This window comes from Candidatus Poriferisocius sp. (genome assembly GCF_965204015.1).
Taxonomy (GTDB): Bacteria; Actinomycetota; Acidimicrobiia; order Acidimicrobiales; family Bin134; genus Poriferisocius.
On record NZ_OZ241965.1, the window covers coordinates 3,501,965 to 3,616,439 of the forward strand.

General features: G+C 64.4%; 103 protein-coding genes and 1 tRNA gene (2 of these 104 cut by a window edge). 44 read left to right on the forward strand and 60 right to left on the reverse strand.

The window, feature by feature from the left end; translation table 11 throughout:
* A protein-coding gene (locus tag ACOGJC_RS15830) for a FitA-like ribbon-helix-helix domain-containing protein (protein ID WP_419845960.1) crosses the window boundary here: on the reverse strand, nt 1-107 show its 5' portion. It extends 112 nt beyond the left edge of the window; 107 of the gene's 219 nt are visible here — the first part of the coding sequence; the start codon lies at nt 105-107; its stop codon lies off the left edge, out of view.
* 128 nt (nt 108-235) lie between these two features.
* Between ACOGJC_RS15830 and ACOGJC_RS15835 the strand changes: the two genes are divergently transcribed.
* Nucleotides 236-1,876, forward strand: coding sequence for an AMP-binding protein (locus ACOGJC_RS15835; RefSeq protein ID WP_419845961.1), 1,641 nt, complete (start codon nt 236-238; stop codon nt 1,874-1,876).
* Between the two features lie 297 nt (nt 1,877-2,173).
* On the opposite strand, the gene ACOGJC_RS15840 is transcribed toward ACOGJC_RS15835, so the two are convergent.
* Nucleotides 2,174-2,758 carry a VOC family protein gene (locus tag ACOGJC_RS15840; RefSeq protein ID WP_419845962.1) on the reverse strand — a complete coding sequence of 195 codons (585 nt, stop codon included), beginning with the start codon at nt 2,756-2,758 and terminating at the stop codon, nt 2,174-2,176.
* A gap of 64 nt (nt 2,759-2,822) precedes the next feature.
* Between ACOGJC_RS15840 and ACOGJC_RS15845 the strand changes: the two genes are divergently transcribed.
* Both ACOGJC_RS15845 and ACOGJC_RS15850 read left to right on the forward strand, forming a co-directional pair.
* Complete coding sequence (locus tag ACOGJC_RS15845) at nt 2,823-3,605, forward strand: class II aldolase/adducin family protein (protein ID WP_419845963.1); 783 nt, start codon at nt 2,823-2,825, stop codon at nt 3,603-3,605.
* Between the two features lie 11 nt (nt 3,606-3,616).
* Nucleotides 3,617-5,230 (forward strand): AMP-binding protein, encoded by a 1,614-nt coding sequence (locus tag ACOGJC_RS15850; protein ID WP_419845964.1) that lies wholly within the window; start codon nt 3,617-3,619, stop codon nt 5,228-5,230.
* On the opposite strand, the gene ACOGJC_RS15855 is transcribed toward ACOGJC_RS15850, so the two are convergent.
* Nucleotides 5,227-6,450: a cytochrome P450 gene (locus ACOGJC_RS15855; protein ID WP_419845965.1), complete on the reverse strand. Its 1,224-nt coding sequence runs from the start codon at nt 6,448-6,450 to the stop codon at nt 5,227-5,229. The genes ACOGJC_RS15850 and ACOGJC_RS15855 overlap by 4 nt on opposite strands.
* Nucleotides 6,451-6,517: 67 nt before the next feature.
* Here ACOGJC_RS15855 and ACOGJC_RS15860 point away from each other — a divergent pair, with 67 nt between their 5' ends.
* From ACOGJC_RS15860 to ACOGJC_RS15870, 3 genes are read left to right on the forward strand one after another with little or no spacing between them, the layout of a single operon-like run.
* Nucleotides 6,518-7,387, forward strand: coding sequence for a CoA transferase subunit A (locus tag ACOGJC_RS15860; protein WP_419845966.1), 870 nt, complete (start codon nt 6,518-6,520; stop codon nt 7,385-7,387).
* Nucleotides 7,384-8,181, forward strand: a complete 798-nt coding sequence (locus tag ACOGJC_RS15865) for a CoA-transferase subunit beta (RefSeq protein ID WP_419845967.1) — start codon at nt 7,384-7,386, stop codon at nt 8,179-8,181. The genes ACOGJC_RS15860 and ACOGJC_RS15865 overlap by 4 nt, the downstream gene beginning before the upstream one ends.
* A gap of 2 nt (nt 8,182-8,183) precedes the next feature.
* Entirely contained in the window at nt 8,184-8,954 is a 771-nt protein-coding gene (locus tag ACOGJC_RS15870; RefSeq protein ID WP_419845968.1) for an SDR family NAD(P)-dependent oxidoreductase, read from the forward strand.
* 99 nt (nt 8,955-9,053) lie between these two features.
* On the opposite strand, the gene ACOGJC_RS15875 is transcribed toward ACOGJC_RS15870, so the two are convergent.
* The 4 genes from ACOGJC_RS15875 to ACOGJC_RS15890 are packed head-to-tail and all read right to left on the reverse strand — an operon-like array spanning nt 9,054 to nt 12,421.
* Nucleotides 9,054-9,812, reverse strand: coding sequence for an SDR family NAD(P)-dependent oxidoreductase (locus tag ACOGJC_RS15875; RefSeq protein WP_419845969.1), 759 nt, complete (start codon nt 9,810-9,812; stop codon nt 9,054-9,056).
* Nucleotides 9,809-11,035, reverse strand: coding sequence for a cytochrome P450 (locus ACOGJC_RS15880; RefSeq protein WP_419845970.1), 1,227 nt, complete (start codon nt 11,033-11,035; stop codon nt 9,809-9,811). Before ACOGJC_RS15880 ends, ACOGJC_RS15875 begins: the two co-directional genes overlap by 4 nt.
* 4 nt (nt 11,036-11,039) lie before the next feature.
* Nucleotides 11,040-12,191 carry a thiolase family protein gene (locus ACOGJC_RS15885; RefSeq protein WP_419845971.1) on the reverse strand — a complete coding sequence of 384 codons (1,152 nt, stop codon included), beginning with the start codon at nt 12,189-12,191 and terminating at the stop codon, nt 11,040-11,042.
* Nucleotides 12,188-12,421, reverse strand: a complete 234-nt coding sequence (locus tag ACOGJC_RS15890; RefSeq protein ID WP_419845972.1) for a Zn-ribbon domain-containing OB-fold protein — start codon at nt 12,419-12,421, stop codon at nt 12,188-12,190. The genes ACOGJC_RS15885 and ACOGJC_RS15890 overlap by 4 nt, the downstream gene beginning before the upstream one ends.
* Before the next feature lie 286 nt (nt 12,422-12,707).
* Between ACOGJC_RS15890 and ACOGJC_RS15895 the strand changes: the two genes are divergently transcribed.
* From ACOGJC_RS15895 to ACOGJC_RS15905, 3 genes are read left to right on the forward strand one after another with little or no spacing between them, the layout of a single operon-like run.
* Complete coding sequence (locus ACOGJC_RS15895) at nt 12,708-13,520, forward strand: SDR family NAD(P)-dependent oxidoreductase (protein WP_419845973.1); 813 nt, start codon at nt 12,708-12,710, stop codon at nt 13,518-13,520.
* Between the two features lie 4 nt (nt 13,521-13,524).
* On the forward strand, nt 13,525-13,932 hold the full coding sequence (locus ACOGJC_RS15900) for a nuclear transport factor 2 family protein (protein WP_419845974.1): 408 nt from the start codon (nt 13,525-13,527) through the stop codon (nt 13,930-13,932).
* A gap of 59 nt (nt 13,933-13,991) precedes the next feature.
* Nucleotides 13,992-15,551, forward strand: coding sequence for an AMP-binding protein (locus ACOGJC_RS15905; RefSeq protein ID WP_419845975.1), 1,560 nt, complete (start codon nt 13,992-13,994; stop codon nt 15,549-15,551).
* A 43-nt stretch (nt 15,552-15,594) separates the two neighbouring features.
* Here the strand turns inward: ACOGJC_RS15905 and ACOGJC_RS15910 are convergent, their stop codons facing one another.
* The 8 genes from ACOGJC_RS15910 to ACOGJC_RS15945 form a co-directional block, all read right to left on the reverse strand.
* On the reverse strand, nt 15,595-18,609 hold the full coding sequence (locus ACOGJC_RS15910) for a M16 family metallopeptidase (RefSeq protein WP_419845976.1): 3,015 nt from the start codon (nt 18,607-18,609) through the stop codon (nt 15,595-15,597).
* A gap of 119 nt (nt 18,610-18,728) precedes the next feature.
* Nucleotides 18,729-20,273, reverse strand: a complete 1,545-nt coding sequence (locus tag ACOGJC_RS15915; protein WP_419845977.1) for a sugar ABC transporter ATP-binding protein — start codon at nt 20,271-20,273, stop codon at nt 18,729-18,731.
* Nucleotides 20,270-21,274 carry an ABC transporter permease gene (locus ACOGJC_RS15920; protein ID WP_419848254.1) on the reverse strand — a complete coding sequence of 335 codons (1,005 nt, stop codon included), beginning with the start codon at nt 21,272-21,274 and terminating at the stop codon, nt 20,270-20,272. Before ACOGJC_RS15920 ends, ACOGJC_RS15915 begins: the two co-directional genes overlap by 4 nt.
* Nucleotides 21,275-21,401: 127 nt before the next feature.
* Entirely contained in the window at nt 21,402-22,586 is a 1,185-nt protein-coding gene (locus ACOGJC_RS15925; protein WP_419845978.1) for a sugar ABC transporter substrate-binding protein, read from the reverse strand.
* A 106-nt stretch (nt 22,587-22,692) separates the two neighbouring features.
* Nucleotides 22,693-23,910, reverse strand: a complete 1,218-nt coding sequence (locus tag ACOGJC_RS15930; RefSeq protein ID WP_419845979.1) for a cytochrome P450 — start codon at nt 23,908-23,910, stop codon at nt 22,693-22,695.
* A 52-nt stretch (nt 23,911-23,962) separates the two neighbouring features.
* Nucleotides 23,963-25,150 carry a lipid-transfer protein gene (locus tag ACOGJC_RS15935; RefSeq protein ID WP_419845980.1) on the reverse strand — a complete coding sequence of 396 codons (1,188 nt, stop codon included), beginning with the start codon at nt 25,148-25,150 and terminating at the stop codon, nt 23,963-23,965.
* Complete coding sequence (locus ACOGJC_RS15940) at nt 25,150-25,464, reverse strand: Zn-ribbon domain-containing OB-fold protein (RefSeq protein WP_419845981.1); 315 nt, start codon at nt 25,462-25,464, stop codon at nt 25,150-25,152. The genes ACOGJC_RS15935 and ACOGJC_RS15940 overlap by 1 nt, the downstream gene beginning before the upstream one ends.
* A gap of 292 nt (nt 25,465-25,756) precedes the next feature.
* Entirely contained in the window at nt 25,757-26,518 is a 762-nt protein-coding gene (locus ACOGJC_RS15945) for an SDR family NAD(P)-dependent oxidoreductase (RefSeq protein WP_419845982.1), read from the reverse strand.
* 76 nt (nt 26,519-26,594) lie between these two features.
* Here ACOGJC_RS15945 and ACOGJC_RS15950 point away from each other — a divergent pair, with 76 nt between their 5' ends.
* From ACOGJC_RS15950 to ACOGJC_RS15985, 8 genes are all read left to right on the forward strand, one after another.
* Nucleotides 26,595-27,692 (forward strand): hypothetical protein, encoded by a 1,098-nt coding sequence (locus ACOGJC_RS15950; protein ID WP_419845983.1) that lies wholly within the window; start codon nt 26,595-26,597, stop codon nt 27,690-27,692.
* Nucleotides 27,693-27,722: 30 nt separating this feature from the next.
* A complete protein-coding gene (gene gcvP, locus ACOGJC_RS15955) occupies nt 27,723-30,668 on the forward strand; it encodes an aminomethyl-transferring glycine dehydrogenase (RefSeq protein WP_419845984.1) in 2,946 nt (981 codons plus the stop codon).
* A gap of 103 nt (nt 30,669-30,771) precedes the next feature.
* Nucleotides 30,772-31,572: a crotonase/enoyl-CoA hydratase family protein gene (locus ACOGJC_RS15960; protein WP_419845985.1), complete on the forward strand. Its 801-nt coding sequence runs from the start codon at nt 30,772-30,774 to the stop codon at nt 31,570-31,572.
* A gap of 2 nt (nt 31,573-31,574) precedes the next feature.
* Entirely contained in the window at nt 31,575-32,414 is an 840-nt protein-coding gene (locus ACOGJC_RS15965; RefSeq protein WP_419845986.1) for an amidohydrolase family protein, read from the forward strand.
* On the forward strand, nt 32,411-34,306 hold the full coding sequence (locus ACOGJC_RS15970; protein WP_419845987.1) for a peptidoglycan-binding protein: 1,896 nt from the start codon (nt 32,411-32,413) through the stop codon (nt 34,304-34,306). Before ACOGJC_RS15965 ends, ACOGJC_RS15970 begins: the two co-directional genes overlap by 4 nt.
* A 45-nt stretch (nt 34,307-34,351) precedes the next feature.
* Nucleotides 34,352-35,089, forward strand: a complete 738-nt coding sequence (locus ACOGJC_RS15975; protein WP_419845988.1) for an ABC transporter ATP-binding protein — start codon at nt 34,352-34,354, stop codon at nt 35,087-35,089.
* A gap of 1 nt (nt 35,090) precedes the next feature.
* Nucleotides 35,091-36,335, forward strand: a complete 1,245-nt coding sequence (locus tag ACOGJC_RS15980; protein ID WP_419845989.1) for an ABC transporter permease — start codon at nt 35,091-35,093, stop codon at nt 36,333-36,335.
* 33 nt (nt 36,336-36,368) lie between these two features.
* On the forward strand, nt 36,369-37,571 hold the full coding sequence (locus tag ACOGJC_RS15985; protein WP_419845990.1) for an acyl-CoA dehydrogenase family protein: 1,203 nt from the start codon (nt 36,369-36,371) through the stop codon (nt 37,569-37,571).
* A gap of 10 nt (nt 37,572-37,581) precedes the next feature.
* On the opposite strand, the gene coaE is transcribed toward ACOGJC_RS15985, so the two are convergent.
* Nucleotides 37,582-38,193: a dephospho-CoA kinase gene (gene coaE / locus ACOGJC_RS15990; protein ID WP_419845991.1), complete on the reverse strand. Its 612-nt coding sequence runs from the start codon at nt 38,191-38,193 to the stop codon at nt 37,582-37,584.
* A gap of 78 nt (nt 38,194-38,271) precedes the next feature.
* Here coaE and ACOGJC_RS15995 point away from each other — a divergent pair, with 78 nt between their 5' ends.
* The 3 genes from ACOGJC_RS15995 (at nt 38,272) to ACOGJC_RS16005 (ending at nt 41,212) form a co-directional block, all read left to right on the forward strand.
* Nucleotides 38,272-39,459, forward strand: a complete 1,188-nt coding sequence (locus tag ACOGJC_RS15995) for an acyl-CoA dehydrogenase family protein (RefSeq protein WP_419845992.1) — start codon at nt 38,272-38,274, stop codon at nt 39,457-39,459.
* 11 nt (nt 39,460-39,470) lie between these two features.
* On the forward strand, nt 39,471-40,580 hold the full coding sequence (locus ACOGJC_RS16000) for an acyl-CoA dehydrogenase family protein (protein WP_419845993.1): 1,110 nt from the start codon (nt 39,471-39,473) through the stop codon (nt 40,578-40,580).
* Nucleotides 40,581-40,669: 89 nt separating this feature from the next.
* Nucleotides 40,670-41,212 carry a hypothetical protein gene (locus ACOGJC_RS16005; RefSeq protein ID WP_419845994.1) on the forward strand — a complete coding sequence of 181 codons (543 nt, stop codon included), beginning with the start codon at nt 40,670-40,672 and terminating at the stop codon, nt 41,210-41,212.
* 246 nt (nt 41,213-41,458) lie between these two features.
* Here ACOGJC_RS16005 and ACOGJC_RS16010 read toward each other — a convergent pair whose 3' ends face one another.
* From ACOGJC_RS16010 to ACOGJC_RS16055, 10 genes are all read right to left on the reverse strand, one after another.
* Nucleotides 41,459-44,380, reverse strand: a complete 2,922-nt coding sequence (locus ACOGJC_RS16010) for a DUF499 domain-containing protein (protein ID WP_419845995.1) — start codon at nt 44,378-44,380, stop codon at nt 41,459-41,461.
* Nucleotides 44,377-47,163: a DUF1156 domain-containing protein gene (locus ACOGJC_RS16015; RefSeq protein WP_419845996.1), complete on the reverse strand. Its 2,787-nt coding sequence runs from the start codon at nt 47,161-47,163 to the stop codon at nt 44,377-44,379. The genes ACOGJC_RS16010 and ACOGJC_RS16015 overlap by 4 nt, the downstream gene beginning before the upstream one ends.
* Nucleotides 47,160-50,420 (reverse strand): helicase-related protein, encoded by a 3,261-nt coding sequence (locus ACOGJC_RS16020; RefSeq protein ID WP_419845997.1) that lies wholly within the window; start codon nt 50,418-50,420, stop codon nt 47,160-47,162. Before ACOGJC_RS16020 ends, ACOGJC_RS16015 begins: the two co-directional genes overlap by 4 nt.
* A gap of 378 nt (nt 50,421-50,798) precedes the next feature.
* Nucleotides 50,799-52,256: an SAVED domain-containing protein gene (locus ACOGJC_RS16025; protein WP_419845998.1), complete on the reverse strand. Its 1,458-nt coding sequence runs from the start codon at nt 52,254-52,256 to the stop codon at nt 50,799-50,801.
* Nucleotides 52,253-52,741 (reverse strand): Mov34/MPN/PAD-1 family protein, encoded by a 489-nt coding sequence (locus ACOGJC_RS16030; RefSeq protein WP_419845999.1) that lies wholly within the window; start codon nt 52,739-52,741, stop codon nt 52,253-52,255. The genes ACOGJC_RS16025 and ACOGJC_RS16030 overlap by 4 nt, the downstream gene beginning before the upstream one ends.
* 17 nt (nt 52,742-52,758) lie before the next feature.
* Nucleotides 52,759-54,225: a HesA/MoeB/ThiF family protein gene (locus tag ACOGJC_RS16035; protein ID WP_419846000.1), complete on the reverse strand. Its 1,467-nt coding sequence runs from the start codon at nt 54,223-54,225 to the stop codon at nt 52,759-52,761.
* Nucleotides 54,225-55,214 carry an SMODS domain-containing nucleotidyltransferase gene (locus ACOGJC_RS16040; protein ID WP_419846001.1) on the reverse strand — a complete coding sequence of 330 codons (990 nt, stop codon included), beginning with the start codon at nt 55,212-55,214 and terminating at the stop codon, nt 54,225-54,227. Before ACOGJC_RS16040 ends, ACOGJC_RS16035 begins: the two co-directional genes overlap by 1 nt.
* Nucleotides 55,215-55,641: 427 nt before the next feature.
* Complete coding sequence (locus ACOGJC_RS16045; RefSeq protein ID WP_419846002.1) at nt 55,642-56,931, reverse strand: ATP-binding protein; 1,290 nt, start codon at nt 56,929-56,931, stop codon at nt 55,642-55,644.
* 82 nt (nt 56,932-57,013) lie between these two features.
* The gene (locus ACOGJC_RS16050; protein WP_419846003.1) at nt 57,014-57,916 is read right to left on the reverse strand and encodes an alpha/beta hydrolase; all 903 of its coding nucleotides are present in this window, start codon (nt 57,914-57,916) and stop codon (nt 57,014-57,016) included.
* 16 nt (nt 57,917-57,932) lie between these two features.
* Nucleotides 57,933-58,973, reverse strand: coding sequence for a D-2-hydroxyacid dehydrogenase (locus ACOGJC_RS16055; protein WP_419846004.1), 1,041 nt, complete (start codon nt 58,971-58,973; stop codon nt 57,933-57,935).
* A 59-nt stretch (nt 58,974-59,032) separates the two neighbouring features.
* Here ACOGJC_RS16055 and ACOGJC_RS16060 point away from each other — a divergent pair, with 59 nt between their 5' ends.
* On the forward strand, nt 59,033-59,923 hold the full coding sequence (locus tag ACOGJC_RS16060; RefSeq protein ID WP_419846005.1) for an SDR family NAD(P)-dependent oxidoreductase: 891 nt from the start codon (nt 59,033-59,035) through the stop codon (nt 59,921-59,923).
* Between the two features lie 8 nt (nt 59,924-59,931).
* Entirely contained in the window at nt 59,932-61,290 is a 1,359-nt protein-coding gene (locus tag ACOGJC_RS16065) for a mycothione reductase (protein ID WP_419846006.1), read from the forward strand.
* Here ACOGJC_RS16065 and ACOGJC_RS16070 read toward each other — a convergent pair.
* Both ACOGJC_RS16070 and ACOGJC_RS16075 read right to left on the reverse strand, forming a co-directional pair.
* The gene (locus ACOGJC_RS16070; RefSeq protein ID WP_419846007.1) at nt 61,287-62,096 is read right to left on the reverse strand and encodes a TauD/TfdA dioxygenase family protein; all 810 of its coding nucleotides are present in this window, start codon (nt 62,094-62,096) and stop codon (nt 61,287-61,289) included. The two genes, ACOGJC_RS16065 and ACOGJC_RS16070, sit on opposite strands and share 4 nt — an antisense overlap.
* Before the next feature lie 24 nt (nt 62,097-62,120).
* Nucleotides 62,121-63,752, reverse strand: coding sequence for an AMP-binding protein (locus ACOGJC_RS16075; protein ID WP_419846008.1), 1,632 nt, complete (start codon nt 63,750-63,752; stop codon nt 62,121-62,123).
* A gap of 23 nt (nt 63,753-63,775) precedes the next feature.
* On the opposite strand from ACOGJC_RS16075, the gene ACOGJC_RS16080 reads away from it, so the two are divergent.
* Complete coding sequence (locus tag ACOGJC_RS16080; protein WP_419846009.1) at nt 63,776-65,275, forward strand: AMP-binding protein; 1,500 nt, start codon at nt 63,776-63,778, stop codon at nt 65,273-65,275.
* Nucleotides 65,276-65,397: 122 nt separating this feature from the next.
* Here the strand turns inward: ACOGJC_RS16080 and ACOGJC_RS16085 are convergent, their stop codons facing one another.
* A complete protein-coding gene (locus tag ACOGJC_RS16085) occupies nt 65,398-65,799 on the reverse strand; it encodes a hypothetical protein (protein WP_419846010.1) in 402 nt (133 codons plus the stop codon).
* Nucleotides 65,800-65,852: 53 nt separating this feature from the next.
* On the opposite strand from ACOGJC_RS16085, the gene ACOGJC_RS16090 reads away from it, so the two are divergent.
* The 3 genes from ACOGJC_RS16090 (at nt 65,853) to ACOGJC_RS16100 (ending at nt 67,703) form a co-directional block, all read left to right on the forward strand.
* Nucleotides 65,853-66,992 (forward strand): CaiB/BaiF CoA transferase family protein, encoded by a 1,140-nt coding sequence (locus tag ACOGJC_RS16090; protein ID WP_419846011.1) that lies wholly within the window; start codon nt 65,853-65,855, stop codon nt 66,990-66,992.
* 70 nt (nt 66,993-67,062) lie between these two features.
* Nucleotides 67,063-67,314, forward strand: a complete 252-nt coding sequence (locus ACOGJC_RS16095) for an AbrB/MazE/SpoVT family DNA-binding domain-containing protein (protein ID WP_419846012.1) — start codon at nt 67,063-67,065, stop codon at nt 67,312-67,314.
* Complete coding sequence (locus ACOGJC_RS16100) at nt 67,311-67,703, forward strand: PIN domain-containing protein (RefSeq protein WP_419846013.1); 393 nt, start codon at nt 67,311-67,313, stop codon at nt 67,701-67,703. Before ACOGJC_RS16095 ends, ACOGJC_RS16100 begins: the two co-directional genes overlap by 4 nt.
* A 204-nt stretch (nt 67,704-67,907) precedes the next feature.
* Here ACOGJC_RS16100 and ACOGJC_RS16105 read toward each other — a convergent pair whose 3' ends face one another.
* The 3 genes from ACOGJC_RS16105 to ACOGJC_RS16115 form a co-directional block, all read right to left on the reverse strand.
* Nucleotides 67,908-69,134, reverse strand: coding sequence for an ATP-binding protein (locus ACOGJC_RS16105; RefSeq protein ID WP_419846014.1), 1,227 nt, complete (start codon nt 69,132-69,134; stop codon nt 67,908-67,910).
* Nucleotides 69,135-69,233: 99 nt separating this feature from the next.
* The gene (locus ACOGJC_RS16110; protein WP_419846015.1) at nt 69,234-70,751 is read right to left on the reverse strand and encodes a class I adenylate-forming enzyme family protein; all 1,518 of its coding nucleotides are present in this window, start codon (nt 70,749-70,751) and stop codon (nt 69,234-69,236) included.
* Nucleotides 70,752-70,762: 11 nt separating this feature from the next.
* Nucleotides 70,763-71,545 (reverse strand): SDR family NAD(P)-dependent oxidoreductase, encoded by a 783-nt coding sequence (locus ACOGJC_RS16115; RefSeq protein WP_419846016.1) that lies wholly within the window; start codon nt 71,543-71,545, stop codon nt 70,763-70,765.
* Nucleotides 71,546-71,650: 105 nt separating this feature from the next.
* On the opposite strand from ACOGJC_RS16115, the gene aroC reads away from it, so the two are divergent.
* From aroC to ACOGJC_RS16135, 4 genes are read left to right on the forward strand one after another with little or no spacing between them, the layout of a single operon-like run.
* A complete protein-coding gene (aroC, locus tag ACOGJC_RS16120) occupies nt 71,651-72,748 on the forward strand; it encodes a chorismate synthase (RefSeq protein ID WP_419846017.1) in 1,098 nt (365 codons plus the stop codon).
* An 11-nt stretch (nt 72,749-72,759) separates the two neighbouring features.
* A complete protein-coding gene (locus ACOGJC_RS16125; RefSeq protein ID WP_419846018.1) occupies nt 72,760-73,539 on the forward strand; it encodes an enoyl-CoA hydratase in 780 nt (259 codons plus the stop codon).
* Nucleotide 73,540: 1 nt separating this feature from the next.
* Nucleotides 73,541-74,425 (forward strand): LLM class flavin-dependent oxidoreductase, encoded by an 885-nt coding sequence (locus tag ACOGJC_RS16130; RefSeq protein WP_419846019.1) that lies wholly within the window; start codon nt 73,541-73,543, stop codon nt 74,423-74,425.
* A 52-nt stretch (nt 74,426-74,477) separates the two neighbouring features.
* Nucleotides 74,478-75,188, forward strand: a complete 711-nt coding sequence (locus ACOGJC_RS16135; protein WP_419846020.1) for an indole-3-glycerol phosphate synthase TrpC — start codon at nt 74,478-74,480, stop codon at nt 75,186-75,188.
* Here the strand turns inward: ACOGJC_RS16135 and ACOGJC_RS16140 are convergent.
* From ACOGJC_RS16140 to ACOGJC_RS16155, 4 genes are read right to left on the reverse strand one after another with little or no spacing between them, the layout of a single operon-like run.
* Entirely contained in the window at nt 75,185-75,583 is a 399-nt protein-coding gene (locus ACOGJC_RS16140; RefSeq protein ID WP_419846021.1) for a MaoC family dehydratase, read from the reverse strand. The genes ACOGJC_RS16135 and ACOGJC_RS16140 overlap by 4 nt on opposite strands.
* On the reverse strand, nt 75,580-76,002 hold the full coding sequence (locus ACOGJC_RS16145) for an FAS1-like dehydratase domain-containing protein (protein ID WP_419846022.1): 423 nt from the start codon (nt 76,000-76,002) through the stop codon (nt 75,580-75,582). Before ACOGJC_RS16145 ends, ACOGJC_RS16140 begins: the two co-directional genes overlap by 4 nt.
* A 7-nt stretch (nt 76,003-76,009) precedes the next feature.
* Nucleotides 76,010-76,969 carry a quinone oxidoreductase family protein gene (locus ACOGJC_RS16150; RefSeq protein WP_419846023.1) on the reverse strand — a complete coding sequence of 320 codons (960 nt, stop codon included), beginning with the start codon at nt 76,967-76,969 and terminating at the stop codon, nt 76,010-76,012.
* Nucleotides 76,970-76,971: 2 nt separating this feature from the next.
* Nucleotides 76,972-77,601 carry a nuclear transport factor 2 family protein gene (locus ACOGJC_RS16155; RefSeq protein ID WP_419846024.1) on the reverse strand — a complete coding sequence of 210 codons (630 nt, stop codon included), beginning with the start codon at nt 77,599-77,601 and terminating at the stop codon, nt 76,972-76,974.
* Between the two features lie 34 nt (nt 77,602-77,635).
* Here ACOGJC_RS16155 and ACOGJC_RS16160 point away from each other — a divergent pair, with 34 nt between their 5' ends.
* Complete coding sequence (locus ACOGJC_RS16160; RefSeq protein WP_419846025.1) at nt 77,636-78,334, forward strand: alpha/beta fold hydrolase; 699 nt, start codon at nt 77,636-77,638, stop codon at nt 78,332-78,334.
* Nucleotides 78,335-78,368: 34 nt separating this feature from the next.
* The gene (locus tag ACOGJC_RS16165) at nt 78,369-79,400 is read left to right on the forward strand and encodes an aldo/keto reductase (RefSeq protein WP_419846026.1); all 1,032 of its coding nucleotides are present in this window, start codon (nt 78,369-78,371) and stop codon (nt 79,398-79,400) included.
* Here ACOGJC_RS16165 and ACOGJC_RS16170 read toward each other — a convergent pair.
* Together ACOGJC_RS16170 and ACOGJC_RS16175 are read right to left on the reverse strand one after the other, a co-directional pair.
* A complete protein-coding gene (locus tag ACOGJC_RS16170; protein ID WP_419846027.1) occupies nt 79,397-82,255 on the reverse strand; it encodes an ABC transporter permease subunit in 2,859 nt (952 codons plus the stop codon). The two genes, ACOGJC_RS16165 and ACOGJC_RS16170, sit on opposite strands and share 4 nt — an antisense overlap.
* A gap of 50 nt (nt 82,256-82,305) precedes the next feature.
* Nucleotides 82,306-84,579: an ATP-binding protein gene (locus tag ACOGJC_RS16175; RefSeq protein WP_419846028.1), complete on the reverse strand. Its 2,274-nt coding sequence runs from the start codon at nt 84,577-84,579 to the stop codon at nt 82,306-82,308.
* A 122-nt stretch (nt 84,580-84,701) separates the two neighbouring features.
* Between ACOGJC_RS16175 and ACOGJC_RS16180 the strand changes: the two genes are divergently transcribed.
* Complete coding sequence (locus tag ACOGJC_RS16180) at nt 84,702-86,402, forward strand: hypothetical protein (RefSeq protein WP_419846029.1); 1,701 nt, start codon at nt 84,702-84,704, stop codon at nt 86,400-86,402.
* A 59-nt stretch (nt 86,403-86,461) separates the two neighbouring features.
* Here ACOGJC_RS16180 and ACOGJC_RS16185 read toward each other — a convergent pair whose 3' ends face one another.
* Both ACOGJC_RS16185 and ACOGJC_RS16190 read right to left on the reverse strand, forming a co-directional pair.
* A complete protein-coding gene (locus ACOGJC_RS16185) occupies nt 86,462-86,629 on the reverse strand; it encodes a hypothetical protein (protein WP_419846030.1) in 168 nt (55 codons plus the stop codon).
* Between the two features lie 105 nt (nt 86,630-86,734).
* On the reverse strand, nt 86,735-86,950 hold the full coding sequence (locus ACOGJC_RS16190; RefSeq protein ID WP_419846031.1) for a hypothetical protein: 216 nt from the start codon (nt 86,948-86,950) through the stop codon (nt 86,735-86,737).
* Between the two features lie 112 nt (nt 86,951-87,062).
* Between ACOGJC_RS16190 and ACOGJC_RS16195 the strand changes: the two genes are divergently transcribed.
* The 3 genes from ACOGJC_RS16195 to ACOGJC_RS16205 are packed head-to-tail and all read left to right on the forward strand — an operon-like array spanning nt 87,063 to nt 87,945.
* Nucleotides 87,063-87,332 carry a hypothetical protein gene (locus ACOGJC_RS16195; protein ID WP_419846032.1) on the forward strand — a complete coding sequence of 90 codons (270 nt, stop codon included), beginning with the start codon at nt 87,063-87,065 and terminating at the stop codon, nt 87,330-87,332.
* Between the two features lie 13 nt (nt 87,333-87,345).
* Entirely contained in the window at nt 87,346-87,654 is a 309-nt protein-coding gene (locus tag ACOGJC_RS16200) for a hypothetical protein (protein WP_419846033.1), read from the forward strand.
* Between the two features lie 3 nt (nt 87,655-87,657).
* Nucleotides 87,658-87,945: a TlpA family protein disulfide reductase gene (locus tag ACOGJC_RS16205; protein ID WP_419848255.1), complete on the forward strand. Its 288-nt coding sequence runs from the start codon at nt 87,658-87,660 to the stop codon at nt 87,943-87,945.
* 35 nt (nt 87,946-87,980) lie between these two features.
* On the opposite strand, the gene gcvT is transcribed toward ACOGJC_RS16205, so the two are convergent.
* From gcvT to ACOGJC_RS16250, 9 genes are all read right to left on the reverse strand, one after another.
* The gene (gcvT, locus tag ACOGJC_RS16210) at nt 87,981-89,042 is read right to left on the reverse strand and encodes a glycine cleavage system aminomethyltransferase GcvT (protein ID WP_419846034.1); all 1,062 of its coding nucleotides are present in this window, start codon (nt 89,040-89,042) and stop codon (nt 87,981-87,983) included.
* Between the two features lie 20 nt (nt 89,043-89,062).
* Nucleotides 89,063-89,428 (reverse strand): hypothetical protein, encoded by a 366-nt coding sequence (locus tag ACOGJC_RS16215; RefSeq protein WP_419846035.1) that lies wholly within the window; start codon nt 89,426-89,428, stop codon nt 89,063-89,065.
* A 26-nt stretch (nt 89,429-89,454) separates the two neighbouring features.
* The gene (locus ACOGJC_RS16220) at nt 89,455-89,952 is read right to left on the reverse strand and encodes a MerR family transcriptional regulator (RefSeq protein WP_419846036.1); all 498 of its coding nucleotides are present in this window, start codon (nt 89,950-89,952) and stop codon (nt 89,455-89,457) included.
* A 119-nt stretch (nt 89,953-90,071) separates the two neighbouring features.
* On the reverse strand, nt 90,072-90,572 hold the full coding sequence (locus ACOGJC_RS16225; protein ID WP_419846037.1) for a bifunctional nuclease family protein: 501 nt from the start codon (nt 90,570-90,572) through the stop codon (nt 90,072-90,074).
* A 10-nt stretch (nt 90,573-90,582) separates the two neighbouring features.
* Nucleotides 90,583-91,140, reverse strand: coding sequence for a hypoxanthine phosphoribosyltransferase (hpt, locus tag ACOGJC_RS16230; protein ID WP_419846038.1), 558 nt, complete (start codon nt 91,138-91,140; stop codon nt 90,583-90,585).
* A 7-nt stretch (nt 91,141-91,147) separates the two neighbouring features.
* Nucleotides 91,148-91,879 carry a MerR family transcriptional regulator gene (locus tag ACOGJC_RS16235; protein WP_419846039.1) on the reverse strand — a complete coding sequence of 244 codons (732 nt, stop codon included), beginning with the start codon at nt 91,877-91,879 and terminating at the stop codon, nt 91,148-91,150.
* Nucleotides 91,876-92,316, reverse strand: a complete 441-nt coding sequence (locus ACOGJC_RS16240) for an FHA domain-containing protein (protein WP_419846040.1) — start codon at nt 92,314-92,316, stop codon at nt 91,876-91,878. Before ACOGJC_RS16240 ends, ACOGJC_RS16235 begins: the two co-directional genes overlap by 4 nt.
* Nucleotides 92,317-92,366: 50 nt before the next feature.
* Nucleotides 92,367-92,753 (reverse strand): glycine cleavage system protein GcvH, encoded by a 387-nt coding sequence (gene gcvH, locus ACOGJC_RS16245; protein WP_419846041.1) that lies wholly within the window; start codon nt 92,751-92,753, stop codon nt 92,367-92,369.
* Between the two features lie 38 nt (nt 92,754-92,791).
* Nucleotides 92,792-93,379: a CDP-alcohol phosphatidyltransferase family protein gene (locus tag ACOGJC_RS16250; protein WP_419846042.1), complete on the reverse strand. Its 588-nt coding sequence runs from the start codon at nt 93,377-93,379 to the stop codon at nt 92,792-92,794.
* A 22-nt stretch (nt 93,380-93,401) separates the two neighbouring features.
* Between ACOGJC_RS16250 and ACOGJC_RS16255 the strand changes: the two genes are divergently transcribed.
* Nucleotides 93,402-93,806, forward strand: coding sequence for an HIT family protein (locus ACOGJC_RS16255; protein WP_419846043.1), 405 nt, complete (start codon nt 93,402-93,404; stop codon nt 93,804-93,806).
* On the opposite strand, the gene ACOGJC_RS16260 is transcribed toward ACOGJC_RS16255, so the two are convergent.
* Nucleotides 93,807-95,336 carry a DUF2079 domain-containing protein gene (locus ACOGJC_RS16260; RefSeq protein ID WP_419846044.1) on the reverse strand — a complete coding sequence of 510 codons (1,530 nt, stop codon included), beginning with the start codon at nt 95,334-95,336 and terminating at the stop codon, nt 93,807-93,809.
* A complete protein-coding gene (locus ACOGJC_RS16265; RefSeq protein ID WP_419846045.1) occupies nt 95,336-97,057 on the reverse strand; it encodes an N-acyl-D-amino-acid deacylase family protein in 1,722 nt (573 codons plus the stop codon). Before ACOGJC_RS16265 ends, ACOGJC_RS16260 begins: the two co-directional genes overlap by 1 nt.
* A 63-nt stretch (nt 97,058-97,120) precedes the next feature.
* Between ACOGJC_RS16265 and ACOGJC_RS16270 the strand changes: the two genes are divergently transcribed.
* The 3 genes from ACOGJC_RS16270 (at nt 97,121) to ACOGJC_RS16280 (ending at nt 98,780) form a co-directional block, all read left to right on the forward strand.
* Nucleotides 97,121-97,198 (forward strand) — tRNA-Pro (locus tag ACOGJC_RS16270).
* A 251-nt stretch (nt 97,199-97,449) separates the two neighbouring features.
* The gene (locus ACOGJC_RS16275; protein ID WP_419846046.1) at nt 97,450-97,974 is read left to right on the forward strand and encodes a hypothetical protein; all 525 of its coding nucleotides are present in this window, start codon (nt 97,450-97,452) and stop codon (nt 97,972-97,974) included.
* 8 nt (nt 97,975-97,982) lie between these two features.
* Nucleotides 97,983-98,780: a hypothetical protein gene (locus ACOGJC_RS16280; RefSeq protein WP_419846047.1), complete on the forward strand. Its 798-nt coding sequence runs from the start codon at nt 97,983-97,985 to the stop codon at nt 98,778-98,780.
* Between the two features lie 178 nt (nt 98,781-98,958).
* Here ACOGJC_RS16280 and ACOGJC_RS16285 read toward each other — a convergent pair whose 3' ends face one another.
* The 4 genes from ACOGJC_RS16285 to ACOGJC_RS16300 form a co-directional block, all read right to left on the reverse strand.
* Nucleotides 98,959-100,713 (reverse strand): DUF262 domain-containing protein, encoded by a 1,755-nt coding sequence (locus ACOGJC_RS16285; RefSeq protein ID WP_419848256.1) that lies wholly within the window; start codon nt 100,711-100,713, stop codon nt 98,959-98,961.
* 405 nt (nt 100,714-101,118) lie between these two features.
* Entirely contained in the window at nt 101,119-101,400 is a 282-nt protein-coding gene (locus tag ACOGJC_RS16290) for a type II toxin-antitoxin system RelE family toxin (protein WP_419846048.1), read from the reverse strand.
* Nucleotides 101,397-101,666, reverse strand: coding sequence for a type II toxin-antitoxin system Phd/YefM family antitoxin (locus ACOGJC_RS16295; RefSeq protein WP_419846049.1), 270 nt, complete (start codon nt 101,664-101,666; stop codon nt 101,397-101,399). Before ACOGJC_RS16295 ends, ACOGJC_RS16290 begins: the two co-directional genes overlap by 4 nt.
* A 55-nt stretch (nt 101,667-101,721) precedes the next feature.
* Nucleotides 101,722-102,033, reverse strand: coding sequence for a hypothetical protein (locus tag ACOGJC_RS16300; RefSeq protein ID WP_419846050.1), 312 nt, complete (start codon nt 102,031-102,033; stop codon nt 101,722-101,724).
* A gap of 108 nt (nt 102,034-102,141) precedes the next feature.
* Here ACOGJC_RS16300 and ACOGJC_RS16305 point away from each other — a divergent pair, with 108 nt between their 5' ends.
* Both ACOGJC_RS16305 and ACOGJC_RS16310 read left to right on the forward strand, forming a co-directional pair.
* Complete coding sequence (locus ACOGJC_RS16305) at nt 102,142-103,452, forward strand: ATP-binding protein (protein ID WP_419848257.1); 1,311 nt, start codon at nt 102,142-102,144, stop codon at nt 103,450-103,452.
* Nucleotides 103,449-107,627, forward strand: coding sequence for an NACHT domain-containing protein (locus ACOGJC_RS16310; protein ID WP_419846051.1), 4,179 nt, complete (start codon nt 103,449-103,451; stop codon nt 107,625-107,627). The genes ACOGJC_RS16305 and ACOGJC_RS16310 overlap by 4 nt, the downstream gene beginning before the upstream one ends.
* A gap of 74 nt (nt 107,628-107,701) precedes the next feature.
* Here ACOGJC_RS16310 and ACOGJC_RS16315 read toward each other — a convergent pair whose 3' ends face one another.
* Entirely contained in the window at nt 107,702-108,445 is a 744-nt protein-coding gene (locus ACOGJC_RS16315) for a hypothetical protein (RefSeq protein WP_419846052.1), read from the reverse strand.
* A 52-nt stretch (nt 108,446-108,497) separates the two neighbouring features.
* Here ACOGJC_RS16315 and ACOGJC_RS16320 point away from each other — a divergent pair, with 52 nt between their 5' ends.
* Nucleotides 108,498-108,644 (forward strand): hypothetical protein, encoded by a 147-nt coding sequence (locus tag ACOGJC_RS16320; protein ID WP_419846053.1) that lies wholly within the window; start codon nt 108,498-108,500, stop codon nt 108,642-108,644.
* A 14-nt stretch (nt 108,645-108,658) separates the two neighbouring features.
* Here ACOGJC_RS16320 and ACOGJC_RS16325 read toward each other — a convergent pair whose 3' ends face one another.
* Entirely contained in the window at nt 108,659-108,877 is a 219-nt protein-coding gene (locus ACOGJC_RS16325; RefSeq protein WP_419846054.1) for a hypothetical protein, read from the reverse strand.
* A 274-nt stretch (nt 108,878-109,151) separates the two neighbouring features.
* On the opposite strand from ACOGJC_RS16325, the gene ACOGJC_RS16330 reads away from it, so the two are divergent.
* On the forward strand, nt 109,152-110,474 hold the full coding sequence (locus ACOGJC_RS16330; RefSeq protein WP_419846055.1) for a DEAD/DEAH box helicase: 1,323 nt from the start codon (nt 109,152-109,154) through the stop codon (nt 110,472-110,474).
* Between the two features lie 39 nt (nt 110,475-110,513).
* On the opposite strand, the gene ACOGJC_RS16335 is transcribed toward ACOGJC_RS16330, so the two are convergent.
* From ACOGJC_RS16335 to ACOGJC_RS16345, 3 genes are all read right to left on the reverse strand, one after another.
* Complete coding sequence (locus ACOGJC_RS16335; RefSeq protein ID WP_419846056.1) at nt 110,514-111,623, reverse strand: PP2C family protein-serine/threonine phosphatase; 1,110 nt, start codon at nt 111,621-111,623, stop codon at nt 110,514-110,516.
* Between the two features lie 74 nt (nt 111,624-111,697).
* Nucleotides 111,698-113,104 carry a ribosome biogenesis GTPase Der gene (gene der, locus ACOGJC_RS16340; RefSeq protein ID WP_419846057.1) on the reverse strand — a complete coding sequence of 469 codons (1,407 nt, stop codon included), beginning with the start codon at nt 113,102-113,104 and terminating at the stop codon, nt 111,698-111,700.
* Nucleotides 113,097-114,475: the 3' portion of a DUF512 domain-containing protein gene (locus ACOGJC_RS16345; protein WP_419846058.1), read on the reverse strand. 22 nt of this gene lie beyond the right edge of the window; 1,379 of the gene's 1,401 nt are visible here — the last part of the coding sequence; its start codon lies beyond the right edge, outside the window — the gene reads right to left on this strand; the stop codon is at nt 113,097-113,099. Before ACOGJC_RS16345 ends, der begins: the two co-directional genes overlap by 8 nt.

The following is a 114,475-nucleotide window of genomic DNA, read 5'->3' on the forward strand; positions in this document are numbered from 1 at the left end:
GTCAGCTCGTTTCGCAAGTACTGCTGCACTGAGAGACCAGCTGCCGCCGCCTGTTCTCTCAGACGTTGGCCCACGTCATCGTCGAGGTCTTTGATGTTCAGATCCATAGACAGATTCTACCATAATGGTAGAACTTTGGCGCGATCTGCATCGCTACTTGACACTTTTCGGCGAAAAGTGATGGGGAGGTGTGCATTTTTCGTCGGGTGGGAGAGGGGTGCGCGAAGCTACGGGGATGAGCACTTGGGTTGATGTGACCACGTATGGCGATCTGGTGGTGCGGGGGTCGGCGCTGTATGGGGACCAGGACGCGGTGGTCTTTCCCGACACGCGGCACAGCTTTACGTCATTGGAGGAGACCGCTCGGCGGTCGGCACGGTCGCTGTTGGGGCTGGGGGTTAGGCCTCATGACCGGGTGGGGATCCTCATGCCCAACTGCATGGACTTCATCGAGGTGATGTTCGGCGCTTCCCTTATCGGTGCTGTCCCGGTTCCCATCAACGCCCGCTTCAAGGGGCGGGAGCTGGCCTACGTCACCGAGAACGCCGATCTGAAGGTGCTGGTGACCAGCGACATCATCGACCAGTTCACCGACTATGTGGTGATTCTGCACGACTGCCTGCCCGGTTTGGCCGAGGCGTCCGACCCGGCCAATCTCGATCTTGACGTCGCTCCCGAACTCAAAGCAGTGGTGCTGCTGGGCAGCACCTCCCCCGCCGGGATGGTGGACCGAGGCGCATTCGAAGCACTCGCCGACGACGCCACCGACGACGAGGTGGAACTCCTCCGTAGCCAGGTGGCCATTCGGGATGAGGCCCTGATGATCTACACCTCAGGCACCACCGCCGAGCCCAAGGGCTGCCCTCTGAACCACGAATCGCTGGTGCGCACTGCGGTCACCGCCTGTCGGACCCGATTCGAGTTGACCGACACCGACGTGTTCTGGGACCCGCTCCCCCTGTTCCACATGAGCTCGATTCTTCCGCTCATTGGCTGCCTCGACGCGGGGTCGTCCTACGTCACCATCACCCACTTCGACCCGGCCCAGGCCATCGCCCAGATGCGCGACGAGAAGGCCACCGTGTGCTTTTCCACTTTCCCGCCGGTAACCCAGGCCATGATCAATCACCCCGACTGGGACTCCGACGAGTTCCAGCGCATCCGGCTGGTGAACAACGTGGCGCCTCCCGACGCGCTGCGGGCCATCCACGCCCTGCTCCCCTGGGCCCGCCACATGAACGCCTACGGTCTCACCGAGTGCGGCGGCGTGGTGGCCTTCTCCGGCCCCGAAGACCCGCCGGAGACCTGGGCGGTGTCGTCGGGCCGCCCGTTCCGGGGCATCGAGGTCAAGATCAAGGATCTCGAGACCCGAGAAACGCTCACCGAGCCCCACCAAGCAGGCGAGATCTGGGTGCGGGGCTACAACGTGTTCGAGGGGTACCACAAGGATCCAGAGAAGAACGCCGAGTGCTTCGACGACGAGGGCTGGTTCTTCACCGGCGACATCGGCTCACTCGACCCCGACGGGCGCATCAGCTATCTGGGCCGCACCAAGGACATGCTCAAGGTGGGGGGCGAAAACGTGGCCGCGGTGGAGATCGAGAGCTACCTCCAGACTCATCCGGCGGTGGCCATCGCCCAAGTGGTGCCCTTGCCCGACGAGAAGTACACCGAGATACCCGCCGCCTTCGTCGAGCTCAAGCCCGGGGCGGAGGCCAGCGAGGACGAGCTGATCGAGTTCTGCCGAGGCCAGATCGCCAGCTTCAAGATCCCCCGCCACGTCCAATTCGTAGCCCCCAACGAATGGCCCATGTCAGCCACAAAAATCCAAAAATTCCGCCTCGCCGAAAAGCTCCAAGCCGAACTAGGCCTATAACCCCCCAGCCAAAAGCCAATCGGCACCCCCCGACCATCTGCCCGACGGCGGAAAAAGCAACCAACCGAGGTGGGCGGGGCAGAAACCAAGGTGGGGCGGGCGATAACCCCGATAGGTGGGGCTGGGGGTGGCCCGGCTCAGGGCGCCCGCCGCCCGGACTCCATGGAGGACGGCGGGCTGGGCCGGGACAGGACCCGCAGCCCCACCGGACAAGCGCCAAGCGCGACCCGCCCCACCGGACAAGCGCTGAGCGCGCCGCCCACCGGACAAGCGCTGAGCGCGCCGCCCACCGGACGATCACCCCCCATAGCCGTCGGGCAGTTGGTCGACGTGCCAGATTTGGCTCCTCCACCAGCGCCACCTGCCGGCAATCACATCCTCGACTGTGCAGTGCGGGTGGGGCTCCAGCCAGTCGATGGTCGAGTCCACGATCTGGAACAGGCAGCCGTGCCCTGACCGGGGGCGCACATAGGTCTCCCGCCAGTGCGGCTCGCGCAGTTCGGTGTCCACCACCTCATAGCCGGCGGCCTCCAAGTCCACGATGGTGGCCTCCACGTCATCCACGAAGATGGTCACGTGGTGGAAACCCTCCCCGTGCTTCTCGATGAAGCGATGCAGGTAGCTCTCCTCGTTCAGGGGCTCCAGGAGCTCCACCTTCACGGTGTCGGGCAGCTTGAACATGGCGGTGCGGATGTCCAGCGGCACGTCGTCGCCCCCCATTACGAACTGCCCGCCGAACACATCGCGAAACAGCGGCACGGCGGCCTCAATAGAGCGCACCGCAATCCCGATGTGGTCCCAGCGTTGAATGCGGGGCGACACCGCCGGATTGGTGTCCAAACCAGCCGGATATCCGGCCTCGCCCATCGTTCTCCAGCCCATGGCCTGCCCCTCCCGGTGCTCTCACATTCTTTGGAGAGCTTCCAAGTGTGCTATCTAGCAGGGAATGGGCAAGCTAGACGAAGCCATCGCCGGACAAAGTGGATTTCCCCGGGTGATGCCCGGACTCGACCAGCCGCTCACTGTGCCCCAGAAGATCGCCTGCGCCGCCCGCATCCTCGACGCCGAGGGATACGCCCTAGATGTGGCCGGTCACATCACCGTGGTAAGGGACGACGCCGACGACGGCTCCATGTGGTGTACCCCCTACGGACTCTGGTGGAACGAGGTCACCGCTTCCGACATCTTGACGATCGATGCCGACGGCGAGGTATTGGAGGGCCGCTGGGACGTCACCCCGGCCGTGTTCATCCACACCGAGATGCACCGGGCTCGCCCCGATGCCCGGGTGGTGATCCACAACCACCCCTACTACGGCAGCCTGCTGTCCACCATGCACAAGCTGCCGGAGATAACCGACCAGCAGGCCTGCATGTTCGACGGCGACATCGCCCTGTTCGGCACCTACACCGGCGGAGTTGACGACGCCGCCGGGGGCCAGGAGATGGCCGACGCAGTGGGCGGCGCCACCGCGGTGATCCTGGCCAACCACGGGGTTCTCATCGCTGGCGAGACCACCGAGCAGGCCGTCTACCGAGCCTCCAACTTCGAGCGGGTGTGCCGCCTCAACTACGACGCCATGCAGGCGGGCCAAACCCCGGTACCGGTGCCCCCCGACCAGCGGCCCACCCTCAAGGCCGCGGTCAACAGCCACCACATGACGGTGAGGTACTTCTGGGAGGGGGCGGTGCGGCGGTTGCTCCGCGAGGCTCCCGAAGTGCTGAACTGACGGGACCAGCCATGAGCTCGAACCCCAGCACCGCCAACCCGCGCACCATCGGAGCGTGGATCCGCCACAAGGCCGAAGTCAACGCCGACCGACTGGCCCTCACCGTGGAGGGGCGGGACAAGACCTACGCCGGGGTCGATCTGGACTCCGACCGACTGGCCGCCGGTTTGGCCTCGCTCGGCCTGGGCCAGGGCGACCGCTCCTGTCTGATGATGCAGAACTCGCTGGAATGCATCGACGCCTGGTTCGCCATGAACAAGGCCGGCGTGGTGGAGGTGCCCATCAACCAGGCCTACCGGGGCCACCTGCTTGAGTACTTGATCAGCCAGTCGCGCTCTTCGGCGGTGGTCTGCGATGCCGACTACCTCGACCGCATCGCCGAGGCGGCCCCGAGCCTCCCGGGCCTAGAGCACGTGGTGGTAAGCCGGGCCGAGGGAACCGAAGACACCGGCACCCCTGATTTCCCCAGCCATGTCACTGTCCACGAACTGGCCGACTTGTACCTCGACTCCCCCGCTCCCGAGCCCGATGTGGACTACCGGGACACCGCGGTGATCCTCTACACCTCGGGTACCACCGGCCCGTCCAAGGGCGTGATGCTGTGCCACGAGGCCAACCTCAACCTGGCCCGCCACACTGTCGACCTGGTGGGCTACGACGCCGATGACGTGCTCTACACCGCCTTCCCGCTGTTCCACATCAACGCCAAGTACACCAGCGTGATGTGCGCCATGGAGGCTGACGCCCGGCTCATCATGGACCGGCGGTTCTCGGCCAGCCGATTCTGGGACCGCTGCCGGGCCGACGGCATCACCGCCTTCAACTACCAGGGCGGGCTGCTGATGATGCTGTGGAAGCAGCCCGAGAGGGCCGACGACGCCGACAACCCGGTGCGAAACGGCTTCGGCGCCCCCTGCCCGATCGAGATCTGGGAGCCGTTCGAGGAGCGCTTCGGGGTGCATCTCAGCGAGGTGTACGGCATGACCGAGGTGGCCATCACCACCGAGAACCGCCGGGGCATGCGCAAGATCGGCACCGCCGGCCGGGAATCGGCCCTGTACCACGTGGCGGTGGTGGATCCTGAAGACCGCCCGGTGCCCCCCAACACCGCCGGCGAGATCGTGGTGCGGCCCAAGAAGCCCCACATCATGATCGACAGCTACTTCGACATGCCCGACGTCACGGTAAAGACCTTCCGCAATCTGTGGTTCCACACCGGCGACCGGGGGCGCCTCGACGAGGACGGCTACCTCACTTTCATCGACCGCATGAAGGACTGCGTGCGCCGCCGAGGCGAAAACATCTCCTCCTATGAGGTTGAGGCGGTGATCAACACCTGCGACGCCGTGCTGGAGTCAGCGGTGATCGGCGTTCCCTCCGAACTGGGCGAAGAAGAGGTAATGGCCGTGGTGGTGCTCAAGCCCGACCACCAGCTCTCCGAGACCGAACTTCTCGACTTCTGCGTCCCCCGCATGGCCCATTTCGCCGTCCCCCGGTTCGTCCGCTGGTGTGACGACCTGCCCAAGACCCCCTCCGAGCGGGTCCAGAAGTTCAAGCTCCGCGAGGAGGGCGTCACCGCGGACACCTGGGACCGCGACGAAGCGGGCTACGTCGTCCCCCGCTAGCCAGCCACAAAATCGGGATTCGGCGTGAACGTCAGCGGCAGCGAGGTCAATCCTCGGGTATAGACCCCGGTCTCCTCCTGCTCGTAGCCGTCGGCATAGGCGATGTCGTCCATGGCGTCTAGCAGGGCGTCCATAGCCACGGTCAGCTCGGCCCGGGCCAGCATCGATCCCACGCAGAAGTGGCGGCCCAGGGCGAACGCGGTGTGGTCGGCCGCCGCGGTGAACGCCTTGTCGAACTCCATGTCGGAGCGGTGGATGTTGAACCGGTCGGGCTCGTCGAAGGCCTCCGGATCCCGGTTGGCCGCACCCAGCAGCAACTCCAGGGTGTGGCCCGCGGCCACCGTGCCTCCGGAGAACTCCACATCCTCATCGGTGTGGCGCATGATCATCTGCACCGGCCCGGTGAACCGCAGCGTCTCGGCGAAGGCCGGGCCGATGAGCTGGCGGTCGGCCCGCACCTCAGCCATCTGCTCGGGATTGTCCAGCAGATTCCGCATGGTCAAGGTGATGGCCTTCTCGGTGGTCTCCCCGCCAGCGGTCAACAGCAGGCTGCAAAAGCCCCGGATGTCGTCGTCGCTCATCTGCACGCCGTCGAACTCCTTGGTCACCATGGCGGTGAGCAGGTCGTCGCCGGGGTTGGCCCGCCGCTCGGCGATCTTGGGCATGAGGTACTCCCCCATCTCCACCCGGGCGGCCATGCCCCGCCGGTTCTTCTCCTCGTCGCCGGTGATGTTGGACACGAAGTCCATGATCATCGTGTACCACTCGTAGAACTGGGGCACGTCCTCCATGGGGAGGTCGAGGAGCTGCACGATCACGCCGATCGGGTAGTAGGTGCTGAACCGCTTGCACAGGTCCACTTCCCCGTCGGCCAAGAACTCGCCGATCTGCTGGCGGGCCGCCGTGGTGATGGCGGGCACGATGCTCTGCTCCAGGTAGCTGCCCCGAAAGATCGGGTTCACGATGCCCCGGTACGACGAGTGCTCCTTGCCCTCCATCTGCAAGATGGTGCGTCCGTGCACCGGCTCGGTCTGCCACTCGTAGTTGCGGCTGGAGATCTGGGGGTTGCGAAACGCCCCGGCCACATCCTCGTAGCGGCTGATCACGAAGGCCTGGGTGCCCTCGTGCCACATCACGGGAAACTCGTCGCGCAGCACCTTGTAGAACGGGTAGGGATCGGCGTCGTACTCGGGCGAGAGGATGTCTGGGGCGTCAGTCATGGGCCGTATAGTACGGCGGGCTGCAAGAACTTCAAGAATGGCCAGTCAGGGGGAAGCGGAAGATCTCATGAGCAAAGTCACGACACTGGAAGAGGCGGCGGCGTCGATCCCCGACGGCGCCACCGTGGCCATCGGCGGCCTGTCAATGAACAGCGCCCCCATGGCCCTGGTGCGCGAGCTGGTGCGCCAGCAGAAGAAAGACCTCGACTTGGTGGCCATCGTGTCGGGCATGGCGGTGGACTGGCTGGTGGCCGGGGGCTGCGTGCGCCGGGTGCTCGCCGGGCTGGTCAGCTTCGAGGGCCTGGGACTGGCCCCCAACTTCCGAGCGGCGGTGCAGTCGGGGCAGGTGGCCATTGAGGAGTACAGCGAGCATCTGTTGATTTGCCGACTCCAGGCCCAGAGCTACAACCTGCCGTTCATGCCCACCAAGGCCGGACTGGGCACCGACGTGCTCGGCCTGCACGCCGAAAGCGGCGCGGTGCGGGAGGAGAAAGACGGTCCCACCGGCGAGCATTACGTGGCCTGCACTCGCCTTCCGGTGGATGTGGCCCTGGTCCACGCCCACGAGGCCGACGAGCGGGGAAACACCAGGGTAAATCCCAAGTTGGTGTGGATGGACAACGAGATCGTGAACGCGGCCGCCCGCACGGTGGCCTCGGTGGAGCGAGTGGTGGACACCGCGGCCTTCACGGCCGAGCCGGAGCGCACGACGTACCCGAGGTTCATGATCGACACGGTGGCCCCGGCCCCGATGGGTGCCTACCCCTGCTCGAGCTTCCCCGACTACGGCCATGACTCCGGATTCTTCACGGAATACTCCCAGGCGGCCCGAGACCGGGAGACGTTCACCCAGTTCTTCCAGGAACGAGTGGTGGGGCCGGAGACCTGGGAAGACTTCCTGGCCGTCAACAGCGTAGCCACAGGGGCCTCGGCATGAGCGCCCCGGTCCCCGGCTACGACTGCACCATGGACGAGTTGATGGTGGTGACCTTCTCCCGGGCCATGTCCAACGACACCCGGGCATTCAACGGAGCGGTGTCGTTCATCCCCGTGTGCGGCTACCTGCTGGCCCGGCGCACCCATGCCCCCGAGTTGGTATGGGCCGCCAGTTCCATCGCCGTCGACGCCGACCCCGATGAGATCGGCGACTCCACCCTGTCGGACTCGCTGTGGGGCGGGGCCTCCATGCTGAGCAACTCCCCGTTCGACTTCTGGAGCTACGCCCAAGGGGCCCGCTACAACACCTTTGCCTTCCGGGGCGCGCAGATGGACGCCTACGGCAACGTGAACAACACGGTGATCGGCCCCTACGACGCCCCCAAGGTGCGACTGCCCGGCGGCGGCGGCATGGCCGACCTCGGGGCCATGATCCCCCGCATCTACCTGTGGTCGTCCACCCACGACCCCCGGACCTTCGTAGACCAGCTCCACTTCCGCTCCGGCATCGGCTGGGGCGACGGCGGCGACCACCGGGAGCGCATGGGCATGCCCGGCGGACCGCAGCTGTGCATCACCAACCTGTGCGTGTTCGACTTCGAACCTTCCAGCAAGCGGATGCGCCTCGCGTCGCTGCACCCCGGCGTGACCGCTGAGCAGGTGCAGGAGGCCACCGGCTTCGAGGTGCTGATGCCCGGCGGTGATATTCCCACCACGGCGGAGCCCACCGCTGAGGAGTTGCACATCCTGCGCACCGAGGTGGACCCGACCAGCGCCCGCCTCCGGGAGTTCTGAAGATGAGAGTCTCTGGTTCTGTAGCTCTAGTCACTGGCGGGGCCTCCGGTTTGGGCGCCGGGGTGGTGAACACCCTGGTCGACAAAGGCGGCCGGGCGGTGATCTTGGACCTGCCCTCCTCGGCCGGGCAGGCCATGGCCAATGACATGGGCGACGCGGTGGCCTTCGTCCCCGTCAATGTCACTGACTCTGATGACGTCGGGCAGGCCGTGGCCGCCGCGGCTGAGGCTCACGGTCGGGTCGATCTGCTGGTGAGCTGCGCGGGGATCAGCTCCGGGCAGCGGGTGGTCTCCCGCGACGGCACGCCCAACTCCTTGGACCACTTCCGCCAGCACATCGAGGTGAATCTGATCGGGCTGTTCGACGTGGCCCGCTATGCGGTTTCGGCCATGTCGGCCAACGAGCCCAACGAAGACGGTGAGCGGGGCCTCATCGTGAACATAGCCTCCATCGCGGGCTACGAGGGCCAAGTGGGCCAGTCGGCCTATGGATCGTCGAAGGCCGGAGTGATCGGCCTGACCCTGCCCATGGCCCGCGATCTGGCGGTGTGGGGCATCCGGGTGATGACCATCGCTCCCGGCACCATGGACACTCCCATGCTGGCCACCCTCAACGAGGAGTTCATCGCCAAGCTGGTGGAAGACAACGTGTTCCCCCACCGACTGGGAACTCCCGCGGATGTTGGGAACCTCGTCGTCCACTTCATGGAGAACACTTTTCTCAACGGCGAGGTTGTGCGGCTGGACGCAGGGTTGCGGCTCACCACGCGGTGATCCACCGGGCCGGCGGGTCCTGTCACCTGCGGCGGCTTGGCCGTCGGAGCGGCCAAGCCCGCCTCCGGCGCCACCCACCGGCCCTCTCGTCGATTCTTGCTAGGCCAGCATTCCGCCGTCGATTACCAGGACGGCTCCGGTGATGTAGGAGGCGGCTGGGGAGGCGAGGAACGCTACTGGCAGGGCGACTTCTTCGGCGGTGGCCCAGCGGCCGAGGGGGATGCCGATGCCGGCCTCGGCTACCACCGCGTCTTTGTCGTAGCTGTCCCACCCGCTGGTGTCGACGAAGCCAGGGGCCACTGCGTTCACCCGGACGCCGTGAGGGGCCCACTCCCGGGCCAGAGCCTTGGTCTGCTGGAACAGGCCGCCCTTGGCCGCCGAGTAGGCCGCCATACCCGGAAGATGGCGCAAGCCCGACAGCGAGCCCACGTTGACGATGCTGCCCCCGCCCCGCTCGATCATCGATCGCCCGAACGCCTGCGAAACCAAGAACGGCGCGGTCAGGTTGAGGGCCACGGTCTTCGACCAGCCCGGTTCGTTGATGTCGAGCACCGGAGCGGTGAAACGGGCCCCGCCCGCGTTGTTGATGAGGATGTCTATGGGGCCAATCCCCTCGCCAATGGCCTCGGCGGTGACTGACACCGCGTCGGGATCGGTCACATCGCAGGGGGAGACAGAAACTTCTGCGCCGCCATCTCTCAACTCGCCGGCCAACTCCTCCAACCGCTCGACCCGGCGGGCCACCAGCCCGACTCGAGCCCCTTGGTCAGCCAACACCCGGGCGATGGCCCCGCCGATGTCGCCGGTCGCTCCGGTGACCACCGCGCCCAAACCCTCCAAAGGCTGCGCCGTGCTCATGTGAGGCTCACCGGCAAGTGCTCCAGTCCCCGGCTCAACATGGTGGGCACCCACACCTCCGGCTCGGGCCCCAGCTCCAAATTGGGCAGGCGGCGGACCAGCGCCTCCAGGGCGATCGTCCCCTCGAGGCGAGCCACCGACGCGCCCAGGCAGAAGTGCAGCCCGAAGCCGAAGCCGATGTGGTTGTTGGGGTCGCGGGAGATGTCGAATCGGTCGGGCTGGTCGAAGGCCTCGGGATCCCGGTTGGCAGCGTGCTGCACCAAATACACCATGTCGCCCGCGGGGAGCGTCTTGTCGCCCATGTCCACCTCATCGGCCAGGGTGCGGACCTCCATCTTGGACGGCCCGTCGAACCGCAGGATCTCCTCCACCGCCGGCTTGATCAGCGAGAGGTCTTCCCGCAGCTTCTGGAGCTGGCCGGGATGGTTGAGCAGCACCCGGATGCCGTTGCCGATCAGGTTGGTGGTGGTCTCGTGGCCGCCGAAGAGGAACAGCACGCAGTTGGCCACGATCTCGGGGTCTTCCAGGCTGTCGTCGCCCTCTGAGGCCTCCACCAGGTTGGAGATGATGTTGTCGGCTGGATGCTGTCGGTAATGGGCCACCAGGTCGCCCAGGTAGGCGGCCAGCTCGATAAGTCCCTGCTGGGCTCGGGCCCGACGGTCCCCCACGCCGCGGGCGCCAAACACCAGGATCATCACATCGTCGGACCAGTCTTTGAACCGGTCGCGGTCTTCGGCGGGCACCCCCATCATCTCGGCGATGACCACCGCGGGGATTGGATAGGCAAAGTCCTCAATCAGGTCGAAGTGCTCCTCGTCGGACAAGCCGTCGATCAGCTCATCGACCACGCCGGTCACTCGATCCCGCCAAGCCTCCACCGCTCGGGGGGTGAAGGCCCGGCTCACCAATCGCCGCAGCCGGGTGTGGTCGGGCGGATCCCGGAACACCAGCCAGTCCATCAAGATGTCGTAGGTGGGCTGGCGCTGGGCCTTCTGCTCGTCGGTTAGACGGTCGTAGGCCGCGCCGATGCGCTCGGAAGAGAACCGGGGATCTCGCAACGCGTCGAGCACGTCGTCGTAGCGGTGGATGAACCACGCTCGGTACTTCTCATTCCAGTGAACCGGGTCGTGCTCGCGGAGCACAGAGAAATAGGAATGGGGATCGGCGATCCGCTCCGGCGACAAGACCTCATCGTCGATAGCCAAGGTTTGCCGATCGCTCACCGGGTCAGCCCACCTGCTCCAGCACGGTCACCACGCAGGCGTTGCCGTCGATCCCTGCCGTTCCGCCGCCCATGGTCTCCACCGCGCCAAGGCGGGCATCGGCCACCTGGCGGTCGGCCGCCATGCCCCGAAGCTGCCAGACGATTTCCGCGATCTGAGCCAAACCCGTGGCTCCCAGCGGGTGACCCCGCGACAAGAGCCCACCCGACGGGTTGACCGGCTGGGGGCCGCCCAACGAAGTATGGCCCGACTCCACGAGTCGCCCGCCTTCGCCCAATTCGCACAGCCCCAAGGCCTCAGTGGTGATGATCTCGCCGATGGTGAAGGCATCATGGACTTCGAACACGTCGATGTCTTCCACGCTCACCCCGGCCTCTTCATAGGCCCGGGCCGCCGTGTCGGCCACGATGTCCCAGCCCCACACCTTGTCGGTGGTGTGGTCCCACAACCGTCCTGAGCGCAGTGCGCTGGAGCGGATGGCTACCTCCTGGGAGGGCTCACCAGACCCACCCAGCGGCCCCACCACCGCAGCTGCCGCAGCATCGGCGATGGAGCAGCACTGAAAAAGGGTGATCGGATCGGCCACCATGCGGCTGCTCAGCACCTGCTTGAGGGTGACGGTCTTGCGGTGTTGGGCTCGGGGGTTGCCCACCGCGTGGCGACGGTTCTTCACCGCCACCGCAGCCATCTGCTCGCTGGTTACCCCGAATTCATATTGGTACCTGGTTGCCGACATGCCGTAGATGCTGGGCATGGCATAGCCCTGGGCCCCGTCGGGATCGGAGGCAATGGGGCTGATGGCCCCCTCGAAGTGGGATGTCATGGTCTCGATGCCGAAAGCCAATACCCGCTCGAAGCGGCCAGTGTCCACCGCCATGCGGGCTTCATGAAACGCTGAAGTCCCGCTGGCACAGGCGTTCTCGATGGTGATGACCGGAACCTCCACTATGCCGATCTGCTGGAGGCTGCGGGTAACGGTGCCAGGATCACCGAACACCGAGCCGGCGTACACCGCCTCGATGTCTGTGGCCTTCAATCCGGCGTCATCGAGCGCTTCTGTCGTCGCCTGCCACGCCAACCGGGGGCCGCCCAGAGAGGTCTGCTTGCCGAATGCCGAGGTCCCCACCCCCCAAATGGCTGCGCTCCGACCGGTCATGGCCCGCACCTCTCCACTACCGGGTCGCCGTGGCCATTCCAGCCCGACAGCACCACTCGGCTGCCGGGAACCAGGGCCTCATCGGGGCCCACCACATGGGCCAGAATGCGGGGGCCGTCATCCATGTCTACATAGGCCAACGTAAATGGCGGAGTCCGTCCCGGCACAGGAATCCTCAGCACCGTCGAGCTGAATACCGTGCCCCGTGGGCCGAAGGTGGCAGCCTCCATGGAGTCATGACCGCATACTGGGCATCGGGGCGGCGTCGTGGTCATGGGATGGCGGCAATTCGGACACCGGCTGCCAGCCAACTCGACATGGCCATTGCTGAGTACCAACTCGGGCCGAGGATCCGACCCCGCTCGCTCTGGCGGGGTTGTAGACACGGTAGGCACCGGCCAAATGTACCAACAGACATCTTCCACCCTGCATTCGCCTTCTGTGTCGGGCCATCGTTTTACAGCCACCAACCCAGCCGCCTACGCTGCGGGCCGTATCTCGCACAAGGGGGCATAAATGGGCATCGAAGGACTGCGATTCGTCATCACCGGATCGGCGACCGGAATCGGAGCGGCCACCGCCCGGGTGGCGGCCAGCAAGGGCGCCAAAGTGATGGTGTCCGACCTCAACGACGAGCAGGGTCAGGCGGTCGCCGACGAGATCAACGCATCTGGGGGCACTGCGGCCTACCAGCACTGCGATGTGACCGATACCGGCCAGGTTGAAGCGCTGATGGCGGCCGCTGCCGAGGCTCTCGGCGGCATCGACGTGCTGCACAACAACGCCGGCATCCACGAGAGCGGGTTAGCCCCCGCCGACCAGTGCAATTTGGAGCAGATGTCCCTCGATGTGTTCAGGAAGGTGGTGGAGGTCAACGCCGTCGCCCCGTGGATCTGCTCGAAGGCTGCCCTCCCCTACCTCAAAGAGAGCGACTGGCCATCGATCGTCAACGCGGCCTCCACCGGCGCCCAGTCGGCCTATCCGAACAACGCGGCCTACGGCACCTCCAAGGGCGGTATCCGGCTGCAAACCCAGAACCTGGCGGTGGATTTGGCCCCGATGGGGATCAGGGTCAATTGCTATGGCCCCACCGCCATCGCCACCGACATGGTCACCGACTTCGTGAAGCAGGCCGACGACCCGGCGGCGTTCGAGAAGGCGCTCATCAACACCTCGCTCATCCCCCGCTTGGGACTTCCCTCGGAGGTGGGCGAGCTGGTGTGCTTCTTGGCCAGCCGAGAGGCCGGCTTCATCAACGGCGCGTACATTTTGATCGACGGTGGCTCGCTTGCATGGCGAGGCACGGTAGAGCAACTGGGAATGGAGTAATCCAATGGCAGACAAGCAAGCGGTAACCGAGCTTTTGAACCACGCGGGAGTGGCCTACGACGTGGGCGACAGCGACTTCCTCATCGGGATGTTCGCCCCCGACAATCCGGTGTTCGCGATGACCATCGCCGGCGGCGACCCGATCACCTTTGAGGGGTCGGAAGCCATCGCCGGGCTGTTCAGCGGGGCGATGGAAGAGCAGACCGACCAGCGCCGCCACGTGGTGACCAACCTCTACTTCGAGAACGAGACCGAGGACTCCATCACCGCAATCAGCTATCTGGTGCTCATCACCGTGGAGAACGGCCAGCTAAGCGTCCTCTCCAGCGGCGTGTACACCGATGACTGCGTGCAGGTGGGCGACGACTGGAAGATCCAAAAGCGCTTCTTGGCTCTCGACCTGCCCTACTAGGCGGGGTCAGCCACAAGCGGCCATGAACATCGGTACCGCTCTCTAGAAAGGAGCCGAAGATGAACATCGGCCAGATTCCCGCCAAGTGGGCCCGGCAGACGCCGAACCGCGAGGCGATCATCGACTCCACCACCGGCCAGCGGGTCACGTTCGCGGCCTTCGACGAGCACGTTCGCCGGTTGGCCAACGGGCTGATTGGCCTGGGCCTGGAAAAGGGCGACCGGGTCGGCATATTGAGCCAGAACTCGGTGGAGTACGCCGCGCTGTACTTCGCGTGCGGACGCTCCGGTCTGGTGGCCCAGCCCATGAACTGGCGGCTATCGGCCCCTGAGCTGGCCAAGATCGTCAACAACGGCGAGCCCCGGGCCTACATCACTCAGGGCGCATACGCCGCCGAGTCGGCCGAGCTGGCCGGCTTGGTGAGCTCGGTGGAGCACTGGCTCCAGTACGGCGAAGGCGGCGACGGCTCCTATGAAGAGCTGGTGGCCTCATCGTCGGACGCTGAGCCCGAGGGATCGTCCGACATTGGCGACACCGACCCGCTGTTCATCCTCTACACCGGGGGCACCACCGGTGAGTCCAAGGGCGCCCTGCACTCTCACCGCAGCGTCTACTTCGGGATGCTCAACCAGACGGTGGCCGAGCGCATCGTCCCCACCGACGTGTACATGCTCACCGGGCAGATGTTCCACATTCCGGTGGTGCTGGCCATGAACTACCTGGCCCACGGCTGCCCGTTGGTGCTGATGAACTTCGACGCCAAATTGGCCCTGGAGCTGATCCAATCCGAGAAGGTCTCGGCCTTTTTGGGCGTCACCACCATGTTGAACTGGATGATGGCGGTGGAGGGGTTCGACGACTACGACATCTCCAGCCTGCGCAACATCCAGTACGGCGGCGGTCCCATGCCGTCGCGGGTCATCACCGAAGCCATGGACAAGTTCCCCTGCACCCTCATCCAGGGCTATGGCCAGACCGAGGGCACCACCATGTGCTTCTTGGCCCAGGAGGACCACATCCGGGCCATCCGCGACGACCACCGACCAGAGCGGCTGCGGTCGTGCGGCCGGGAGGGGTTCGTGACATCGGTGCGGGTGGTCGACCCCGACGGCAACGACGTGCCCTGCGACGGCAAGACGCCCGGCCAGATCATCGTGCGGTCCGAGGCCAACATGCTGGGCTACTTCCGCCGCCCCGACCTCACCGCCGACACCATCAAAGACGGCTGGATGTGGACCGGCGACATCGCCACCTGGGACGACGAGCGGTACGTGTTCATCGTCGACCGGGCCAAAGACATGATCATCTCCGGCGGCGAGAACATCTACTCGGTACAGGTCGAGGAGGCCATCGCCACCCACCAGGCGGTGCTGGAAACCGCGGTGATCGGTGTGCCCGACGACACTTGGGGCGAGTCGGTCATGGCCTACGTGGTGCTCAAGCCGGGCATGACGGCCACCGAGGACGAGATCATCGACGCCGCCCGCCGGAACCTGGCCTCCTACCAGAAGCCCCGTTCGGTGGCCTTTGTGGACGAGCTGCCTAAGGCCCCCACCGGAAAGATCCTCAAGCGGGTGCTACGCGACCCCCACTGGGCCGACGAGGAGCGCCAAGTTTGATTCCGGCGGCGGATCCCATACAGCCGCCAGCCAGAACACATCCCTACGGCAGCACCCGGACGATCTGGATGTGCCGATCAGGATCGAACAGCAGTTCAGCCAAGGCTTTCACGTCTTCGAGCCCGATGTTCTCCAGCTCCTCAATGAGCCGCCTGGGCGTGGGCAGCTCGTCATCGCTGGCGTAGACCCGGCGAAGCAGCACGTTGGTGAGGTCGCCGTTGTCAATCAGCTCATAGTCGTCGCCCACCACAGCACGAGCCTGTTCGAACTCTTCTGCATTGATCACTCCCAGTTGCATCCCGGCCAGAATTCGGGCCACCTCAGCCTCGATCCTGGGCATACGCTCAGGATCGCCCGAAGCGAAGACTTCACTGCTGATCCTGGGCTCTGGGGTAAAGCTGAGGCCCATCGACACACTCACGACGTAGGAGTCGCCCAAGTCTTCTCGGACGTCATCGACCAGACGGTCGTCCAGAATCACATCGAGCAAGTCGACGGCCACTTGCGTGGCGGGGTTCACCTCTATGGGGGCCTCGTAGTAATAGGTCGCCGAGGTGGATTGGATATCCGGGCCCAGCACGACTTCACGGCGCACGATGCCGGGAGGCTCAGGTGCTCGGCGGTTCACGTAGCTGTCGGGTTCCCCGGCGGGAAGAGTCCCCACATAGGTCCGAGCCATTTGCTCCACAACGTCGCGATCTACGTCGCCCACCACCACCACCACGAGGTCGTCCACCCCGCCGAAGCGCCGCTGGTACAGGTCGAAGAGACCTTCAGGGGTAAGCGAGTCCAACCTTTCCTGGGAGGGAACCAGGTTGAACCAACCGAATGACTCACTGTGACGGGCTTCGAGATAGGCCAACGCCTCTTGCCAATCGGGATCGGAGAGCGACAGCGAGACGATGATGTCGCCGACATTGGCCGCCTCGCCAAAGGCCTGATCATCCACCCGGGGTGCGGTCATGTACAGGTGCATGAGCTGGAACATCGTCTCCACGGCTTCGGTGTCGGATACCCCCGAAATTCCTTCTGTGGTCTCGGAGATGTAGGGCCGCACTTGGGCGTTGCGATCGTCCAGGAAGCGGGAAATCTGCGCCGGGCTCAGCTCGCCCAGCCCACTGTTGCCCACCGCCCGGGTAGCCAGGTACTGGGCAAGAGGCCGGTCGCCTTCGGAAAGGGCTGACCAACCTCCCCAGGAGATGGCGTCCAGACCGACTTCGTTCTCTGAAATATCGGAGTAGGCGTACATGACCCGGGCCCCGTTGGCGAATGTCCACTCATAGGCATCATCGAGTTCATCGACGATTGCCTCTATCGGCCCCTCGCTCACCGGATCGACCGGATCGGGCGTAGCCAACAACTCGGTCGCCTCCCCGGTCTGGGCCGGCAATTCGCCCGGCGCGGCCGCCTCCAGGGCAGCCCTCATCTCCTCGACCGAGGGAACCTGCGAAGGATCAGCGCCCACCGCGATCAGGATCAGCCCGCTTTCAGCCAAGATCTCCCGATAGCGTTCGGTGAGATCGTCGACCTGGAGTTCATTGAGCAGGGCATCGACCCTCGCCGCAGTGTCTTCCACCCTTCCGATATCGGTGCCTCCCAAGAAGTGCGCCGTATATCGATCGGCGCGTTGGCGATCCTGGAAGGTGGGTTCAGCTTCTATCGCTGATTCCAAGTCAGCCCTGATCGCTCTGGCTGCTCGTTCCAGATCGGTATCGCTGAAGCCATGCTGTTCAAGGCTCAGCAGCAAAGACCAATAGTCGGTGAGGGCGGCTGAGAAGTCGTCGGCCCGGAGGTTGGTGCCGTAGTACCGCAAACCCCGGGTATGGGCGAACGACGTCCAGTGGGTCGGGTCGATCTGCGACAAAAAGCCCTGCTCGTAGCCGTCCTGCAAGCGGTTTTCCACCATGATGCTGATGATCTGTTCGATCCACAGTTGGCGGTCGCCTTCAATGGTGTTGGGATCCCAAGACGGCAGACGGATGTCCAGGGAGAGATAGGAATAAGACTGCTCCGGAGAGGTGGCGGTATCGAAGGTCGCTTCCGGATTCAACGCCGACCAATTGTCGACCACAGGGGGATCATCCCCGGCCGGAATGTGGCAGAAGTACTCCTCCACCAAGTCTTCAAGCGTGTCTCGGGGCAGGTCGCCTACCGCCACCACCGCCATATTGGAGGGCACGTACCACGTCTCATAGAAGGCCCGTAGGTCCTCCGCGGTGGTTGCCTCGATGTTCTCCGCCGTCCCACCGGGCGAGCGTCCTTCATAAGGGGTGCCCTGGCCGTACATCCGGTCGAACACGTCGAAAATAATGCCTCGGCCGGACTCGTCCCTCAGGCGGTATTCGTCCCGGACAATCCCCCGCTCTTCCTCCACGTCATCGGGGTCGATGGTGGCGGCATGGGCCCATTGAGACAGTACGTCGAAGGCGGTCGCCACCGAGTCTTCCTCCTCGTCGATAACTAGGTCGAGCATGTAGACCGTTTCGTCGTAAGAGGTATAGGCGTTGATGTCGGGGCCGAACTCCACCCCGATGTCTTGCAGGGCATTGGTGATCTCGTTGCCCGGATACTTCTCAGTGCCGTTGAACAGCATGTGTTCGAGGAAGTGGGCGAAGTTGGCCCCCGCGAACGGCTCATTGAACGATCCGGCGTTGACCACCAGCCGCAGAGACAGGGCACCGCCCGGGCTGTCGTTGGACCGCACGTAGTAGGTGAATCCGTTGTCCAGCATGCCGATCTTCACGTCGGGATCCACCGGTAGCAATCCCTCATCGGCTGCGGGGCCGTCGTCTCCGGCTGTCTGACACCCGTCATCTGCTTGCGGGGTCTCAGGCTGAGCTACTTCTCCTGCATCTTCATCAGCCTCAGCCGTCGCAGTGGGCTCAGCAGTGGGCTCAGCGGTGGCTTCCGCGGTTGCCTCCGCAGTCGGCACCGCCTCGTCGGCGGCCGTGTCTTCGCCCGTGTCGATCTGCCCGGTTACCGGAATATGCGATTCGCTGTCCGAGCAGGCGGCCGCGATCAGGGCCGCGCTGAACAACAGGATTAGGAGCTTCTTCATGCCCGCCTCTGGTGGTCAGTCTTCATTACGGCTCAACAGAGCCCGTGGCCGAACACAGTACTGATCTCCAGTGACACAACCCACACCACACGGCGATAAGCCCCAGCGTAACAGGGCGATTAGTGCTGGCTGTAGCAGATCTCCACAATGGCCGGCTCGGAGACGGCGTCACCCTCCAGCTCACCGACGATGCGGCCTTCATGCAGCACCAGCACCCGGTGGCACACGCCGACCAACTCAGAGAATTCGGAAGAAATGAACACCACCGCCTTCCCCTCGGCGGCCAGCTCCTCCATGATGTCGTAGATCTCCTCTTTGCCGTCCACGTCTACCCCGATGGTCGGCTCGTCGAAGATCAAAACGTCGGCGCCTTGCTCCAACCACTTGGCGATCACCACCTTCTGCTGATTGCCGCCGGACAGGAGGCGCACCAGCTGGCGGTCGTGGGGAGTGGCAATGCTCAGGCGGCCGATCCGGCGGTCGGCTGCTTGCTTCTCCGACCGTCCCGACGGGGCCGGTACCCGAGGGCGAATCCGGTGGCGGTCCAGGGAGGCCAGCGTGATGTTGTTGCGCACGCTGAAGTCCATGATGTTGCCCTGGGTTTTCCGGTCTTCGGGCAAAAAGGCCAAGCCAGCCGCCATGGACTCGGACGGGTGGTTGCCGTGGATCTCGCGGCCATGAACCCGCACTGTGCCGTCTTGACGATGATCGGCACCAAAGACTGCTCGAACCAACTCTGTACGCCCACTACCCATCAACCCGCCAAGGCCCAGGATCTCGCCCTTTCGCACATCGAACGTGCAACCGTGTACGCCGGTGTCGGCGGTCACTCTTTCCGCTTCCAACACTGCCTCCGTGTCGGGGCGTCCACCTACCCCCCGGCTGGCTCTTCGCTCGGTCGCCGTTTGAGCATGCTCGTGGCCGGTGATGTGGGTGATCAGCGAGGCGCGATCCAACGACGTGGTGGGCTCGTCGGCGACCAGCTCGCCATTGCGCATCACGATCACCCGCTCGGTCAGCTCAAAGATCTCCTCCAGTCGGTGCGACACGTACACCACGGTGATTCCGTCATCTCGCAATCGCCGCACGACGGCGAACAGGTGTTCAATCTCCTCATCGGTAAGCGAAGCGCTGGGCTCGTCCAGCACCAAGAGCTGAGCCTGTTGGGCCAAACCGCGAGCAATCATCACCAGACGCTGCTTGGCCACGCTCAAATCCCCCACGGGCTCGCGGGGGTCGATGTCGGCTTCCAGCCGGGCGATCGGCTCAGCGGCCAGGCGGTACAGCTCGGCCCAGTCCACAAACAGTCCCATCTTGCGGGGATAGCCCAAGCCCATCATCACGTTCTCGGCCACCGATAGGTCGCCGACGTCCTGCAAGTCCTGGTGAACGAAGGCCAGCCCGGCGTCGGTGGCATCGTGGGGACGGTGCAACTCCAGTGGCTCGCCGTTCAGCTGCAAATGGCCCTCGTCGGCGTGTTCAGCCCCCGCGATGATCTTGATGAGCGTGCTCTTGCCCGCTCCGTTTTTGCCCACCAGTCCGACGATCTGGCCGGCCTCCAGCGATACGGTCACATCGTCGACCGCTAGCACGCCCGGGTAGCGCTTGGTGACATCAGAGACTTCGAGCAGAGGTGCCGACTCCGCCAGCGGTGTCGCGGTCATCGCCGGGAAGCGCCAATGCGTGTGAACGCCATCGCCAACAACAGGATGCAGCCCTTGGCTATATCCCGGACGCCGGTGCTGTAACCCTCCAAGATCAGCCCTCTGTCAACAGCCTGCAGAAAGATCACGCCTAGCACGGTTCCCGGCACGTTGAACAGGGTCCGCTTTGAGGCGGCCGCTCCCAAAAAGGCTGCGGCATAGGCTCCAAGGAGCGTTGAGAAACCGCTGTCTGCCACCGACGAAGCAGTTCTTGCCGTCGAAGTGACCGCAGCAAACAACGCCATAAAGCCAACGGCAGAAAACCCAAGGGCTCGTAGAGCTTTGACGTTTATACCTGATAACCGTGCTGCTTCAGGGTTCCCGCCGATTGCATACATGTAGCGCCCAGCCTCAGTCTTGGCCATGAGAAGCCACATGAGAATGGCCAGCCCTGCGGCTATCCATACCGGTGTATGCAACTCCAACCATGGATCCGGCCTGCCGACTCCGAAGTCTCGGTAGATGGCAGGCAGGTCTTTTGCGCCAGTGATGTTGCGACCATCAGCAGCCTCATATCTGGTTCCGATCAATATCAGGCCGGTGGCAAGAGTTGTGATGAATGAGGGCATCCCTGCATAAGAGACAAGGAGGCCGTTCACTGAACCTGCGATCAGGCAAAACAGCAAGCCCATCAATACGGCAAGCAACCAAGACCAGTCATGGTTGACAATGAGAATGACCACAATGGCCCCGGCCGCCGATTGGATTCCGGTTACCGACAAGTCAAAATCGCCCATGGCCAAGACGACAGTGAGGCCCAGAGCCAACATCAGCAACGGAGAGGCCAGGTTGAGACTGGTTCGGATCCCGTCGATCTCCACAAACCGGTCGTTGAGAATGGCGAAAATCAGGATGCTGGCCAGCAGCGTGATGATCACCCCAAAGCGTGAGATGACCTTCAGCAGGTCAAAATCCTGAAGCCTGCCACTTGACCCTGGTGAAGGGGCCTGGATTGAATCCATTTCAGACACGTCTAGAGCCTCCTAAGGCCAAAGTAGCAGGTAGTACGCGATGGGGCCGGTGGCAGACATAGCTGCCACCGGCCCCATCGGATGTAGTCACCTACACCAAGAGTGCAAGTTCAGACCCTCAGCCGCAGTTGGCGACTCCGCTGAATTGGCCGCACCACTTGTTGCGGAAGTACTCCTCATAGTCACCGGGGGGATCCGGTGCAGGAACCTCGGTGCTGTCGGCTGGCATGGCATTGACGGTGTCAATGGTGACCACCTGCCGTACCGAGAAGATCCGACCGTCGTAGCTCGGGGCCCGCTCCTGGCTCGGCTCTTCGCCAAAGACCAGCATCTGAGCCACGGCATCCACCTGGGCCCAACTCTGCCACTCCAGCTTCTCGTCCACCGCAGCATCTACCCGACCGTCGCGGATGTCGTTGACCGTGGTTGGATTGGCGTAGAAAGTGACCAACAGCGGTCGGTCTGGATCGTCGCCGTCGGGATACAGGGCACCAATTGCCGACGCAGCACCGATGGAGGCCACCGAGAAATTGATCCATACAGCGTCGACATCGTCATACTGCTGCAACTTGGTGGTCACATCTGCTTCGGTACCAGCAACCAGGTTGGCGAAGTCGCCTTCCCATTGGTCGACAACCGTGATTCCAGTCCCCTCGATAACCGAGTTGAGTCCGGTAATGCGCTTGTCGCTCCACGCGGTGGGCACCGTCTGCACGATGATGTTGCCCCCGTCAGGAAGCTGCTCAATCAAGTAGTTGGCGAGTTGCACGCCGAGGTCGGTGTCGTCGGAGGCATAGCTAGCGATGTAGAAATCGCGGGGATCCACCTCGCCGCCAGCTGACAGCACCGGCACGCCCTCGGCCTGGGCCCGCTCAAGCACGTCGGTAATGAACGCCTCGGGAATGCCGTCGGTGAGCATCACGTCGATGTCAGCATCGAGCAGCTGGTTGCCGCACACCGGCATCTGCGCCGGGTCACCGGCGGCATCGCAGGTCTCGTATCCCCAGCCGAGGAAGTCCACCGCTTCTTTCGCGGCATCCTCGATGCGCTTGCCGGCCTCGTCGGCGTAGATCCACTGGAGATACCCGATTGTGATGTCGGGCAGCTCGGGAGCCATCTCCTCAGTGGGCTCGGGTTCAGGAGCCGGAGCCTCAGTGGGTGCCTCAGTCGGCGCCGGGGCCGGAGCCTCCGTAGCCGGGGCAGGCGCTGGCTCTGCGGCGTCGTCGTCATCGTTGCCGCACGCGGCGGCAATCAACGTCAACGCCAGAAGTGCTGCCAGCAGCTTCCACAAAGAGCGTTTCATAGTTGTCCCCTCTCTGGACGATTCAGCATCTGTCCAATGTATGAGGCTCCAATAGTAGGAAACCCGTATAACCGCCACCAAAGTTCAACATCAATTTCCTAGATGCCTACTCGCTTTCCACCGGATCGAACTCCACATGGAGTTCCGCCGGGGCCCGAAGGAACACGCCCACCTCTTTGGCCTCGAATCCGTCGGCCAACCGGAGGTTCTCGGTGCGGTCCAGAACGATGTTGAGCGCGGCCTCGATCTCGGCCTTGGCCAGATAGGAGCCCACGCAGTGGTGCCGGCCAAAGCAGAACGTGGTGTGCTCGGCGTTGGCCGCGAAGGCGCTGGACGCCGGGAGGTCCTGGCGGTTGATGTCGAACAGCTCGGGATCGGTGTGGGTGTACTTGCGCTCGTCCCGGTTGGCCGCCCCGATGATGCCGGTCACCGTGGCTCCCGCAGGGATGGTGCCGGTGCCCGAGGGCAGCTCGGCTTCCTCGTGGGGCAGGCGCTGGATCCAGTGGGCCGGCGGGCTGTAGCGCAAGGTCTCGGCCACCGCCATGGTCACCATGGAACGGTCGTTGCGCACCTGCTCGAGCTGGTCGGGGTGCTCCAGCAGGTTCTTGAACAGGCTGGCAATGGCCTTGTCGGTGGTCTCTCCCCCCGCGGTGAGCAGCAGGCTGGTGAACGACTTGACTTCGATGTCCGACAAGCCGCTGCCGTCGATCTCGGCGGTGACCAGGTTCGACAGGAGATCGCTGCCGGGGTTGCGGCGCCGCTCGGCGATCACCGGCATCAGGTAGTCCTGAAACTCCACCCGGGTTTGCTCGCCCTCGGCAATGATGTCGGGGTCCTGGTTGATGTTCGACACGAACCGGTTGATCGACTCGTACCAGTCCTGGAATTTGGGATGGTCCTCGTCGGGCAGGCCCAGCATGGCCACGATCACCTTGATGGGCAGATACCGCGACAGCCCCTCCACCAGATCGCAGCTCCCGTCGGCGATCCACTGGTCGATCATTGAGCGAGCCTGGGCCTCGATCATGGGCATGAAGTCGGCCTCCAGCAATGCCCCCCTAAAGAAGGGGGCCACCAGGTTGCGGTAGCGGGAGTGCTCGGCCCCGTGCTTGGACAACAGCGTCGGCCCGTGAGCTGGCTCGATCATCCACTCGTACATGTCGGTGCTGAAATCCGGGTTCTTGAACACGTGCTCTACATCGGCGTAGCGGCTCACGAACCAGGTGTCGGACGCCTCATCGTGAAAGCACGGGTAATCGTCCCGGTAAACCCGGTACACCTCGTAGCGATCCTCGTCGGAGCTCAGCAGATCAGGTGGTGCCATGGCGGCACTCTAGCCAGGAGGGACCGTCCCCCACCGAGACGGGATCGGTCGACTACCGCGTGCAGATCACCGAGGAGCCGTGGCCGAACATGCCGTGGTTGATCGACAGGCCCACTCGGGCGCCCTCCACTTGGCGGTGGCCGGCCTCGCCCCGGAGCTGCCACACCATCTCGCACACCTGGGCAATGGCCTGGGCCGGAACGGCCTCGCCGAAGGCGCCCAGCCCGCCCGACGGGTTCACCGGTATGCGCCCGCCCAGGGCGGTATCGCCCGCTCGCAGCAGCTTGGCGGCCTCGCCCCGCTCGCACAGGCCGATGTGCTCGTACCAATCGAGCTCGTAGGCCGATGACAGGTCGTACACTTCGGCGAAGTCCAGGTCTTCGGGGGACACCGAGGCCTCCTCGTAGGCCCGGCCCGCAATGTTGTCCTTGAACGTCATGGTCTCGTCGCCGGCCGCGGCCCACGAGTCCGACGCCAGATAAGGCAGCTCGATCACGCTGTTGGGATAGGTGGGGCTCACCGTGGAGATGCCCGACACCCGCACCGGGTCGGTCACGCCCCGACTGGCGGCCCACTCCAGGCTCGACACCACCAGCGCGGCGCCCCCGTCGGAGGTGGCACATATCTCCAGCAGGCGCAGCGGATCGGCCACCATCGGGGAGTTGGCGATGTCGTCGACGTCGTACTCCTTGGTGTAGCGGGCGTTGGGGTTGAACACCCCGTGGCGGGAGTTCTTGACCTTCACCGCGGCGAAGTCCTCGGGCGTGTCGCCGTACAGCTCCATACGCCGCCGGGCATAGAGCGCGAAGTATGTGGGGTTGGTGGCGCCTACCAAATGGAACCGGAGCCAGTCGGGGTCTTCGTGGCGCTCCCCGGCGTTGGGGGCGAAGAACCCTTTGGGTGTCGTCTCAGCCCCTACCACCAGGGCCACGTCGCACACCCCCGACAGGATCTGGGCCCGGGCGATGCTCAGGGCCGTGGCTCCCGAGGCGCAGGCCGCATAGGAGCTGGCTAGCTGGCAGCCGGTGAATCCCAGCGCGTTGGCGAACGTGGAACCCGACACGTAGCCGGGGTAACCGCACCGCACGCTGTTGGCCCCCGACACGAACTGGATCTCCTCCCAGTCCACCTCGGCGTCGGCCAGGGCGTCGCGGGCCGCCTTCACGCCGTACTCGGTGAAGTTGCGGCCCCATTTGCCCCAGGGGTGCATGCCCACACCCAAAATGGCGATGTCATCCATCACTGTTCTCCGTTTTCACTCATACCGACCGGTGCCCACTTCCACACCAGGTAGTCGTGCTCCTCATCGGAGTAGAGCACATCGATCACCAACTCCATCTCCATACCCACCGAAAGATCCCCTGCCGAAACGCCATCCACCACCTGCCCCAGCACCACCAGACGCTCATCGGCCAACTCCACCGCCGCAATCACGTAGGGCTCAAACTCATCACCAGGAATCACATAAGGCGCCGGCGGCGCATACTCACCAGTAGTAAACGACCACAACCGCCCAGTACGACTAAGCAGCACCTCATCAATCTCCTCCCCCAAACAAGCCGGATCAGACCCAGCTAAGGCTTTAGGAAAAAAATAAGACCCCCGCCTCCGACCCCTGCCCCCAATAAGCCGAGGCTCGTCGGTATCGAGCGTAAACAGCCCTTCAACAGCAGGAACCTGCGTCCGAATACTCACACCAAAACCTTATGGCGTCCGACCGGCAGGTGGCACCCCCAAGGGCGGTGGGTGGCGCCGGTGGCGGACCTGGCCGCACCGACGGCCAGGCCGGCCTCCGGCGACAGGACCCGCCGCCCGGACGCGCGCCGCGCCCCGCCCGGACGCGCGCTTAACGGTTAAGCATCCCCCCATCCACCACCATGGTGTCGCCCGACACCCAACGGGCCTCGTCGCTACACAGCCACACCGCGGCCTCAGCCACCTCCACCGGCAGCCCCAAACGCCCGCCGGGCATCATCTGAATGACCGCCTCGGCCATCTCCGGGCTCGACTCCCGCCACGACGCCACCATCGGGGTGTCGATCATGCCCGGGCAAATGGCGTTGACCCGAATGCCCTTGTTGTTGAGCTCATCGGACGCGTAGGTGGTAAGCCCCAGCACGCCTCGCTTGGCCGCGGTGTAATGGGGCTGTCCGGGAGCGGGAATCAGCGCCGCCCCCGACGCGGTATTGACGATAGCTCCGCCGCCCTGGGCCAGCATCTGGATGATCTCGTGCTTCATGCACAGAAACACCGAGGTCAGGTTGATGGCGATCATCTCATCCCATTGCTCGAGCGTGAGCTCGTGGAACAGCCGGGAGGGATGGGTGATGCCCGCGTTGTTGAAGGCGTAGTCGAGCTGGCCGAACGCCGACACCGTGGACGCCACCAGGGCGGCCACTTGGTCTTCGTCGGTTACATCCGTGGCGAAGAACTGGGCTTGACCTCCTTCGGCCTCCACCAGTGCCACCGTCTCGGCCCCGCCCTCGGTATTGCGGTCGGCCACCGCGACGCTCGCCCCCCTGCGGGCGAACAGCACCGCGGCCGCTTGGCCGATCCCGCTGGCGCCCCCGGTCACCAAAGCCACTTTGCCTTCCATGGTGTTTTTCATGCCCATCTGCCTTCTAATGCCGTTGTTACGAGCACATAAGGTAGGCGACCGCGCAACGGAAACTGAAAGGACAGCAATGAGCATCTCATCTTGGGACGATTTCCCGGTTCACCAGTCCCCCGACTGGATCCGCCACGTGGCCACCACCGACCGCAACTTCTACGACCGTTACTACTTCAACCTGCACAGCTCCAGCGGCGAGCTCTTTGCCATCTTCGGAATGGGGCAATATCCGAACCTGGGCGTCCACGACGCTTTCTGCTGCGTCGCACGGGGTGCCAAGCAGCACGTAGTACGGGCGTCTCGGCCGCTCACCGACCGCATGGACCAGACGGTCGGCCCCATTCGCATCGAAGTGATCGAGCCGCTCAAGAAGCTACGGGTCATCGTGGAGCCCAGCGAGCACACCATTGCCATGGACGTCACCTGGCATGCGGCCATCCGGCCCATTGCCGAGCCCAACCAGCACATCCGCAATGAGGGCCGCGTGGTGTTCAACACCCAGCGCTTTGCCCAGCTCGGCCGCTGGGAGGGCACCCTGTCGGTGGGCGGCGAGGATTTCCAGGTAACCCCCGACAAGTGGGGGGGCGCCCGCGACCGCTCGTGGGGCATCCGCCCAGTGGGCGAGGCCGAGTCGGACGGCATCCGCGAGGGTTCCAATGTCATGGCTGGCATGTGGAACTACTTTCCGATGCTGTTCGACGACCACGCCGTGCTCTATTTGAACCACGAGCAGCCCGATGGAAGCCGGAAACTGGTTGAGGCCAAGCGCATTTGGGCCGACGGGCGTCCCGACGAGGAATTGGGCCGGCCCGAGCACGACCACACCTTCGAGTCCGGCACCCGGGTGTTGTCTCACTCCACCATTTCCTTCCCCGAATCGGGCCTGGAGATCGACTGCGAGCCCCTGTTGGTGAACTACGTGTCGGTGGGCACCGGCTACGGCATGGACGCCGACTGGCGCCACGGCATGTACCAGGGCCCCGAACTGGTGGTTCAGGGCAAGGTGTACGACGTTGATACTGAGGTCAAGCCCATCGGCCAATACGGAGTGGTGGACCACGTTGCCCGCTTTAGCTATGAGGGCAAGGAGGGCTTCGGCCTCTACGAGCACGGCTTCTTCGGCCCGTTCCCCGACTACGGCCTGAGCGACGGGGCTGCCGTGGCCCCGTAGATGGCGAGAGCGCCGGTAAGCTAGACCACCGTGTCAGTGCCGACCGCGCGCTCAGTAACCCCTCCCCCTAACAGCCTGGTAGCTCTAGAGAACCCCGACGAGTTCCAAGCCCGCCACATCGGCCCTGCTCCCGAAGACCAGGCCGCCATGCTGGCCGAGCTGGGTTTCGACAGCCTGGAGGGGTTGGTGGACGCCGCCGTTCCGTCCAACATCCGCTCCAACAGCCCTTTGGAGCTGCCGCCGGGGATGAGTGAGGCGGCCACCACCGAGGCGCTGCGGGCACTCGCCGACCGCAACACGGTGGCCACCTCGCTGATCGGCATGGGCTACTACGACACCATCACCCCAGCGGTGATCCGCCGCAATGTGCTGGAAAACCCGGCCTGGTACACCGCCTACACCCCCTACCAACCGGAGATCTCCCAGGGCCGTTTGGAGGCCCTGATCAACTTCCAGACCATGGTTTCGGACCTGTGTGCCATGGGCATGGCCAACGCCTCGTTGCTGGACGAGGGCACCGCGGCGGCCGAGGCCATGACGCTGTTACGGCGGCTCAACCGCAAAGCCCCCGACGACCGGTTCATCGTCGACGCCGACACCCACCCCCAGACCATCGACGTGGTAGCCACCCGGGCGGAACCGCTGGGCATTGAAGTGGTGGTGGCCGACCTTGAGCAGGCCAACATCGAGGAGCTCGCCGACGGGGCGTTCGGAATACTGGTGTCGTACCCCGGAAGCTCGGGGCGCATCGGCGACCTGAGCGGGATCATCGCCGCGGCCCACAACGTGAACGCCCTGGTAGCGGTGGCCACCGACCTGTTGGCGCTGTGCCTTTTGACCCCGCCCGGCGAGCTGGGGGCCGATGTGGTGGTGGGATCGTCGCAGCGGTTCGGGGTGCCCCTGGGCTTCGGCGGCCCCCACGCCGGGTTCATCGCGGTGCCGGAGTCGGCCATGCGGTCGCTGCCCGGCCGCCTGGCCGGCGTGTCCATCGACGATGCCGGGGCGGTGGCCTACCGGTTGACCCTCCAGACCCGAGAGCAGCACATCCGCCGGGAGCGGGCCACCAGCAATATCTGCACCGCCCAGGTGCTGCTGGCGGTGATGGCCGCCATGTACGCCGTCTACCACGGCCCCGAGGGGTTGGCCCGCATCGCCCGGCGGGTTCACCGCCTGACGGCCATCGCGGCCGCCCGCCTGGTGCAGTCCGGCTACGAACTGGCCGCTGAGCACTTCTTCGACACGGTCACCGTACGAGTGCCGGGTCGAGCCGCCGAGGTCATGGCCGCCGCTGTGGCCGAGGGGCTGAATCTGCGGCCGGTGGACGACGACACCGTGGGATTCTCGCTGGATGAGACCACCACCCGGGCCACGGTGGCCGCCCTGTGGCGGGCCTTCGGCATCGCGGCCGACATCGGAGACTTCGACGCCCTCGATGCCGAGATCCCCGATGCCCTCCCCGTCGACGCCCTTCCTCCCGACAGCATTCGGGCCAGCGACTATCTGACCCACCCGACCTTCCACCGCTACCACAGCGAAACCGAGATGCTGCGCTATCTGCGCCACTTGGCCTCCAAGGATCTGGCGTTGGACCGCACCATGATCCCGCTGGGGTCGTGCACCATGAAGCTCAATGCCACCACCCAGATGGAGCCGGTGAGCTGGCCCGAGTTCGCGGCAATTCATCCGTTCGCCCCGTCGGAGCAGACCGAGGGCTACCGGGCGATGATCGCTGAGCTAGAGGAGATGCTGGTGACCATCACCGGCTACGCCGCCGTGTCGCTCCAGCCCAATGCCGGCTCTCAGGGGGAGCTCGCCGGGCTGTTGGCTATCCGGGGCTATCACGCCGCCCGGGGCGAGACCCAGCGGAACATCTGCCTGATCCCCGCCTCGGCCCACGGAACCAACGCAGCCAGCGCGGTCATGGCCGGCATGAAGGTTGTGGTGGTCAAGTGCGACGACGACGGCAACGTGGACATGGACGACCTGAAGGCCAGAGTGGTCGAGCACGGCGACGTGCTCAGCGCCCTGATGATCACCTATCCGTCCACCCACGGCGTGTACGAGGCCACCGTGACCGAGGTGTGCGACCTGATCCACTCCTACGGAGGGCAGGTGTATCTGGACGGGGCCAACCTGAATGCCCTGGTGGGAGTGGCCCAGCCCGGCCAGTTCGGCGCCGACGTGTCCCACCTGAACCTCCACAAGACGTTCTGCATCCCCCACGGCGGCGGCGGGCCGGGGGTGGGCCCGGTGGCGGTCGGAGAGCACTTGGCCCCCTATTTGCCCAACCACCCGGTGGTGGCCGACGCCGGGCCTGCCACCGGGGTGGGCGCAGTCTCGGCCGCTCCCTGGGGATCGGCCGGAATCCTGCCCATCTCCTGGGCCTACATCGCCGCCATGGGCGCCGAGGGGCTGACCAAAGCCACCGGGGTGGCCCTGCTCAGCGCCAACTACCTGGCTGCCCGCCTCGACGGCCTGTTTCCCGTGCTCTACACCGGCGAGAACGGCTTGGTGGCCCACGAGTGCATCATCGATGTGCGCCCGCTGCACGCCCAGACCGGAGTCACCGTGGAAGACGTGGCCAAGCGGCTGATCGACTTCGGCTTCCATGCCCCCACCGTGTCGTTCCCGGTGGCCGGCACCCTGATGGTCGAGCCCACCGAGTCGGAGTCCAAGGCGGAGCTCGACCGCTTCGTGGCCGCGATGACCGCCATCAGAGCCGAAATCGACCAGGTGGCCGACGGGCTGATCGCCATGGACGACAGCCCATTGCGCCGTGCCCCCCACACCGCGGCAGCCATCGCCGACGACGGCTGGGATCGCCCCTACAGCCGGGAGCAAGCCGTTTTCGCCCTTCCCGAAGTGGTGGAACGCAAGTACTGGCCTCCGGTCGGCCGCATCGACGGCGCCCACGGCGACAAGAACGTGTTCTGCGCCTGCCCGCCAATCGAGGACCTTCAAGCCCTCGACGACTGAAGCCCGCCGAAGGCCGGTCGTTTCGCCCATTTCCCCACTGGCCCACTAGTTTGCGGGGGCTGCGCGACTTTGCAGCCCAAGATCCAGCAAAGGAGTTCGACCGGTGCCCGACGCAATCGTGGAACGCGAAGGCCAGTCCATCATCATCACCATGAACCGCCCCGAGCGGTACAACGCCCTGTCGGGGGCGATGATGGTGCGGATGTTGGACGCCTACGAGGAGGCGGACAACAACGACGACATCCGCTGCATCATCGTCACCGGCGCGGGGGGCAACTTCAGCTCGGGGGCCGATCTCAAGGCCATGAGCGGCGACGCTGGCAACGCCGACCCCGAGATTGATGTGGCCGCCCGCCAAGCCGCCGACCCCGAACTCCACTGGAAAGCGCTCTTGCGCAGTTACCGGCCCACCAAGCCGATCATCGCCGCGGTGGAGGGCGTGGCCATCGCCGGAGGCACCGAGATCCTTCAGGCCATGGACATCCGGGTGGCCGGCGAGAGCGCCCGGTTCGGGGTCTCCGAAGCCCGATGGTCGCTCTACCCGATGGGCGGATCGGCGGTGCGCCTTCGCCGCCAGATCCCCTACACCGTCGCGGCCGAGATCCTGCTGACCGGCAAGCACATCACCGCGGCCGAGGCCAAAGACATCGGGCTGGTCGGTCATGTGGTGCCCGACGGCCAAGCCCTGGCCAAGGCCAAAGAGATCGCGGCGGTCATCTGCGAGAACGGCCCGCTGGCCGTGGAGGCCATATTGCGCACCCTGCACGAGACCGACGGCATGACCGAAGAAGAGGCTCTGGCCCACGAGTTCGAGTACGGCTGGAAGGTGTTCCAGAGCGATGACGCCAAAGAGGGGCCGCTGGCCTTCAGCCAGAAGCGAAAGCCGGAGTTCAAGCGGAGGTAGCGATGAGCGCCTCGTCGGGCATATCGGTCTTCGACGTCCACCACCATGTGGGCGATGCCTCGGGGGCGCTGGGCCTGCCCCCCGAAGAAGCCCCCGATCCCGAGGCCTATGCCGCGCTGGAGCTGGCGAAGCGCCTCGAGATCATGGATTCCGGCGGCATCGACCAGGCCGCGGTCATCCCCGGCCACGGCTATCTGCGGCCCAACGGCCACGCCGACACCCAGGCGGTGAACGATCAGATTGCCGCCTATCGCGACGCCAATCCCGACCGCTTCCCGGTGGCCATCGGCATCGTGGAGCCCCGCGACGGCGACGTAAGCCTGGTCGAGTTGGAGCGGGCTGCGGGGCCCCTGGGGCTGGTGGGCATGAGCTTTCACACCCGCTTTCAGGGAGTGAGCATCGACAACCACTGGGTGAACACCTATGTGGGGGCCATGGGCGAGCTGGGCCTGTTGCCGGTGGTCCATGCGCTGGATGAGAGTGCCGAGGAATCGCTGTGGAAGGTGGGCCAGCTCGCCTCCTGGCACCCCGACCTCACCATGCTGGTGCTCGACGGCTACTCCACTCACGAGGGCACCAAACACTGCGGCCACCTGGCCGCCACCTACCCCAATCTGGTGTTTGACACCAGCCTTTCGTACAATTTCGACTTCATTGCCAATCACGTGCGCCAACACGGCCCCCACCGCTATGTCTATGGAACCGACTTGTACTCCTGGCCGCTGGGCCAGCGCATCAGCCACATCCTGGGCCAGCTCTTGGAGTCCGATCTCTCAGATGACGACAAAGCAGCAGTAGCCGGCGGTAACGCCCGCCGATTATTTGGACTGGACACACCATGAATCATCAACCACAACTCAAACGCTCGACGTGGTTCGCCGGGGCCCTTGTGGCTCTTGCCTTGACGGCCGGTGCATGCGGAACCGCGCCGGAAAGCGATTCCGCCAGCGTCGTAACCACCGATCTGAGCGAGGTAATGCCCGACGGCCTGTTCGAGGCCCTGGAGAACGTGGCCAATCCGCCCGCGGCGCCCACCCCTGCGCCAACCCCGGCTGAGACCCAGCCCGACGAACCGATGGCCGAGCTTGTTCCCGCCCAGGCCGACACCGACACCGAGCCGACTGAAGAAGAGCTGCTGAGAATGCGCGACGAGGCCTTCGTGGACTTCTCCCGCTGCATCCGCGACGAGGGATTCCCCGACTTCCCCGATATCGACAGCTCCCAGATCGTCGACCAGGCCTCGTTCATCGCCGCTTTGCAGGAGGCCGGGGTGAGCTTCACCCAGCCGGGCCTGGCTCCGGCCCTCCAGACCTGTGCCAGCGTCTTCAGCGAGCTCATCGCCTTGGCCCCCCAGCAGGACACCAACGTCCAGCAGGCGGAGCAGGAGGCGAACGCGCTGGAGTTCTCCAAGTGCATGCGCGACCGGGGCCTGGACGAATTCCCCGATCCCGACTTCGGCCAATATCCCAACACCGGTTTCCCCGGACAAGGCGAAGGCGGCGGCGACGGCTTGTCCGACGATGTCCAGGCGGCGTTGAGGGTGTGTCTGCCGGTATTTGGGGGAGCAGAGCCCAACCTGGCCGCCGCTCCGCCGACCGAAACCCCGACCCCATCGACGCCGGCAACCACAGCAGCCACCCAGAGCGCCACCAGCACCCAGAGCGCCACCAGCACCCAAAGCGCCACCAGCACCCAGATCCCCGCGCCGAGGACCGATGGCGTGACCACGCCTACGGTCTCTTCCTCGGTCGCCGACAGGATCCAGCGCGACACCGAAGAGCTGAACACCGCCGAAGTAGTACGACGCGACCTGATCGACACCGAAGAGTTCACCGGCACCCTCGGCTTCGGCGACCCTGAACCGATGTTCACCAACACCTCGGGGATCGTCACCGGTCTCCTGCCCGAAGAGGGCGAGGTTCTCGATGTGGGCGCCACCCTCTTCGAGGTGAACAGCTATCCGGTTGTCCTGCTGCGGGGAGAACGCCCCATGTACCGGCCCTTCCAGAGCCAGATGGAAGACGGACCCGACGTCCAGCAACTCGAGCAGGCGCTGGCCGACATGCAGATTCCCGGCTGGGAGGAGATGACGGTCAACGAGAACTTCACACCGGTCACCGAAGATGTGGTGCAGGAGTGGCAGAACCGCCTGGGCGTCGACGAGACCGGCATCATCGACATGGGCTTCGTGGTGTTCATCGAGGAGCCCTTCCGCATCTCGGCGGTGAATGTGTCGGAGGGCCAGCAATTGGGCCCCCAAGCCGCCGCGTTCTCCATCACCGGTCAGTACCAGGAGATCGTCAGCAACATCGATCCCGGCGACGCCGAGATCGTGAACGAGCTGGACGAGGTGGAAGTAGAGCTGCCCGACGGCCGGGTCAGCCCGGGCGTGGTGTCGGAGGTGGCCCGGGTGGCCAAGCGGCTGCCCAACGCGCAGACCGGCGGGTTGGCCGACCCCACCATCGAGGTCATCATCATCTTGTTGGACGAGGAGGCTTCGGCCCGATTCGACGCCGCTCCGGTCAACTGGACCATCACCAAACAGGTCACCCCCGACGCCCTGGTGGTGCCCGCATCGGCGCTGATCGCCACGGTGAACGGTGGTTTCGCGGTAGAGGTGGTCGAAAACGGGTCGCTAACTTTGGTGCCCGTTGAGGTGGGCACGTTCGTCGATGCCTTCGTCCAGATCACCGCCGGCGACCTCGAAGTGGGCGACTTGGTGCGCATCCCCTGACGCCGGTACGGCCCCGAGCCGTACAGCAACTAGAGGCGAGTCCTGATGAAGATTGAGCCCCGCAAGGTGCTGGAGCTGCACCAGGTGGTCAAGCACTATCCGGGCTCGCCGCCAATTAAGGCCCTAGACGGCGTCGACCTCATTATTCGGGCTGGCGAGCTGGTGGCCGTGGTCGGCCCCTCGGGCTCAGGCAAGAGCACCATGTTGAACATCATGGGGGCCTTGGACCGCCCCAGCTCCGGCGAGGTTGTCGTGGACGGCCAAAGGCTCTCCGACCTGGCCGACCGCGAGGTGGCCGGGGTGCGGGGCCACCGCATCGGCTTCGTGTTTCAGCAGTTCCACCTGCTGGAGGGGCTGTCGGCCCTCGACAACGTGGCCACCGGCAATCTCTATCAGGGCCTCAGCCTCCGGTGGAGACGCCAGATGGCCCGCGAGGTGCTGGAACGAGTCGGTCTCGGCCACCGAATGACGCAGCGGCCCGGCAAGCTCTCCGGCGGTGAGCGCCAGCGGGTGGCCATCGCCCGGGCGCTACTGGGCGACCCGGCCATCGTGCTGGCCGATGAGCCCACCGGCAACCTCGACTCGCAGAACACCGAGGAGATCGTGGAGCTGTTCTTGGAGCTGAACCGGGCCGGTTCCACCATCGTGATCATCACCCACGACCGGGAGCTGGCCGATCGCATGCCCCGGTCGGTGGCCATTCTCGACGGCCGCATCAGCCACGATTCGGGCGTGGATTCGCTCAACCCCGAAGCTGACAACGACCCCTCGGCGGAGGCCTGAGATGGCGCGCCGAAAGCGGCGAATCTCAAATGCTCCCCCGGGCCCTTCCCGCAGCAAGCTGCGAGTCCGCGACACCCTGTCGCTGGGCACGCTGGGGCTGCGGACTCGCAAGGGCCGAACCACCATGGCCGCCATCGGCATCGCCATTGGCGTGGCCTCGCTCATCGCCCTGGTGGGCATCATCAACTCTGGGGAGGCCGACGCCCAGCGCGATCTGCTGGAACAGGGCATCGACGTGTTGGAGCTGACCCCCGGCACGTCCTTCGCCGACGACCCCGAACTGCTGCCGGGCGCCGCCGCGGCCATCGACACCCACATGCGGAACCTGGTGGATACGGTGGCATCCATTCGCCGGGTTCCGGCCACCATGCGCAAGACCGACTTGATCCCCGAGGTTGAAACGGGGGGCATCCGACTGTTCGCCGTGGAGGAAGACGACTTGGACTTGCTCCCCATGCTGAGGGGCGGAGTGGCCCACGGCCGATTCCATGATGGGGTCACGGTGCAGGTCCCCACCGTGGTCCTCGGGTCCGACACCGCCGACGTCCTGGGCTTCGACCTGCTCTACGCCAATCCCACCGTCCACATCTCCGGACACGAATTCGCGGTGATCGGGGTGCTGGAACCCTTCACCATCAGCCAGGGGCTGACGTTGAACCGGGCCGCGCTCATTGGATTCTCCGTGGCCGAAGAGCTCTACGACGCCGACGAGAACCCCGAGCGCATCTGGGTGCAGGCTGATCTCGACGTGATCGAGCAGGTCCGGGGGCTCCTCCCCCGACAGGCCAACCCCGAGGCCCCCGGCGAGGTCTCGGTGTCGTCGCTTGACCTGGAGGCCCGAGAGATCATCAGCGAGAACTTCCAATCGCTGCTCAGCCTGCTGGTGGTGGTCATCATCGTGGTGGGGGCCATCGGGGTGGGCAACATCATGCTGATCTCGGTGCTGGAGCGCCGGGGCGAGATCGGGGTACGCCGAGCCTTGGGGGCCAAGAAAACCCATATCGCCGCGCAATTCCTCATCGAGTCGGTGCTGTTGACCTCGTTCGGCGGGGTAATCGGCATCGGGCTCGGGCTGGGCGTGGTCGCCGTGGTCGTCCAGGTGCTGAATTGGCCCTTCACCATCGAGGTCTCGTTCATCGCCATCGGGCTGGCGGTAACCGTCGGCGTGGGGCTGGTGGCCGGGATGTACCCCTCATGGCGGGCCTCCCGCATGGACCCCGCCGAAGCCGTCCGTCCGGCCGCCTAGGTCGGCGCGGCCGCACTTTCCTAGTCTCTGGACATGACCATCACCCACGAGGAGTTCCAAGCTCGGGCCAAAGAGTTCCTCAAGGCCAATGCCGTGCCCCACAGCCAGCCTCCGGTGGAGTGGACCGAGGAATCGCTGGTCGCCGAGTGTCGTCGATTCCACCAGGCGCTGGCCGACGCCGAGCTGGGGGGCATCACCTACCCGGTGGAATACGGCGGGCTGGGACTCGACAAGGGCTATCTCGAGGTGTTCAACCAGGAGCTGTCCCGCTACCAGGCGCCCCTGGTGCCCGCGGCCATCTCCCACGGAATGTGCCTGCCGGTGATGAACGACTTCGGCACCGATGAGCAAAAGGACCGCCACCAGGCCCGGATCATCCGGTGCGATGAGCTGTGGTGCCAGATGTTCTCCGAACCCGGCGCCGGCTCCGATGTGGCCTCACTGGCCACCCGGGCGATTCGCGACGGCGACCAGTGGGTGCTGAACGGCCAAAAGGTGTGGACATCGGGCGCCCAGTACTGCGAGTACGGCCTGTGCGTGGCCCGCACCGACCCGGCCCAGCCCAAACACCGGGGGCTCTCCATGTTCATCGTCGATCTGTCACTGCCCGGAGTGGACATTCGGCCGCTGCGCCAGATCAACGGAAGCTCCCATTTCAACGAGATCTACCTGACCGACGTCAGGGTGGGCCACGACTGTCTGGTCGGGGGCGAGGGCAACGGCTGGAACGTGGCTGTGGCCATGCTGATGTATGAGCGGGTGGCCATTGGCGCCGGGGGCAGCGGGGCCATGTCCCGGTCGATGGGCAGCGCCAAGCTCATCGAGGAGGCCCGGCAACGGGGCCGCGACGACGACCCAGTGGTGCGCGACGCCATTGCCGACCTCTACATCCGCGAGCGCATCCAAAAGTTCATCGGCATGAGGATTCGTCAAGCCGTCGAATCGGGGAAGGCCCCCGGCCCGGAGGGTTCCATCGCCAAGCTGAACGCGGCCATCTTGAGCCGCCGGGCTTCCGATGTGGCCATCGAGCTGGCCGGACCGTCGGGCCAAGCCTGGAACGCCAAAGACGAAGACGCCGACGAATGGGCCAGCGCGGTCATCAGCGCCCCGGCCATGGCCATCGCCGGGGGCACCAACGAGGTGCAGCGCAACATCATCGGCGAGCGTGTACTGGGCCTGCCCAAGGAGCCCGACCCGTTCAAGGGCCAACCCTGGGAGGAAGTCCCCCGCTCCTGACCAGCTCGGCCTAGGCCTTGGTCAGCTCAGCCCACACCTGGTCGACGGCCGAGGCCAGATCCTCGGGGCTGCCGTCGTTCACAATCACATGGTCGGCGATTGCTCGGCGCTGATCATCAGTGGCCTGGCTGGCCATGCGGGCCCGGGCCTGTTCCTCGGTGAGGCCCCGTTCGAGAAGTCGGGGCAAGCGCACCTCCTCAGGGGCCTCCACCACCACCACCTGGGTATAGCCCCGCCCCGATTCCAACTGCCCCAGTCGGCTCTCGGTCAACACCGCCATATCCAGCACCACAACATCCACCTCTCCCGCCTCGGCGAGCTCTAGGAGCCTGCTGTCCAACTCCGTATTGATGGCCGGATGGCTAACCGCCTCCAGAGCCTCCAACCGGTCAGCCCGCCCAAACACCTCAGCCGCCACCTTCCCCCGATCAATGTGGCCATCCTCCCCCAAGATGCCAGGCCCGAAAGCGTCAACGACCCCCGACTCAGCCCTACCGCCCGGAGCCAAAACCTCCCGCCCAATGGCGTCCACATCGATCACCACCGCCCCCAATTCGCCAAACCGCGCCGCCGCAGTCGACTTTCCCGCCCCAATCCCCCCAGTGAGACCCACGACCAGCACAGCGCGAATGCTACCCATAGCCCAGCAACCGAGGGCAGTGGGTGGTCCGCTGACGACGAGGGCTGGCACACTTACCCCATGCGCGTCGAACTGACCGATGATCAGCTTGAGCTCCAGCAGGAGCTGCGAACCTACTTCGCCAACCTGATGACCGATGAGGTGAGGGCCAAGATCCGCCACACCGAGACCGAGGCCAACGAGGACTACAAGGCGTTGATCCGCCAGATCGGGAGCGACGGCTGGCTGGGTGTGGGCTGGCCCGTCGAGTACGGCGGCAAGGGGTTCACCCCCATCGAGCAGTACATCTTCTTCAATGAGGCCTGGGCCGCCCAGGTGCCGGTCCCGTTCCTCACCATCAACACGGTGGGCCCAACCATCCGGGAGTACGGGACCGACCGCCAGAAGGACTTCTTCTTGAAGAAGATCCTGGCCGGCGAGATGCACTTCTCCATCGGCTACTCCGAGCCCACCGCGGGCACCGACCTGGCCGCCCTCAAGACCAAGGCGGTGCGCGACGGCGACGAGTGGATCGTCAACGGCCAAAAGCAGTTCACCAGCCTGGCTTATGACGCCGACTACGTGTGGCTGGCGGCCCGCACCGACCCCGATGCTCCCGCCCACAAGGGCATCACCATGTTCTTGGCCCCCGCCGACGACCCCGGTTTCGATATCCAGCCGTTCATCACCATGGGGGGCTCCCACACCACGTCGACGTTCTACGACAACGTGCGGGTGCCCGACTGGCTGCGGGTGGGCGAGGTGAACGGGGGCTGGGGCCTCATCACCAACCAGCTCAACCACGAGCGGGTGTCGCTGTGCGCCTCCGGGGGCATCGCCAACCTGGTCAATCAAGCAGTGGAGTGGGCCAAAGAGGCCAAGCTGCCCGACGGCCGCCGGGTGATCGACCAAGAGTGGGTGCAGGTCAAGCTGGCCGAGTGCCGGGCCCGGGTGGAGTTCCTCGATCTGTTGAACTGGAAGGTGGCCTACGAGTCCACCGTGGGCAACAACGTGAGCCCGGCGCTGGCCTCCACCATCAAGGTGTGGGGCTCGGAGTCGATGCACCTCATCTACTCCGGGCTGACCGAGGTGGTCGGGGCCACCGGCCACCTCAAGAAGGGATCCCCCCACGCTGATTTCTCCAGCCGGATGGAGGAGTCCTACCGGGGCTGCTGGATTCTGACGTTCGGCGGCGGTACCAACGAGATCCAGCGGGACATCATCGGCATGGCCGGCCTCGGCCTGCCCCGCGAGAAGCGCCGCAAGTAGGAGGTCGAGCCATGGATTTCACATTGAGCGAAGAGCAGGAAGCGGTTGCCGAGCTGGCCAACCGGATCATGGGCGACCGGCTCGACATGGAGCGGCTCATGGAGATCGAGGCCGCCGACGAGTGGTTCGATCGGGATGTCTACGCCGAGCTGGCCGCTGCCGGGCTGGTGGGCATCGGCCTGAGCGAGGACGTTGGCGGCGGAGGCCTGGATCTGATCGCCGTCGGCCAGGTGTTGGAGGCCCAAGGGCGCCATGTGGCGCCGGTGCCGCTGTGGAGCGGGATGCTGGCCGCGCTGGCGGTGGACGCCTTCGGTAGCGATGAGCAGCGCCAACGGGAACTGCCCGGCTGCGCCGATGGGTCCAACGTGTTGACCGCCGGCCTCCAGGAGTACCTGAACGACGACATCACCAGTCCGATGGCCCGGGTGGTGGACGGCAAGATGGTGGGCACCAAGGAGGTGGTGGAGTTCGCCGCCGAGTCGTCCAAGATCGTGGTGGTGGCCGGACTCGACGACGGCACCGACAACGGCATAATCAGCGGCACCGGGCTGTTCCTGGTCGACCTGTCCGATCCCGGGGTTACCACGGAGGCGGGCATGTCCACCCGGCTCCAGCCTGTACACCAGGTGAGCTTCTACGGCGTCCCGTGCGAGCCGGTGGGCGCGGCCGACGGCGCCTCAGTGCAGTGGCTAGCCGACCGGGCGGTGGCCCTGTTGTGCGCCACCCAGGTGGGCGTGGTCGACCGAGCGCTGCGCTTGGCGGCCGAGTACACCTCGGTACGAGAGCAGTTCGGCCGCCCGGTGGCCACCTTCCAGGCGGTCACCCAGCGGTTGGCCGACCAGTTCATGCACGTTGAGGCAGTGCGGCTCTGCACCTGTGCGGTGCTCTACGACCTGAGCGAGGGCAACGACGCGTCAGTGCGGTTGCCCATCGCCAAGTGGTACGCCTCGCACTGGGCCCACGACGTGGCCCACGCCACCCAGCACGTCCACGGCGGCATGGGGGTGAGCGTCGACTATCCCCTCCACCGCTACACCCTGTGGAACAAGCACATCGAGTGTTCCCTGGGCGCCGGCACCCAGCAGCTTCGTACCTTGGGAGCGCGCTTAGCAGCCAGCTAAACCTGCGGTATGGCGGTTCAATAGTAAGGGCTCATTCAATACATTTGGGTCGCTGACTCTAATCGGTCATCACCCGTAGACTGTGTTCTATGGAAACGCCGCCGCCTCAACGCTATGTTGAAACATTTGCCTCGATATCCTTCGCCACAACAATGTCCATTGTTATACATCAGATCTCACGTTACCCCAATATTTTTGGCGACCCCACATCTCCTTTTCGGATAGCTTCTATAGCAGTACTTGCTGGGGGATTCGTGCTTCTATTCTGGGCAACCATAGTGAAGTACTGCCCGCGGATTGCAAGATGTTTGAAGTTAGACCGCTTAGAGGTCTACGATTATCACGGGGACGTAAACAGAGTAATTTCGATGTTCCTTCCACTTGGTATCACGTTTATTCTGTCTAGTTGGATGACTACATCAGATTATAACTCCGCAATTGCAAATTCTGATGGTGGGATAGTCTTCAGTGACAGCTATGCCCTTGCGTTATGGATAAGTGCCGGAATAAGTGTCTTGCTGTTCATTGTCTTGCTTCGTAATGCAAGAATGCAGCGACTTGAACTCTCTCATCAACAACTTGATTCCAACTCCGCATCCCTCTCTGGGGTCCAGGAGACTGCTAAAGGCTAACCATCTTCTAGTCCAGGCAATCCTCAATAAGTCCGAGCGATACAGAAGGTCGCCCAGGCATTCAACTTCAAATCTCGACGAGGAAAACACATACGTGCCGACTCTCTTCTGACCGCGGACCATACGGGTGATTGGCGCTTCAGTTAGCGATGCTAACAAGGTATCAACTGAATCGTTGGCACCACCGCTTACTTCTTTTCGGCGGCAATAGTGATTTTTCCACTTAACCGGGACAAGGCGTGCTGGCTATTGGTCAGTGATGTTGGCGTTCATCCCCGATGCTTGGGCTTTCGCTTCGATGTCGTTTGCAGCTTCGGGTGACATGGTGGCCGACATAGATAGCTGTAGCCATGACAAATCGCCGTCTTGGATGCTGTTGCGGAGGGCGTCGAGCATCACCCTGATGGCATCCCGGTTGCCTGCGTCAACCGCGACCGTGGCGGAAATCGTTACCCTTTTCTCCCCATCGGGGCGATACTCTTCGTCGTCCTCGCTTTGCTGTCGATCGTTGTCTGCGTCGCCAGTCGGCTTGTCTTGCTGATCTTGGGTTTTGAGGCGGAGTCGCTGAATGTCGGAGGAGAGGTTGATTTCGGATGCACTGTAGGCCTCACGGGGGTTGTTTTCGTTGTCGACAATTTCAATGTCGTCTGCTCGGATGGCGTCCCAAATCGCGTTGCGGAGGTCGCTTTCGCCGTTGGGTAGCAGCGGGAGTCGGGGGACTCGCCAAAAGTCATCGCGCAGGTGGGATAGAGGTTTGCCGTAGTCGCGTTCGTCTAGGTTGTGGAGGAGCGCTTTGACGGTGAATTCGCCGATGCCAAATGCTTTGTCGGCTGCCTCCAGTACCTTCCACACGTGTGATCCGTTGAGCGCTGTTTCGAGGTCGCCCTCAAAACGGTGATCCGCCCAGGCCCGCCCGGCGTCGCCGGTTTCGGCAAGCCATACCACGTGTTGGTAGGCAGCTCGGACCTGTTTGTCTGCGGCTTTGGAGGCGCGTTCGAGTTCTTCGTCAGCCTGTGCCTTCAGATCAGGGTCTTTCTTTACTGCGTCGCGGGACGCGACACGTGCGGCCGCGAGGTATTCCCCTGCAGCGGTGAGGGCGTTACGGCGCCGATGGGTGTTGACGACGGCGAACACGGCTGAGGAGGCCCAGTTGACGGCGAGCTTGCTGTCGCCAAGGCCCATGGCGGCTTCGATTGCTTGGCGTGTGTCGCGGTCGTCGCCGTTCAGCAGTGAGAACACGCAAGGGTCGAGGATCACTAGCCGATTCTTGCGGGCTTCGTCGAATGACGCGGCGGCGATCGTTTCGAGCGGAGTTGCGTCATTGTCAGGCTGCTCAACGAAGAGCCTGATCGAGAAGGGCCCAGAGACGGCCAGTTGATCGCTGCGGCGCCGGAGCTCGTCAGCTCGCTGCGCGTCGGTAACTGCGTTCTTGGAGTCGCGCAAGAACATGCCAAAGGTCTTCTTGGTCGACATGTAGAGGCGGGGTGGCTGCCCGCCCTTCCCGGGGATCTGCTCTAGAGACCCGAGGCCGATTTGGGGGTCCTTGAGCAACTCAAGGACTATTTCGGCGTCGCCGTACCCGTAGGACAGGTCCGGAATATGGCTTGCGGCCAGCACTTCCGGAACGGAGCCGCCCTGGCCGCCCTGCGGACGGTCGCTTAGCGAGTAGAGCAGCGCTGCGGTCGCAGCCCTTTCGGCCGCCCGAGGGTTGATTGCCCGTGCGGGGTCGCTGCCAGCGTTCTCGTCGATGGCCCGGGCGTTGCCGCTGGCGTCGTCTTCGTCGACGATGTCGGTCGCGATGACCTGGCGATAGTTCTGCACTGTGGTGGTGTCGATGACGAGGCCGGAGTCGAGGAGCGCTTCGCGTACGTCGGGGTCGGAAAGCACAAGGTCGCCGGGTCCGATGAGCAGAGGGGCCCACGCCCCGTCGTTTAGGCCGCCAGAGTTCTCTTGGGCGACTTCGACGGACAGGCCTGCTGCGTCTGCGAGGCGGCGCAGGTGGGCGTACACGGTGGAGGCGAAGACGCGGATAGTCGAGCGGACGCGCTGGAAGCCGGCCACATGAGACCATTCCTGCTCGGCGAGGTGGATGAGCGCTGGGTGGAACGGGTAGCTGCGGTCCACCTGCGCGGCGTAGTCGTCGGCGAACGGCCCTCTCAGGCGGCTGAACACTTCTTTGTGCCAAACGTCGTCCTGCATCGTCTTGGTGAATGCCTCGGTCGTTGCAGCGATCGTCTCCGGTTTCGGCGCGGCCTTGAACAGGCGCCGCCTGATGATGCTGGCGAAGTCGTTGGGCGAGGTGACCGCGTCGGTGGTGACCTCTCCGCGGGCGGATTCGGCCTCCAGTTCATCTCGGCACTGTGCGCCGAACGAGGAGAGGGCTATGGGGTCTTTCGCCGAGTCGATCATCACCATCACAGCGACGCAGTGCGCCACCTCGTTGGTGTCTCGCATCATCTCCACGAGGAACGCCTGGTCTTTGACGGCCTGCTCTGTCGCCCCGGCCGACGTGGAAGCTCGGACATAGTGCATCACTTCGTCGAACAGGATCAGCACGGGCCGCCCAGCGGCGCGCAAAGCGTCCGTGTAGCTGATCGTGTCCTTATCGGCGACCCACCTGTCGTGGTCGCCCTCATAGAGGCGGAACAAGAACTTCTCCCTAAGCGTCCGGGCGCCGCCAAACATCTCTGGCTCGGGCCGGCTGGGGTCCATCCAGTCGCCGGGCAGGGCCACCACGACCGGATCGCCAAGACCGGGGTCCAATGTGCCGCTGCCGGCCAGCTTCTCGGCCTCTGTAATGATCTGCACACCGAGCTCGGTTCCGGCGAATCCAACCGGGTCGGTTCCCAGGTGCCACAGGGCGACCAAGGCGTGCGATTTTCCGCCGCCCATCCCCTGGTCGAACCGCCAAACCGGTTTCGCCGACGCGGCCTGTCCGTCGCGGCCGCCAAGGCGCAAAGCTATGTCAGCTGCGATGCGGCGCAGGCTCGGCGACGGGTGAGTGATCTCGCCGAAGTAGTCGACCGAACGGTAGACCGGATGGTCACCGGCGGAGCCGTAGGCAACTCCCCTAAGGCTCATCTGGATGTCGCCTATCGTCCCCGATGCCGCCACAAGCTCGTCTCTGAGGCGGAGCTCGTTCCACCACGGTGTCAGCTTCGTCGTCATTGGTGTGCTCCCTGCTCGAAGATCGAAGACTGATACCCCGCTGCCTTTTCTTGCCGTTCTTCTGCGGCCCTGGTCGTCGCAGCGTTTGAGGCGGCATTCGCGATCTCCCTCTTATGCCGCGTCTGCCAGGTGTAAACCTCGCCGTCGGCGTCGGCTTCGGCCAGTTGACGGGCCATCTCGCCGACTGCCGACCACAGGTACTCGTCATTGGCGCGGCCGGTCGCGTCGAGGATTTCGGCGGCTGCGGTGCTGCTCTTGCCCGCTCGGGCCAGCGCGAACACCACGTCGATGATCGAGGTGTCCCGGTTGGCGGTCGTGTCGATCTCGGAACCGTAGGCGAGCCGGACGCCGCTCTTTGCTTTGACCACGATGCCGTCCAAGTCGAGCTCGGTGCCGGCCACCGCCTGGGCGGTAAGGCGCTGCCACCGCTCTTGGGCGGCATCGGAGACTTGGCGCCGGTGCTGGCGCACCCAAGAAAGGGCGAAGCGGGTGCGGACGTCGAACGTACCGAGAGGCAACCCATCAATTCGGATGTCAGCCGCGTCCTCTACCGCTTGTCGGGCAATCAGCAGGAACTTCTCGGGCGGCTCGGCTTCGGCCTTGTTGTTGAGTATCTGGTGGTAGCGGCCGACGATCTCCATGGCTGGCCCGTAGGCAGCCATCTGCTGGTCTGGAAGAGCGAGGCCGGCCTGTTCCCACAGGGGAATGCGCTGGCCCACCTCCTCGCGGACAGCCGCGGCGACGATGCTGCTCCGCCCGTCGGGGCGATTTTCGGGCGCGGCCCGGCATGCGAGGGTCATGGTGGTGACAATGTTCGCAGAGCCGGTCCCGCCACCTTTCTCCGTGAGAGCGGGCCAAGTACCCGTAAGCACCAGCCCGGCGTCGGTGATGATCTGCAGCAGGCCGCGCCAGACGTCGGGATCGTTGTGGCCGAACACGATCGTGACGACACCACCGGGTGAAATCACGCGACGTGCTTCGGCAAAGGCAGCTGCGAGCTTTTCGTTGTAGAACTCAGGAGTGCGGTGATCGTCGGCCGCCTTGAAGGAATCCTTGATGATTATTTCTTCTGCTTTCTCCTGCACTCCGGCGGGGTGGGCGGAAATGGTGAGGGCTGGCTGAGTGGTGTGCAGCGCTCTCTTGAGCCAGACGTAGAACAGATCGGAAGCGTCGGTGTAGTCGATCATCGCGTTGTAGGGAGGATCCGTCACGACTGCGTCTAGAGAGCCGTCCTTGAGGGGCAGTGCGAGTGCAGACCCTCGCTCTATGCGGGCCGGTGTACCGCCAGCTCGCTCAAGCTGGCCTCTAAGTGTTCTCAACGAGTCCTTGGCAAGCGATCGCCAGGTACCTGGCCCTAAGCCTGGCCCCGTCTCGAAGTGGTCATAGCCAAACCCGATGCAAGATTCGTTGACAAAAAGATCTCCAGGATGGGCATTGCCCCCCCTCCTGGCTTGCAAGCGTGCTCCCCTGGTGGATTGGCGCAACCGCCGCACAATTACTGACGCCGCGTATGCGGGCAGGGCGGAGGCATATTCGTCACTTGCCTCCGCCTGTCTCATTTGTTCCCCGATGTCGGCGATAATGCGACATAGTCGGATGAACCCGAGGGTTTGGCGGCCGTTGCAGAGTTCCCCATAGGTCTTGTAGCCGTACTTCGATGGCCGCACCGTGTGGTGATTGCCGGCAGGAATCTCCTCTGATGGCACAGCTGGTAGACCGGGGGCGAACCCCTTCTCGTCGGCAAGCGCAGCGTTGGCGGCGACTGCGGCTTCGTATTCTTCAATTGTCGGAGTACGGAATACCTTGGCGAATTCATCATCGAGATCGGCAGCGATTAGGAGGCGATCTTCCGCGAGACCATCCTGCATAAGCCTGGTGTGGACGTCGATCGGATGGACATGGTGGCAGTTCGGGAACGGGCACACGGCCGACTTACCCCGGCGCCCTTGGACGGTCACCAGCGTCGGCGAGGCGTTTGGCGGTCCGTCATGGACTATGACGTCGAAGCTGCCTGTGTCGGGATCAGCAGTTATGCGGTACGACTGTCCCGGGTCATTGTTCTTGGGCAGAGGGTGGCGGAGGACCAGGGAGCCTGTGAGCGGGAATCGATTGCTGCATTCCTCGCACGGAAGGGTAACGGCCCAGAGGTACCCCCACGGTCGTTTCCCATCGACCTTCGGGTAGAACTCGTCCATTGACTCTTCATAGCGGTCGCCGACAATTCGGAGCACCGCCTCGACATCTCTTAGCAGCCGTTGCTGGCCAACTGCATCAAGATCGAGTTGGTCGCCGGGCAGGTCAGTCCCGTCAAACGTGAGAGGCGGCTCGTCGTCCCAGTTTCTGAGCGGGTAGTCAGCTAGGAGTTTGCCGGCGAGGGTCGCGACAGGCGAGTAGTCGATTCCGGTTGCCCTTACTCCGAGGCGGGCTGCTTCTAGGGGGATCATTGCCCGGCCGGAGAATGGGTCCAGCATCGTGGCCCCTTCAGGAAAGTACTTTTCTAGCTCCGCGACGAGTTCGTCGTGGGCGGCGTCCCGGCCGTCGGGGTCGTCGTGGTAGGGGAGGGCTGAGCGAACTAGGGCTTGGAGGCGTCGCTGCTCAGCAGGGTCTTCCGGCCAGGGGAGGAGACTTGTGATCACCGCTGCCTTGGCTTGCGCCAAAGGGCGTTTGGCGAACCAGGTGAACAGGTTGGCCTCGCTGTTTCCGGAGCCCCAGCCCTTCGTCGAGTTGGCGGACACCTCTTCGCAGGGGAACCAGCGCTCGATCATGCGCGGTGCGGTGGTCACCCCGAATCCTCTTTGGCCTCTGTGAGGACTGAACCGTTGATGCGCAGTTCAGCGATGTCCCGGGCGGCGTCGGCGAATTTGGCTGCGGGGTCGGGCCACGCGTGGAAGAGCTGACCGGTGCCGTCTGCGCAGTTGTCGACGACGTAGAGCCAGTAGTCCGAACCTAGTATCCCGGCTGTTGCCAGTTCCGCGCCGGTCACCTTGATCCCGGTCGTCGCTGCGGAACTCTTGATGCCTTTGACCTCGACGGCTCTGTACTTCGAGCCTCTCGTTGCCTTGAGGTCGTAGCCCAGCTTCTCGTTATGGACGTCGGCTACACGCCACCCGTCAGCATTCAGCAATGAGGTGACGTGGCGCATCGCGACGATCTCGGAGTCGGGGTCCTCGCCAGCGGCGTCTGGAGTAGCGGTCGCCGTTACATGTGCCCACCCGACCAGCTCGATTTTGCCCACTTCGAAGTCTGTTGACGCTTTGAGAGCTTCAATGCGTTCTTTGACGGCTATTTCAACGCTGCGTCGTGCGGCGGCGCTTTCTTCGGGGTCGTCCATGCCGTCCGTGACGTCGTTGGGGAGTTTCTGCAGTTGGATGCTTGCTTGGGTCAACCACGCGTCAAGCTCGGCGCGCCTCGCTTTCTCGTCCTTCTCGGCTTCATGGAGAGCTTGCGCCTCGGCATTGGTGAGGTCGCCGGGATGCTGGTTCTCCTTCGCTGCCGTCTCGCAGGCCTTAAGGTTAGCGAGGGTTTCCCAGGGGACGGTCCGGGTACCGGTGGCGTCGATCTTCACGAGGTAGGACCAGGTATTTTGGCGCCTCCAATTTAGAGGCTGCGCGGATGTCCGCCCTTGGTTGACCGTTAGTGCGAAGGAGAACAGCCGATAGTCCGTGATGGCGTGGGGGTCGTTGAGCGACCCACCTTGGTATAGCGCGGGTTGCAGTTTCTCGCTGGCTTGGGCCACGAGGTCACGGAATGCCTTGTCATTGGGTCCGAGTGTGATGGCCTGCTCGGCCGAAGTCGCTCCCTGCCGGACGGCGTCCCGTTTGGCGCCGCCGCTGGTTGCGACAAGGGCCCTCCCCGCTTTGCCGACGGGCTGGGCAAGTTCATCAGGTCCTATGTGGAACAGGCCGCGATCGGCCGCAGCAGGAAGCGTGAGGTGGATCAGCCCAGCGTCATTGAGCCGGTTCAAGTAGCGCTCCACGACATCCGGGTTGATCCCGTTGAGCCGCTGTTGGTTGGCGCTGGCAATGGCACTGCCGATGTCGACCATTGTCTCGAGAGATTGCTCCTCTTTGCGGATGGTTTCGTGTTGCTGACGGAAGCGCTCTCTGGTCATGGCCCGGATCGCAGAGTGGACCGCCTCGCTGTCAGCCCCGGGTTGGTAGAGGGATGACAGCAGCTCTTCGAGCCTGTCGACACCCGCAGAATGCGATAAGAGAAGCTCGCCCACTAGGGCAAGGCTGTCGAAGATCTTGCCGTCGAGTTCGTTGGCAGCCGCCACGAGGTTGTCGAGAAGGGTCGCATGGGCGTCACCCTCGCGGGTGTCTATGGCAATGAGGTTAAACAGGTCGACATCGTCGGTCTGCCCAACCCGATGGATGCGCCCGAGGCGCTGCTCCAAAGTCACCAGCGACCAGGGGACGTCCCAGTTGACCAGCACCCGGGCCGACTGGAGGTCGATTCCCTCGTTGCCGGCGTCGGTGGAGACGATCACTTGGAACGCGCCCGCTATGAACCGGGCGCGGATATCTTCTCGCTCGGCATGCGTCTGCCTTCCTGAGTACATCTCGGTGCTGTACCCGTATTCTCGGAATCGCTCCAACAACCACTGGGCCGTGTCGGCGTACTCCGTGAACACGACCAGCTGATTGTCGCCACCAGGGGTGACTTTGTGCGGCTCCAGGACCTCTCGCTTGAGGCGCGGCCACTTCGACACCGGGACCTCTGTCTTTGCCATCTCCCGGTCAATAAGTTCCACTAGCTCTGCGATCTCGCGGCGTTCTTGACGAGCGGAACGCGACTCGATATGTGCAATCCTGACCAGTTCACGCTCGTCTGCATCTTCCTCGCTGACCCCTTCGGTTTCGTCAGGATGTTCGGGAGTGCCCATCCTTGCGCTTCGGCGCCGCAGCGTCTCACGCAACGCGTAAAGGGACGACGCGGCACGCTTGCCGTACACCATTCGGCCCAATCCGACGGCGTTGGCGGGGAAGTAGTCGTCGACCAGGGCCTGGGCCTGGTCGTAGATGACCTTCTCCGGGAGGTTCAGCGGCACTTGGATGTTGTGCGCAGTCCTCCTTTTGAACAGAGGAGTGACGCCATCTATGTCGACGAGCCCCTCCTTCATCCTGCGCAAAAAATGCACCGATCCGGGGCGAAGCCGCTGCAGGCCTCCTCCGTCGCGAGGTTCCGAGGGCAGCGGGAATACTCTCGGGTCGGTGAGGTGCATGAGCGATCGGAAAAGCCACTCAGACCCCCGATGAGGAGTCGCGGTCATCAACAGTGCACGAGGCGCTTTGGCGACAACCGTGAGCCCCACTTGGAAATACGTGGTCGCCGTGGGGGTCAGCCTGTGGGCCTCGTCCGCGACGACGAGATCCCATCCGGCTACGTCGGGATCAACCGCTTCTCTCACCTGCGGGTTGGATGACGCGAGGTGAAGCGACACGACCCAGAACGGGTAAGGGCTGGACTCAAGGACACGTTCGCGCACCGTGTCATTGGTGATGCGCCGCAACTCAACCCCGAAGAAACGGGAGAAGTCATCCTGCCATTTACCCACAAGGTGTGCTGGACACACGACGAGCGCGCGGTTCACAATCCCGAGCCGGCTCGCCTCAGTGAGGTAGAGGCCAGCCATGATGGTCTTTCCGGTACCCGGCTCGTCGGCGAGCAAGAAGCGAAGCATCGGCTGCGGGAGCATCGCCCCATAGACCGCTTGGTGCTGGTGGAGGTACTGCATCAGCGGCGCTGATCCGAGGGCTGTCCCCAAATCGCTCTCGGCCTCCTGCATCATCCACTGGCTCCAAAGGGCGGCAAGCGTGCGCTCCGGATCCGCGCCGCCATCCGCCTTGAAAAGGACGACCTCACCCGCTTCGACCGCATTCAGCTCAACGGGGCGGTACTCGCCGCTGTCAAGCACAAAGAGGCTCACACCGCCATCTGGCCGAGACTTCGCCATTTCGACCGTGACAACCTTGTCTTCGCCCGGTAGGAACACCCGGTCGCCGTCCCCGAAGTTCACCTGCCCCTCCGCCTCATTCATCGCCCACATCAGCACGGCATCCAGACATGCCGCCGTCAACAGACTTGTCGGCTGGCCATTTGGCGGCCTCCGGCGACACTCCGACCCTGCCAATCACAGGGACTCCAAGCCGCCAATCCAGAGGCCAATTCACCCAGCACCACCATTAATCGTCATGACCACACCAACCAGATTGCCACCAGGAGAATGAAGTTCTGCCACCGAAATGGAATCATAGAAAAGACCAGGTGCCAGAGCGCGGGTTCCCGCAAACCTCAGGGGTGGGGTGACCTCGCCGTGAGTTCCCCACCGAAGGGAGCATGGACGCAAACGCCAAGTCCTCGTGCCTTCTTATAGCGCGGAACCTGCTAGCAGAACTGGATGTTTAGGCTATTTCGGCTAGCCAGCAACGCGGAAGGTCGGTGTGTATCCCCTGCCCGTTCCAAGGTGCTCGTAGATTGTGGTCGGGCGCATGGCGTTCCATCGGTGGCCGAGTAGGAGCGCCAGGGCTCCGGGCGTGGCCAAGAATAGGTGGATATTCGCTGTGGTCGGTGCGGATGCGAGCAGATCGCGGGCGGCATTGCGGGCGGCTACCGCTATTGCAGCGGCGGTTGGCCCGTCGGGGATGGCGGCGGGGTTCGGCCCGCTTACTGGGAGAATGGAGATCAGGTCACGAACCGGCAAACCGGCAGAAATTATGTGGCTACGGACTTCATCTGTCGGATCGGCGGCCACCCCAATGGCTACTGCGACGTCTGGCCCGGCATCCAATGGAATGGTCTCAGTCTGGACTGTGACGGCTGGCTCCAGTTTCTCGCTTGACCAGATGTCGCCTCTCTGTACTCCAGCGGCATCAAAGCCGCTCACTTCGCGGAATGCCGCTCCTGCGACGAACCAGGTGGGTAGCCGCATCGCGCCGCGCACCAAAACTCGCCGTATTCCTGTACCGCGAAGCCTCCCTGCCGCTTCTTCGATCTGGAACTGAATGTGTGGCCAGTGGCCTGGATCGCGCAGTTGCCGGCGGCCGAAAGGTTCGTCACCAAGGTATTGATCGACGAAACAAATGTGTTCGTCGGCGTCTTCGGGATGAGGGTCATAGTCGATGCCGTCGATGACAACCACCGCACCCTGTTCTGTCCGACGTCCCACACGTTCTTGCGCCCATTTCAATACGTAGTCGGGAGTAAGCGTACGTTCATCGCGCAGAACCCAGTCCCGTACCAAGGCAACGGCCGAGTCGAGGGCCGAGGGGGTGTCGTTTAGGCCCATGGCGTACATCAAGGTCGTGGCGCGTTCTTTTTCCAACCCAATTGATCTGCCGGTTTCGACCCGCAGGCTGCGCAGGAACTCGACGAGCTCGTCTTCAGTGACATCCAAGTGCTTAGCCCAGAGCGCTCGTTCTTGCGCTGCCGCGGTGTTGCAGATGCCGGGGACAAGTAGTCCGGTGTACCGAACAATCCGACTCGCGACAGGGTCGGCAGGGTCAATGTCCCGGTCAGTGACCAATCGGAGTTCGGGTCGTATTCCCTGTTGGGTGAGGTTGTGCCAGCTGCGGTGGAACTTCTGCAAGAGACTGAGAGAACCCGGTTTGCTTGTTCTGCTGGCCATGAACCACTTGCTACCGACAGGGGTCGTGGCGTCAACTGCGTGCTTGACCTGGATATAGCGGTGAAGGCCGGTTAGCAGGTGGATGACTATATCGTCCACATTCCCGGCGGCGGGATGCTCAACTGTGATGCCAGCGGCGTTGTTGTTTGGCCTTAGGGAGTTGAGGGCCTCTGACCAGGCAACAAGATGCTGGTAGTAGTGGCCTTCGATTTGCGATGCAGGCTGGGCGCGCTTTGCCGGGACATTCACTGCGGTCCTCCTAATTTGTCCTGCCCCGCTGAGGGATCGCCAGCGGTCTGTACTTCAATAACTGCTTGGCGGGTTCTGCCAGATTTGGCGCAGATCACTACGGGTGACCATTGGGCAGTATGGGGGTGGTGGACGATGACGACGAGGGCGATCTCACCTTCGCTGTGCTGCGAGATCTGCTTGATCTGATTGCGGTCGGTGCGGCTGGGGCCTTGGCGCTCGGGGTGTGTGTGCCATTCGCCTACGTAGCCAGGGAGTGCCTCCTCAGGCAGCTCTCTGACGCGGCTTTCCAACTCTTTGGTCGCTGCGGCGGAATTGCGCACGTAACTGGAGCGGGTTGAGGCTCGGTCGAGCACTTCGATGAACTCAGAAACGTATACGCCTGTGCTGTGGCGGCAACCCAACAGAATGCCTCCCGACTCTGTTTCCGGCTGCCGCGAGACAGCCGCCACAACGTCTCGCCAGGCCGACGATTCCACTACCACACGGCAAGGTTGACGACTCAATGTGTTGCTCCGGCAACTGATGCGCTACCAGGTTCACGGATCAGCTCATCGATCATTGTAGGGGGGCAGGTGGAGCGCCCGGAGAGCAGGTCGGCGGCCATTCCCGCTGCCCGCGCCGCAGCCGCCGCGCAAGCCCACGGCGGTGCAGGAGAAACGGGGTCTCCGCATCCCGCCTCGCGCAGCTCAACCCTGGGCCCCCCTGGCGGCAGCGGGTCGTCATGGGCCTCCCCGTCGCCTAACGGGAACCTGTCGACACGTGCGACTGTTCCATTTCGCTGCAGGCAGACCGTGATTGAGGGTTTGCCTAGGATTTTGGAGGCGGTGCAGATGAGTGCTGTGGCCGGGCCGTTGCCTGTTGCGTCGATCACGATGTCGTGATTGCCAAAGATCCACTCAGCGTTGTCGACGGACTCAAGTGACGCGTTGAGGGGCGTGATGGCCTCTTCAGTAGTGATTCCTCTCTTGACCAGGTGGTCTTTGACGGCCTCGGGCTTGGCACGCCCGACCGCCTCATGAGTGGCTACATGTCGGATGCAGTTCCCTGGCATCACCAAGTCATCGTCGACCAGAGTCAGAGCTCCGATTCCGGAGCGGGCAAGCAACTCGGCGACAATCGAGCCGATGGCTCCCATGCCAACTATTGCGGCTGACTTCGAGGCCAGCGCTTCGGCGTCCAGTCCTGCCCTCAGACGCAGGGTGGAATCGCCCATGTGCGCGGCACGGACGGCATATAACTGCTCAGGGTCGCTTTTCTCAACGACAAGGCCAACCGCTGCTTCGTGACCTCCTCGCCGATATCGGACCATAAGCGCTTTGACCCGATTCCCCTCGATTCCGGCCCGTATATTTGCTGCCTCGTCGTCGCCCAGCAGACCAGCGATCTCGTCAAAGGAACGCACAGGACGATCCAGCTCGCCTAAGTCGATGACAGCGACGCTGAAGAAGCGCTGTTTTCGCGGTGCATTACCCTCCGAGACCTCCCAGATATTGGACTGCCCCTTCAGCTTCTTCTGCGCTTTGCACGGCTTGCCCGTAAGGGGTTCGAGATCCGGGTACATGAACAGCTTGGAGCGGTCTCTTGGCCAGTATCTCTCCAAGTCGAGGTCGGGAGGTTCATCCGGCCAACCAGCGGCGCTAGCGGCATGCCACTGAGACACTCGCTCAATCACGCAATCTACGTCAGTCCAGGGTAGGTCAGATACTTCTTCATCAGACCACAGGCAGAGCCCACCATCGCGCTCCTGGTGCCACGAGGGGCCGTTTTCGCTTTCCGGGGCCAGCACACGCGGCCTTGTGATGGGGAAATTGTCAGACAGCAGGATTTGGTGCTGTACGGGAGACCCACCGACATCAATATCTCCGACCAACGTGTGGCAATCATCTCGCAGCGAGAACCCTCGGACACAGAGCTCCTCAATGAACGCCTCTCGTGCCGCGGCGATGCTCTCGGCGATGGTGCTCATCAGGCGAAACGTCGGTCGCCGCCTGCCGGGATGGTGCGGTCCCCCTTCGATAAGCCGTGTAATGACTTTGCTGTACCGTCCTCGTTGCATGTGGCTGGCATCTCCAAAACCCATTCGCTGTCGCCATTCTTTCCCAAGATTGCCCGGAAACCCCTCGCGGATTCGCAAAGCTCGGCGCCTAGGGCGGTCTCAGCTTTGGAGGCGAGGCTCGTGTAAGTCGCGGCGGCGGCCTGCAGTTGAGCGTCGGTGGCGTTTGTATGAATATAAGCTCCCGGTATGGTTGGGTCCGCCGGCGGGCTACCCGAGACAGCATCCTGCAGTTGGCCAGCGATGCTCCGCAGAGATGAGGTGAACAGCTCAGCCATACTTGATCCGGTCAGGCCTCTACCGGCGGCGTGGTAACAGAGGATCTCGAAATAGAACCCTCCCGGTCGGGCATCGCCGAGGTGGTATCGGCGGGCCTGGCGAACGAATTTGACCAGCGGCACATACTCCTCCTCGTATCGTTCATTCATAGCCGTGGTCAGCGTTGTGAGGTATTCGGGGTTGGTCAGTTCCCAGCCTCCTGATCTGTCAGGAATCTCGAGGTAGCCGATTCCCCCCGAGTGCGGGCGCGCGGGCACAGCGTCTACAGCGAGCCCATACTGTGGGAAGTCGACCTTCACCGAGCGGTCTTGGCCCTCTACAAGACTTTGGCCATATGCACCACGGAGCACGCCCTCCAAATGCTCCAACAGGTGCCTCGGGTCTACGTCAGCCGGTATCTGGGGCAGCTTTGACAGAATATCGACGTCTTTAACTCTTCGGATGGCGACATGCCGCTTGTAGCTGCCTATCAACACCGTGTCGATCCCCCAAGCCTGAAGCAACTGATCTGATTCGAGATGGGCACGAACTTCTTGGTGGGCCGACGCAGCATTAGCTTTGTCAGCTTCGGTCGCCTCCACTCGCGACTTCGCTGCTGTGAATTGTGTGATCAGGTTGGCCATCTTTTTCTTTCAGATGTGGGCCTCGAACGGGTTGTTGCTGCGCGAGGCAAGTTCCAATAATGTAACTAGGCAAGGATACCGGCGAACGGTGACAGTTCCTCCTGCAGGTGACAACACCTCTTCGGTCTGGAATGGGTGCTCCTACCGCGCTGGGTCAGACGATACGCAAGTCACGTGCTGCGGCACCCTCTCGGAGAGACCAGACAATTTCCGGTGCACTGGTCTGTAGCTCCCAGATTCCGCCGACTGCCGCTTCCTCAGCGGAACGCGGACTATTGGCCGGCCGTATTCGGCTAGGACAGGAAGCGCTGCGGCCTGTTGTGTACGGGGCGCCACTCTGCTGTCGCCTCCGGGTTTCCCTGTGTTGCTCGTGGGGTTGGCAGACACCCTAAGTCGCCATGGTCCCAGCCAAAATGAGATGAACTACTTATACGGCCAGTGCGGTAAGGGGACAGACCGACACCCCATCGGGTCGGTCATAGCTGTAGCCGCTGGCAGTGATCACCAATTTGCGAGCGGGAGGGCCGGTCAGGTCGTAGTCCACTTTTTCACACCCTCGGTTGAGGGTGTCGGCGGCTTCGTCGATGGCGTCCATTGATCCGAGTTTGACTTCCACCGCCATCCACCTGCCGTCTCCCCAGTCCACGATGGCGTCTATCTCATTGCCGTGGGAATCCCTGAAGTGCCAGACCGCCGCTTCGCTGGCCTGGGCGTAGATGCGCAGATCGCGCAATACGAGCGACTCGAACAAGAAGCCCAGCGTCTTGAGGTCTCCCAGCAGACGCTCTGGTCCGGCGCGCAGCGCCGCCGCAGCCAGCGAGGGGTCGACGAAGTGCCGCTTGGGAGCTTGTTGCAATCGAGCCCGGGATCTGAGATTGGCCGCCCAAGCGGGAACATCCTCTACCACGAACAGCGATTCGAGATCTTCCAAGGAAGCGGCGGCTGTTCGCTGGTCTTGAGCAGTGCTGTTGTCCGAGCTAACCGCGGTATCGGATGCCAATTTCGCCACTGATGCTGTTGTCGCGGTGTTCCGAGCCAGGGAAACGAGGAGTCGTCCAACCTTTTGAGCGTCTCGACGCCTTCCCTTGTAGCTGACTTGCGAGACGTCAACTTGGGCAATCTCGTTCAAATAGGAACGCAGACGACGCTGGGCCTGCACGGGTGGCAGGCCGAGATGCTCAGGCCACCCGCCTCGGCAGAGCTCCTGGACCACCTCGGGCACTCCGATCTCGGGGCGATCAGCGGAGCAGTCCTCGCCGTTCACAAGGCCTGTGAGTGAGACATCCCCGGTGGATGCCCCTGATTCGAAGAGCGACATCGGGCGCAGGCGAATGCGCATAATGCGCCCGGCCCCCGAATGGCGAATGCCGTCGTCAGTCGGTCGGGCCGTGCCGGTGAGGATGAACCTCCCGTTGCGGCGCTCCTCATCGGCCATGTGACGGATGCTGTTCCAAACCTCCGGGACGATCTGCCACTCATCGATCAGCCGTGGTTCTGGACCCTCCAAGAACTGCCGGGGCAACAACCGGGCTTGGGTCCGCGCCTGCTCATCCTGCTCAAATGAGGCCTCACTACAAGCAAGGTTTCTCCCGGACCACGTCTTGCCGCATGCCTTTGCCCCTTCGATTACCAATACCGGGGCGCTCTCCAGGGCTTCAGCAATCTCCTGGTCAGCGATCCGCTCGACATAACCCGCAGGGGTTAGCGTGGTCGGCATGACATAAATTGTAGCATTTACAGCAGAGATAATGTTATAAATCTCGCTCGTAAAATGTTACATTTGCCGCCTCATTACCGCATCAGGTGCGGGTTGAGATGTACTCCGCCATCTCGGCGATGCCTTCTTCGGCTTCGGGGGCGATGCTGGCCAAGAGGTGCCAGACATGCATCATGTCCTGCCAGGGGCGGAACTCCACGGAGCCGTTGGCGTTCTCGATGCCCTTGACCACCCGGGTGCTGTCGTCGTAGAGCACCTCCTCAGTGCCCACCTGGATCATCATGGGGGCCAAGTTGTCGAAGGTGCCGAACACCGGGGAGACGTAGGGATCGGTGGCGTCAACGCTTTGCGCGTAGGACATGACCATGCCATGCAGGGAGTCGGCCCCGGCCAGCATGGGATCGCGCTCGGCCCGCTCGGTCATGGAATCGCCCGAGAAGGTCAAGTCGGTCCACGGCGAGATGGGGGCGGCGCAGGCGGGCTGCTCCAGGCCCTCGTCCCGCAGCTTCATGCACAGCGCGATGGTCAGTCCCCCGCCGGCAGAGTCGCCGCTGATGGCGGTGTGGGCCGCCTCTCCCCCATTGGCTAGGTGCCATTGCCACGCGGCCACGGCGTCGTCCAGCGCGGCCGGGTAAGGATTCTCGGGGGCAAGGCGGTAGTCCACGTTCAACAGCCGGGCCTTGGCCTCCGCCGCCAAGCGGCTGACCACGTGGCGATGGGTGTTCAGGTTGCCCACCACATAGCCGCCGCCATGCAAGTAAATGATCGCCCGGTTGCCCTCCACCTCGGCGGGCGTCACCCACTCGGCGGGAACCCCTCCGGCATCCACCGGCGCAAAGCTCACCCCGTCGGCAACGGGCATCGAGCTGTAGGCCGTCTCAAATCCGGCCCGGGTCGTCGCCAAGTCAGGTGGTGGGGCAGCCGCAGCAGCTTGCATCTGCTGCCTGAGAGCGGCGACCGCGGCGTTGTAGGCGTCTGACGGCATGTTTTTCTCCCTGTTCTCAGTAGCCCCGGTCGGGGTCTACCACGTTGCGTAGCGGCTCGTTGGCCAGAAAGCGTTCCAGATTGTCGCAGAACAACACCATCAGAGCTTCGTTGTAGCCCTCTCGGGCCGTGGAGCAGTGGGGCGACAGATACATGTTGGGCGCATCCCACAGCGGGCTGTCGGCCGGCAGCGGCTCCTCTCGGGTCACGTCAAGCACCGCGGCCCCCACTTGGCCCGATTCCAGCGCGGCCACCAAAGCGGCCTCGTCGATGATCGACCCCCGGCCCACGTTCACCAGCACCGCTCCCGGCTTGAGCCGTGCCAAGCGCTCGGCGTCGAACAAATCGATGGTTTCGGGGGTCTGCGGAGCGGACAACACCACCGCGTCGCATCGCGCCAGCATCTCATCGAGCCCATCGAGGCTGTAAAGCTCATCGACATCGGGATCGGTGTCGCCCGGCCGGGCCGAGCGGCGGTTGCCCAGCACGGTGGTCTCAAATGCCTTGGCCCGACGGGCCACGTCCCGGCCGATGGCCCCCAAGCCCACGATGCCGATGGTCTTCCCCTTCACCAACAGCCCCTGATGCATCTGCCAGTGGTGTTCCTTCTGCTGGCGCTCCAGCACCCGAATGTCCTTCCACACCTCCAACAACCGCCCCACGGCGAACTCGGCGATCGGGGCAGAGGCCACCCCAGCGGCATTGGTCAGCACGATGCCCTTGGCCTTGAGCTCAGCCGGCTCCAGTTGCCCAATCCCCGCCCCAATGGCCTGCACCCACCGCAGCCGAGGCGCCCAGTCTCGAATCCCCGGGGGCAGGTCCAGGGCCATCAGCACTTCGGCGTCGGCGATTGTTGCCCGCTCCGCATCCGACAGCGCCGGCGCGGTGGCCAGCAACTCCTCGGTAACCCGCCCCTTGGCCTTGGCATCCCGCAACCCGTGGGGCTCGAAGTAGGGAATGTTGGCGAACTTCACACCGTGGAACCGCCGGTGCAGATCCTCAAGCTCCGCCTCATCCATCGCCAGCGGGTACATAACAACGGCGTTGACTGTGCTCACGGCGGGAACCCTAGTTTCCGACACCGCTTCCCACCGCAAGCAGGCGGTAGCGTCGGCTCATGGACACTCTTGAGGGCAAAGCAGCAGTCATAACGGGCGGGGCCAGCGGCATGGGCCGGGCCATGGCCGACCGATTCGGGGCGGCTGGGGCTCGCATCATGATCGCCGACGTGGAAGGCCCCGCCATGGACGCAGCGGTGGCCGAGATGAACGACGCCGGCGTCGACGCGGTGGGCGTGCTCACCGACGTGAGCTCGGAGCGCGACATGGACGAGCTGGCCGAGGCCGCTTTCTCCCGGTTCGGGCAGGTCAACGTGGTGTGCAATAACGCCGGGGTGGGCGCCGGCGGGTTGATGCACACCCTGACCACCGCCGACTGGCAGTGGGTGCTCGGGGTGAACCTGTGGGGCGTGATCCACGGCCTCCGGGTGTTTCTGCCCCATCTCATGGAGCACGGTGACGGCCACATCGTGAACACCGGCTCGGTCGCCGGCCACACCTCGTATCCCAACATCGGCCCCTACAACGCCACCAAGCACGCGGTGGTGACCATGTCCGAGACGCTCTACCACGAGCTTCAGGAAAGCGGCTCGACCGTCGGCGTATCAGTGCTGTGCCCCGGGCTGGTGCGCACCAACATCATCAACTCCGAGCGCAATCGCCCGGAGACGCTGCGCTCGCCGATCATCCCGCCCGACCCCACCCCTGAGGACGAGGAGCGGATGCAGATGATGATGGCCATCTATGAGGATGCGGTGCAGCCGCCCCAGGTGGCCGAGCTGGTGTACAACGCGGTGATCGACAACCAGTTCTACATCTGGACCGACTACGTGTACGCCCCCGCCATCATGCAGCGCCACGAGGACATCCAAAAGGGCCGCAACCCCAGTTTCCGGGGCCAGCTCATCGACGAAGACCAAACCGCCAAAGGGCCACCCCAGGACGGCTGATCCCGCCTATGGCTGAATCCCCTGAGCATTTCGACCTGGTGGTGGTGGGCACCGGGTCGGGCAACAGCGTCCTCACCCCAGATTTCGACGATTGGCGGGTGGCGCTGATCGAACGAGACGTATTCGGCGGCACCTGCCTCAACCGGGGCTGCATCCCCTCGAAGATGTTCGTGTACGCCGCCGACATGGCCCACCAAGCAGGCCACACGGGTCACTTGGGGGTGGACACCACGCTCGACGAGGTGCGCTGGCCCGAGATCGTGGGCCGGGTGTTCGGGCGCATTGATCCCATTGCCCAAGGCGGCGAGGACTACCGCCACAGCCTCGACAACGTGACCGTGTTCAACGGCGATGCCCGGTTTGTCGGCCACAAGACCCTTGAGGTGAATGGGCAGCAGCTCACCGGCGACCACATCGTGCTGGCCGCCGGCGCCCGTCCGTTCATCCCCCCGATCCCCGGATTGGCCGACGTGCCCTACCACACCTCCGACACTGTCATGCGCCTCGAGGTGCTGCCCGAGCGGCTGGTGATCTTGGGCGGGGGCTATATCGCCGCTGAGCTGGGCCACGTGTTCGATGCCATGGGGGTTTCGGTGACCATCGTGAACCGCTCGGAGCGACTGCTGCGGGCCGAGGACGAGGACGTGTCCGCCGCCTTCACCGACATCGTGGGCCAGCGCATGGACTGCGCGTTGGGATCCCCCATCGTCGGTGTGTCCCAGGACAATTCGCAGATCACCGTGCGCACCGAATCCCGGGATGTGACCGGCGACGTGCTGCTGGTGGCCACCGGCAGGGTGCCCAACGGCGAGCAGCTGGGCGTGACCCAGTCTGGGGTCGAACTAGACGACGCCGGCTACGTGGTGACCGACCAGTACCTGCGCACCGCAGTGGAGGGGGTATGGGCGCTGGGCGACATCTGCCACGCCGCCCAGCTCAAGCACACCGCCAATGAGGACACCCGGGCCGTGGCCCACAACATCGCCCATCCCGACGATCTGCGGGCGCCCGATCACTCCGGCATCCCCCACGCGGTGTTCGCCCATCCCCAGGTGGCTGCGGTGGGAGCCACCGAACAAGCCCTGCGGGCCGAGGGGCGGCCTTATCTGAAAGCGGTCCGCCCCTACAGCGACACCGCCTACGGCTGGGCCATGGAGGACACCACCAGCTTCGCCAAGGTGCTGGCCGATCCCGAGAGCCGCCGGTTGCTCGGCGCCCACATCATCGGCCCCCAAGCCCCCACCCTTATCCAGCAGCTCATCCTGGGAATGCAGTTCGGCCTCACCGTCGACGAGATGGCCCGGGGGCAGCTCTACATCCACCCCGCGCTGACCGAGGTGGTCGAACAGGCGCTGCTGGAGCTCTAGGCCGTCGGCGTGGCCGCCACCGGCCCGGTGCCGGTGGGGTCGTAGATGGTCACCCGATGAATGCGGCGGTGGTCGGCGCCGTAGTCGTCGATGGCGTAGTGCATGGTGCAGCGGTTGTCCCACAAGGCGGCGTCGCCGTCGCTCCACCGCCATCTCACGGTGTACTCAGGGCGCTCCATGTGGTCGCACAGCAAGGTGAGCAAGCCCCTGCTCTCCAGGTGGCTCATCCCATTGAGCGACGATGTCCATCCCCGGTTCACAAACAAGATGCGATTGCCGGTTTCGGGGTGGACGGTCACCGCCGGGTGGTCGGTGAATTCGGTCAACCCGGCCCGGCCGTGGCGGGCGGTGATCCCGTCGATGGCCGCTTTGATGGGATCGGACAGCCCCTCGTAGGCGGCCTGGGTGTTCACCCACATGGTGTCGCCGCCCGAGGGCGGGGACTCCTTCATCGACAGCAGCGACCCCAGCGGGGGCTGGCGGGCAAAGGTCACGTCGGTGTGCCAGAAATTGGCCCGCGAATATTCGTTGGAGCTGTCCAGCACCAGGATTTTGCCCTCATCGTCCACCGTGTGGTGGTAGCGATGGTCGGTGTCGTCGTTGCTCACCGCCTCTAGGTCGCCGAACAGCGAGCCCAAGGCCACATGCTGGTCGTCGGTCAGGTGAATCCGGGGGAAAAACAGCACTTTGTGGGCCCAGAACGCCTCCCGCAACTCGGCCGCCACCCCGTCGTCGAGGTGATCGGTATCGAGTCCCTCCACCGTGGCGCCCAAAGCCGCCGGAAGCGCAGTCACTTTGATGCTCATGGCCCCATGTTTTCAGATCGGGGCCTACTGCGACAGCGAGTCGAGCGCGACCTGCTTGGCCCACTGGTAGTCGGGCTTGCCGTTGGCCCCCCGCTGGACGGCATCGCTCCGGACGAGAGACTTGGGGAGCTTGTAGGCGGCCAAGCGGGTGCGGGCATCGGCAATAACTTCGTCGTCGCCCACCGCCTGAGATGCCGGATCGCCGGCCATCTGCACCACCGCGGTCACCGCCTCGCCCCATTTGGGGTCGGGCACTCCCACCACCAGGCAGTCGGCCACCGCAGGATGGGCTTTGACCGCCTCCTCGACCTCCTCGGGGTAGATCTTCTCCCCCGCGCTGTTGATGCAGGCCGAACCCCGGCCCAACAACGTGATGGTGCCGTCGGCCTCCACGGTGGCCCAATCGCCGGGTACCGACCAGCGCCTCCCGCCAATGGTGCGGAACGTGGCCGCCGTTTTCACCGGGTCTTTGTAGTAGCCGATGGGGATGGGACCGCCCACGGCCACCATGCCCTGCTGTCCTGAGCCGGGCTCCACCGGCTGGCCGTTTTCGTCGAACACCGCGGCGTTCTCCCCCAGCGTGAACCGAGCGGTGGCCGACCCGCCCTCTCGGTCGCTGATCCTCATGCCGGTGCCGGTGCCCTCGCTGGAGCCCAGAGAGTCCACCAGCTTCATGTTCTTGTGCACCAGTAAGGCCTCTTTCGCCGGCTGGCTCCAGATCACCCCCGACGACATGATCATGAACACCGACGACAGGTCGTAGGGCTCGCCTCGGTCGGCGGCTGCGTCCAACGCCTCGGCCATGGGCCGTCCGAAGGCATCGCCCACGATGGTGAGCACCGATGCCCGGTCGCGCTCCACACAGCGCCACAGCGCGTCGGCGTCGAAGCTGCGCTCGGCCATGGTGATCACCGCCCCGCCCTGGGTGAAGGTGGCCAGCGACACGATGCTGGCCGTGCCGTGCATCAGCGGAGAGGCGGCGAGCTGACGGGTCACCCGGTTGCTGTCGTAGATGGCCGCGATGTTGGATTTGACCTGCTCCAGGTTCTCCGGGACCGGCAGCCTCAGCGCCTTGAAGTTGGGGGCCATGGCGCCGATCACCGAGCTGTGGGGCCACATGACCCCTTTGGGATTGCCGGTGGTGCCGCCGGTGTAGAGGATCCACAGGTCGTCGGGGCTGCGGTCGATGGGCGGGGCCGGGTCGTGGCCGGCGATCACCTGCTCGTAGTCCAGCGCCCAGTCGGGAACCGGATCGCCTGGCTCGCCCACCTGGATGGCCGCCCGTAACAAGGGAAGGTCACCCCTGGCCTCGTCCACCCGGTCGGCTAGCTCGGGAGAGAAGAACACCGCCTTGGCGTCAGCGTCCTCCAGCAGATGGCGCAACTCCCCCGCCAGGTATCGGTAGTTCACGTTGCAGGGAGCAACCCGGGCCTTGAACGACCCGAAGGTGATCTCGGAGTAGGGATTGCCGTTGTACAGGTACAACCCCACGTTGTCGCCCGCACCGATGCCGAGTTCCTCCAGCGCCGCCGCCAGCCGAGCAGCCCGATCCTCGAACTCCCGCCACGTCCGGGTCACCGGATCGCACACCACCGCGTCAGCGTCCGGCACCACCTCCGCAGCCGCTTCCCACGCTGTGGCCAGGTTCAAGGGCACGGGGAGTGACATTATCGTGAGTCGTGAGCACCGCCCGAGCCGATGCTGTCCACTTCCCTAGGGGGGTCGACCCCGATGACGTGGACTTGCTGGACGAAGTCAGCCTGCCAGCAGCCTGGAGCAAGCGCTGGGCTACCGGCGCCTCCAAGCCGACATTGTGGGACGCGGGAACCGGATGGATTACAAGGGGCGACCTGGCCCAGCGTACGAAGGCCGCAGCCGGGCGGCTCTACGGGGCAGGCCTGCGCAAGGGCGACCGGATCATCCTCTCGGCGGCGGCGTCGGTCGATTTGGTGGTGGCCCATGTGGCTGCGTTGCGGCTGGGGCTGATCGTGGTGCCGGTAAACGGGGCCTACCAGCAGGCCGAGCTAGCCCACATCGTGGGCGACGCCGATCCTCGAGCTGCGGTGGTGGACAGGCCCGAATGGGTGCGGTGGCTGGCCGAGCTAGCCCCCGAGATGACCGTGGTCTCCCCCCGGCTGGACATCGACGAGGGAACGGCCCCCAGCCTCGACCAGCTATCCAGCGGCGATCCCGCGCTGCTGGGTTACACCTCGGGCACCACCGGGGTGCCCAAGGGGGCGGTGCTGACCCACGGAAACCTGCTGGCCGGAGCCGAGTCGGTCCGCATTGCCTGGCGGTGGACGCCCGACGATCGCCTGGTTCTGGCCCTCCCCCTGTTCCACATGCACGGTTTGGGCGTGGGGCTGCACGGCACGCTGTTGACCGGCGCCTCGGCGGTACTGCTCGACGGGTTCTCCCCCGACGCCGTGCTGGACGCCGCCCAAGCTCACGACGCCACCCTGTTCTTCGGCGTGCCCACCATGTACACCCGCCTGGCCCAGTCGCCCAGGGTGGGAGAACTCTCCCGGCTCAGGCTCTGCGTAGCCGGCTCCGCCCCCCTGTCCGCTGATCAACACCGCCGCCTCGAAGAGGCTGCTGGAGTCCGCGTGCTGGAGCGCTACGGCATGACCGAGACCATCATGCTGGTGTCCAACCCCTACGACGAGGAACGCCGAGCCGGAGCAGTGGGATTCCCCCTCCCCGGCGTAGAGCTGCGGTTAGCCCCCGACAGTGGCGAGGTATTGGTGCGGGGCCCCAACGTCTTCGCCGGCTACTGGCGCCGCCCCGACGCCACCGAAGAGGCCTTCGACGAAAATGGCTGGTTCCACACCGGCGACCTAGGCGAGTTCGACGAAGACGGCTACCTAAGACTGCAAGGCCGAGCCAAAGAACTCATCATCTCCGGAGGCCTAAACGTCTACCCCCGCGAAGTAGAAGACGCCCTACGCTCCCACCCCGAAGTAGAAGACATAGCCATCACCGGCACCCCCAACGAAGAATGGGGCGAACTAGTAACCGCCTGGCTAGTACCCACCTCCAGAAAGTCCCCAACGCTGGACGACCTGCGCAACCACCTAAACGGAGTATGCGCCGACTTCAAACACCCAAGGCTCCTCCACATAGTCAAAGAACTCCCCCGCAACGCCCTAGGCAAAGTCCAAAAGCACCTGTTGGAATAAGTCCCCCGAGGGCGGGGGGTGGCGCCGGAGGCGGACTCGGCGCCACCGCGCGCCGTGCCGCCGTAGAGCGACAGGACCCGCCGCCCGGACCCTGCCCAAGGCCTGTTGGATAGAACCAAAGCTCAGAGCGGCTTCAAGTGCACACAAAGCGGCCCCAGCAAAGCCTCCACAAACCCGTCGTCGCAGTACAGCTTCTCCCCCGCCAGAAGGTCACCTTCAGCGGGCATCATCGACATAACCATGTGGCGGGTCTCGCCATCGAGCTCGATCCAGTACTCCTGGATGGCGCACTGTTCGTTGGTCCACTCCCCCAACACCCCGAAGTTGGTAACCCGCTGGGCAAACTGCGGATACTGCTCCAGATAGAACGTCCGGGCCAGGTCACCACCAGTGAACCCCTTGCCCATCGGCCAAAACTCGTAGGTGGGCTCGTCCACCAGCGTGGCCAGCGTCCGCTCGGCGTCGTTCTCGGCCTCGGCGGCCGCATGCTCACGGGCTAAGTCCAAAATCTCTTCGGGTGTCATCGCCGGAGCCTATCTCTTGGTCGTTTCGGCCCATGCACGGGTACGTTGCTGGCGTGAGCTCGGCGAAGCCGCTCGATGGCGTGCTGGTGGTCTCTGTCGAACAAGCAGTGGCCGCGCCGCTGACATCGTGTCGACTGGCCGACGCCGGGGCCCGAGTGATCAAGGTCGAGCGGGCCGAAGGCGACTTCTCCCGAGGCTACGACGCGGCCGCCGACGGGCTGTCCAGCTACTTCGCCTGGCTCAACCGGGGCAAGGAATCAATCGTCCTCGACCTCAAAGACGATGGCGATCAAGCACTGCTAGGCCGGATGATCGAGCGGGCCGATGTCTACATCCAGAATCTGGCCGTAGGCGCCGCCCAACGGTTGGGATTCGGCTCAGAATCCCTACGCCAGCAGCATCCCCGCCTGGTCACCTGCGACATCTCCGGCTACGGACCCACCGGGCCCTATGCCCAGATGAAGGCCTACGACCTGCTGGTGCAAGCCGAGAGCGGCCTGGTGTCGGTGTCAGGGGCTCCAGGACCGCTCGGCCGCGTCGGGGTGTCGGTGGCCGACATCGCCACCGGCGAGGCCGCCGCCCGGGCCATCAGCCAAGCCCTCGTCCGCCAAGCCCGCACCGGCGAAGGCTCGCACATCGAGGTCTCGCTGTTCTCGACCATGGCCGAGTGGATGACCGTACCCCTATTGCACCACGACTACCTGGGCAAAGGCCCTGAGCGAGTGGGCCTGGCCCACCCCTCCATCGCCCCCTACGGCGCATTCACCACCGCCGACGGCACCATCCTGCTCATCGCCGTGCAGTCCGACCGGGAGTGGGTCACTCTGTGCGAAGCAGTGCTCGACCGCCCGGAGCTAGCCCACGATCCCCGCTTCGCCACCAACAAGGCCCGGGTAACCAACCGGGCCGAGACCGACGACGCGGTGGGCAAGGTTTTCGCCCGCCTAAGCACTGAAGACCTCCACGCCAAGCTCACCGACAGCCGCATGGCCTTCGGCACGGTCAACGACGTGGCCGGACTCTCAGCCCACCCCCAGCTCAACCGAATCACCGTCACCCACACCGACGGCACTGTCGATCTACCCGCCCCCGCCACCACCGCCGACTGGGACAAGACCAGCGATGATGCCGTCCACACCCTCCCCAACATCAACCAACACGGCCCCCAAATCCGAGCCGAATTTACTGATTGAAACCTAATGCTGGCCTGTTCACCCAGGTCATACTGCTATCCTTACTTCAGCATCTAAGTAAGGACTACAAATGGAAGCAATCGCCACAGTCACCACCAAGGGCCAAGTCACCATTCCCAAGGCAATCCGCGACCAATGCGGCTTTTTGGAGGGGGACCAACTCGTGTTTCGGACCACCGACTATGGGGCTGCCATTATCCGAGTGCCCGACCTCGCTGATCTTGCTGGGGTAGTAGAGGTTCCGCCCGAAAAGAGCGGAGTGCCTTGGGAGGAGATCAGAGAGCAAGTTCGTGAGGCCCGGGCCCAGAACCTGATTCAGTGACGGCACTCCTCGACACCAACGTCCTCATTCGCCACCTGACCGGTGATCCGCCGGAAATGGCAGCGCGGGCATCCGCCTACCTGCTGAGCGGCCGTGATCTTGTCCTGTCGGATCTCGTCGTGGCCGAAACCGTCTACGTCTTGGAGTCGTTCTACCAAATGCCCCGCCAACAGGTAGCCAGCCTCGTTGCCGCGTTGGTGTCCTCCTCCCGATTCCAAGTCCGAGACCGGGAAATGCTTATCCGCTCACTAGAGATCTATGCCGACCACAGGATCGACTTCACCGAGGCTTATCTGGTGGCTACCGCCGAAAAGGCTGGCATCCCCGAAATCGCCTCCTTCGACCGCGCCATAGACCGAGTCCCCACCATCACTCGCATCGAACCCTGACGCCCTAGGTCGACTCCTGGATTGCCGAGATTGTTCTCAACTCATCACAAGTAGATGGCGAGTTAGTGGACCAAATCGAGCAAGACAGCCTTCAAGTGACACGGGCCAGGGCCGCTCTTGAAGCTTCGGCGGCCACCGTGGAGACCACTGCTCTATCAGCCCTCTCCGTCTTGACCGTGGTCCGCTTGCCGAGATGATCTCCGCCTAGCTCCATAGGGCGCAGATCGGGATGGCTTGGATGTGGTCGCTGAGTTGGAAAGTTGCGGGACCGGTGTGAAGCACTACGCCTGCTTTGAAACGATCGCCTAGTTGGTCGCGCAGCCACAGCAGGTGCCGGGCATCTCGGAGAGTGGGCGCGCTGTGGGCCTTTACCTCGATGCCGACGATTCCGCGGGCCCCCATATCGGCGATCATGTCCACCTCGTGACGACCCTCGCGATCACGCAGGTGATGAAGTGCAGGGCGGAGTTGATCCACCACGGCTTCGGCTCGTAGCTGTTGGGCAACAAAGGTGTCTATGAGACGCCCCAGCAGGTCACCGTCATTCATGGCCAAGTCTGCGTCGGCACCCACGGCCGCTCCCCACAGTCCGGCATCGGTGATGTAGCGCTTCGGACCCCTTGTAAGGCGCTTTAATCGGTTGCTGCTCCATGCGGGCAACTCTGAGATTGCACCGATATCCGTCAATAGCCTCACATAAGAACGAGCGGTGTGATGACTGATGCCTGCGGCCTGAACGAGGGTGGTGTCTCGCACGACGCCCGCAGAGTTCAACGCATACGCCTGGAAGAAGGCGCGCAATCGCGCTGGGTCGGGGCCATTGGCCGTGGTCTTGCGGCCGTGGGTTAGCTGTTCGACATAGCTGGCCAGCCAACCCTCCCGGACTCGGCCCTCCAGCATCAAGGCAGGCTCAGGGAACCCACTGCGCAGGGCGATCTCCGCGTAGGCACGCAAATCCGGAGGATCCGCTGACGGTGCTGGAGATTCTTGGCCCAGCAAACGCTCGAAGAAAGGCCTGCCGAGGCGGGAAAGCTGCTCCCGCACTGTGAAGGGGTGCATCACGACCCTGATGAGCCTTCCCGTCCCCGGCCACAAAGCCGGGTCGGTATCAGAGCGCACAGAACCGGTCAGTATGAACCGGCCCGGTCGTCTCTCGCGGTCCACCGCTCGCTTGACGGCGCCGAGAACCTCCGGGCATTCCTGCCATTCATCCAGGAGGACCGGCTCCGAGCGGCCCCGCAATGCGGAATCGGGATCAGCCCGAAAGGGGATTGCCTCACGCTCGTTGTCGAATCGCACAACGCTTGCCGCGTGCTGCAAAGCGGTAGTGGTCTTGCCCGCGGCTCTCGCCCCGGTAATCATTACCGCTGGCGCTGAATCGAGTATCTCGGCAATCCAGGAGTCGACCAAGCGCGTCAGGTAGCTGTCCACCCCCTATATATTACAGTTCTGCGCATTGATCAGTGCTGGTTTTGCACATATGCAATTGCCATATTTGCCCATACTGGGCTACCAATCGTGCCCAGTGGGTTAACCGAACCGCTGGCGGAGGCGGAATTTCTCGACTTTGCCGTTGCCGGTGCGGGGGAGTTCATCGATGGGTTCGATGGTGGTGGGCACTTTGTAGGGGGCCAAGGTGCCGGTGGTGTGGGCTCGGAGGTCGTCTTCGGTGGGCAGCTCATGGCCCTCGGCTACTACCACAAAGGCGGCAACTGTCTCGCCCAGCACGGGGTCGGGGCGGGCTACCACGGCGATGTCGCCCACAGCGGGGTGGGTGCGCAGGGCGGTCTCTACCTCGATGGTGGAGAGGTTCTCGCCGCCGCGGCGGACGATGTCCTTCTGGCGGTCCACGAAGTAGAGGTAGCCGTCGTCGTCCACGTAGCCGAGGTCGCCGGTGCGGAACCAGTCCCCCGACGTGGCCGCCTCGGTGGCCTCGGCGTCTTCGATGTAGCCGTTGAAGCCGATGGTGGACCGCAGGAAACAGATCTCCCCGGTCTCACCTGTCGGGGCCTCGGAGCCGTCGGGCAGGAAGATCCGCAGTACCGATCCCTCGAACGGCTTGCCCACCGATCCGGGCCGCCGGGGTTCATCCAAGCGGGTGTAGGTGCCCGACCCGGCTTCGGTCATGCCGTACCAGTCCATGCACGGCACCCCGTAGCGCTCCTCGATTTGTTCGATGATCGGGGCGCAGCCCAGCGGGATCATCACCCGCAGCGAGTGCGATTTCTCATGGGGGCCGGGCGGCTGGGACATCAAGATGTTGATGATGGGCACCAGGGTGAGGAAATAGGTCGGCCGGTATAGGTCGACCATCGCCCAGAACCGAGACGCCGAGAACTTGCGGGGCATGATCACGCTGGCCCCCCGGCTCAGCGCCGACATGGCCCCGCCCATGGCGTTGCCGTGGAACAGCGGGGTCACCACCAGCGACCGGTCGGTGTGGCTCAGGCCGAACATCTCCTCATAGGGCACCGCCCCGCCCGCGAACAGCTCTGGGCTCATCGGCACCGCCTTGGGCCGCCCGGTGGTGGTGCCCGAGGTGTAGAGCACGTTGCCCTCCACGAATCCGTCCACCGGGGGCAGGTCCAACCCGGCGCCCTCCGGCGCCTCTCCGATGAGGTCGGCCAACAGCAATGCCCCGTCCACCGGCTCGTCCACGCTTACCACCGCCTCCACCGCGTCCATGCCCGCGGTAAGGGCCACCGCCCGCTCGGCCCGCTCGGCTTCGGCGAACACCAGGCGGCACCGCGAGTGGTTGAGCACGAACTCCAGCTCCGGATCGGTCCACTCCGGGTTGATGGGCACGCCCGCCAAGCCGATGGCCTGCATACCCAGCTGGCATTCGATGTACTCGGGGCGGTTCTGCATCCAGACGCAGGCCCGATCGCCCAGGCCCAACCCGAAGCGGGTTTGGAACTGGTGGGCTAGCGCCCCGCCGTGGGCCGCCAGCTGGCGGTAGGTGCGGTGGCCGTCCTGCTCGGTGAGCACGGCCAGCTTGTCGGGCCAAGTGTGGCTGAAGTCCCGGACGACGTCATACAGGGTCGGCATCGCCGGGCAGCCTACGTCACCACGTCGGCCGCGCCCCCGTCGATCCTCAGATGGGCGCCGTGGATCTGGCGGGCCCGGTCGCTGCACACGAAGGCCACCAACTCTCCCACGTCGGACACGGTGGCGATGCGCCCGGTCAGCGTGGGCATCTGCACGGTGGTGACGTGGCGCTCGATGTCGGCCCAGTCGGTGGAGCGGCCATCCCGCTCGGCCTGGCGGGTCCACATCTCCACCAGCTCTGGAGTGGCAATGGCCCCCGGGCTCACGCAGTTCACCGTCACCCCAGTGCCGGCCAGCTCTCGAGCCAGGCTCACCGTCATAGCCGGCAGGGCCCCCTTGGCCGCGTAGTAGCCCGGAATGCGGTCGCCGGGACGAGTCGCCCCCACAGTCGACACCAGCACGATCCGGCCCCAACCCCGCTCCATCATGGTCGGAACCATGAGCTGGGTCATCCGCACCGCGCTCAACACGTTGCGGTTGTAGGCATCCACCCACACATCCGTGCCGTCATCCCCCCAGGTGCCGCCCACCGCCACCCCGTAGTTGTTCACCAAGATGTCCACCGGGCCGCACTGGCTGGCCACTGCTTCGGCACCCTCGTCGGTGCAGATGTCCCCCCAAACCGCCCGCACCGGCGGCCCCAACTCATCAGCCAGCCAATCGGCCTGCCCCTCCTCAAATCCGTGAACCACCACCTCAGCACCCTCAGCCGCCAGCACCCGGGCAATCCCACTCCCCGTCCCCCGATAGCTCCCCGTAACCAACGCCACTCTGCCCGATAGCCCAAAATCCATGTCCCGACACTGCCACAGCCGCGCCGATCAAGGCATGACCGACACCCGGGTCGGCTGTTTATGACCCTCAGAACGACACTGCCTGGTCTGTAGTGTTGAGATCCAATGAGCAGTTCGACGGGGCGGTTGTTCCGGGTCACTACGTTTGGGGAATCCCACGGCGGCGGTATCGGCGCGGTCGTGGACGGTTGTCCGCCCCGGCTTTCGCTGGACGAGGAGATGATCCAGCACGACTTGGATCGGCGGCGGCCCGGGCAGAGCCGGCTCACCACCCTGCGGGACGAGGCCGACAAGGTACAGATCCTCTCAGGGGTGTTCGAGGGCCACACGCTGGGGTCGCCCATTGCCATGTTGGTGGGCAACACCGATGCCCGGCCCAGCGCGTACGAGGACTTCAAGAACGTCTATCGCCCCTCCCACGCCGACTACACCACCGAGGCCAAGTACGGCATACGCAACTGGCAGGGAGGGGGCCGGGCCAGCGCCCGGGAGACCATCGGCCGAGTAGCGGCCGGTGCCATTGCCCGCCATCTCTTGCGGACCGCAGCCGACATCGAGGTGCTGGCCTGGGTCCGCCAAGTGGGCACCATCACGGCCGATGTCGATCTCGCTGCGGTGACTTTGGCCGATGTGGAGGCCGACGCCACCCGGTGCCCGTCGCCCGAACACGCGGAGGCCATGGCCGAGGCCATTGAAGCGGCCCGCCGCGATGGCAACTCACTGGGCGGGATAGTCGAATGCGTGGCCCGAAGGGTGCCCCCCGGCTTGGGCGAGCCGGTGTTCGACAAGCTGGAGGCCGATTTGGCCAAGGCCGCCCTTTCGCTGCCCGCGGCCAAGGGCTTCGAGATCGGCTCGGGCTTCGCAGGGGTGACCATGACCGGTCGAGAGCACAACGACCCCTTTGCCCCCGGCCCTGACGGCCGCCCCCGCACCGCCACCAACCGCTCCGGCGGAGTGCAAGGCGGCATCAGCAACGGCGAGGACATCGTGATCCGGGTGGCGTTCAAGCCCACCGCCACTATCGCGTCGACTCAGGAGACAGTCGACCGCGACAACAACCCGGTCACCCTGGCCGCCCGCGGTCGCCACGACCCCTGCGTGCTGCCCCGAGCAGTGCCCATGGTGGAGGCCCAGGTGCTGCTGGTGCTGGCCGATCACTGGCTGCGCCAACAAGCCGTTGACGTGATCGACTGCGAAGGCTGATTGTCGAAAACATGGCCGACAAAGCCATTACCCCCGAAGACCAGCGCCTGCTCGTTGACGTTCACGACCGCATCGCCACCATCACTTTGAATCGCCCTGAAGCCCGCAACGCCATGACCAAGCGCATGCGCAACGACCTGTGCGCCGCGCTGCGAGCAGCCGATGCCGACGACGGCGTGGACACCATCATCCTCACCGGGGCCGACCCGGTGTTCACCGGCGGCGTAGACCTGCGAGAAGTAGCCGCTGACGGCGTGGCAGAGATCCCCGACGGCAACAAGCGACAAGCCGAAGACCCGGCCCAAGCCTGCCGGGACACCGCCAAGCCCCTGATCTGCGCGGTGAACGGCACCTGTGTCACCGGCGGCCTGGAGATCGCCCTGAGCTGCGACTTCATCGTGGCCTCCGATCAAGCAAGATTCGCCGACACCCACGCCAAAATCGGGGTCATCGCCGCCTGGGGTATGACCGCGCTGCTACCCCGAGCAGTCGGCAAGCGCATGGCCAAGGAGATGACCGCGTCCGCCCGCTTCGTCTACGCCGAGGAGGCCCTCCGCATCGGCCTGGTCAACCACGTGGTGCCCCACGACGACCTGCTGGCCAAAGCTCGGGATTTGGCCGCCGACATTGTGGCCGCCACCACCCCCGCCACCGCGGCCACCATGCGCATCTACGACAACACCGACGGCATGAACTTCGCCGAAGCCAAAGACATCGAAGAAGAGGCCATGCGCAACTGGACCGTCAATACCGACGACATGCAACGCCGCGGCCTGGGAAAGGGATCCTGAAATGACCAACCCCCCGCAATTCAGCGTGTTCATGCCGCAGATGCGGATGGACATGGACACCATCGAAGAGCGGGTGCGGGCCGCGGAAGCCTGCGGGTTCCACAAGATCGACCTCATGGACCACTTGAATCCGCCCCTGTTGTCGGCCGCACCCATGTACGACGCCTTTGTGACCGCGACGGCGGTGGCGGCGTGGACTGAGCGGGTGCGGATCGGCCACATGGTTCTGTGCGGGCAGTTCCGCCACCCCGCGCTGCTGGCCAAGATGGTGGTGAGCCTCGATCACTTCAGCGGGGGGCGCTTCGACTTGGGTATTGGCTGGGGCTCGGTGCCCGATGAGATGGAGCGGTTCGGTCTGGGTGACGAGCCTCCGGCGGTGCGGGCCGCCCGGCTGCGGGAGACCTTGGAGGTAGTTCAGGCCCTGCTCACTGGCGAGCCGGTCAACCACCAGGGCCGGTTCTTCCAGTTGGAGAACGCCCAGCAGCAGCCCACTCCGCTAAACGGCCACATCCCGATCGTGATCGGCGGGGCTGGGCGCAAATTGACTATGCCGCTGGTGAGGGACTTCGCCGACTGGTGGAACTGCCCGGTGTACGGGATGGCCGAGTTGGCTGAGCTGCTACCCCTCTCGGGCAACGCCCGGCTCTCGGTGCAACGAGCCATCGGCCTGGCCCCGTCTTCGGCGGCCCGAGACGAGATAGTGGCCACCGCCCAGCGCCGGTTCGGCGACTGGGCTCTCGTGGCCGGCACCCCCGACGAGGTGGCCGAGGGCCTCCAAGCCGACCGGGACATGGGTGCCGAGCAGTTCGTGCTCCAGTTCAGCGACTTCGCCACCCCCGAAACGCTCCAACTCTTCGCGGCCGAAGTCATGCCCGCAGTGGCGTAGCCGCCCGTTTCTGCTTTCTCCGGCGGCGGGACTCCCCCGTATCATCCGACCCATGGGAGCTGATGAGCGGTCCAGCCGCGCCGGGCGTTTCAAGCAGGCCCTCTTGGCCGGCGACGACGTGGCCATCATCGCCGAGATCAAGCGACGGTCGCCCTCTCGGGGCGATCTGAACGCAGGCCTCGACCCGGCCGAGCTGGCCGCGGCCTATCGCGACGGGGGGGCGTCCTGCCTGTCGGTGCTCACCAATCAGGAGATGTTCGGCGGCAGCGGCGACGATCTGGCCGCCGCAGCCCAGGCCTCTGGCTTGCCCGTCCTCCGCAAGGACTTCATCACCAGCGTCGAAGACGTCCACGAGTCCCACAGAATGGGGGCCGATGCGCTGCTGCTGATCGTGGCCGACCTCACTACCCCCCAATTGGCCGAGCTACACCAGTTGGCCTTGTCGCTGGGGATGGACGTGCTCACCGAGGTCAAGTCCGATGATGAGCTGGAAGCGGCCGTTGAGGCCGGGGCCGACATCATCGGGGTCAACCAGCGGGAGAAGCCCAAGAGCGCAGCATTCACCATGGACTACCAGCGGGCCGAACGTATGGCGCCACTGCTGCCCGAGCATGTCGTGAAGGTGGCCGAATCCGGCATTGCCGTCCCCGGCGGGACAACGATGGCCGAGGTGCGCAACGCCGGCTACGACGCCGCCCTGATTGGCGAGGCTCTGGTCACCTCCGGCGACCCCATCGAGCGGCTCCAAGAGCTGCTCTCCTAGCCTTCAGCCAGCCGTCCCGCCGCCGTGCCCCGCAGCACCTGGGTGCCGTGCTGATCGGTGGTGGAGATGTCCACTTCCACCGAGCGGTCGTCAAGGACCGCGGTCACCACCAGCTCAGCGGTCAAAGTGTCTCCCGGCCACACCGGCCTCAAGAAGTCGGCAGCGTAGCGGCTCAGCCCCTCAGGGCCGAACACCGCAACCAGAGCCTCTCCGGTAATGCCCATGGTCAGCATGCCGTGGGCGAAGAGCTGGTCGAAGCCGTGGGTGGTTGCGTAGATCTCATCGTGGTGGAACGGGTGGAAGTCCCCCGAGGCCCCGGCATAGGCCACCAGCTGCGTCCGGGTGAGACCCTCGGCCACCACCTGGCGGTGCCGAGCGCCCACCTCGGGCTTCATTCCCGCACCTCGTTGGCCGCTCGCACGTTGATCCACCGGGCGGTCACACACGGCTGACCGTCGGCATCGACGAAGGTGGTGACAATCTCCCGGAACCGCAGTTGGCCGCCTCGACGGCCTTGCTTGAGCCACTCTTCCCCGTCGGCCACCGTGGCGGTGAGCACTTCACCCGCTCGGGGATGGCGGTGGTACTCGAACACCATCCCGGCGTGGAACCCCGAGCCCGTCTCCGGCGCCACCGGCGGCCACGGCCGGTCGGACCGCAGTCGGCGGTCGTAGTCGGGGTCGTAGCGGTCGGCGGCCACCATAAACGTGGGCGGGGCTGCCGCGTCGGAGTCGAACGTCGCGTCCACATCGCCCACCGCCCGCTTGAACTCCTGGATGTGACCCGCCTCGATGGGGAATTCGAATGACCGCATATTTCTCCTAGGGAACGAGCACGATCTTGCCGAAGAAGTCGGAGCTCTCCATCAACCGATGGGCCTCCGCTATCTCGTCCAACCCGTACACCGCGGCGATCTGCGGCGTGACCTGTCCCTGAGCGATCATGGCCAGCAACCCTCGCATGGTGGCTGCGATCCGCTGGTTGTCGGGGCGGCCCACCCCCATGAGGGTGATGCCCTTCACGAATAATTGGCCCAAGTGCAGTTCTCCCATGTGACCGGCGGTGACCCCGCAGGTCACAAACCGGCCTTCGGGGGCCAGCGACCGGATCGCGGCAGCGAACACCGGGGTGCCCACATGGTCGAGCACCACGTCCACCCCCTTCTCGTCGGTGGCCTCCCGCACCGCCGCAACGATGTCGTCGTTGTAGTGGTCGATGGCCAATTCCGCGCCCAACTCCATCGCTCGAGCCCGTTTGTGGGCTGAGCCCGCGGTGGCAATCACCCGACAGCCCATGGCCCGGGCAATCTGCACCCCGAAGCTGCCGACCCCCGAACCAGCGGCCATCACCAGCACGGTCTCTCCCGACTGGATTTGAGCCTTCTCGATAAGAGCCTGATGGGCTGAGCGGCCTGCGGTAGGGGTGGCCCCACCAGCCTCGAAGCTGATGCCGTCAGGAAGGGGAAACGTCAACTCCGCGGGAGCTAGCGCCAGCGAGGCGTGGGTCCGCTCGCCCGACGCCACCACCCGGTCGCCAACAGCCACCGACTTCACTTCCGCCCCCACAGCCGCCACCAATCCGGCGATGTCGCGCCCGCCCACGTGCTGGGGCCAGCGCAGCTTCATGCCGTGCGAGCCCTCCCGCCAATACACGTCCACCCGATCCATCGACGTCGCCTTCACCTGGATCAGCACATCATGGGGACCGGGCTCGGGATCGGACAACTCCCCCACCCGCAGCACATCCAGCCCGCCCTGGGTCTCGTGGTAGGCGGCCCGCATGGTCAGCGCACTCGCACGCTGGGGAGCCCTTCGGCGTTGCCCCGCAGCCAGATCAGGAACTCTCCCACCGGCGCCGGTTCGGCCACATCGGCGGCCTCGTCCAGGCGCGATTCCCAGAACTCCCGATACGTCGGCCAGAACTCATGCCACGTCCCCTCATAGGGCTCCTCATCGGGCCAGCGCATCTTGTTGTCGCCCAGCGGCGGCGCGTTCAGATCGGTGGCGTACCAGTACAGGGGCAGGCGCCGCCGGAAGTACCACCGGCCGTCGATGCGCTCGTAGTCGTCCCAGTACATCATGGTCATGATCACCCACTCGTCGCCGGTCTCATGCTCGTTGCGGGAGTACACCACCCCCCGGGCCCGATCGGGCCCGTCGAACTCGATGATGTGGTTGCCGGTCACGTGGGCGGTGCCGGTGAACTTGCCCCCCATGGTCTCGCAGAACCACTCGGCCAGCGCCGCCCGACCAGAGCGCCCCCGCCCCACCCGCACGTCAGCGGGAAACAGGCTCACCCAGGCATCGGTCGCCCTCATGTCCAGGGCCAGGCAGTAGCGGGCGGCCAGCCCCCGGATCTCCTCAATGGACTCCAGCCGCTCCAACCGCTCTTCCAGCGATCCTGGGGACTCCATGGCGGCAACTTAGCGGGCACTAAAGTGCGACCCCATGACCGCAGGAGTTGTTTTGGCCCATGGGGCGTTTCACGGACCGTGGTGCTGGGAGCGGGTGCAGGGATGTTTGGAAGACATGGGCATTGCCGTCCACGCCTCCGATCTGTGCCGTCCGACCACCGCAGAAGACATCGCCGCCTTCCAGGCCGATGTGAACGCCATGAGAGACCAGGTGGGCGACAACGGCCCGGTGGTAGCCGTGGGCCATTCGCTAGGGGGCCTGTCCATTTCTGGGCTCGACTCCGCCACGGTGGACCACCTGGTGTACCTGGCCGCCATACTCGCCGCCGACGAGAGCGGTGAGGCGAATCCCCCCGATGTGGCCGAAGCAGTTATTGCCGAGAACTTCTTTCCCGCCCTTGAGCACGGCGAAGACGGCTACAGCTCAGTCAAACAGGGGGCCGCCGGCGACCTCTTCTACCACGACTGCTCAGCCGAAGACATCGCCTGGGCCGAGTCGCAGCTCCGCCCCCAACCGCTGGGCCAAGCCCCCTACGCCTTCGGGCGGGCGGCCTGGCGGGATGTCGAGTCCACCTACATCGTGTGCGCCGACGACCGCACCCTGACCGCCGACTTCCAGCAGACCTGCGCGGGGCTGGTCGCCCACTCCGTGGTGATGGAAGGCAGCCACTCCCCCATGCTCGCCCAGCCCGAGGCAGTGGCCGCGGTGATCGCCCGGGCCGCCGGCCAATAGGCCCACCTCGTCGAATCATCGGAAAGGAACCGCAATGGAATACCGCACCCTGGGAGGATCCGGAGTCCAGGTGAGCACCCTGTGTTTGGGTGCCATGATGTACGGGCCGGCGGGCAACAACGACGAGGCCGAGTGCGCGGCCATGACCCACAAGGCCCTCGACGCCGGGATCAACTTCATCGACACCGCCGACCGCTACAGCATGGGCATCTCCGAGGAGATCGTGGGGCGGGCCATCAAGGGCCGGCGCGACAGCGTGGTGGTGGCCACCAAGTTCTACGGACCGATGGGCGACGACATCAACATGCAGGGCGGCTCCCGCCGCTGGGTGACCCAGGCGGTGGAAGACAGCCTGCGCCGCCTCGACACCGACTACATCGACCTCTACCAGATGCACCGCCCCGACCCCCGCACCGACTTCGGCGACACTCTGGCCGCGCTCACCGATCTGGTACGAGCCGGCAAAATCCGCATGATAGGCACCTCCACCTTCCCGGCCGAGCTCATCGTGGAAGGCCAGTGGGCCACCGAGCGCCGGGGACTGGAGCGGGTCCGCTGCGAACAACCCCCCTACTCCATCTTCACCCGGGAGATAGAACGGGCGGTCTTGCCTACCTGTGAGGCCTACGACATGGGCGTGATCGTGTGGAGCCCCCTCAACGGCGGCTGGCTCACCGGCAAGTACCGCAAAGACACCGACTGGCCAGAAAACTCCAGAGCCACCCGCAACCTAGTAAGCGCCAAACGCTGGGACCGAGAAAACCCCGTAGTAGCCCACAAACTAGACCTAGTAGAAGAACTCGACGCGCTGTCCAAGGAGCTGGGCTGCTCCATGGCCTCCCTAGCCTACGCCTTCACCCTCGCCCACCCCGCGGTCACATCCACCATCATCGGCCCAAGAACCCCAGAGCAACTAAACGCCGCCCTAGAAAACCCAGACCTAAGGCTTACAAACGAAGTCCTAGACCGCATAGACCAACTAGTCCCCCCCGGAAAAGACCTAAACCCCGACGACGCCTTCTACATCCCCCCAGCAATCTCAAACCCCGCCCTAAGAAGGATCTAGGTCGTACGCTCCCCCGACCGCTCGATAGCCCGCACATCAGTCCCCAGATAAGAAGCAATCACCAAAGGATCATTCCGAACCTCCTCAGGAGACCCCTCAGAAATCACCCGCCCCGCCTCCAAGCAATAAACCCGATCACTAATGCTCATGACCAACGGCATGTCATGCTCAATCACCACCACCGCCGCCCCCAACTCAGCCTGAATCCGCCGGATCAGCGGCCCAAACGCCTCGCTCTCCCGCTGAGCCACCCCGCCAGTGGGCTCGTCCAGCAACAGCACCTTGGCATCCACCGCCAGCAGGCTGGCCAGCTCCACGATACGCCGCGTCCCGGTGGACAAATTCGATATGAAGTGATCGGCATAGCGCCCTAGACCCACAAAGTCCATAAGGCTGTCCACGTCGGCCCGCTTGCGCCGCTCCTGGCCCGGCGACGGCGGCACTCCCAGCAGCGACGGAACCAGCAAAGAGCGATCACGGGCCTCCATCGCCACCATCAACGCCTCTCTCACGGTGAGGTCGGGATAGATCTTGGCGTGCTGGAACCCCCGCCCCAGGCCGCCCCGGTGGCGTCGGTACGACGGCATTCGGGAGATATCCCGCCCCAGCACCTCAACCTGACCGTTGAACGGAACGAAGCCGCTTATAGCGTTCATCAGGGTGGACTTCCCCGCCCCATTGGAGCCGATCAGCCCGACCAACTCGCCCCGGTGAACCTCAATGGACACCTCGTCCACCGCCACCTTCCCGCCGAAGTGGACGTGAACGTCCCGAACCGCCAACCAAGGATGGCCTTCTTCGATCTCCACAATGCGCTCGCTGGTGATCGGCACCGGCTTGTCCAACGCCGGCACCGGCTCGGGGATGTCTCGGGCCGCCATGCGCTCATCGGCCATCCCCAGCAAGAAATCGCGCAGCTTGTAGAGCAGCTGCATGATCCCGCCCGGGAAGTACATCAACAGCAACAGCAGCCCCACCCCCGAGGTGAGCAGCCGCACCTCGTCGCTGGCCCCGAAGATGGCGGGAATGCCCTTGACCCACAACACGCCCAGCAGCGGTCCGGCAATCGACCCCAGCCCGCCGATGATGGCGATGGCGATCACGTTGATCGACTCGTTGGAGTTGAACAGGACTTGGGGGTTGATGGTGGGCTCGCCAGTGATGATCAGCCCGCCCCCCAGTGCGGCCAATCCCCCGGCCAGGGTGAACGAGATGAGCTTGATGCGGCTGCCCGACACGGTGGACGCCGCCGCCATGTCCTCGTTGTCGCGCACCGCGATCATCATCCGGCCGATGCCGGTCTTGCGCAGGTGGGCCACCAACCACACCGCCAGGGCCAACAGAGCCAGCACCATGAAGAAGAACGACTTGCGGGAGGCGGTGAAGTCGAACGGGCCCCACACCGGAGGGATGACTTTGGGCGTATTGGTGGCCCCCTGAGTGAACACGTTTTGGGCGAAAATCCACGACATGGCGGCGATGGCGAACGCCAGTGTGGTCACCGCCAGCATTAGCCCCTTCACCCGCAGCGCGGGCACGCCGATGATGAAGGCGGTGATCATTCCCGCGGCCACTGCGATCACCATGGCCACACCCCAGGGAAGGTCAAATGACCAATCCCACCAGTCGAAGGGAATGGGAATGTCGCCGTTCTCGGTGAGCGCCACCACGGTGAGACCGCCCACGCCAGCGAAGGCGAACTGGCCCAACGAGAGCTGGCCGGCCCAGCCGGTGAGCATTGATACCGATAGGGCGATCAGGGCGAAGCCCAGGATCCTGGTCCAGGTGTAGAGGTTGGAGTTCTTGGTGAGGAACAGCCCGAGCAGCGCAAGACCGCCAAACAGGGCCACGAACCCGAACCGCGACAGGTTGCGGATGTACCACAGGTCCCTCAGCCGCTCGGGAATGGCTTTCACCTTGGGCGACAGCGACCACTCTCCCTCGTCCTCGGTACCCCGTCGGGCGAACATCACCGTGATCACCAAGATGGCGATGAAGAAGATCACGTCCACCGCCTCGCGGATGTCGCGGTCGACATTGCCCTGGAACAGCCGCTGGAAGATGCCCAGACCGATGCCGGCGATCAGCGTGACCCATAGCGACCGCATTCGGGCAATGAGTGCCACCAACAGCACCCGAAGTAGCAGGCCAGGGCCGAGGCTGGCGGTACCGGCGTCGGCGGCGCTCACCCGGAACGGCGCCAACAAGATGAGCGTGACGCCGGCCAGCGCCCCGCCGATGGTCCACACCATGGTGGACACCCGCCGCACGCTGATTCCGAACAGCCTCCCGGTGTCAGCGTTGTCGGCCGAGGCCCGAATGGCCAGTCCGAATCGGGTTCGGCCCAAGAACAGGGCCAAGATCGTGATCACCAGCGGCACCATGATCACCACGATGAGCTCGCGCCCTCCGATGCGGAGGTGATCGGTGACCTCCCAGCGGAATTCTTGGGCAGTGAGCTTGGGGGGCAGCGGGAACGGCCCCGGCCGGGACACGTCGGGAAGCTGGATGGCGGCGAAGATGGCCAACTGGGCCACTCCCAGCGTGGCGATGAACAAAACCAGGCGGGGCGAGTTGAACAGGCGCCGCACCACCACCAACTCGGTGACCATGGCAAATCCGGCCGCCGCCCCAACCGACAAGAAGAATGCCAGCCAGTAGGGCACGTCGTAGCGGAATGTGAGCATGGCCATCAGAGCCACGCCGAAGCTGCCGATCTCGGCGTGGGCGAAGTTGAGCACCCCGGTGGACCGGTAGATGAGCACGAAGCCAGCAGCCAGTGCGGCCACGATGAGTCCCTGCACGCTGCCCGAGAACAAATCCTGCTGAGAGATCTCCCAGCCGATGTCGATCACAGCACGCCTGCCCGGTCTTCGGCTCGGCCTCGGTCAACCCTGCTCACTGGCTAGCCGCCCTCCGCGCCCAAGAACACCGCCCGGACTAGGTCATCCCGCTCGGCCAACTCCTGGGCTGGGCCCTCGAAGCGCACCCGTCCTTTCTCCATGAACACCGCCCGCTCGGCCACGCTGAGGGCCACGTTGAGCGACTGCTCGACGATGATCATGGTGAGCCCCGTCTCCTTCAGCTGCTCCACCACCTCCAGCAGCTCCTGCACCACCACCGGCGCCAGGCCCAGCGACAGCTCGTCGATGAGCAGCACCTCGGGCTCATGCATAAGGCCCATGCCGAAGGCCAGCATCTGCTGCTGGCCCCCGGAGAGGTCCCCGGCGGCCTGGTTGCGCTTCTCCCGCAGCGCGCCGAACACGTCGTACACCCGCTCGACGCGCCGGAATACCTCGTCCCGCTCCGCTTTAGTGGAAAGCATGGTGGCCAGGAGGTTCTCCTCCACCGTCAGTCCGGGGAACACCCCGGCACCGCCCCGCACCTGCACGATGCCCTGCTTGAAGCGCAGTTCGGCGTCGGCATAGGTGATGGTGCGGCCATTGAGCCGAATGGCCCCCCGGTCGGGCACGCCCAGCCCGCTGACCGCCCGCAACAAGGTGGATTTGCCCGCTCCGTTGGTGCCCAACAGGGCCAGCGTCTCACCCCGACGCACTTCCAGGCCGCAGTCGAACAGCACCTGCACCGGGCCGTAGCTGTAGTCCAGACCTCGCACCTGGAGCACCGGGATGTCGTCGGGATGCTCCGACATGCGCCGCATCTCCTGCTGCTCCTCTACGAGCTCGCTCACCGCCAACGAGATGTCTCGCTTGATGTAGCGGGACCCGTAAGCCACCAGCAGGCCGCCGATGATCGAGGCCGGCGGGGCGACGACGCTGATGGCCAGGCGCTCGCCGTGGGCGTCGCTGATCGACCCGGCGATGATGCTGCCCATGAATCCGCCCATCAAGAAGATGAACACCGGCAACAAGGCGAAGGCCTGGGCCCTCATCCGATAGGGGGCCACCGCCCCGATTGTGGGAGCAGCGGCCACAAAGGAGGCCGACGTACACGCGTTGGCCAGGCTGATGCCGAAGATCATGATTGCGGGCTGGTGGAACCGCATGGCGATGAGCACCAGCACGCCCGACATGATGATGAGCGTGCCCGCGGTCCGCACCATCTTGGCCGGGTCCTCCCGGAACAGCCCGTCGAACTTGAAGCCCGAAATCGGAATGGCGATCAGGCTGGCCAGCCACACCAGCGACGTCACCCAGCCCCGCTGGAAGGCCTCGTAGCCGTACTCGTCTTCCAGCATCAGGTTGAGCTGGCTGGGCAGCGTGACCAGCGCGAAGCCGAGGGTGCCCACCCCCACAGCCAAGAAGTAGAAGGTCTTGACTTTCTTGAGCCGGGCGAATGCGGTGGACATCGACACCGGCAGGTCCGACCCGATGGGGGGCATCTCGTACTGCTCGCCCAAGATGGCCTGCTGCTCGTTGCCCGCCCGAGGGGGCTCTTTCAAGATCAGCGACACCAGCGCCAAAACAACCGGTGGGATGGCGAAGATGTAGAACGCCCAGCGCCACCCGTCATCCCCGCCGGCGATCGAGGCGATGGCCCCGGCCAGAACCGGGCCGATGAGCAGGCCGATGGGTCGGCCCATGCCCTCGAAGGCGAAGATCCGAGCCCGAGCGGGAATGGGATAGGTGTCGGTGAGCAGCGAGGAGTGCACCGGCAACCGGTTGGCCTGGCCCGCCCCGGTGAGAACCCGGGTCCAGAAATACTGGAACGGGTTCCTCACCAATCCGGTGAGGAACACGCTCACCGCCCACCCCGCGGTGGCCACCGGCACGATAAGGGTCCGTTTGACCCGGTCGGCCAGCCAGGCCAGCGGCACCGCCCCTAGCACCAAGGCCACGCCGCCGAACGACGAGATGCCCAAGATCACCGTGTCCGACACGCCGAAGGCGTCTTGGAGGTCGGGCAACAGCACGGCGATGGCCACCCGGTCGAACTCGTCGATCACGTTGAGCAAGAAGAGCACCACCAGCATGCTCGCCCCGCCGGCCTGAATCCCCTGCTTCAGTGACATGGGCGCTTCGCCCACCCCGGGCAGCAGGTCGTCGGGCAGCACCACCACCTCGGATTTGGCCGCCTGCTCCGCTAGGCGCTTGGACTCCTCCTCGAATACCGCCGAAGCCAGGTTCGCCGGGTCGTCCAATTCGCCCGGTTGGTTCACAGCAGGACCGTCCAAGGCCGGCTCGCCTGAGGCGGACTCCCCGTCCACCGGCTCATCCATGGCTGCCCCTCATCGGGCCAAGACACTAGGCCATCGCTTCAAGGCCGCGCACAACATCTGCTGTTCACAACGGCCTCACTATTGGGCTACTGTTCGTCGCCAAGCTACGGAGAGGGGTAACCGTGTCTCGAAGGATGCTGAAGTTCTGGGGAGCGCTCCTTGTGCTCGTGCTCGTGGCCGCAGCCTGCGGAAGCGGCAACGACGATGACGACGGTGGTGCTCAGCCCGCCCCGGCGGAGCCGACCGCAGCCCCGGCCCCCGACGAGCCCGATGCCCCCGACGACTCCGGCGACGGGGCCGAGCCCGCTCCCGACGAGCCCGATGCTCCTGACGAGCCGGCCCCCGACGAGCCGTCCGATTCCGGCGACGGAGACGAGCCATCCGAGCCAGCCCCCGAAGAGCCGGTGGACATCGGCTTCGACGAGCCCCGCGGCGAGATGTTCATCGAGTTCCACCGGACCTTCGACCGCTCTCACCCATTCCAGCCCCTGGATGTGTTCTGCACGGCCACGCCCGACCCCGACTCGCCACCCCAGGCCACCGATGCGGGCATCACCGAGGACTCCATCACCATCGTCCACCTCCGCACCAAGCTGGAGGAATTGGAGGGCATCGGATTCGCCATCCCCGTCGGCGATGTCATCAACCAGTTTGAGACGTTCACCAAGGTGATCAACGAGCAGTGCAACGGCATCTGGGGCCGCAAGATCGACCTCCAACTCGTCGAGGTGTCCGCACTGGGCGGCGGCGGCGAGGACATCGACACCTTGCGCAACCAGGCCTGCATCGAGGCCACTGAGGACAAGAACGCAGTGATCGTGGTCAACACCTCTGGATTCCAGGGCACCGCCATCTTGTGCATTGCCGAACACGACACCTTGTTCCTCACCACTCAGGGCAATCCCCGCAACTTCCACGAGCAAGCCAACGGTCTGCTGTACTCGCTGAGCCCGGTGGCCGAGGATTCGGTGGTCAACATGACCAAGGCGGTCATCGCCACCGGCGCCTTGGAGGGCAAGACCATCGCCGTGGTCTGGCCCGACACCCCCGGCCAGCCCGAAACCGTTCAGGCCGGGATCATCGACGTTCTAGAAGACGCCGGCTATGAGATCGCGGTAGCCGAGCAGATCGGCTGCGGTGGGGCTACCCAATGCACTCTCGGCAACGACATCACGGTGGAGCAGATGATCGAGGAGCGGGTCGACGTGCTCTTCCCCGCCCTCAACGTGCTCAGCCTGCCCCAGTTCATCAACGAGATGGTCAGCCAGGGTTTCGCACCCGGCGACGTGCAGTTCTTCAACTCCGACTTCAACAGCCAGGCCGGCGATCTGGTGTCGGGCAAGGTGGCCCAGTTCGGTGGCGACGCCGCGGCCGACCTCTACAACGGCACCATCATCATCGACGATGCCCCCACTGGGAACTTCCGGGTTGCCGACCCGGTGCTCAGCTTCAATGCGCCGCTGAACATCATGTGCAACGAGACCTACGCCAACAACAACGACATTGGCGCCGTGAACATTCGGGAGGTCTACGGGAGCTACGACAGCGCCTACGGCATGACCAACACCGTGTGTACTGAGATGCGCATGGTGGCCCGGGCCCTCTACGACGCTGGTCCCAACCCCACGCGCCAAGACATCTACGAGGCCTTCAGGAATCTTGGCTCGGTGGACATCCAGCACCAGCTTCCCGCCACCTTCGGTCCCGACAAGTTCGGGGCTCCCGATGTGGTGACCGAGCTGGTGTTCCAGTTCCCGTGCCCCAACGATCCCGATATCCCCACCTGCATCGAGCAGACCGCCCCATACCGACGCCTCGGCTAGCCAATCTCTGATTCTCTGATTGCTATCGCTGCTGTCTTTCAAAAGGCGCAGCGATAGCATCAGGGGGTGAGCATTCGGGCACCCCGCTCCGGCAGGCAATCGAGGGTGATTGCCGCTGCGGCGATGGCCCTCGCTCTCACCCTGGTCGCCGCAGCCTGCGGCGGATCGGAGACTTCGGTTTCCCAGACCACGCCGATCGAATCCGACCCCACCGCCGCGCCCGCCATCACCTCAGCACCCCAACCCACTCAAGCGCCGACGCAAGCACCCCAAACCCCCCAACCAACCCAAGCCCCCACTCCAGCGCCAACCCCAGCCCCCACGCAGGCCCCTCAGCCCACCCAAGCACCCCAGCCCACGCAGGCGCCCCAGCCCACCCCGGTTTCGACGCCAGCACCCACTCCAGCACCCACCCCACCGCCGACGCCGGCACCCACGCCAGCCCCCACGCCGGCCCCGACGCCGGCACCCACGCCACCGCCCACCCCAGCCCCCACCCCGCTGCCCGATTCCGACCTCCCCTCGGTGGAGATGGTGAACGTGGCCACCGGCGCCACCGTGAATCTGGCCAGCTACGCCCCGTCGGATCGACCAATCGTGCTGTGGTTCTGGGCACCCCATTGACCCACCTGCCGCCGGGAAGCCCCCGGCCTCGAGCAGTTGGCTCGAGACAACACCGACAAGTTCACCATGATCGGGGTGGGCGCCCGAGACAGTCTGGGTCAAGCCGAGGACTTCGTTAGTGCCACTGGAACCGGGAATTCGCTCCTTATGCTCTGGGATTCGTCCGGTGCCTCCTGGAACGGGCTGGGAATCACCAGCCAGCACCGGATAATCGTGCTCAACCGATTCGGCCAGGAAGTCGACAAGCGGGCCAACCCATCGCACAGTTGGATCTTGGAAAAGGTGGCCGGCATTGGAACAGCCTGAGGTGGGTATATCCATGAAGTCGAAAATCAAGTTCCTCTCCGTCGCCATCTGTTTGGCCCTGATCGCAGCCGCCTGCGGAGACAGCACCGACGGTCCCGCGACGGCTCCCACCGAGGAACCGGCCCCAACGGCGGCGCCCGCAACGCAGGCACCCGCACCCGAGCCGGCCCCAGAGGCGGCCCCAGAGTCCGCCGCCCCACCCCCAGAATCTGACCTGCCCTCGGTCGATGTGGTGAACGTGGCCACCGGCGCCAGCGTGAACCTGGCCAGCTTTGCCCCGGCCGACCAGCCCCTTGTGCTGTGGTTCTGGGCGCCCCATTGAACCATCTGCCGCCGGGAAGCCCCCGGCGTCGAGCAGTTCGCTCGAAACAATGCCGACAAGGTCACCGTGATCGGCGTCGGAACCCAAGACAGTCTCGGATTGGCCGAGAGCTTCGTGGAGTCCACCGGGACCACCTTCACCATGCTCTGGGATCCGACCTTCGAGTCTTGGCGCCAGCTGGGCATCTCCGGCCAGCCTGCGGGGATGCTGCTGGACAGCAACGGTCAGATTCTCGATAGTTGGCGGGGCGCCATCCCCCAAAGCCGGGTTCTCGACGCCATCAGCGCCTAAACACAGCGCCTAAACACAGCGCCTAAACACAGCGCCTAAACGAAGGGCAGCTTGACCACCGTGGCCGGCGTGGGGGTGCCCCTCATGTCCACGGCCAGCTCGTCTCCGATATCGGCATCGGGGGGCACGAAGGCCAGGGCGATACCCGTCTCCAACATGGGCGAGAAGTTCCCCGAGGTGACCTCTCCCACTGCCTCGCCGTCCCGGAGCACCGCTTGGCCTTCTCGGGGCGGGCGGCGGCCCCCCACTCGCAGTCCCCGAAGTCGCCGGTGGATGCCCTGCTCCCGCTCGGCGGCCAGGGCCTCCTTGCCCTTGAACGAGGGCTTGTCCCACCGCACCACCCAGCCCAGCCCGGCTTGCAGCGGGGTGATCCCCGGGCCCAGTTCGTGGCCGTGCAGCGGCAGCCCCTTCTCCAGCCGCAGCGTGTCCCGGGCGCCCAGCCCGGCAGGGCCGATCCCCGCCGCGGTCACCGCATCCCAGAGCCGTTCGGCCGCCTCGGCCGGCACCGCGATCTCAACGCCGTCTTCGCCGGTGTAGCCGGTGCCGGCCACCGTCAACAAGGTCCCCTCCCACTCCACGGAGGCCACGCAGTTGCGGGCCACCTCCGACGCGCCGGGCGACACCGCGGCCAGCCGGCTTCGGGCCTCGGGACCCTGCACCGCCAGCACCGCCCGGCTGGCGGTCACATCGGTGGCCTGGAAGCCCGAGCCCGCACCAGAGCCGCCCAGGGCATCGCGCACCCGGTCGGTGTTGGAGGCGTTGGGCATCACATCAAAGCTGTCGTCGCTAGGCCACCACACGATGATGTCGTCCAGCACCGAGCCGTCGTCGTCCAGCAAGTGGGTGTACTGGGTGCGGCCCGGGCCTATTCGGCCCAGATCGTTGGTAAACGCCTGCTGAAGCCGCCCATAGGCATCGGGCCCGGCAACCCGGAGGGAACCCAGATGGCTCACGTCGAACACCACCGCGTCGGTCCGACAGGCCCGGTGTTCGGCCAGGGTCCCCGACGGGTACGACAGCGGCATCTCCCAACCGCCGAAGGGCACCATCTTGGCCCCCAGCGCCCGATGCCGGTCCTCCAGGGGAGAGGAGCGCATGTCCGCCGCCCGACCCCCGGCTAGGCGGAACCGGCCGCCGCGCCCGTGTGGGTCAGGTCGCCGTCAATCCCGGAGGCATCGTCGAAGCCGTACTTGCTCAGCAGGTTGCGATAGTCCCGCTGGCACAGCACGACCACGTCGATTTCGGGATAGAGCTCCCGCAGCCGGCGGACTTTGCCGTTCTTGCGGGAGATGTACTTCTGGCGGGCCGTGGTGACCTCGACGTAGCGGTCGAACTGGGGAAGATAGAAGTCGGGGGTGAACGCCTCGGTCACCTCGCCGTCTTCATTGTGGGAGAGCACAAAGGTGTCGGGCTCGTAGTGCCACTCGATGCCGTAGAAATCGAGCAGCTCGGCGAACTGCCGCTCCGAATCGTGGGCGAACACGCTGCCTCGGGCCCCTTCCGTCGCTCCTAAGAACCGGTCTGGGCGGTGCCGATGCCCGTTCGGGGTGGGGACGCTTCGGCGGGCGGGGCCTCTTCGATGGGCAACTCCCGCACCGCGGCGTCCACCTCTTCGACCAACCCCTCCATCCGGAGGTAGAGGGCCCCCTGGCCTTGGCGCAGCGCATCCAAAATCTGCTCGTCGGTGCGCACCAGCAGCGACTGGTTGCCGTTGATCACCAGATCGGCGCTGGCCACTTCCTCGCCCAGCTCGTCGCGCAGGTAGTCGAACACCTCGCGCACCCGCTGAAGGGCGATGCCCTCGTCCAACAGCCGCTTGATCAGCTTCAACTCCAGCAAGTCGTTGTAGGAATACCGGCGGCGGCTGCCGCTTCCGTCCGCCTCCCGAGCGGTGGAAACCACCAGACCAGTCCGAGTCCAATAGTCCAGTTGGCGGTAGGTGATGCCGATGATCTCGATGGTCTGAGGGGAACTGAAGTCGCCCGCTATCTGTGCCTGATCGTTCATCTCGCTCTCCGGTTCCGGGGCGCGCTTCCAGAGGGGCTTATTACACCGGGGAAACTACGCCAATGGATTTCCACAGGGTAAAGCTCTCCCTGTGGATTGTCAAGCACGCCGGAGGGGCGTCAGCCGTTGAAATCCTCCGGCGTCACTTGGTCGAGGAACTCCCGGAATTGGTCCAAAACCTCTTCAGCAGGAGTCTCGTCGCCTTCGCTGTCCTCGGGTTCCACCGTGTGTCCGGCGGCGTCCAGCACCGAATCGGCGGCGAAAATGGGGGCGCCGGTCCGCACGGCCAGCGCCACGGCATCGGACGGGCGGCTGGAGATGCGCCGGGCCCCGTTGCCGCCGGCCAGCTCCAGCTCGGCAAAGAAGGTCCGATCCCGCAGCTCGGTCACCACGATGCGCTCAAGGCGCACGCCCAGATGATCGAGCACGTCCTTGAACAGGTCGTGGGTCATGGGGCGGGGGGTCTCCACCTCTTCCATGGCCAAGGCGATGGCCTGGGCTTCTGCCCCTCCGATGAAGATGGGCAGCAGCCGACCCTCGCCGTCGGTCTCCCGCAGCAGCACGATCGGGGCGTTGGACGGCAGTTCGATCCGCACCCCCACCAGCTCCATCTCCTTCATCGCCCCCACGTTAGTAGAGGAATGAGACGTAGGTGTCGGGATCGTCGGCCAAAAGATCGGGGTCGCCAATCACCAGCTTGTCGAGGTTGCGGTAGCGCCCCGCCCAGTCCAATCCGTAGCCCAAGAAGAACTCATCCGGCGCCTCGAACCCCACGAAGTCGGGCTCAACCGGAAGGATGCGCCGGGCGCTGCGGTTGAGCAGTGCGGCCACCGCCACCGAGGCGGCCGATCGGCGGCCCAGCTCCCCTTTCAGGTAGCCCAGGCTGAGCCCGGTGTCCACGATGTCTTCCACCAGCACCACCTCGCGCCCGGTCACGTCGCAGTCCAGATCCTTGACCAGTCGCACCCGCCCCGAATCGGGGGCGAACCGCGACATGGCCATGAAATCCACTTCCACGTCGATGTCCACCGCCCGCACCAAGTCGGCGAGAAACGGCAGGCTCCCCTTCAATATCGACACGAGCACCACCCCATCGGAGTACTGCTCGGAGATCTCGGCCGCGACCCGCTCAACGGCCTGTTCGATGGATCCCCGGCTCGCGAACAGCTCGGGCCCGGCCTGGACCACTGCCCCGCTACCGGCTCTTCGTGTGGTTGGCCAAGGCCCCCCGAAGCAGCGACAGCCGCAGGTCCGAGCCCAAGTTGATCAATTCGGCCAGCACATCCAGCGACTGCTTGCGCGACTGCGCGGTGCGCTGCATCACCAAGGGCATGATCCGCTGCTCGAGCAGCCCGGCCTCCCGCTCGGCGGCCGACTTGTAGGCCCGCAGGTGGCGGGGCTCCAGCCCATGGGCCAAGAATCCGGCCGCCACCTTGGCCACGATCACCGCCTCGGCCCCGTAGTGGGCCAGGGCGCCGTCGTCCAGCGGCTCGATGAGGCCGAACTTCTGGAGCTCCATGATGTTGGCCTGGCTGAGCCCGCTGGCCGCGGCCAGCTCGTCCACCGTCAGCGACACCGAGACCTCTCCGGTGTCCAACGGGTTGAGCTTCTTGGTGCCTGAGGCATTGGACGCTGTTCCGTCGCCGTCCCCGTCAGGCCCCCCGCGGCCGGCGGTGCCGTCGAAGTCCTGCTGGTCGATGCGCTCTTTGATCACCTTGAGCGGCAAAAAGTGGTCCCGTTGCTGTTCCAGGATCCACCGCAGGCGGTTGACGTCGGCCTCGGTGAATTTCCGGTAGCCGGATTGGTTCCGCTCGGGATCGATCAAGCCCTGGCTCTCCAAGAAGCGGATCTTGGAGATGCTGATGTCGGCGAAGTCGCCCTTCAGCAGGTCCAAGACCTGTCCGATCGACCGGTGCTGGCCTCTCACCAACCGACCCGATCGTGGAATATCAGCTTGAAGCGCCCGATTTGGAGCTCGTCGCCGTCTTTCAGCCCGGCCTCCTCCACGCGGCGGCTGTTGAGGTAGGTGCCGTTCAAAGAGCCCATGTCCTTGACCCGGGGCACCAGGCCCTCGCGGTAGATCTCCGCGTGGTTCCGCGACACCGTGATGTCGTCGAGGAAGATGTCGGAGTCGGGGTGGCGGCCCAAGGTGACCCGGGTCTCCGACAGCTCGAAGCGGCTGCCCGCGGCTGCCCCCTGGGTCACCACCAGCACCGCCGGCTGGTGGATCAGATCGGCTTCCGGCGCCATCTCGGTAGTCGGTTCATCGGCGATGTGGACCGCATCGTCGTCAACGGGGTCGGAAAGGCGATGCCCGCACGCCGAGCAGAAGTTCGACCCCGGCCCGTTGCGGTGGCCGCACATCGGGCATACGATCTCGGAGCCGCCTCCAGAAGATGCAGAAGAGGAGGAGGTCAATTCACGCTCTCCGTCAGATCGGTGTAGGCCGCCGCGTCCAAAAGGCCGTCCATCTCCGAGAGGTCGGAGGCCTCGATCACGCAGATCCATCCCTCGCCGTAGGGATCCTCGTTCAACCGCTCGGGGTGGTCGATCAGATCGGCGTTCACCTCGACCACCGTGCCCGAAACCGGCGCATAGATCTCCGACACCGACTTGGTCGACTCGATCTCGCTGAACGGGTCGCCGGAGGTCACCTCGGTGCCCACCGGGGGCAAGTCGATGTAGACCACGTCGCCCAGAGCGTCTTGGGCGTAGTCGGTGATGCCCAGGAAGACCCGGTTGCCCTCGACTCGGGCCCATTCGTGGTCTTCGGAATAGCGCAATTCAACCGGTACATTCATTGGCGACACCGTACCGGGAATCGCGAAAACTCTCAACCTCAGCTTGAGGCTCCGGCTCGGTCGGACCGGCCGTCGGCCAGGGCCTGGCGAGCTCGGGGGACGTACTCCACCGCCGCGTAATAGCTGAGCGCCAGCGACGGGATGCCCAGCCCCCATCCCACGCCGCGCAGGGCTTCTCCCCCGCCAACGCTCGAGTCTCCCAGCAGCAGAATCGGCAGGGCGAACATGAGTCCGAAGGTGGCCGTCTTGCCGGTCCAGGTCACGTCGATTCGACGAGCCCCCATCGCCGCCAGCACCACGGTGGCCAGCGATACCACCGCCTCTCTGACCAGCATGGTCACCCCGAATGCCGCATGGAGAGAGCCGTCCACCATCATCGCCACCACTGCGGCCAGAAACATCAGCCGGTCGGCGGTGGGGTCCAGGATCTTGCCCAGCTCCGAGCCCTGGTCGAAGCGCCGGGCGATGTAGCCGTCCACCCAGTCGGTGGCCCCCAGCACGCCGAGCAGGATGGCGGCCCCCGCCCGATTGCCCATCCCCAACAGCAACACGCAGAACACCGGCACACACCCCAACCGCAACACCGAAACCAAGTTGGGAACGGTCAGTACCTGCCGCCCGGACATAGCCAGGTCATACTATGGGCAGATGGCCAGCGTCTTCACGATGATCATCAACCGCGACCTGCCGGGGCACTTTGTGTGGGAGGACGATGACTGCGTCGCCATCTTGTCCATCAACCCCATCCAAACCGGCCATGCCCTCATCGTCCCCCGGGCCGAGATCGACCACTGGCTCGACGTCCCCCCGGAGCTGGCCGCCCATCTCATGGTGGTGGCCCAAACGGTGGGCACCGCCCAGATGGCTGCTTTCGAACCGCCCCGGGTGGGGCTCATCATCGCCGGCCACGAAGTGCCCCACACCCATCTGCACGTGATCCCGATGTTCGACATCGGCGACCTGAGCTTCGCCAACGCCCGGGCCTCGGTGCCCCCCGAGGAGCTGGCCCAGGCCGCCGAGCGCCTGCGCTCCCACCTCCCCTCTGGCGGCTAGTCAGCTCTCGATCACGTTGAGGAGCCGGTAGACCCGCAGATCGCCGTCGCCCGCATCCAACTTCAGCCGCTCAAAGCCGGTTCGCCTAACGTCCAAGTCGAAGCTCAGGATGTCCAGGGGCCTCCAGTCGGGCGCCGCGGCCGGATCGAACACGATCCACTCCACCTTGGGGGTGGCCGCCACCGCCGCGCTGTCGGGATCGTCGACGGTTTCCAGCACGTACAGCCGGGTGCGGTCCGACAACAGGGGAAGGACCTGCTCGGAAGCCCGCACCGACGCATCGGCGGGAATCAAGTTGGCCGCCTCGTGTCGGGCGATGTCCATCGTGTCGCGCCGACCCCAGTCCCACGGTCGCTCGTACAGCGAGCTGGGCGCGTCGCGCAAAAAGAAGAGGCTGGCGGTGAGCACCAGGGCGGTGAGCAGGCGGCGGTCCACGTTCACCCGCTCCACCAGCACCCGGCCGGAACGGGCCAGCGCGAACACCGTGGCCGCGAACATGAAGGGGATCATCGGCACCGTCTGGGAAGCCTCCGCCAGTTGGCCGGGGGGCACGTCGGCCACCAGGTACACCGCGAACAACGGCACCACCGGCAGCAGATAGCGGGGCGCCACCAGCGGCAGCAGCATCACCGGGGCCAACAAGAACACGATCATCTGGAAGTTGGCCTGCGACACCGCGTCGGCCACCACCTGATGGGGGGCGGAGATGAAGCCCCACAGCACCGATCCCGGGTGCCCGCTGCCGAAGTCGGAGAACGCCTCGATGTGGGGGAATTTGCCGCCGTTGAACCGGGGCTGGATGGCGGTCATCGACACCAGCCCGTAGGCCAGCCCGCCCAGGGCGATGGCCGCACCGGGGCGGCGACGGCCCTCCATCAGCACCAGCAGGCCCAATCCCGAGAGCGCGAAGGCCAGATCGGCCCGGCAGAACACCGCCAGCAGGGCGAACACCGTGAACCGGTTCCACCGCCCCTCCAGGGCCGTGAGCACCGCGGCGAACAGGGCGGGCACAGCCAGAGCCTCGGGGTGGAAGTCCGACAGGTTCACCGTGTGGACGGCCGGGTAGGCGCAATAGGCGAAAACCACCGCCGACGCCGCCCCCGACTTGAGGCCGCCCACGTCGCGGGCGATCCGCCACAGCGGCACCACGGCCAAAGCCAGCACCGCGGCCTGCAAGGCCAAAAGCGTGGGCTGATCGGGGAACAGGGCGGTCAAGCCGGCCACCGGGTACAAGATGAAGGCGGCCTGCTCCCACAAGAGGTTGTGGCCCGCCACGCTGGACAGCGGCTCGTATCCCTCCCCGATCAGCCACACCCCCTGAAGATGCGACGACAGGTCGGCCCCGGCATCAAGCGAGCGGGCCCGGGCCAACGACAACCCCGACAGCAGGCCACCCAAGAACAGGGCGATAACCCAGGGGACGGCCCGGTCCACCTGCCGGGTGTCGAGGCGGGCCTGCCAGCGCAGCGAGAAGATCTCCAACCGCCGCCGGAACTGGGCCAGTGCGACCCTGCTCTGTTCGAGGTCCACTACCCCACCAGCACGGTGTCGGTGTCGCGCCCCGAGCGCAGCAGGGTGCCGGGCCGCGAGTCGGTGGCTCGGCCGCCGCTCACGATGGGCTGGCCGTTCACCAGCACGTGGTGCACTCCCACCGCGTCGGCGAACAGGCGGGCCGAACCGCCCGGCAGATCCTCCACCATGCGCATGGCGCCGGAGTCGATCGCAGCGGGGTCGAACACCACCAGATCGGCGTGCCACCCCTGCTTGATGCGGCCCCGCTCCCGCAGCCCGAACAGCCGGGCCGGCGCGTCGGTGAGCATGTGAACGGCCGCTTCCAGCGAGGCCAGCCGCCGGCCCCGCAGGCAGTCGCCCAAAAAGGCGGTGGTGTAGGGGGCGCCGCACATGCGGTCGAGGTGGGCGCCGGCATCGGAGCCGCCCAAAAGGGTGTGCTCGCTCTGCCAAGCCTCGGCCCGTAGCCGCCAGCTCTCGTCGTCGTCATCGGTGGGGGCCGGCCACAGCACCGTGCGCAGCTCGTCGGCCAGCACCACGTCCACCAAGGTGTCGAAGTGGCTGGTCCCCCGCTCGGCGGCGATGTCGGCCACGGTGCGTCCCGAGAGCCCGTCGTTGGCCGAGCTGAAGGTGTCGCCGATCCGATAGCCGCCCCAACCGGTGAGCCGGCTGAACACCCCGGCGTCGGGCGAGGCCGCCCGCTCGGCCAGGTGCGCCCGGGTCTGGGGGTCGGCCAGGCGGGCCATGCGCTCGGGAACCGGCAGGCCCAGCACCTCCCCCCAGTCGGGGAGCATGTTGAGGGCGCAGTAGTTGAGGAAGCTCATGTTCATGCCCACCAGCACCGGCATGGTCAGCGCCACCACCCGGGCGCCGTGCTCAGCCGCCCGCACCGAGGCGCCGAGCTGGGCCCGGTATCGGTCGGGATCGGCCGAGTCGATGGTCAAAACGTTCCAGTTGAGCGGGCGGCGGGCCGCCCGGCTCATGGCCACCATGAGGTCGAGCTCCTCGTCGGTGAAGCCCTGCATACACCCGTCGGTCACGTACTCCAGGGTGGTGCCCTCGTGCTCGGCCACCACCGAGCACAGTGCTACTACCTCGTCGTTGCTGGCGAAGCGGGAGGCCACTGGGGCGCCGTCGCCGTCGTTGTGGGTGTACGACAGCGACGTGGAAAAGCCCAGGCCCCCCGCCGCGATGCCCTCGGCCAACACCGCCTTCATCGCCTCGAGCTGGCCGGGGTCGGCCTCGTTGCCAGTGGCGTCGGACCCCATGACCGCCCGGCGGATGGCGCAGTGGCCCACTAAGAACCCCGCGTTCACCCCCAGGTTGCCGTCGAGGCGGGCCAGGTAGTCGGCAAAGGTGCGCCACGACCAGTCCAGGCCCGACTCCAGCGCGGAGAGCGGCATGCCCTCCACCTTGGCCATCATCCGCTGGAGATAGGGGGCGTCGCCGGGGCTGAGGGGCGCCAGGGTGAAGCCGCAGTTGCCGCCAATCACGGTGGTCACCCCGTGCAGGTTGGAGGGCGAGGCGGCCGGATCCCAAAAAAGCTGGGCGTCGTAGTGGGTGTGAGGGTCCACAAAGCCGGGACAAACCACCCGGCCAGAGGCATCGATCTCGCTGCGACTGGCGTCGGCGACATCCCCGATAGCGGCAATCCGCCCATCCTTGACCCCGACATCGCCGGAATAGCCCGGACTCCCCGAGCCGTCGACGATCGTGCCCCCACGGATCACCAGGTCCAACACGGCCCCAATCCTACTTATACGCATAGGGCGCCCCCACCCCGCGCCACTATGCTCACTGGCTTACGGGCTGTGGCGCAGCTTGGTTAGCGCGTCGGTCTGGGGGACCGAAGGTCCCGGGTTCAAATCCCGGCAGCCCGACCAGAACTGAGCTGAGGTGACGGCAGTCGCTGGCTAGGAACACTGTCTTGGTTGTTTCTGCACTTATGTCAAATCACATTTGTGTGATCTTGATCGATCCACGATAGGATGGCCATAGTTAGATCTGTCTCGGTCGCTGACGAGTTCAAAGTGCTGCGGCCGAACAGACGATTTGATGTGGGGGTTGCCTTGGGTCACTTAGTCACGGCTCCGGGCAAACCGCTCAAGGTAGGCCTGCTCTAAAGGAATGCAAGATGCGAGCAACAATCCAGGAAGGCGAACTGGAAATCGAACTCGTCGGAAGTCCGACCGAGATCGCCACAGTTCTTCGAGAAGTGCTGAATGGCGGAGGCACACGCGAACTCCCTGCATCCTCCACTGACTCAACGGATGCGAACGCAGTAGATGCCGAAGAACCCACATCCACTGGTGAGCGAGACTCCGACGGAGATTCCACCACCGACGAAGAACGTATCGGGGCCCTTAGGTTCTTTCGGGAACGGTCCCCAACAAACAACCGTGAGGCAACCGCTGTAGCCGCCTTCTACTTGGCAGAGAGAGCACCATCCAAGGACAGATCGTCGACAATCACGAAGGAACTCCTGGGAGACGTGTTCCGCCAAGCCCAGTGGAAGCTACCTAAGCGGTTGGACAATATGCTCGTCGACACTGCATCAGCTGGTTACTTGAATCGGGTCGACACTGGGGTCTATGAATTGTCAAACACGGGGCATAACCTCGTTGTGCACACCCTAGGAGCGAGCGAAAACCAGAGTTAGGCACAGTGATGCTTGACCTCGACCAGGCGCCGGAGGACTTCCTGGCGTTTGAGAAAGACCTCAAGAAGAGAGCAATCACTTGGGTTACCTCTCGTGATGACGGACAACGAATGCGAGCGCTCTCAGCCGGGTGGCTTCAAGAGTGCCGCCCGATCATTGTGGAGGCTCTTGGCGAGACCGAAGAGGTCTCTCAGGTGGATGAAGATGTGCAGTGGCTTCGGTCCCGCTGCGGCGTTCGGACCAGATCGAATGAACTCCGAGAGAAGTTGCGTGGAATTTCCCGCACCATCAGCAGACAGTTGTTGCCTGCATACGAGACAATACGTTGGTCACAGGCCTCCAGTGTTCAGATCCGCACAGATGACGGGCCAATCCAAAGGAGGCTTTCAACTCTTGATGAGGCCATTGCCAAGAGCTACGAACAGGCACTTCTCGACCTAAGCGATCCGCAACGACTCACCTACGTAGGACCAGCGACTGAGTTGCGCGAGGTCCTAAGGGCCACTCTTCATCGGCTGTCTCCCCCCGACGAAGAAATATCTGCCCAGCCCTGGTTCAAAGGACACCAGGGAAAGCCAACGCAAGCTGAGCGGGTCCGGGCAATCCTCGACAATAAGGAACGATCGGAGCAACCGACCAAGACACTGGACATCATCGATCAGAAAATTGGTTTGATCGCGCGCCTAACTTACCAACAGGCGTCAGCAGCGACGCATTTGGGCAGAGATGCGGGCCAGGACGAGGTCAACAGGTTGCGGACTTGGGTTGACGCGGTCCTTGGAGAAATCTTGCCCAACACATTGTAGTGGACTTGGTCGGCTGAAAAATTACAAGTACCGACGGGCTTCACAGGTCAAACATCAGCCATGGCTCCACGATGATAAGGCACTCCCACGGCCACCGTGGCGAGGCTCCCTCCACCGCTCACGTTCCGGTCGACAAATCTGCGGCGAAAGGAGGCATTCAATAGAGCACCAAGAATGACTAATAGGAAGACTGTCTTCCCAACAGTTCAGAGATTCTTTGTCTCAATTTCGCTCGCCGTTGTTCATAGAAATCGCCAAAATCAGTAATCGAAATGGGCACCTCTCCAAGCAGGTGGAGCTTTCGATACTCCATTTCTCTGTCACGGTCTAGTTCTGCTGACAACCACTCAGCAGGCATCTTCGTGCCTTTTTCATTGTTGATTACTCCTTGAAGCAACTGCAAATTAGCTAGTCTGTCCTTGCGGTCCCTATACGCTTCGATTTCTCCTTCAGGCACATCTGACTTACGCAGTTGACGTTCGTTGAATCGTGTTGATGGGAAAATGTGGTCCACATGAAATTGGTTGCGCAGGTCGACGAAAGGGAACAGCAAAGACAGTAACGCAAAGGTTAATCGATCGCCGTACCTCATATCCGCCAAATCTTCTATTTCCTCTTCATCAAACACCAATTGCCTTCCTTTCCGTGCCATCGCTTCTTGTATTTTGTCGACTGGAAATTCTACATTTCCATTTTCATTTATGGAGCGTCTAAGGTCTGTAAGAAGAGTGTCTAGACCACTACCCCAAACGCCTGTCTTGAGAAGACTCTTGACAAGCCAACGACGAATTGATTCGCGGTCATTTCGGAAGTGACGGCTTGTCAGATAGGTTTCTCCCAATTTTCTATAGTGCAAATAGTAGGCAATCGGCAAGATAGCGTTGTGCGCCGTTAGGTTCTGCCCACTAAAGCCATACGATGCTATGAGCTGAACTGTCAATACAAGTGCTCGCTTAATGTCTTCCCATTCTCCTTCGAATGTAGCCATATTCTCTCGACTAAAGTTGTCTACCCTAAATCCGACACTACCTATGTCACTAAGCATCAGACCTGCCTTTAATACAAGATCTTGAGAAAAGCTAAATCCTGAACCTAAGCGGTTCATTTGGTCAACCAGGTTGTGTATTTCCTCTCTGGCATCATGGTCGACCCACTGCGCTACCGCAATTGAGAGCAGCAGGTCGGAATGAGATAAGGGTGTACCGCCGTCATTCATACGAATGAAAATCTGGAGTGCCTTATCCAATTCCTGATCGTCCTCCTCATAATATGCTACTAATCTTTCTTTACGTGTGACCTCATAGAGTCTAAACAGGGGATCCATAGCGGCATCCACCATATGTTGCGGCAATCGGCGATTTAGCCAACGCACCATAGCGGGGAGTTCATCTGACATGCTAAGAATGCTCCCGATCGGAAACCAACAGACATTGTCTGGAGCACTCGTTGCCTGATTTTCAGTTATAAAGCTAAACCGATATTTGGTTCCATCTTCATTGTCATCGTCTGGCTGCCAGAGTAGATCCAGATGGAGCTTAGTTGTTGGAAATGCATCCGGATTGCTCCATCTCTTGTGCGGCAGCTTTCGAGCTATACTCCCGTTGAGGCCGATATTGAATGCTGTCAAGCGCTGTTGTCCATCTAGTACAGCAGTTAGCTCTTGATGTCGGATTGAACCCAATGGAGGGCAATGGGGATTGTCTCTTTCGTGATAATTTCGTACAAAGCCATAAAACTTGAATTTGTCGCTGTTTTCAGGTGCTACTTTCCAATAGAGAAAGGTGCCGAATGGATAGCCTTGCATGATACTGTCGAACAGGCGACAAATCTGATCAGGGTGCCATACAAACTCCCGTTGTATAGCTGGCAACACAAGCTTGTGGCGCTGAATGTCTTCTAGAGTCTTTTCAATTGTCTGCCCAGTGTGGTACATAAATTCATCCAATCTTGCAACTGTATCCGACCTACCGTCCTGCCATGGTTCAGCTACCCGTCCTTGCTTCTTGCGGCCCGATAGAGACTTGGCCTGCTTGAGAACTGGATCTTCTGTGAAGGCAACAAGAGCGTGGTAACGGTAGGCACCGCTGCAGCACCGTACTCGCCGAGTCGTGCAATATTCACAATTCAGAGCTTCCTACGACATTGCTTGTTGCAGTCCGGGCGCAACACGCCAAGACCAGTTGGCAGTGCCTACCTGAAGGGGTCTCAAAGTGCGCATGCCGTGCTAGTGCTTTCAGTGAGTAACTCACCCACAGCTCCGCAGTGAACAAGCATCGTCGGTAGGTCCCGAGTTCAGCTCCCGGCAACCTGACCACCGTATACGGCAGTAGAGACGAGATCAGTCCGGTCGGTATACGTCGCGGCGGTGGCCGACTCGGATGATCTCTATCTTTCTGTCGACATCGTCGATTCGGTAGAGGATTCGATACGTGCCTCTTCGGGCGCTCCATAGGCCTGCTAGCTCCCCGCTCCGTAACTTCACACCAATGCGCCGGGGGTTCTCAACGAGGGGGCCAGCCATAAACTCGATGACGGCTGCAGCGACCGACTCAGGGAGCGATTCGGCGATGGCTCGTGCTGCTGCCCGCGTGACGACTAGCCCGTAGGGGGCATCACTCATGAAGGGCGCAGTGCTTTGACGGCTTCGACGCCGACTACGACATCGCCGTTCATGAGATCACGTTCGCCTTCGGCGATCTCCTTCATGGCCTGGGGATCCCCAAGAATGGCCAAAGTCTCCTCAAGCGATTCGAGATCCTCTGGACTCATTAGCACCGCAGCTGGAGAGCCGTTGCAGGTGATGACCACGCGCTCGTGGTGAGTGCTCACCCGTTCGACGAACTCCGGCAACTGGCCCATGACCACCTCTAGCGACTCGCTAGCCATGACCATCATTGTGCCACGCCAGGAACCATTTGGCACCTGTCAGCGAGTGGTGGGGCTAGACGAGGGTAGTGGTGGATCCGGCGCCGATGGCGACTAGGCCAGCGCTGTTGACGCCGCCGATGGCGACTAGGCCGATGGAGTTGACGCCTCCGATGGCCACGAGGCCGACGGAGTTGACCCCGCCGATGGTGACCAGGCCCATGGAGTTCACCACCCCGAAGGTGACGATCCCCATCGCGTTGAGGAAGGCCACCGCCGCAGCCCCAATGGCGTTGATGCCCGCGACCGCCGCGATCCCGATCGAATTAAACTTCGAGATCGCCGTTATCCCAACGCTGATCCCACTTTTTCCATTGCCTTCGTTCATGGTTCCTCTCTTCTGGATGGACAATCGCCGTCCGCTATCTCGACTTCTCCGCCACCCTACAGACACACCGTTGCAAGGGTTTCCTTTGCGAGCTGTCCACGATTGATTATGCAACTGAGTAATTTAGTAGGAAAGCATCATAAAAGCAGGTACGCTGCCGTTATGGCCGAATTTCGTCGAGCGCAAGTCGACACCCTCATCCAGCGGTTATCTGAGCCGCCAGAGCGGCTGATCGCGGTCTTCGGCCCCCGTCAGTCCGGCAAAACCAGAGCAGTGCTCCAAGCGATTTCGTCCGTTCAAAGGGAGCATCGGTACGAGACATCTGATAGTTCCGAATTTCAAGGCGACCCGAGGGGGGCAACGTCTGACATGTACTACGAGAGCGCCTTGCCCAATCAGGCCAATACCCACTGGCTGGAGATGGTCTGGCGCCAGAGTCGACACCGGGCATGGAACTCCCCCCGGGGTTTCGTTCTCGTGTTAGACGAGATTCAGAAGATTGACCGCTGGTCGGAGGTGGTCAAGGGCCTTTGGGACGCCGACCGGATGAACGGTTGCCCAATGCACGTGGTGATCCTCGGGTCGGCCCCGCTGCTGATGCAGGACGGGTTGACCGAGAGCCTGGCTGGGCGCTTCGAGCTGGTCCACTTCAAGCACTGGTCGTACCGGGAAATGTCACAGGCATTCGGACTCAGCTTGGACGAGTACATCTATTTCGGCGGCTACCCCGGCGCTGCTGCCATGATCGCCGATTCAGACCGCTGGATGGATTACATGCGCGGTGGGATGATCAGCCCCAATATTGAGCGAGACGTGTTCTCGATGGTCAGAGTGGATAAGCCAGAGCTGTTCAAACGGCTTTTCGATCTCGGGGCGCGGCTATCGGGACAAGTGGTGTCATACACAAAGTTGGTTGGATATCTGCAAGATGTGGGCAACACAACCACCCTGACGAGGTACCTGGGGCTCCTCGCCCAAGTCGGCTTGCTCGCTGGACTGCCCAAACATTCCAATCGCCTGACCTCAGCGAAAGTACCGACCCCAAAGCTGAACGTGCTCAACACTGCCCTCATGTCTGCGGTCTGCGGCTTGAGTTTTGATGAAGCCCGGGGTGATCGCACCCACTGGGGGCGCCTGGTGGAGAGCAGCGTGGGAGCCCACCTCTTCAATGCCTCCTCGTCCAGGACCGAAGTCAAGTACTGGCGAGACCGGAATTTCGAGGTTGACTTCGTACTTGAGCGTGGATCGAATCTCGTGGGCATCGAAGTGAAGAGCGGCCAGGCACCCGCTGCAACCAGAGGATTATCGGAGTTCCAGCGCCGGTTCCAGCCCAAGAACACCATCGTTGTCGGAGATGCGGGCGTGCCCCTCCACGAGTTTCTGTCCGTGTCCCCTGACTACTGGTTCGACGAGACATGAGTACCTACGTGGCGCGTACTTGTACCGAAGTCGGTACCAGCGACAGATTCAGCGCTCATGCCGATGGCTCAAGACCGCTCAGCGACTTCAGACAGCACCACGCCTATGTGCTGTTGGGCAATCCTGGCTCTGGCAAGACCACCGAGTTCGACAGGGAGCGCGTGGCGCTGGGCGATGCTGCTATCCATGAGAAAGCCCGGGACTTCATCAAGCTCGACTTGGACTCTCATCCAGAGTGGCGGAACAAAACGCTCTTTATCGACGGTCTCGACGAGGTCAGGGCGGGAGCAACTGACCAGCGTGCTCCGCTAGATGAGATCCGTCTCCGCCTCGAGCAGCTTGGCGTGCCGAAATTTCGCCTGTCTTGCCGCGAGGCTGACTGGCTGGGTGCCAACGACCGGCAGAGCTTGGAACGAATCTGCCCCGATTCGAACGTGACCGTCCTGCGCCTCAACCCGCTCGATGATGAGGCCGCCGCCAAGCTGTTGAGCTCTCAGGACATGCGCCGCGATGCGCGGCAGTTCATAGACGAGGCACGAGGCCGGGGCCTGAGTGGCCTGCTCGGCAACCCCCAAACACTGTTGTTGCTAGCGGATGCCGTAGACCACGGTGAATCCTGGCCAACAAGTCGGGCGGAAACATTCGAGGCGGCCTGTCGGAAGATGGCCGCTGAGCAGAACCAAGAGCACCTTGCCGCAGCCGACGCTCTGCCACCACTTACTTCAATGGACGCGGCGGGGTACTTGTGCGCCATGCATCTGCTCGCCGATGTCGAGGGGTACTTGCCCACCAGGCGACCAGACGCTGGCGCGCTCGTCTGCATAGATGACCTTGAACAGCTACCCGGCGCCCCCAATCGCCACTGCATGAAACAAGCGCTCGCGACGAGCCTGTTCACCGGAAGCCAAGAGACTGGCTTCACCCCTGTTCACCGCCACATTGCCGAATTCTTGGGAGGCCGCTACCTAGCGAAGCTGATTGCCGACGGACTGCCGGCCAGCAGGGTGATCGCATTGATGGCTAGTCCCAGCGATGGGCGTGTCACCACTGAATTGCGGGGCCTTTCAGCTTGGCTGTCCGTCTATTCCTCCGAAGCGCGCCTACAGCTCATCGACGTCGACCCGGTAGGCGTCGGCCTATACGGCGACATTGGGGACTTCTCGCCGAGCGAGAAGGAACACCTGCTGAAGTCGCTGGCGAGATTTGCCGCACAGGGACCCTTGCTCGGGTTCCAGCAGCATGATGCCCGACAGGATGGTTTTCGCAACAGTACCGCTGAGGCCTTCCGACCTCTCGCCTCCGCTGACATGGCACTAGCAATCAAGCGACTGCTCACCGAGTTAGGCACCGAGTCTCAAGACCACCGGTTCTTGGAGTTGATCTGCGAAGTCCTCTCCGGAGCCGACCAGTCTTCCTTGGAGGCGCTCGTCTTGTTGCTGCCTGAACTAGAAGCATCGGTGCGCGACCCAGCGAGACCCCCATTTGCCAGAAGATTGGCGTTGGACGCCTACCTCCGCATCGCCCCCCTTGGTGACAGCAAGACGCACACCCTCACGCAGCTCTTGAACGAAATCCACAACCGCGACCTCCCCGACCCCGACGACGACCTCTGCGGCACTCTGCTGGAGTATCTCTATCCAATCTGGTTGTCCCCCTCGCAAGTGTGGCGGTATGTCCAACCCCGCCACCGGCACAACTACACCGGCCGCTTTGTTCTATTTTGGCGATTCGGACTCCTAGAGCAGTCATCTGATGAACACATTGCCGGATTGCTCGATTCTCTCTCCCAAAACCAATCTGCCCAGTTGGCTGCGCTGGAGCAATCCAGACTCGAGGACCTCCCCTACCCACTGTTGCACCGGGGCTTGGAGGCGTGGGGTGACACTCTCGACCACTCTCGACTGTACGACTGGCTGAACACCCCAGGACGCTCTCGCTCCTCACGGACATTTGGCCGCGAGGCAGCCCAGCGGATCAAGGAATGGCTGGAAGCTCGTCCCCATGTCCAGAAATCGGTGTTTTTGAATTGGATCAGACGATATGAGACCAGCGAAGAGCTCGAAATCTACGGGTACTGGAACTGCAATGCCCTGCATTGGAGCCAGCCTCCTGCTGACTTTGGGTTGTGGTGCTTGGACAAGGCTGTGGAAGTTGCCAACGCTGAGACGTTCGTGGCGCAAGAACTTCTGAGGCAGGCATCTCGCTCGCTGGATGAGCCTTCCATCAGCAAGGGGCTCACGCCTGAGATCATGACCAACCGGACAATTGGGCACAACGCCTTAGCTGGCCAACTTGACTTACTCCGCAATCCTCCTCCACCACCTGCAGAGGTCAGTGAGTGGGAGCGTGAGATGGCTGACCAGCTGGCTAAGTACGAACAGGAAAAGCGGCAGCGGCAAAAGAAATGGGCGGCGGCATTGCAGCCATACATAACCGAGCTGCAGGAAAATCGAGCACCTCCTCCGATTTTGGACAGCTTGGCTAAGGTCTACTTCGCTCTGTTCATAGATGTAGACGAGCAAGCTCTCCCCGAGAGTCGTATCAGCGACTTCATCGGCGGTGACACTCATCTGGTGGATGCGGCTATTTCCGCCCTGCGAAGGGCCGTCCTGCGAGATGACCTTCCCCAGCCCGAAGAAACGATCGCGCTGCAACACGAGTCTTGCCATTCCTGGCTGGCTTTCCCAGTGCTGGCCAGTCTGGAACTGCTCCACAAAGAGGAGACAGCACTTCTGGACCTCGTCGACGACAAGCAGAGGCGCAACGCTCTCGCTATCCGCTATTGCGTGGCTGACAGTGCGATGCAAAGTGCTACCTCCCCTTGCCACGACCGATGGCTAGAGGAGGATCCTGATCTGGTTCTTGAAGTGCTCTTTCAGTGCGCGGTCGCTGCCCTCAAGTCTGGTGACGACTATCCGGCGGGCCTCAGCGACCTTGACCGAATTTCTGGACTAGATGACCAGGTCCACAACATCAGAATCAGGTTGCTTAAGGCACTCCCGGTTCGTGCCCCCAGCAAGCAGTTGGCCTTGCTCGACCGACTGTTAGGCCAGACATTGCGATATCCCAACACCGCCGAGCTGTCTGCTCTTGTCGAGAAGAAGCTCAACGCCAAGAGCACCACCGACGGCCAGCGGGTCCGGTGGTTGGCGACGGGTGCTCTGCTCTCTCCTTCGCGGCACCGACAGTCGCTTCGAGATTTCATCAGCGACAATGATGAGCGCTCTAGGCACCTTGCCCAGTTCTTAAGCGGTGCCTCCGAAAACGACCGTTTTGGCCCTTCGGTGATGGGGAATTGCTCGGAACCAGCGTTTCTGAAGAACGTCATCGAAATGCTCGGCCGTCTTTATGCCCCGCTGCGGGTTAATGGCATTGTGACTCTGGAAATAGACGCATCCGACCGTATCGCCAGCCTGATTTCGCTCCTTGGTGCCATGCCTAGCAACGAAGCTCACGCGGCATTGACCGACTTGATCGAGAACCCTTCGCTCACGTCCTGGCAGGACCAGCTCACTTGGTCTCGAGATCGGCAGAGGGTCGCCCTTCGCGATGCCACCTACCACCACCCCAGCATCGAGCAAGTTCAGCGCACGCTCGACAACGGCCCGCCAGCTAACGCGGCGGACTTGGCGGCACTGGTGGAAGAGCGGCTGCGCGAGATCTGCCAGCGCCTAAGGGGCGACAGCGACAATCCATGGAGACACTTCTGGAACGAAGACTCAAGCGACGGCTCCTGGACTCCAAAGCATGAGGAGTCTTGTAGAGATGCAGTCCTCTTTCTGTTGAAAGGGACTCTTCCTCACGGTATTGACGCCGTACCGGAAGGGCACTACGCCGCCGGAACCAGGGCGGATATACGCGTGAGCTACGGCGGGCACAACATCCCCATTGAACTCAAGAAGGACGACCATCGAGACCTCTGGACCGCGCTCCGCGCCCAGCTTGTCGGCCAGTACACCACCGATAGGGCAGCGGACGAACACGGCATTTACGTCCCACTCTGGTTTGGCCTTGAAGACCGCAAACCCCCTGCCCCGCCACATGGCCACCGGCCTAAGACTGCCGCAGAGCTACAGCAGCAACTCGAACGAGATCTCACCGCCGAAGAGGCCCGCAAGGTCTCCGTGCTCGTCCTCGATGTCACCAAACCCCTCGTCGGCCGACAGGAGGCCTAAACGGTATTTTGCATTGGCATCTAGGCGCTTGTGCCTATGTGCAGCCACGGCCAGAACGAGATGTGGCTGCCGACTTAGGGACGAAGATAATACTGCAGCAACATTACGGCAGTCCCCAGAATGGTAAGCAGCACCATCGAGCCTGACAAGGCAGGGTCCGAATCGACAAAGGTACCCATATGTCTGAGGGAAGATATGAATGCCGTTAGGACAGAATGTGCAACCGCCGGTGCCTGATCTGTTTGGAGGGGCAGAGTCGAGAGAAGTAAGAGGAGCGAGATCGAAGGCGATGTAACAGCTTCTGGGCAAGGTCCACTCGGATTGGCAATCTTGGGAGGTCGCACATCGGAAAATTCGAAAGCGTTCGATACATTTTTGGTCGACGATTCGCGAGAGGCGCCCCGTAGCGAAGCCCGATTGAACTTTTGTACTGCCCGCCCTGCCGCGGCGAGTTCTGAGAGGTCGGGGAATTGCACAGCCGCGGCGAGTTCTGAGAGGTCGGGGAATTGCACAGCCGCGGCGAGTTCTGAGAGGTCGGGGAATTGCACAGCCGCGGCGAGTTCTGAGAGGTCGGGGAATTGCACAGCCGCGGCGAGTTCTGAGAGGTCGGGGAATTGCACAGCCGCGGCGAGTTCTGAGAGGTCGGGGAATTGCACAGCCGCGGCGAGTTCTGAGAGGTCGGGGAATTGCACAGCCGCGGCGAGTTCTGAGAGGTCGGGGAATTGCACAGCCGCGGCGAGTTCTGAGAGGTCGGGGAATTGCACAGCCGCGGCGAGTTCTGAGAGATCGGGAGCGAGCACTGGCTGTTCTGGGGGCATCATTCCGAAATTAGCATCAGGTTGAGGCTACTCGTGACCTATTCCGCTGCGAATGAAGAGATCGGAAGTAACTCAGGAGTGCGTCCGCTTCCGCAAGCTCGACGACCTCCCCCTAGAACTCGTCGCCGAAGTAGTCGCCCGAACCCCCATCGACGAGTTCGTCACCATCTACCAAGCCTCCCGCTCCGCCCGCCGCTAGCAGCCGCTGCCTCTTCAGAACAGCGAGGCGATGCCTTGGATGGCGCGCCAGGTTAGGTAGATTCCGGCGGCGGTTATGGCTAGCCAGAAGTGCCAGGGGACTTTTTGGCGGGGTGGGGGGGCTGTGTCGGGTGGGGTTTCTACGGGGGTGCCGCAGGTGGGGCAGTCGCCGGCTTCGGTTACTGAGGCGGGGTTCCAGAAGCGGTCGCAGGGCTCGCACCAGGGCACGGCCATAGCTTGCCACCACGAGACGCCGAGACCCCGCAGCCGGAGGCGCCGAAGTCGTCTCTGGCTGCCAGCGACTCCCCGGCGCTGGGGGAAGATGCGGGTTTGGCCGGGGGCGGTGGTAGCCTGGTCTCACTTGGCTGAAAGTCTCTGCCGAGCGGGTTGCCTCCGAGTTTCTTTCTCTGATTCCGGGCAAGCTGCCCGATGCTGAATTGCGCCACGCTGACGATTTCAGGCGCCAACCATCCCCTAGTCGCCCGCCCCACGCGGGCAAGGAGCCCCAATGCCCCCCACTTTCGCCCAGTTGGGCGTGCCCGAATCCATCTGCCGCGCGCTCGAGCGCAACGGCATCCACAAGCCGTTCGAGATCCAAGCCGCCGTCATCGCCGACGCCATGGAAGGCCGCGACATCTGCGGTCGCGCGCCCACCGGGTCGGGCAAGACGCTCGCCTTCGGCATCCCGTTGATCGCCGACGTCGGCCAAGCCCGGCCCCGGCGGCCCCGAGCGCTGATCCTGTCCCCCACCCGCGAGCTCGCCGATCAGATCGCATCGGAGCTGCGCTCGATCTCCGGTCCGATCACCGTTGCCGCCGTCTACGGGGGTGTCGGCTACACCAACCAGCGAAAGCAGTTGCAAAAGGGAGTGGACATCCTGGTGGCCTGCCCCGGTCGGCTTGAAGACTTGATCGACCAGAGAGCGGTGAGCCTTCACGAAACCGACCATGTCGTAATCGACGAGGCCGACCGCATGGCCGACATGGGCTTCTTGCCCGCCGTCAGGCGCATCCTCGACCAAACCAACTCCGAGCGCCAGACCGTCATGTTCTCGGCCACTCTTGACAACGACGTGGCCAAGCTCACCCGCGACTACCAGAACCGCCCGGTCACCCATGAGGTGGGTGACGCAACGCCCGACGTCAGGTCAGCCGATCACCGGTTCTGGACGGTGGAGAAGACCGAGCGGGTCGATGTCTGCGCCAATGTGATCTCCACGGCAGGACCGACGATCGTGTTCTGCCGGACTCGCCATGGCTCAGACCGGCTGGCCCGACAACTGTCCCAGCGGGGGGTCAACGCCGCCGCCATACACGGGGGCCATGCCCAGAACCGCCGCACCCGGACGCTCCGGGAGTTCACCGACGGCCGGGTTGAGGCCCTCGTCGCCACTGATGTCGCCGCTCGGGGGATCCACGTGGACTGCGTGGCCAGCGTCATCCACTTCGACCCGCCAGAAGACCACAAGGCGTATCTGCACCGCTCGGGGCGCACCGCCCGCGCCGGCCAGACCGGCCTGGTGGTGTCGCTGGTTCAAAACGGCCAACACGCCGATGCCAAGAAGGTCCAACAACGGCTCGGCCTCCATCAGCCCATCACCAGTCCCGACTCCATCGATGGGCACACCGCGCCGTCCCGCCCCCGCAGGCCGCTTCATCCCCGCCCAGAGGGCCGCGACAAGCAGAAGCCAAACAGCAAACCCCAAGGCCGCGGCAACCAAACCGGACGGCAGGGCAAGAACCGCAACGGGCAACGGTCAAACCGCAGGCCGCAGGGTCGCCCGCAACACCAGAAGGGGCGGAAGCCCCGAAGCCGCGCCTCCTCCCGGTAGCGATCCGCCTGCCCGCTGGTCCGGGCGGCCGGAAACAGATCAGGCCCGGCGGACGGCGAGGATGGCCACGTCGTCGCTGATGGTGCCGTCGGCGAAGTCCCGGGCGGCCTCCAGCAGCGACTTGCACAGCACGTCGGGCGACACGGTGGGATCGCGCCGCAGGTGCATGGCGATGCGGTCCTCGCCGAACTGGGCGTCGCCGTAGCGCACCTCGGCCAGGCCGTCGGTGTACATGAGCACCATGTCGCCGGTGTCGAGGGGGATCTCCCGGCTGAAGAACGAGCTGTCGGGATCCAGCATCAACAATGCGCCGGTGGCCCGCAGCGGCTGCACCTCCCGCTCGTGCCACAGCCAGGCCGCCGGGTGGCCCGCCGATGCGTAGCGCATGGTCTGGGCCTCGGTGTCGAACACCACGATCACCACCGAGATGAACTCCTCGGCCCGCTCGATCGACGACATCTGGGCGTTCAGCTCCTCTAAGGCCTGGGCCGGGTCGCGGAACTGGCGCAGGAACACCCGAAGCAGGTACTTGGCCTGAAAGGCGGTGATCGACGACTCGATGCCCCGGCCGGCCACATCGCCGATCACCGCGGCCACCCGGGTCGGGCCCACCCGGAACACGTCGAAGAAGTCGCCGGCCATCACTCCCTCGCCCGCCTGGTACACCCGGCCCATCTCGTAGCCGGCGAAGTCGGGCAGATCGTCGGGGGCCAGCCGGTCGGCCCAGGCCAGCGGGGCCAAGTCGCCCTGGCTCAGCGTCTCCTCGGCCCGGCGCTCCATCTCGAATCGCTCCTGGGTGAGCCGGGCCTCGGCCACCGAGCGGCGCCCCCACCACAGCGGGAACAGGGCTGGCACCACCACCAGCACCAAGATGGCGGTCGCCGCCCGAGACTCCACCGCCGCCATCAACGCGGCCACCACAGTCAGCGCGGCGTACAGAAGGGCGGCGTGGGCGTCGCGGCGAAAGCTCGACTGGGCCAGCGTGTAGGCCGCCTCGTAGGCGTCCTGGCCCTCCTCGTCGTACCCCACGCCGGCATGGGTGTGCTCCACGCGGCGCAAAAACCGCAAGCGGTGCCGGGCCGACCGGGCGAACACGCCCGCGGCCACCAAGCACACCCCCGCGACGATCACGAGGAGGAGGTTCTCCATTGCCGAAGGCTACCCCGCCTTCTCGGGCAGTTCTTGCCGCATTTGTGCCATTTACTCCCCCACTAGTCCCCGGCCTAGTCCCCCGACCGGCGCCGAACCCGCAGCTTGATGGGAACCGAGCCCAAGTCGAAGGACTCCCGGAGGCGGCGCTCCAGATAGCGCAGATAGGTGCGGGGCAGCGTCCGATTGGCAAACAGGGTGAACGTAGGCGGATCGGTCGCCCCCTGGGTGGCGTACAGCACCCGCACGCCGTCGGGGGCGGGATGGGCCGCCTGGGCGTCGCGCAAAACCCGGTTCACCGCCTGGGTGGGGATGCGCCGCCGGTACTCGGCGATCACCCCCCGCAGCTCGGGCAGCAGCCGGTTCACCCCCTTGCCCGACAGCGCGCTCACCCGCAGCACCGCGGCCTCGCCCAAAAAGTGCAGCCGCCGGTCGATGTCGAGGGCGATGGCCTCCCGGGCCTGGGTGTCGAGCAGGTCCCACTTGTTCAACAGCACCACGATCGGGCAGCCGGCGGCGTCCACCCGCTCGGCCAGGCGCTGGTCTTGATGGGTCACCCCCACCGTGGCGTCCACCACCAACAAGGCGATGTCGGAGCGGTCGACCGCGGCCAGCGCCCGCAGCAGCGAGTAGTACTCCGCGGCCTGGTCGATGCGGGCCCGGCGGCGCATGCCCGCGGTGTCCACGAACCGGATCGGCCCCAGCTCGGTCTCCACCACGGTGTCGATGGCGTCGCGGGTGGTGCCCGGCTGGTCGTGGACCACCGACCGGTCGTCGCCGATGAGGCGGTTGAACAGGGTGGACTTGCCGGCGTTGGGCCGCCCCACGATGGCCACCGACACCATGGGCGACCCCGGGTCAGCCCCCGCCCCCGACACCATGGCCCCATCAGCCCCGAGCCCAGCGTCAGCCCGAGGCTCTTCGGCCAACTCCTCGGGGAACGAAGCGGTCACCGCGTCGAGCAGATCCCCCACGCCCCGGCCGTGGAGCGCGCTCACCGGGAACGGGTCGCCCAGCCCCAGCTTCACGAACTCCCAGATGAGGCTCTCGTGTGCCTCGTCGTCCACCTTGTTGACCGCCACCAGCACCGGCCCCTCCCGGCCCCGCAGACGCCCCGCCACCCCCTCGTCATCGCCGGTGACCCCGGCTTGGGAGTCCACCACCATCACCACCACATCGGCTCGGGCCATCGACTTCTCGCTCTGGGCCGACACCTTGGCGTCCATCGAGGCGTTGTCGCCCGCCCCCGGGGGCAGCCAGCCGCCGGTGTCCACCACGGTGAACTCCCGCCCCTGCCAGTGGGCGGGCATCTCCTTGCGGTCGCGGGTGATGCCGGGCTGCTCGGCCACGATGGCCTCCCGGCGGCCCAAGATGCGGTTCATCAGCGTGGACTTGCCCACGTTGGGCCGCCCCACGATGGCCACCGTGGGCAACGCGCCAGCCGCCGCGCTAGCCGCGGAGCCAACCACTGGGCTACCCACCGAGCGCCCTTCTGAGCGCGGCCCCGTCGGTGGCCACCACCTCGACGGGGCGGGGTAAGTCGCCCGGGCGGGTGCCGTCCAAGAACATCCCCTGCGACAGGCACACGTCGGGCAGCAGATAGCGGTCGCCCTCGGGCTCGGCGGCCAGCGTGCGGGCGATGTCGTCGCCCACCAAAAGCCCGGCCACCGCGGTGGTCCCGCCGAAGAACCGGTTCTCCACCGGCACCACCCGCACGTCGTCGCGGCCCAGCGATGCCACCAGCGGGGCCAACACCTCAGCCCCGTACTCCCCCGTCACCACCCCCACCGGCGCGCCCTTGCGAGCCCGCAGCCCAACCGGCGTCGACCCGTCGGCCCGCGGGGCCGCAGCTCCTTTGCCGCCACCCTTGTCGGCCCGCGGGGCCCGGTAGCCGGCCGCCGGCGCCCCCTCGACCCAGGCGAAGAAGCCGGGCTGGGTCCCGGTCACCTCGGCGGCCTGGCCCATGAACTCCATCTGAAGGGTGGCCGCCATGCCCACCCCGTCCTCGTGCATGCCGAACCCCTCGTAGGCCTCGGGGCCGGGGAACTCGACCCCAGCAAGCAGGTAGTACTCGTCGGCCGCGAACACCAACCGGCGCCCCAGCACACGCTGGTTGATCGCCTGCCACTCGTGTACCGCGTCCACCACCGCGCCCGCCTCGGCGGCGGTGTGGGGCCGAAGCCGGGGCTCGGAGGTGTGGCGCGACACCCCGAGGGGCACCACGCACAGGCTGGCCAGCTCGGGGTACTCGTCGGCCACCCCGCACAGGGTGTCCTCCAGCACGTCGCCGTCGTTCACCCCGGGGCACACCACCACCTGCCCGTTCACCTCGATGCCGTGGTCCAACAGCGCCCGCAGCCAGCGCAGGCTGGTGGCCCCCCGGCGATTGCGCAACATGTCGGCCCGCACGTCGGGGTCGGTGGCGTGGATGCTCACGTTCAGCGGCGACAGCCGCTCGGTCACCACCCGCTCCAGGTCGGCCTCGGTGAAGCGGGTCAGGGTGGTGAAGTTCCCGTACAGAAACGAGAGCCGGTAGTCGTCGTCTTTCATGTACAGGCTGGGCCGCAGCCCGGGCGGAAGCTGGTAGATGAAGCAGAACTCGCAGTGGTTGTCGCACGTCCGAACCCGGTCGAACAGCGCCGAGTCCACCTGTGCGCCCAGCGGCGCCCCGGCCATCTTCTGCACGTCCAGCTCCAGCACCACCCCGTCGCGCCGCACGTCCAGGCTCAGCTCCGGCTCGTCCACCAGCATCTGGTACTCGATCACGTCTTTGGGCACGCTGCCGTTGATGGCCAACAGCTCGTCGCCGGCCCGCAGGCCGAACCGCTCGGCCGCCGAGCCATCGGCGACAG

Excerpts from the sequence above, each read along its gene's own strand:
- ACOGJC_RS16115 (WP_419846016.1), bottom strand. The coding sequence starts at position 71,545 with ATGGATTTTGGGCTATCGGGCAGAGTGGCGTTGGTTACGGGGAGCTAT.
- ACOGJC_RS15980 (WP_419845989.1), top strand. The coding sequence starts at position 35,091 with ATGGCGCGCCGAAAGCGGCGAATCTCAAATGCTCCCCCGGGCCCTTCC.
- ACOGJC_RS15925 (WP_419845978.1), bottom strand. The coding sequence starts at position 22,586 with ATGAAACGCTCTTTGTGGAAGCTGCTGGCAGCACTTCTGGCGTTGACG.
- ACOGJC_RS15875 (WP_419845969.1), bottom strand. The coding sequence starts at position 9,812 with ATGAGCACGGCGCAGCCTTTGGAGGGTTTGGGCGCGGTGGTCACCGGA.
- ACOGJC_RS15995 (WP_419845992.1), top strand. The coding sequence starts at position 38,272 with ATGCGCGTCGAACTGACCGATGATCAGCTTGAGCTCCAGCAGGAGCTG.
- ACOGJC_RS15835 (WP_419845961.1), top strand. The coding sequence starts at position 236 with ATGAGCACTTGGGTTGATGTGACCACGTATGGCGATCTGGTGGTGCGG.
- ACOGJC_RS16070 (WP_419846007.1), bottom strand. The coding sequence starts at position 62,096 with ATGAGCATCAAAGTGACTGCGCTTCCGGCGGCTTTGGGCGCCACGGTG.
- ACOGJC_RS16335 (WP_419846056.1), bottom strand. The coding sequence starts at position 111,623 with ATGGAGAACCTCCTCCTCGTGATCGTCGCGGGGGTGTGCTTGGTGGCC.
- ACOGJC_RS16135 (WP_419846020.1), top strand. The coding sequence starts at position 74,478 with ATGGGAGCTGATGAGCGGTCCAGCCGCGCCGGGCGTTTCAAGCAGGCC.
- ACOGJC_RS16185 (WP_419846030.1), bottom strand. The coding sequence starts at position 86,629 with ATGGCGGGCGCGGCGGTGGGGTCGGATTCGATCGGCGTGGTCTGGGAA.
- ACOGJC_RS15935 (WP_419845980.1), bottom strand. The coding sequence starts at position 25,150 with ATGGATGACATCGCCATTTTGGGTGTGGGCATGCACCCCTGGGGCAAA.
- ACOGJC_RS16130 (WP_419846019.1), top strand. The coding sequence starts at position 73,541 with ATGACCAACCCCCCGCAATTCAGCGTGTTCATGCCGCAGATGCGGATG.
- ACOGJC_RS16060 (WP_419846005.1), top strand. The coding sequence starts at position 59,033 with ATGGACACTCTTGAGGGCAAAGCAGCAGTCATAACGGGCGGGGCCAGC.
- ACOGJC_RS16150 (WP_419846023.1), bottom strand. The coding sequence starts at position 76,969 with ATGCGGGCCGCCTACCACGAGACCCAGGGCGGGCTGGATGTGCTGCGG.
- ACOGJC_RS15950 (WP_419845983.1), top strand. The coding sequence starts at position 26,595 with ATGAGCATCTCATCTTGGGACGATTTCCCGGTTCACCAGTCCCCCGAC.
- ACOGJC_RS15905 (WP_419845975.1), top strand. The coding sequence starts at position 13,992 with ATGAACATCGGCCAGATTCCCGCCAAGTGGGCCCGGCAGACGCCGAAC.
- ACOGJC_RS15910 (WP_419845976.1), bottom strand. The coding sequence starts at position 18,609 with ATGAAGAAGCTCCTAATCCTGTTGTTCAGCGCGGCCCTGATCGCGGCC.
- ACOGJC_RS16155 (WP_419846024.1), bottom strand. The coding sequence starts at position 77,601 with ATGGAGTCCCCAGGATCGCTGGAAGAGCGGTTGGAGCGGCTGGAGTCC.
- ACOGJC_RS16295 (WP_419846049.1), bottom strand. The coding sequence starts at position 101,666 with ATGGCTAGCGAGTCGCTAGAGGTGGTCATGGGCCAGTTGCCGGAGTTC.
- ACOGJC_RS16250 (WP_419846042.1), bottom strand. The coding sequence starts at position 93,379 with ATGTCCGGGCGGCAGGTACTGACCGTTCCCAACTTGGTTTCGGTGTTG.
- ACOGJC_RS16300 (WP_419846050.1), bottom strand. The coding sequence starts at position 102,033 with ATGAACGAAGGCAATGGAAAAAGTGGGATCAGCGTTGGGATAACGGCG.
- ACOGJC_RS15890 (WP_419845972.1), bottom strand. The coding sequence starts at position 12,421 with ATGGAGGCTGCCACCTTCGGCCCACGGGGCACGGTATTCAGCTCGACG.
- ACOGJC_RS16005 (WP_419845994.1), top strand. The coding sequence starts at position 40,670 with ATGGAAACGCCGCCGCCTCAACGCTATGTTGAAACATTTGCCTCGATA.
- ACOGJC_RS16035 (WP_419846000.1), bottom strand. The coding sequence starts at position 54,225 with ATGAGCACCATCGCCGAGAGCATCGCCGCGGCACGAGAGGCGTTCATT.
- ACOGJC_RS15945 (WP_419845982.1), bottom strand. The coding sequence starts at position 26,518 with ATGAAAAACACCATGGAAGGCAAAGTGGCTTTGGTGACCGGGGGCGCC.
- ACOGJC_RS15915 (WP_419845977.1), bottom strand. The coding sequence starts at position 20,273 with ATGACCGCGACACCGCTGGCGGAGTCGGCACCTCTGCTCGAAGTCTCT.
- ACOGJC_RS16095 (WP_419846012.1), top strand. The coding sequence starts at position 67,063 with ATGGAAGCAATCGCCACAGTCACCACCAAGGGCCAAGTCACCATTCCC.
- ACOGJC_RS16125 (WP_419846018.1), top strand. The coding sequence starts at position 72,760 with ATGGCCGACAAAGCCATTACCCCCGAAGACCAGCGCCTGCTCGTTGAC.
- ACOGJC_RS16280 (WP_419846047.1), top strand. The coding sequence starts at position 97,983 with ATGCTTGACCTCGACCAGGCGCCGGAGGACTTCCTGGCGTTTGAGAAA.
- ACOGJC_RS15870 (WP_419845968.1), top strand. The coding sequence starts at position 8,184 with ATGAGAGTCTCTGGTTCTGTAGCTCTAGTCACTGGCGGGGCCTCCGGT.
- ACOGJC_RS15845 (WP_419845963.1), top strand. The coding sequence starts at position 2,823 with ATGGGCAAGCTAGACGAAGCCATCGCCGGACAAAGTGGATTTCCCCGG.
- ACOGJC_RS15860 (WP_419845966.1), top strand. The coding sequence starts at position 6,518 with ATGAGCAAAGTCACGACACTGGAAGAGGCGGCGGCGTCGATCCCCGAC.
- ACOGJC_RS16330 (WP_419846055.1), top strand. The coding sequence starts at position 109,152 with ATGCCCCCCACTTTCGCCCAGTTGGGCGTGCCCGAATCCATCTGCCGC.
- ACOGJC_RS16310 (WP_419846051.1), top strand. The coding sequence starts at position 103,449 with ATGAGTACCTACGTGGCGCGTACTTGTACCGAAGTCGGTACCAGCGAC.
- ACOGJC_RS15840 (WP_419845962.1), bottom strand. The coding sequence starts at position 2,758 with ATGGGCTGGAGAACGATGGGCGAGGCCGGATATCCGGCTGGTTTGGAC.
- ACOGJC_RS16240 (WP_419846040.1), bottom strand. The coding sequence starts at position 92,316 with ATGTGCGGCCACCGCAACGGGCCGGGGTCGAACTTCTGCTCGGCGTGC.
- ACOGJC_RS16000 (WP_419845993.1), top strand. The coding sequence starts at position 39,471 with ATGGATTTCACATTGAGCGAAGAGCAGGAAGCGGTTGCCGAGCTGGCC.
- ACOGJC_RS16040 (WP_419846001.1), bottom strand. The coding sequence starts at position 55,214 with ATGGCCAACCTGATCACACAATTCACAGCAGCGAAGTCGCGAGTGGAG.
- ACOGJC_RS15865 (WP_419845967.1), top strand. The coding sequence starts at position 7,384 with ATGAGCGCCCCGGTCCCCGGCTACGACTGCACCATGGACGAGTTGATG.
- ACOGJC_RS15855 (WP_419845965.1), bottom strand. The coding sequence starts at position 6,450 with ATGACTGACGCCCCAGACATCCTCTCGCCCGAGTACGACGCCGATCCC.
- ACOGJC_RS15850 (WP_419845964.1), top strand. The coding sequence starts at position 3,617 with ATGAGCTCGAACCCCAGCACCGCCAACCCGCGCACCATCGGAGCGTGG.
- ACOGJC_RS16160 (WP_419846025.1), top strand. The coding sequence starts at position 77,636 with ATGACCGCAGGAGTTGTTTTGGCCCATGGGGCGTTTCACGGACCGTGG.
- ACOGJC_RS15970 (WP_419845987.1), top strand. The coding sequence starts at position 32,411 with ATGAATCATCAACCACAACTCAAACGCTCGACGTGGTTCGCCGGGGCC.
- ACOGJC_RS16225 (WP_419846037.1), bottom strand. The coding sequence starts at position 90,572 with ATGAAGGAGATGGAGCTGGTGGGGGTGCGGATCGAACTGCCGTCCAAC.
- ACOGJC_RS16085 (WP_419846010.1), bottom strand. The coding sequence starts at position 65,799 with ATGACACCCGAAGAGATTTTGGACTTAGCCCGTGAGCATGCGGCCGCC.
- ACOGJC_RS16050 (WP_419846003.1), bottom strand. The coding sequence starts at position 57,916 with ATGCCGTCAGACGCCTACAACGCCGCGGTCGCCGCTCTCAGGCAGCAG.
- ACOGJC_RS16020 (WP_419845997.1), bottom strand. The coding sequence starts at position 50,420 with ATGAATGAGGCGGAGGGGCAGGTGAACTTCGGGGACGGCGACCGGGTG.
- ACOGJC_RS16110 (WP_419846015.1), bottom strand. The coding sequence starts at position 70,751 with ATGCCGACCCTGTATGACGTCGTCCGGGACTTCAGCCACACTTGGCCC.
- gcvT (WP_419846034.1), bottom strand. The coding sequence starts at position 89,042 with ATGCGCTCCTCTCCCCTGGAGGACCGGCATCGGGCGCTGGGGGCCAAG.
- ACOGJC_RS16255 (WP_419846043.1), top strand. The coding sequence starts at position 93,402 with ATGGCCAGCGTCTTCACGATGATCATCAACCGCGACCTGCCGGGGCAC.
- ACOGJC_RS16315 (WP_419846052.1), bottom strand. The coding sequence starts at position 108,445 with ATGCCCCCAGAACAGCCAGTGCTCGCTCCCGATCTCTCAGAACTCGCC.
- ACOGJC_RS16220 (WP_419846036.1), bottom strand. The coding sequence starts at position 89,952 with ATGAACGATCAGGCACAGATAGCGGGCGACTTCAGTTCCCCTCAGACC.
- ACOGJC_RS15900 (WP_419845974.1), top strand. The coding sequence starts at position 13,525 with ATGGCAGACAAGCAAGCGGTAACCGAGCTTTTGAACCACGCGGGAGTG.
- gcvH (WP_419846041.1), bottom strand. The coding sequence starts at position 92,753 with ATGAATGTACCGGTTGAATTGCGCTATTCCGAAGACCACGAATGGGCC.
- ACOGJC_RS15965 (WP_419845986.1), top strand. The coding sequence starts at position 31,575 with ATGAGCGCCTCGTCGGGCATATCGGTCTTCGACGTCCACCACCATGTG.
- ACOGJC_RS16200 (WP_419846033.1), top strand. The coding sequence starts at position 87,346 with ATGAAGTCGAAAATCAAGTTCCTCTCCGTCGCCATCTGTTTGGCCCTG.
- ACOGJC_RS16175 (WP_419846028.1), bottom strand. The coding sequence starts at position 84,579 with ATGGATGAGCCGGTGGACGGGGAGTCCGCCTCAGGCGAGCCGGCCTTG.
- ACOGJC_RS16305 (WP_419848257.1), top strand. The coding sequence starts at position 102,142 with ATGCAACTGAGTAATTTAGTAGGAAAGCATCATAAAAGCAGGTACGCT.
- ACOGJC_RS16140 (WP_419846021.1), bottom strand. The coding sequence starts at position 75,583 with ATGAAGCCCGAGGTGGGCGCTCGGCACCGCCAGGTGGTGGCCGAGGGT.
- ACOGJC_RS15895 (WP_419845973.1), top strand. The coding sequence starts at position 12,708 with ATGGGCATCGAAGGACTGCGATTCGTCATCACCGGATCGGCGACCGGA.
- ACOGJC_RS15930 (WP_419845979.1), bottom strand. The coding sequence starts at position 23,910 with ATGGCACCACCTGATCTGCTGAGCTCCGACGAGGATCGCTACGAGGTG.
- ACOGJC_RS15975 (WP_419845988.1), top strand. The coding sequence starts at position 34,352 with ATGAAGATTGAGCCCCGCAAGGTGCTGGAGCTGCACCAGGTGGTCAAG.
- ACOGJC_RS16165 (WP_419846026.1), top strand. The coding sequence starts at position 78,369 with ATGGAATACCGCACCCTGGGAGGATCCGGAGTCCAGGTGAGCACCCTG.
- ACOGJC_RS16285 (WP_419848256.1), bottom strand. The coding sequence starts at position 100,713 with ATGTACCACACTGGGCAGACAATTGAAAAGACTCTAGAAGACATTCAG.
- ACOGJC_RS16320 (WP_419846053.1), top strand. The coding sequence starts at position 108,498 with ATGAAGAGATCGGAAGTAACTCAGGAGTGCGTCCGCTTCCGCAAGCTC.
- ACOGJC_RS15920 (WP_419848254.1), bottom strand. The coding sequence starts at position 21,274 with ATGGATTCAATCCAGGCCCCTTCACCAGGGTCAAGTGGCAGGCTTCAG.
- ACOGJC_RS16290 (WP_419846048.1), bottom strand. The coding sequence starts at position 101,400 with ATGAGTGATGCCCCCTACGGGCTAGTCGTCACGCGGGCAGCAGCACGA.
- ACOGJC_RS16065 (WP_419846006.1), top strand. The coding sequence starts at position 59,932 with ATGGCTGAATCCCCTGAGCATTTCGACCTGGTGGTGGTGGGCACCGGG.
- ACOGJC_RS16010 (WP_419845995.1), bottom strand. The coding sequence starts at position 44,380 with ATGACGACGAAGCTGACACCGTGGTGGAACGAGCTCCGCCTCAGAGAC.
- ACOGJC_RS16325 (WP_419846054.1), bottom strand. The coding sequence starts at position 108,877 with ATGGCCGTGCCCTGGTGCGAGCCCTGCGACCGCTTCTGGAACCCCGCC.
- ACOGJC_RS15885 (WP_419845971.1), bottom strand. The coding sequence starts at position 12,191 with ATGACCGGTCGGAGCGCAGCCATTTGGGGGGTGGGGACCTCGGCATTC.
- ACOGJC_RS16145 (WP_419846022.1), bottom strand. The coding sequence starts at position 76,002 with ATGCGGTCATTCGAATTCCCCATCGAGGCGGGTCACATCCAGGAGTTC.
- aroC (WP_419846017.1), top strand. The coding sequence starts at position 71,651 with ATGAGCAGTTCGACGGGGCGGTTGTTCCGGGTCACTACGTTTGGGGAA.
- ACOGJC_RS16275 (WP_419846046.1), top strand. The coding sequence starts at position 97,450 with ATGCGAGCAACAATCCAGGAAGGCGAACTGGAAATCGAACTCGTCGGA.
- ACOGJC_RS16045 (WP_419846002.1), bottom strand. The coding sequence starts at position 56,931 with ATGCCGACCACGCTAACCCCTGCGGGTTATGTCGAGCGGATCGCTGAC.
- ACOGJC_RS15985 (WP_419845990.1), top strand. The coding sequence starts at position 36,369 with ATGACCATCACCCACGAGGAGTTCCAAGCTCGGGCCAAAGAGTTCCTC.